Here is a 113075-nt window from a genome sequence, read left to right on the forward strand (position 1 = left end):
CGTGTAGCCGTAACCCATCCTGCCAGTGCCTGACACAGATCCAAATGTGGGAGCGGGCTTGCTCGCGAAAGCGGAGTATCAGTCGATGCCTGATTGACTGACCCACCGCTTTCGCAAGCAAGCCCGCTCCCACAGGAATGGGTGCTATTTCAAGGACCGGGACAAACCCAAGGCATTAAAAAACCCCGCCTGCTTTCGCAGGCGGGGTTTTTCGCTACAGGGGTAAGGCTGGCTTACATCATGCCGCCCATGCCACCCATGCCGCCCATGTCTGGCATGCCGCCGCCAGCTGGAGCGTCTTCCTTGATTTCAGCGATCATCGCCTCGGTGGTGATCATCAGGCTGGCAATCGACGAAGCCGCTTGCAGGGCCGAACGAGTCACTTTGGCTGGGTCCAGGATACCCATTTCGATCATGTCGCCGTATTCGCCGGTGGCAGCGTTGTAACCGTAGTTACCCGAACCCTGCTTGACCTTGTCGACCACAACGCTTGGCTCGTCGCCGGAGTTGGCAACGATCTGGCGCAGTGGAGCTTCTACAGCGCGACGCAGCAACTGGATGCCAACGTTCTGGTCATCGTTGTCGCCTTTGAGTTCGCTGATGGCTTGCAGGGCACGAACCAGTGCCACGCCGCCGCCAGGTACCACGCCTTCTTCAACGGCTGCGCGGGTAGCGTGCAGGGCGTCTTCAACGCGGGCTTTCTTCTCTTTCATTTCAACTTCGGAACCAGCGCCAACCTTGATCACCGCAACGCCGCCGGACAGCTTGGCCAGGCGCTCTTGCAGTTTTTCACGGTCGTAGTCGGACGTAGTCTCGGCCACTTGTGCGCGGATCTGGGTAACGCGAGCCTGGATGTCAGCCTCGACGCCGGCACCGTCGATCACGGTGGTGTTTTCCTTGGACAGGATCACGCGCTTGGCGTTACCCAGGTGCTCCAGGGTGGTGCTTTCCAGGCTCAGGCCGATCTCTTCGGAGATAACGGTACCGCCGGTCAGTACGGCGATGTCCTGCAGCATGGCCTTGCGACGGTCGCCGAAGCCCGGAGCCTTGACGGCTGCGACTTTAACGATGCCACGCATGTTGTTCACAACCAGAGTCGCCAAGGCTTCGCCTTCGACGTCTTCAGCCACGATCAGCAGTGGGCGACCGGCTTTGGCAACAGCTTCCAGCACTGGCAGCATTTCGCGGATGTTGGAGATCTTCTTGTCCACCAGCAGGATCAGCGGGCCGTCGAGCTCGGCGGTCATGGTATCCGGCTTGTTGACGAAGTACGGGGACAGGTAGCCACGGTCGAACTGCATGCCTTCTACAACCGACAGTTCGTTTTCCAGGCCCGAGCCTTCTTCAACGGTGATCACACCTTCTTTACCGACTTTTTCCATGGCTTCGGCAATGATGTCGCCGATGGAGCTGTCGGAGTTGGCGGAGATGGTGCCGACCTGGGCGATTGCCTTGGTGTCAGCGCATGGCTTGGACAGGCCTTTGAGTTCCTTGACGATGGCGATGGTCGCCTTGTCGATGCCGCGCTTGAGGTCCATCGGGTTCATGCCGGCAGCGACGGCTTTCAGGCCTTCGTTGACGATCGATTGAGCCAGGACGGTAGCGGTGGTGGTGCCATCACCGGCGTCGTCGTTGGCACGGGAGGCAACGTCCTTGACCAGTTGCGCGCCCATGTTTTCGAAGCGGTCCTTGAGCTCGATTTCCTTGGCTACGGAAACGCCGTCCTTGGTGATGGTCGGAGCGCCGAAGCTCTTCTCGATGATCACGTTACGGCCTTTCGGGCCCAGGGTCGCTTTTACTGCGTCAGCCAGGACGTTGACACCGGCGAGCATTTTCTTGCGGGCGGAATCGCCGAATTTAACTTCTTTAGCAGCCATGATCGATATTCCTTAAATACTTTGTAGTCGCGGAAAAATGAGCGGGGAATCAGCCTTCGATAACAGCGAGGATTTCGCTCTCGCCGATAACCAGCAGGTCTTCGCCATCAACTTTCACAGTGTTGCTACCGGAGTAAGGGCCGAAAACAACCTTGTCACCCACTTTCACGGACAGCACACGTACTTCACCGTTTTCCAGTGCTTTGCCTGGGCCTACAGCGAGGACTTCACCCTGGTTTGGCTTTTCAGCAGCCGAACCTGGCAGGACGATACCGCCAGCGGTTTTCTTTTCTTCTTCGCTGCGACGGACGACGACGCGGTCATGCAGAGGACGAAGCTTCATTGTCGATCTCTCCTAATTGTGGTTTTCATCGGCCGGTGTAGTCCCGGCGGGTTTAACAAAGCCGGCAAAGCCGGGTGCGGTTCGTCAGTCGAACCGCAGAAGTCTGTCCGGTGTCACCACCGGAAACCTTGCGGTGACCGTTACATAAGGGCGTACAAGTGGATTACAAGGGCGGGGGGAGAAATTTTTTTACTTCGCGCAGCCAAAACGAACACGGCGCCCGAAGGCGCCGTATCGATGGTTTTACTTGGAATCCCGGTGTTCGAACTCGCCTTCGATCACATTGGGCTCGCGCCCCACAGGCTGGCGCGGGGCCGGACCGCCACGGGGCTGGAGGTCATCGGCAAAGGCGCGCTGACGCATCGCCTGCTCTTCGGCGCGCTGACGCATTTTATTGGCCAGCATCCGACGGGTGAATGGCAACAGCATGACCAGGCCCACCACGTCGCTGATAAAGCCTGGCAGGATCAACAGGCCGCCACCCAAGGCCAGCATCAGGCCTTCAAGCATGGTCTGGGCTGGCAGCTCGCCACGGTTCAGGCTTTCACGAGCCCGCAACGCGGTGGCGAGACCGGCAATGCGCAGCACGAACACGCCGAGCATCGAGCCGAGAATGACCAGCAGCAGCGCCGGGAAAAACCCGATCGCACCGCTGACCTTGACGAATACGAACAGCTCCAACACCGGGAACAGCAGAAAGAGCAACAAAAAAGGGCGCATCAAATGGTTCCTCAACGCAAGAATGCCTTGCTATGAAAACCTAAATGACGTCGCCCTTTCGTGAATTCAAGCGTCGACTTGCGCATTTTTCGGCCATTGCTCGGCGTGAGCCAGATAAACCAAGGCTTCGCGCACTTGTGTCGGCGTGTTGCAAGGCGTCGCAAACGCCAGCCAATGCAGGCCCTGGCCGATACGCAGGTGCATGCCTTCGCTGTCGATGCCTACCAATTGCGCCGGTTCGCTTTTCGGCAGGCCGGCCAACTCCACGTAATGAGCAATGGCCTTGGCGTGATCGGCGTTCATGTGCTCGATCATGCTGGCTTCGGCTTTGCCAGCGAAGGGATTGGCCAGGGTGAGCTGGTCGATCCAGTGGATGGCACCAAAGCCGCCGATGTAGCGATGGCGCACCGGGTCGAGCACCCAGAAATCGAAATCATGGGCCTTGTGGTAGTTCTGCGAGTCAGGGAAATAGCGGTAGTAACGCTCGGCGGCAGCCTCGATGGCGGCGCTGTCTTCGAGTTTCCGGGCCTCGGCCAGATAGGTCAGGCGCCCCACGGCCTGCACATCCTCCGCGCCCCGCTCGCCTACCAGCATCGAACACTTGGGGTCTTTTTGCAGATTGTGCGTGTGCTGGGCGATGCGGCTGATCAGGATCAGGGGCCGGCCTTGTTCGTCCAGGCAATAGGGCACGACGGAGCCGAACGGAAAGCCGGGCATGGATTTGGAATGAGTGGCAAGCATTCCACGGTATTCCTTGAGCAGCAGTTCCCGGGCATTCTTGGCAGCTTCAACGCTCAATTTATGACTCCTCTTATGAAATCCGTCTAGAAAACGGTCAGGCGACTGGAGTAATGTTCCGATACGCCTAAGGGACAGTTCTCGTGTGCAGCCGGGCTACACCGTCGCAAATCGAGAGGCCTCCCAAAAGGTCCCCTTCACCGCTGCGCCATCTGGACATGAGAATGCAACTCACCGACAAAGTAATCATTATCACCGGCGGTTGCCAGGGTTTGGGCCGCTCCATGGCCGAGTATCTGGCGAGTAAAGGCGCGAAACTCGCCTTGGTGGACCTCAACCAGGAAAAACTCGACCAGGCCGTTGCCGCCTGCACAGCCAAAGGTGTCGAGGCGCGTGCCTACCTGTGCAACGTCGCCAATGAAGAACAAGTGACCGACATGGTCGCTCGGGTAGCCGAGGATTTCGGCGCGATCCACGGCCTGATCAACAACGCCGGGATCCTGCGCGACGGCCTGCTGATCAAGGTCAAGGACGGCGAAATGACCAAGATGAGCCTGGCCCAGTGGCAGGCCGTGATCGACGTCAACCTCACCGGTGTATTCCTGTGCACCCGTGAAGTGGCGGCGAAGATGGTCGAACTCAAGAACAGCGGCGCCATCATCAATATCTCGTCGATTTCCCGCGCCGGCAATGTCGGCCAGACCAACTATTCGGCCGCCAAGGCCGGTGTGGCCGCCGCCACCGTGACCTGGGCCAAGGAACTGGCACGCTACGGCATCCGTGTCGCCGGCATCGCCCCGGGCTTCATCGAAACCGAGATGACCCTGGGCATGAAGCCCGAGGCCCTGGAAAAAATGACCTCGGGGATTCCGCTCAAGCGCATGGGCAAACCCGAGGAGATTGCCCATTCGGCGGCGTACATCTTTGAGAACGACTACTACACCGGTCGGATCCTGGAAATGGATGGCGGGTTGCGGATCTAAGAACCTGCACACAATCAATGTGGGAGCGAGCCTGCTCGCGATCGCGTCAGGTCAGTCAGCCTTGATGTGGCTGATATATCGCTATCGCGAGCAGGCTCGCTCCCACAAGGGATTGCATTTCAAAGGAGCAGCCTGGTTAGCTGCTCAAATTGCTGTGCAGCATCAATCGTCGCTGACAGTGATGTTCGGCATCGCCGGCGATGCGGCCTCTTGCAACACGATCCGCGCGCCCACATGGCGGGCCAGTTCCTGATAGACCATGGCGATCTGGCTGTCCGGCTCGGCGATGACCGTGGGCTTGCCGCCGTCGGCCTGTTCGCGGATCAGCATCGACAGTGGCAGCGAAGCCAGCAGTTCGACGCCGTACTGGCTCGCCAGTTTTTCCCCGCCACCTTCGCCGAACAGATGCTCGGCATGCCCGCAGTTCGAGCAGATGTGCACGGCCATGTTTTCCACCACGCCCAGCACCGGGATGTTCACTTTGCGGAACATTTCCACGCCTTTGCGCGCGTCCAGCAGGGCCAGGTCTTGAGGGGTGGTGACGATCACCGCACCGGCCACCGGGACTTTCTGCGCCAGGGTCAGCTGGATATCGCCAGTGCCTGGCGGCATGTCGATCACCAGGTAATCCAGGTCGCCCCAGGCGGTTTGCGTCACCAGTTGCAGCAGGGCACCGGAAACCATCGGCCCGCGCCAGACCATCGGCGTGTTGTCGTCGGTCAGGAAAGCCATGGACATGACTTCCACGCCATGGGACTGGATCGGCACGAACCACTTCTGGTCCTTGACCTGGGGCCGGGTGCCCTCGGCCACGCCGAACATGATGCCCTGGCTCGGGCCGTAAATATCCGCGTCGAGAATCCCGACCTTGGCTCCTTCACGGGCCAAGGCCAGGGCCAGGTTGGCGGCGGTGGTGGACTTGCCCACGCCGCCCTTGCCCGAGGCCACGGCGATCACGTTCTTGACGTTCGCCAGCCCCGGTACCTGCGCCTGGGCCTTGTGGGCGGAGATCACGCTGGTGATGTCGACTTTGGCGCTGGCTACACCGTCCAGGGACTCGATCGCCATCTGCAGCATTTGCGCCCAACCGCTCTTGAACAGATCGGCGGCGTAGCCGATTTCCAGCTGGACGCTGACGCGATCACCCTGGATGTCGATGGTGCGCACGCATCCGGCGCTGACCGGGTCCTGGTTCAGGTAGGGGTCGGTGTACTGGCGAAGGACGGCTTCCACCGCTGCGCGATTGACGGCGCTCATGGGCAACTCCGATAGCAAGACTTGAAAACAGGCCGCTATCCTACGCCGCGCATGCTGTTGTGGCGATCCGATTACCGCGGTGCGAACACCTTTTGTGGCGAGGGGATTTATCCCCGCTGGGTTGCGAAGCGACCCCAAAACCTGGCGCTTCGGTGAATCAGACTGGTCAGGTTCGAATGTTTTGGGACTGCTGCGCAGTCCAGCGGGGATAAATCCCCTCGCCACAGGTTGTGTCTATACCGCTCCCATCAACGCATCCGGAAACAGGCCAGTGGGGTGAAATATATTTCCCAGCGCTTTATAGTGGCCGACCTCCGTTTCATCAAGTAGCCGAGCCCCATGTCCGAGCCACGCAAGATTCTCGTCACCAGCGCCCTGCCCTATGCCAATGGTTCGATTCACCTCGGCCATATGCTGGAATACATCCAGACCGATATGTGGACGCGCTTCCAGAAACATCGCGGCAACCAGTGCATCTATGTCTGCGCCGACGACGCCCACGGTTCGGCCATCATGCTGCGCGCGGAAAAGGAAGGCATCACCCCGGAACAACTGATCGCCAACGTCCAGGCTGAACACAGCGCCGACTTTGCCGAGTTCCTGGTGGACTTCGACAACTTCCACTCCACTCACGCCGAAGAAAACCGTGAGCTGTCGAGCCAGATCTACCTGAAGCTGCGTGACGCCGGGCACATCGCCACCCGTTCGATCACCCAGTATTTCGACCCGGAAAAGAAAATGTTCCTGGCCGACCGCTTCATCAAGGGCACTTGCCCGAAATGTGGCACCGAGGACCAGTACGGCGATAACTGCGAAAAATGCGGCGCCACTTACGCACCGACCGACCTGAAGGACCCGAAATCGGCGATTTCCGGGGCGACGCCGGTGCTCAAGGACTCCCAGCACTTCTTCTTCAAGCTGCCGGACTTCCAAGAGATGCTGCAAACCTGGACCCGCAGCGGCACGTTGCACGACGCGGTGGCCAATAAGCTCGCCGAATGGCTCGACTCCGGCCTGCAAGAGTGGGACATTTCCCGCGATGCGCCGTACTTCGGCTTCGAAATCCCCGGCGAGCCCGGCAAGTATTTCTACGTGTGGCTGGATGCGCCCATCGGCTACATGGCGAGTTTCAAGAACCTTTGCGACCGCACGCCGGGGCTGGACTTCGACGCGTTCTGGGGCAAGGACTCCACGGCCGAGGTGTATCACTTCATCGGCAAGGACATCGTCAATTTCCACGCGCTGTTCTGGCCCGCCATGCTCGAAGGCGCCGGTTTCCGCAAGCCGACCGGCATCAACGTCCACGGCTACCTGACCGTCAATGGCCAGAAGATGTCCAAGTCCCGCGGCACCTTCATCAAGGCGCGGACCTACCTGGACCATCTGTCCCCGGAATACCTGCGCTACTACTACGCAGCCAAGCTCGGCCGCGGCGTCGACGACCTGGACCTGAACCTCGAAGACTTCGTGCAGAAGGTCAACTCCGACCTGGTGGGCAAGGTCGTCAACATCGCCAGCCGTTGCGCCGGGTTCATCCACAAGGGCAACGCCGGAGTCCTGGTCGCCGGTAACGCCGCGCCGGAACTGACCGACGCCTTCCTGGCGGCGGCGCCAAGCATCGCCGAGGCCTACGAGAGCCGCGACTTTGCCCGGGCCATGCGCGAAATCATGGCCCTGGCCGACCGTGCCAATGCCTGGATCGCCGACAAGGCCCCATGGTCGCTGGCCAAGCAGGAAGGCAAGCAGGACGAAGTCCAGGCCATCTGCGCCCTGGGCATCAACCTGTTCCGCCAGCTGGTGATCTTCCTCAAGCCGGTGCTGCCGTTGCTGGCCGCCGATGCCGAAGCGTTCCTGAACGTTGCACCCCTGACCTGGAACGACCACCAGACCCTGTTGAGCAACCATCAACTGAACGAGTTCAAGCCGTTGATGACCCGCATCGACTCCGCCAAGGTGCAAGCCATGATCGACGCCTCCAAGGAAGACCTGGCCGCCAGCCAGACCGACACCGGCGCGCCGGTCGGGAACGGCGAACTGGCCAAGGATCCGCTGTCGCCGGAAATCGACTTCGACGCCTTCGCCGCCATTGACCTGCGCGTGGCCTTGATCGTCAAGGCTGAAGCCGTGGAAGGTGCCGACAAACTGCTGCGCCTGACCCTGGACATTGGCGACGAGCAACGCAACGTGTTCTCCGGCATCAAGAGCGCCTACCCGGACCCGGCCAAGCTCGAAGGCCGTTTGACGATGATGATCGCCAACCTCAAGCCACGCAAAATGCGCTTCGGCATCTCTGAAGGCATGGTGATGGCGGCGGGCCCCGGCGGCGAGGAAATCTACCTGCTGAGCCCCGACAGCGGCGCCAAGCCAGGCCAGCGGATCAAGTAACACGACCGCTTGTTGCACCGATCCCACAGTCGCCTCGCAGGTGGCTGTGGGATTTTCATATCTGGCCCGCTCTCCCGGCGTGCCGGATAATGCCTAATCTTGTAACAGGCCCTTTGTCGCCGGCACGCCCATGACCGAAATTGTCCTCACATTGTTCAGCGCCGCCCTGATCAACAACCTCGTGTTGCATTGGCCGCTGGGCGTCGATCCGCTGCTGGCGGCCAGGGGTAGAAGACAAGTTCACGCCCTGGGCCTGACGACGGCGTGCCTGATGCTGATGGTTGGCACCTTGGGCTATGTGCTGGACCACTGGCTGCTGGTCCCGGCAAACCTGACTTCGCTGCGCCTGTTTGTCTGGCTGCCCTTGAGCCTGCTGTTGATCGGTCCATTGCTGCACTGGCTGGCGCGCTGGCTGCCGGCATTGCCGTTCGAGGGGCTGTGGCCACTGTTGCTCGCAAATGCCGGCATTCTCGGCCTCACGCTACTCAACAGCGAGGACGATCGGGGCCTGGGCAATGCCATCGCCACGAGCCTGGGCGCCGGCCTGGGATTCTGGCTGGTGCTGAGCCTGTTCGATGATTTGCGCCAACGCGCCTTCAATAATGATATTCCCTTGCCCTTTCGAGGCCTGCCGATTCAGTTGATCAGCGCCGGACTGATGGCGGTGGCCTTTCTCGGATTGCGCGGGCTGGTCAAAACATGAGCCTGATTCAACGTATCGACGCCTTGCTGCCGCAGACTCAATGCGGCAAGTGCGGCCACCCCGGGTGCAAGCCCTACGCCGAAGGCATTGCCCAGGGCGAGCCGATCAATAAATGCCCGCCCGGCGGGCGCGAGACCATCGCCGCCCTGGCCGAGCTGATGAACGTGCCGGTATTGGAGCTGGACACCAGCCGCGGCAGCGCCCCGGCGCAGATTGCCTTTATCCGGGAAGCCGAGTGCATCGGTTGTACCAAGTGCATCCAGGCCTGTCCGGTGGACGCGATTGTCGGCGCGGCCAAGCTGATGCACACCGTCCTCATCGATGAATGCACAGGTTGCGATCTTTGCGTGGCGCCCTGTCCGGTCGATTGCATTGAAATGCGCCCTCTGCCGACGTCGACCGTCCTGCCGATCGTTGGCGGCCTGGCCTTCAGCGCCGCAGAGCAACAGGCGCGGACCGCCAAACGCAACCACGCCCGGCGCCGCTTCGAACAACGCAATGCGCGCCTGCGCCGCGAAGAAGAGCAGCGCCAGGCCGAACGCCTGGCTCGCACCCAACGCGCGGCTCAGGCCCAGACTCAATCCCAGGAACCGGGCCAGGCACCCGACCCCGTACAAGCCGCACTGGAACGCGTGCGCGCGCAAAAAGCCGCCAGCGCCGATGCCGCCTTGAAAAAAGCCAAGGTCGACCTGGCCATGAGCCGGGCGCAGTTGAACAAATCCTTGAAAGCGTTCGGCCATCCACCAACCTTCGAGCAACAGTCGCAACTGATCGTGCTGCAACGCCAGTTCGAAGCGGCCGAGCAGGCCCTGAGCCAACTGGAAAACGCCGCACCCGCGACCGCTCCAACTCCTGCTCCGGCGAACAACGCCGAGCTGAAGCGAGCCAAGATCCAACTGGCGATGTGCCGTGCCGAGCTCAGCAAAGCCCGGGCGGCGACGACATCGGATGAGCAACTGCAGGCATTGGAACAAGCGGTGAAGGATGCCGAACGCCAGGTGGACGCCCATGCCGCTTCCTGAGCCCGAGGACGAACGGCTGCGGCAAGCGATGACGCGCGTGTTGCTGGCGACACTGCCCGGCCTGCTGGCGTTGCTGTGGTTCCACGGCTGGGGCGTGCTGCTCAACCTGCTGTTGTCCGGCCTCACCGCGCTGGCAGTCGAAGCGTTGGTGCTGCGTTTACGGGCCAAGCCCTTCAAACCTGAACTGAACGATGGCAGCGCGCTGGTCAGCGCCACACTGCTGGCCCTGGCCTTGCCGGCCTATTGCCCCTGGTGGCTGACCGTCACCGCGGCCACCTGCGCCTTGCTGTTCGGCAAGCACCTGTGGGGCGGCGTCGGCAGCAACCCGTTCAACCCGGCGATGCTCGGGTACGCGTTGGTGCTGGTGGCGTTTCCTTCCCATATGAGTCAATGGCCAGCGCTCCACGGCATGGGCCTGCTTGAAGGCTTGCAGCAGGTATTCGGCACTCACTCGACGCCCGATGCCTGGGCCGGGGCAACCGCGCTGGACAACCTGCGGACCAACACGAGCCTGACCATCGATGAACTGTTCGCCAACGATCCGGCCTTCGGGCGTTTCGGTGGCCGTGGTGTCGAATGGGTCAACCTGGCCTTCCTGGCGGGAGGTCTGTTTCTACTGCAACAACGGGTGTTCAGTTGGCACGCCCCGGTGGGCATGCTGGCGAGCCTGTCCATCGTCAGCCTATTGTGCTGGAACGGTTCGGGCTCCGACTCCCATGGCTCGCCGCTGTTTCATCTGTTCACCGGCGCAACCATGCTCGGCGCGTTTTTTATCGCGACCGAACCGGTCTCGGGGGCCAAGGCCCCTCTCGCCCGCCTGCTGTTTGGCGCAGGTATGGGGTTGTTGGTCTATCTGATCCGCACCTGGGGAGGCTACCCGGACGGCGTGGCGTTCGCGGTATTGCTGATGAACCTCGGTGTGCCGGCACTGGACCGGTTTGCCGAAGCGCGACAACGGCGGCCACTGACATGAAGAGTCCCGGCGGCGTGGCGATCCTGATCCTGTTGATCGGCCTGGGTATCGGTGCCACTTACCTCACTCACCTCGGCACAGCCGGGCGCATCGAGGCGCAGCGGCAAGCGCTGGCGAACAGAACCTTGCTCGAGGTGCTGCCCACTGACCGTTATGACAATCAGCCGTTGGCGCAACCTGTCATGACAGCCCCGACTTCCCTGGCCCACAGCACGCTGCTGGGCGGCTACCTGGCGACCCGCAGCGGCCAGCCCAGCGCCGTGCTGCTGCGTAGCCAGGCGCAGGGCTATGAAGGCAGCATCGAATTGCTGATCGCCATCGATCCACAGGGCCGGTTGCTGGGCGTCAAGACCCTGCGCCAATCCGAGACACCCGGGTTGGGCGCGGCGATTGCCGGCTGGCCGAACGCCTGGTTGCAGATCTTCACCGGCAAATCACGCCAGGCGCCTGACGACAGCGGCTGGGCCTTGAAAAAGGACCAGGGACAGTTCGATCAACTGGCAGGCGCGACAGTGACATCCCGGGCAGTCCTGCAGGCTGTTCACGATGCACTGCGTTACTTCGATGAGCACAAGCCTCAGCTGACGGGGGTGGCGGCGAATGAATAAGCCATGGGGACTGACACACGGCCTACTGCTCGTCCCATTGATCGGCGCGAGTCATTCGCTGGTCGGCGCGCTGGGGTTGTGGCTGGCCTGGGCCTTGATTCTCTTCTGCCATGGTTTGGCGATGGGGCTTGTCCGGCAGCGCCTGACAACCCATCAACGGCTGCTCGCCTCCATCGTGCTGGCCGCGACCCTGACCACCTGCATGGGCTTTGTCGTCCAGGCCTGGGCGCTGGAACTGTACCGTCCATTGAGCCTTTACATTGGCTGGATCGCCCTGAGCTGTGTGGCGCTGGAGCATGAGGGGTTTTTCGTTGAATCTCGCTGGCCCGGACGCCTCAAGCTGGCTGGGCTGTTTGGTCTCTTGATGATCAGTCTGGGCATCACGCGCGGGCTGATCGGCAGCAGCCTTCCCCTGGCCCTGCTCGCCCCAGGCGGGTTCATTCTGCTTGGGCTGCTGTTGGCGGCCCGACAGGCTTGGACGGCTGCCACCCTCCCTTCAACTATCGAGGAAACGCCGCGCCCATGAACGCCGCAAAACGCCTGGAAATATTTCGTCGCTTGCACGAGGACAACCCGGAACCAAAGACCGAACTGGCCTATTCCTCGCCGTTCGAACTGCTGATTGCGGTCATCCTCTCGGCCCAGTCCACCGACGTCGGCGTTAACAAAGCCACGGCCAAACTTTTCCCGGTGGCCAATACGCCAGAGGCGATCTATGCCCTGGGCGTCGAGGGGCTGTCCGAGTACATCAAGACCATCGGGCTGTTCAACAGCAAGGCCAAAAACGTGATAGAGACTTGCCGCCTGCTGATCGAGCGCCACGGCAGTGAGGTCCCGCAGACCCGTGAAGCGCTGGAAGCCCTTCCGGGCGTGGGCCGCAAAACCGCCAACGTCGTACTCAACACCGCATTTCGGCAGTTGACCATGGCGGTCGACACCCACATTTTCCGCGTCAGCAACCGCACCGGGCTGGCCCCTGGCAAAAACGTGGTGGAAGTCGAGAAGAAACTGATGAAATTCGTTCCCAAGGAATTCCTGCTGGACTCCCATCACTGGCTCATCCTTCACGGACGCTACGTCTGCCTGGCGCGCAAGCCCCGCTGTGGCAGTTGCCGAATCGAAGATTTATGCGAATACAAGCACAAGACCTCCGACGATTGAGGCGCTATTGCTTTTATCGAGCAACCGATTGAAAAAATCTTTTTTACCCGCCCGTGGTTTATCGATATAAGGAGCGCCAATGGCAGTCTTAGCCTGGAGTCGAACCCATGAGTACTGGCAAAGAACAACTGGATGTAGAAGACGAATTCATCGCCGTTGAGGCCGACGACGTTGAACCTGTGGTCGTGGAAGTGGCGAAAACCAACCTGAGCAAGCGCCGCACCATTGATAACCTGCTGGAAGAGCGCCGTCTGCAGAAGCAATTGGCCGATTACGACTTTGACCTCTGACACGTAAAAGCCTCCCTGATGGAGGCTTTTTACTGAGTACGCGTGACCGAAAACTCACACCAACCCATTACGCTGCGCCAGTTCGATCAGGTCGACCAGGGAACGGGCATTGAGCTTCAACAACAAGCGCGTCTTGTAGGTACTGACGGTCTTGTTGCTCAAGAACATTCCATCGGCGATTTCCTTGTTGGTCTTACCGCGCGCCAGTTGTTGCAAGACCATCATTTCCCGCCCCGATAATCGGTCGACCATATCCGACTCACTGGCATTGCCCAGACTCGACCGAACCGTATGCAATGCCTGGTTGGGGAAGTAACTGTAACCGGACAGTACTGCCTTGATTGCACTCAGTAACTCAGTAAGATCCTGTTGCTTGCATACATACCCGGCCGCCCCCGTCTGCATGCAGCGCATCGAAAAATGTCCCGGTGCCTGGGAAGTCAGCACCAGCACCTTCATCGACGAAGGAATGGCCGTCAGACGGGCAATGACTTCCAACCCGTCCAGCTTCGGAATACCGATATCGAGAATGACGATATCGGGCATAAGTTCGCGAGCAAGTTGTAACGCATCGACGCCATTATCGGTTTCGGCAACGACTTCATAACCATGACGCTCCATCAGCAAACGTACAGCAAGACGAATGACGGGATGATCATCCACGATCAGCACTTTATTCATGGGCAAATCCAACTTCGCTGTTCGAATTTTTAGAGCACGCACAATAGCCTAGTCATTTCTACCTTGGCATGCCGCCCCCCCCTGAACGCTCGCACCGAGAGACAGAACCTACAAGCTATACAGAAAAATCCTACAAATTACCCAGGAAAAAATGTGTCATGAATTTTTCTACAGAGAAGAAAGGAGCTTTCTTAACAATCCGGCAACCCTGTGAACAATGCGCTCTTTTACCGTGACGCCCACCGTCGGACAGTCCATTAAAAAGCATTTCACTCATAAAGAGTAACTGAATTATCTACTGTTAAAACCGCCTCCCACTCACTTCGGGAAGAAAAATTCATATATAAAATAGCCTGGCACCCGACATTCATCATCGGCAGCCACTGCGATTACGCCTATATGTTAATAATCACTTTCCAATCTATTCACCGAGCATAAATATTCCATGAGCATTAACCATGAACAAACCTTCGAAGACCATAACCAACCCCATGACCCTCATCGCCATATTCGCAACTTTGTCCGAAACTTCCGCGGCGATTTCCCTGCCGTTCCTGGATGACCAGGATCGTGAGTATTACCTCTGGTTCCTGATCAGCTTTCCTTTTTATCTATTGCTGCTTTTTTTCATCACGCTCAACTTCAATTATCGCTCCCTGTATTCACCCTCGGATTTTCGCAAGAACAAACATTTCTTAAAGACCATGCTTGACTCGCCCTGCCGGCGTAAACGACTGCTACGTCGGGCGGATAAAATCAAAGAGCTGCTGAAACGCCTTCATCGACGCAGGCGCGAACCAGCCCCCCCTTGTATCCTGTGCGGCCAGTCAGAGCCCCTGGCGGAGACTTGTCGATCAAGACGTTTGAAGCACACCGGCATCGTCGTGTACGTCATCTACAGCAACACAGACCTGACAGCGCATGGGCAGGATGAATGAGCGATCGAGGGCGGCACAGGCCGTGTACGCAAACGCAAAAAAGGGGCAAAAAAAAACGGCCTGCTGATTGCAGGCCGCTTTCTTATCGCCAGGGTCAGAACAGCTTGCGACCCTTGTTCGCCGCGATGCGCATGCGCAGGGCGTTGAGCTTGATGAAGCCGGCCGCGTCGGCCTGGTTGTAGGCACCGCCGTCTTCTTCGAAGGTCGCGATGTTGGCATCGAACAGCGAGTCGTCGGACTTGCGCCCGGTCACGATCACGTTGCCCTTGTACAACTTCAGGCGCACGACACCGTTCACGTTGGTCTGGGAGGCGTCGATCATCTGTTGCAGCATCAGACGTTCAGGGCTCCACCAGTAGCCGGTATAGATCAGGCTGGCATACTTGGGCATCAACTCGTCTTTGAGGTGAGCCACTTCGCGGTCCAGGGTGATCGATTCGATCGCCCGGTGGGCGCGCAGCATGATGGTGCCGCCGGGGGTTTCGTAGCAGCCACGGGACTTCATGCCCACATAGCGGTTCTCGACGATGTCCAGGCGACCGATACCGTGTTCACCACCGATGCGGTTCAGGGTCGCCAGCACGGTGGCCGGGGTCATCTCGACGCCGTCCAGTGCGACGATATCGCCGTTGCGATAGGTCAATTCCAGGTACTGCGGGGTATCGGGAGCCTTCTCCGGGGAGACGGTCCAGCGCCACATGTCTTCTTCGTGCTCGGTCCAGGTGTCTTCCAGCACGCCGCCTTCATAGGAGATGTGCAGCAGGTTGGCGTCCATCGAGTACGGGGATTTCTTCTTGCCGTGGCGCTCGATCGGAATCGCGTGCTTCTCGGCGTAGTCCATCAGTTTTTCACGGGACAGCAAGTCCCACTCACGCCATGGCGCGATGACTTTCACGCCAGGCTTGAGGGCATAGGCACCCAGTTCGAAACGAACCTGGTCGTTGCCTTTGCCGGTGGCGCCGTGGGAAATGGCATCGGCACCGGTTTCGTTGGCGATTTCGATCAGGCGCTTGGCGATCAACGGACGGGCGATGGAAGTACCCAACAGGTACTCGCCTTCGTAAACAGTGTTGGCGCGGAACATCGGGAACACGAAGTCACGGACGAATTCTTCGCGCAAGTCATCGATATAGATCTCTTTGACGCCCATGGCCTGAGCCTTGGCGCGTGCAGGCTCGACTTCTTCGCCCTGTCCCAGGTCAGCGGTGAAGGTCACCACTTCGCAGTTATAAGTGTCCTGCAGCCACTTGAGGATCACCGAAGTGTCCAGGCCGCCGGAATACGCCAGAACGACCTTGTTTACGTCCGCCATGCCATCACTCCACGGGTTGTACGGAAAGCCGGGAAGTTTAACGTCCAATGCGGATAATTTACAGGGGCGCGACAGCTTATGACGACGAAGCGACAGATTATGTCGAACGCGCGACGGTCAAGATCGAATCAGGACGTGCGCGCAGTCGCCGGAGTCGGTGCCTTGGCCGGTGCGGCAGCGGGCGCCGGAACCTTGGCAGGCGTCGCAGGGGTCGTTGGCTGCGCCGCCGGTGCCTGGGGTGCCGGGGCTTCAGTCGGCGCTACGCGCTCCAGGCGCACGACCACACGACGGTTCTTGGCGCGGTTGGCGGCGTTGGTATTGGGTACCAGCGGATAACGCTCGCCATGGAAACGCACGGTGATCTGCGACTCCTGGAAACCATTGGCCTTGAAGAAGTCCTGGACCGCCAGGGCCCGGCGGCGCGACAGCTCACGATTGGTCAGGCGATTGCCGCTGTTGTCGGAGTGGCCATCAAGCTCGACATGATTGACGCTTGGATCGGCCTTGATGAAGTCGAGCATCACCTGCAACTGTGCCTTGGCATGGGCATCGAGCTCGACTTCTTCGCCGGGGAAGCCGATCTGCGTCTGTTTCACCTGCTCGAAATTCTTTGGCAACAGTTTCGCCACGCAACCTTGATAGTCATTGAAGGCCTTGCTGAAACGCACCGGCAGCAGGCGCACTTCCGAGACTCGCCCGTCCTCGGTGTTGCGGCGCACCACGGGGCTGCGACCCTCCATCAGGCCACTGATCAAACGGCCGGCCTGGACCTGGGAGCTGTTGAACAGCACATCGCCGCTGCCGATCCTGACCGAACCCAGGTTGATATCGCCCCGCCCCGGTTGCCACGGGGCGGCGGCCGCCAGCAAGGTTGCCGAACCGCCACCAAGCATCGGGTTATAGGCCTTGAGGCGGAAGGTGGCCTGCTCGCCCGCCCGACGCACGAACTCGCCGCTGCCGAAATCGGTGATCGGCTGGCTCAGCCGGCACTCGAACTTGTCGCCTTCGACCGTCCACTCAATGCTCTCCAGACGGGTCTGGAAAGTGAGCGCCATGGCGGGAAGGCTGGCAAACACACTGAGCAAGGCTAGATAACGCTGGCGCACGGGAGGCTCCACTGACTTTTATACAAAGATCGACGCATGCCTGGGGCATGACGCTTGTCCGGGGCACTGCACGGATTCGTGGCACACCTGTAGGAGCTATCGGTAAGTTGTGGCAGAACTTGATAGCGGGTGCCTGAATCGGTCTTTTCCGGTAGCATTCCCCAGAGTTTGACCCGCCTGGAAGCCCCCCAATGTCTGACCGCCTGACCCTGCTGCGTCCCGACGACTGGCATATTCATCTTCGCGATGGTGCTGTGTTGACCCATACCGTCGCCGATGTCGCGCGCACCTTCGGGCGCGCAATCATCATGCCTAACCTGGTTCCGCCCGTGCGCAACGCCGCCGAGGCCGACGGCTATCGCCAGCGCATCCTCGCCGCACGCCCGGCTGGCAGCCGCTTCGAACCGCTGATGGTGCTGTACCTCACCGACCGCACCCAGCCCGAAGAGATTCGCGACGCCAAGGCCAGCGGCTTCGTCCACGCCGCCAAGCTGTACCCTGCCGGCGCGACCACCAACTCCGATTCCGGTGTCACCAGCATCGACAAGATCTTCCCGGCGCTGGAGGCCATGGCCGAAGTCGGCATGCCGCTGTTGATCCACGGTGAAGTCACCCGGGGCGATGTCGACGTGTTCGACCGCGAGAAAATCTTCATCGACGAGCACATGCGCCGCGTCGTGGAGCGCTTCCCGACCCTCAAGGTGGTGTTCGAACACATCACCACCGGCGATGCCGTGCAGTTCGTCAACGAGGCCCCGGCCAACGTCGGCGCGACCATTACTGCCCATCACCTGCTGTACAACCGCAACCACATGCTGGTGGGCGGGATCCGGCCGCACTTCTATTGCCTGCCGATCCTCAAGCGCAATACCCACCAGGAAGCCTTGCTCGACGCCGCCACCAGCGGCAGCACCAAGTTTTTCCTCGGCACGGATTCGGCGCCCCACGCCCGTCATGCCAAGGAAGCGGCCTGCGGTTGCGCCGGTTGCTACACCGCCTATGCCGCCATCGAGATGTACGCCGAGGCGTTCGAACAGCGCGACGCGCTGGACAAGCTCGAAGGCTTCGCCAGCCTGCATGGCCCGCGTTTCTATGGCCTGCCGGTGAACACCGACAGTATTACCCTGGTCCGCGACGAATGGACCGCCCCCGCCAGCCTGCCTTTCGGCGAGCTGACTGTCATCCCGCTGCGCGCCGGTGAAAAACTGCGCTGGCGCCTGCTGGAGGAAAATGCGTGAGTGAAGATCATTTCGACGACGAACTGGACGGCAACGGTGGTTCGGGCGGCGCCCGTCATCCCATGGCAGCCCGTTTCCGGGGTTATCTGCCGGTCGTCGTCGACGTAGAAACCGGCGGCTTCAACTCCGCCACCGACGCCTTGCTGGAAATCGCCGCGACCACCATTGGCATGGACGAAAAAGGCTTCGTGTTCCCTGACCACACCTATTTCTTCCGCGTCGAACCGTTCGAAGGCGCCAACATCGAAGCGGCGGCCCTGGAGTTCACCGGGATCAAGCTCGATCACCCATTGCGCATGGCCGTGAGTGAAGAGACCGCCCTGACCGACATCTTCCGTGGCGTACGCAAGGCGCTGAAAGCCAACGGCTGCAAGCGAGCGATCCTGGTCGGCCACAACAGCAGCTTCGACCTGGGCTTCCTCAACGCCGCTGTCGCGCGCCTGGACATGAAGCGCAATCCGTTCCACCCGTTCTCCAGCTTCGACACCGCGACCCTGGCTGGCCTGGCATACGGCCAGACCGTCCTGGCCAAGGCGTGCCAGGCGGCCGACATTGATTTCGATGGCCGCGAAGCCCACTCGGCCCGCTATGACACCGAGAAGACGGCCGAGCTGTTCTGCGGCATCGTCAATCGCTGGAAGCAGATGGGTGGTTGGCAGGATTTCGACGACTGACATAGGGTCAGGTTTAGCTCTTTGTGGCGAGGGGATTTATCCCCGTTGGGGCGCGAAGCGGCCCCAAACCAGCCACCTCGCTGCATCAAGCTGATCTTTTGGGACTGCTGCGCAGTCCAGCGGGGATAAATCCCCTCGCCACAGTCTTGTGTCCTACAGGTTCACCGGCTTGAACCGCCCATAAAAAAACCGGCCCATCGAGGGCCGGTTTTTTTATGCCTGGGTACGCTTACAGCTTGTCGCTGTTCTCGCTCAGGTAAGCAGCTACGCCTTCTGTAGAAGCGGTCATGCCCTTGTCGCCTTTCTTCCAGTTGGCCGGGCACACTTCGCCGTGCTCTTCGTGGAATTGCAGCGCGTCGACCAGACGGATCAGCTCTTCCATGTTACGGCCCAGCGGCAGGTCGTTGATGATCTGCGAACGGACAACGCCTTTGTCGTCGATCAGGAACGCGCCACGGAAAGCCACGCCGCCTTCGGACTCAACGTCGTAGGCCTTGGCGATTTCGTGCTTCATGTCGGCAGCCATGGTGTATTTCACCTGGCCGATACCGCCATTGTTGATCGGGGTGTTGCGCCAGGCGTTGTGGGTGAAGTGCGAGTCGATCGAAACGGCGACCACTTCGACGTTGCGAGCCTTGAAGTCGTCCATGCGGTGATCCAGTGCGATCAGCTCGGACGGGCAGACGAAGGTGAAGTCCAGCGGATAGAAGAACACCAGGCCGTATTTGCCTTTGATGGCCGAGGACAGGGTGAAGCTGTCGACGATTTCGCCGTTGCCGAGCACGGCCGGAACGGTGAAGTCAGGGGCTTGTTTGCCTACGAGTACGCTCATTGGATATCTCCTGGTGTAATAACGTGAAAACAAGGTCCGGGCCAGCCTGCCACCCTCAGGCGACAGCCCTGTGACACGAACCCGCTTGCAAGGGCCGATCATCATACACCGCGAATTTGGACTGTCTTCAACGGTTTTTCGGCGGTATTGAAAAATCGCTGTAGCATTTCATGACACCCCACGGACCGAGGGCAAAACCGTTCGTCAGTCAGGCGCCGCTCTGGCACAAGGTTTTCAGAAACCACTTTGACAATCATTCTCGTTAACATTAAGATCCGTCTCAATTGAGTCACAACCAGCGACGGTTCTAACTTATGTATGTATGCCTCTGCACTGGCGTCACCGACGGGCAAATCCGCGAAGCGATCTACGAAGGTTGCTGCAGCTATCGCGAAGTCCGTCAAGCCACCGGCGTAGCCAGCCAATGCGGTAAATGTGCGTGCCTGGCCAAGGAAGTGGTTCGCGAAACCCTCGCCAAAGTACAAACGGTACAGGCCTCGATCCCCTACCCGGTAGAATTTACCGCCGCGTAAAAAAACAGTTTTCAAGGAACCGGACTCCATGTCCGGTTTTTTTATGCCTGTAAATCAATTGCTTAGCGTCCAGACGCGGAACACAAACATTCTTATTCCGATTAATTTTCATTTATTATTCAATAACTTAGGTTTGACACCCGTAAATGTGCAGCTCAAACTCTGCCCTATATACGGCTATTACAGGGCAGGTCTCATCATGAAAGGCGACATTACAGTCATCCAGCATCTCAACAAGATCCTCGGCAATGAGCTGGTCGCGATCAATCAGTACTTCCTGCATGCGCGCATGTACGAGGATTGGGGCCTGAACAAGCTGGGCAAGCACGAGTACCACGAGTCCATCGACGAGATGAAACACGCGGACAAGCTGATCAAGCGCATCCTGTTCCTCGAAGGCCTGCCTAACGTTCAGGAATTGGGCAAGCTGCACATCGGCGAACACACCAAGGAAATGCTCGAGTGCGACCTGAAAATCGAGCGCGAAGGCCACAAGGATCTGAAGATTGCCATCGCCCATTGCGAAAGCGTTGGCGACTTCGGCAGCCGTGAACTGCTCGAGGACATTCTCGAATCCGAGGAAGAGCACATCGACTGGCTGGAAACCCAGCTGGGCCTGATCGACAAAGTTGGTCTTGAGAACTACCTGCAATCGCAGATGGGTGAAGAGTAAGCTTCCCCGAACGCAAGCCATTGAAAAGCCCCGCCCTCTTTCGAGAGGCGGGGCTTTTTATTGCCTGGATTCCAGGCCTACCCAAAACCACTGTGGGAGCGAGCCTGCTCGCGATAGCGGTGGTTCAGGTAAAAAACTGCTGACTGACACACCGCTATCGCGAGCAGGCTCGCTCCCACAAGGTTTCGTGTTCATCACAACCGGTGTGGTGAACCGACTTCCATGGATCAGGCTTCGGCCTTGTTCGCCGCCGCTTTTTCGACCGCTTGCTTGATCGTGCTCTGCAGCGAGCCGTCGGCAGCCATCTCGATCATGATGTCGCTACCACCGATCAGCTCACCAGCCACCCACAATTGCGGGAACGTTGGCCAGTTGGCGTACTTGGGCAGGTTGGCGCGGATTTCCGGGTTCTGCAGGATGTCCACGTAGGCAAACTTCTCGCCACACGCCATCACGGCCTGAGCAGCCTTGGCCGAGAAACCGCACTGTGGCGCGTTCGGCGAGCCTTTCATGTAAAGCAGGACGGTGTTGTTGGCAATCTGGTCTTTAATCGTTTCGATGATATCCACGGAGCACCTCGGCTTAAACTTTGCGACTTCAGTTGTCGACACGGTGGCGCATTGTAACGGAAAGCAGAACGTGCTGCTCAGAGTCAATTTTACGCAGCCGCCACCTTTACCGGTACACCGTTGAGCGCCGCGTTGCCGGACAACTCATCGAGCTGGCAATCGTCGGTCAGGTCATTGGCGCTGGAGCCCGGCTGACCGCTGGCGATGGTCATCTGCACGCCCGGCCGGGCATGGCCCCAGCCGTGGGGCAAACTGACTACGCCTTTCATCATGTCCAGGCTGCCCTGCACCTCGACTTCGATCATACCCACCCGCGAACTGACCTTCACCCGCTGCCCGTCGACCAGACCGCGACTGGCGAGGTCATCCGGATGCATCAGCAATTGATGACGCGGCTTGCCCTTCACCAGCCGATGGAAATTGTGCATCCAGGAATTATTGCTGCGCACATGGCGGCGACCAATCATCAGCAACTCATCCGCCGCTGGAGCCTGCAGCGCGGCAAAACGCGCCAGGTCGGCGAGTATCACCGCCGGGGCGGCTTGCACTCGTTGGTTTTCGGTTTTCAAGCGTGGGGCCAGGTTGGGCTTCAGAGCGCCGAGGTCAATACCGTGGGGATGGTCGAACAAGGTCGCCAGGGACAGTTTGTGTGGCGAAGCATCGCCATACGCCCCGGCCCGCAGACCTAGATCGATCATTTGCGCCGGCGGCATGGTCGGCTTGAGTTCCTTGCCGGTTCGGGCGGCGAAGGCCTTGGCCAGGCCGACAAAAATCTCCCAGTCATGCAGTGCCCCTTCCGGCTTGGGCAGGATGGCCCGGTTGAAACGGGTCACGTTGCGCACCGCGAACAGGTTGAACGTGGTGTCGTAATGATCGTTTTCCAGGGCTGAGGTCGAGGGCAGGATCAGGTCGGCGTAGCGCGTGGTCTCGTTGATGTACAAATCGACGCTGACCATGAACTCCAGCCCGTCCAGGGCCTGCTCCAGTTGCCGCCCGTTAGGCGTAGACAGCACCGGGTTGCCAGCCACGGTGACCAGCGCACGAACCTGGCCTTCGCCCTCGGTGAGCATTTCCTCGGCCAGGGTCGACACCGGCAACTCCCCGGCATACTCGGGACGCCCGGACACCCGGCTCTGCCAACGGTTGAAATGCCCGCCCGAAGTGGTGGCCACCAGATCCACCGCCGGCTCAGTGCACAGCGCTCCGCCAACCCGATCGAGATTGCCGGTGACCAGGTTGATCACCTGGATCAGCCAATGGCACAGCGTGCCGAACGCCTGGGTCGAAACCCCCATACGCCCGTAACACACCGCTGAGGGTGCAGCGGCAAAGTCCCGGGCCAGTTGACGGATCTGCGCTGCAGGCACCGCACAGAGCGGGCTCATCGCTTCAGCCGTAAAAGTAGCGACAGCCTCACGGACCTCGTCCAGGCCATCCACAGGCAAATGGCTGTCACGGGTCAGGCTTTCGCTGAACAACGTATTGAGCAAGCCAAACAGCAACGCGGCATCGCCGCCAGGACGGACGAAGACGTGCTGGTTGGCAATGGCCGCCGTTTCGCTGCGGCGCGGATCGACCACCACCACTTTGCCGCCACGGGCCTGGATCGCCTTGAGGCGCTTTTCCACGTCCGGCACGGTCATGATGCTGCCGTTTGAGGCCAGCGGATTGCCCCCCAGGATCAGCATGAAGTCCGTGTGATCGATATCTGGAATAGGCAATAGCAGGCCGTGACCGTACATCAGGTGACTGGTCAGGTGATGGGGCAGTTGGTCCACCGAGGTCGCCGAGAAACGGCTGCGGGTTTTCAGCAGGCCCAGGAAATAGTTGCTGTGGGTCATCAACCCATAGTTATGCACACTGGGATTGCCCTGGTAGACCGCCACCGCGTTCTGGCCGTGGCGCGCCTGGATATCCGCCAGGCGTTCGGCCACCAACGCGAAGGCATCGTCCCAGGCGATGGGGTGCCATTCATTGCCGATGCGCTGCATGGGCTGGCGCAGGCGATCCGGATCGTTCTGGATATCTTGCAGGGCCACCGCCTTGGGGCAGATGTGGCCCCGGCTGAAGGTGTCCAGCGCATCGCCCTTGATCGAAGTGATCGCCAGGCCCTGGCCGTCGGTCTCGGTGGTTTCGAGGGTCAAGCCACAGATGGCTTCACACAGATGGCACGCACGGTGGTGGAGAGTCTTGGTCATGGCCAGTCTCTGTTTTATTCGTGGCGGGCGCTTTCGGCCGCGGGAACAAAACTATGGCGCGTGATTCCCGGCTGCGCCAGCGACGTTCGTCCTGTGAATTGCCGGGCATCAGGCCCACCGATGACCTGGCGTCAAGGCTGCTCGGAAGGCGGCGCCAGCAGTTGGATTTCCTCGACGGTTTCCACCTGCTCCTGGGCGATGGGCACACCTGTCAGCTCGCCGATCAGCCGCCAATGCTCGTCGAGCCCGTTACTGATAGTGGCCATGCGGTCGATCATCCGGCGACCCGCGGCCTTGGTCACCTCGTCCTCGCTGCGCAGCAATTCGAATGACATCGAAGTCACCGAAGCCGTCAGGTGCGTCAGCGAGCGTGCAGTCAGCCCCAGCAATTCCATCAATTGTTGCTCTTTCGAATCCATTTCGGGCTCCTGTGCCGCTGTGGCTCATTTATAACCCAGGCCTTTGCATTAGGAAATGTTTCACAACCAGCGGCAGACAGGCGAAAGATGGGATGCCACGGCGCAAACCGACCCTCATCCATGACGCGCCCGCCGCGCTTGATTGCCAAGCCGAGCAACGCCAGTGTACAAATGGGTCGCTGCTGTCAGGAAACCGGCCACAAATTCGCCATCGCAGTCTTGCGATGGCCTCGCTGAAATCCCCAAAAACCGTAGCCCTATTGGTAAGACGCGACATTTAATTATAAGATCGCGCCTTCCCCTATTTCGTCGCCCCGTGCGGCTTTTGCCGCAGGTCTCGCCCGTTTTTTGAATAAACAAGGCTTTGAGCATCTGCGGTCAGTTACAAAAAGGTAGTCAATCATGAGCGCAAGGCACTTTCTCTCCCTGATGGATTTCACGCCCGATGAGTTGCTCGGCGTGATCCGTCGAGGCGTGGAGCTCAAGGACCTGCGTAACCGCGGCGTACTGTTCGAGCCCTTGAAAAACCGTGTGTTGGGGATGATCTTCGAGAAGTCATCGACCCGCACGCGCATCTCTTTCGAAGCCGGCATGATCCAACTGGGCGGCCAGGCGATCTTCCTGTCGCCGCGCGACACCCAGTTGGGCCGTGGCGAACCCATCAGCGATTGCGCCATCGTCATGTCGAGCATGTTGGATGCGGTGATGATCCGTACCTTTGCCCACAGCACCCTGACCGAGTTCGCGGCCCACTCCCGCGTCCCCGTCATCAATGGCCTGTCCGATGACCTGCACCCCTGCCAGTTACTGGCCGACATGCAGACCTTCCTCGAACACCGTGGATCGATCCAGGGCAAGACCGTGGCCTGGATCGGCGACGGCAACAACATGTGCAACAGCTATATAGAAGCGGCGATTCAATTCGACTTCCAGCTGCGCATTGCCTGCCCTGAAGGTTATGACCCCAGTGCCGAGCTGCTCGCCAAGGCCGGGGACCGGGTGTCCATCGTCCGCGATCCGAAACAGGCCGTGGCCGGCGCGCACCTGGTGAGCACCGACGTCTGGACCTCCATGGGCCAGGAAGAAGAAACCGCCAAGCGCCTCAAGCTGTTCGCGCCGCTTCAGGTCAACCGGGCACTGCTCGACCTGGCGGATGCCGACGTGTTGTTCATGCACTGCCTGCCCGCCCACCGTGGCGAGGAAATCAGCTTCGACCTGCTGGATGATCCACGTTCGGTGGCATGGGACCAGGCAGAGAACCGCCTCCATGCGCAAAAGGCCCTGCTCGAGTTCCTGGTCGAGCCGGCGTATCACCACGCATGAGTCACCCCCTGCTGCTGAACTTGCACAACCTGGCCTGCGGTTATCAAGACCAACGGGTGGTCCAGAACCTCAACCTGCACCTCAATGCCGGTGATATCGGTTGCCTGCTCGGCTCGTCCGGGTGCGGCAAGACCACGACGTTGCGCGCCATCGCCGGCTTCGAACCGGTCCATGAGGGTGAAATCCAACTGGCCGGGGAAACCATTTCCCGCGCCGGTTTCACCCTCGCCCCGGAGAAACGCCGCATCGGCATGGTGTTCCAGGACTACGCCCTGTTTCCCCACCTGAGCGTGGCCGAGAACATCGCCTTTGGCATTCGCAAGCATCCGGACAAGGATCGTGTCGTCGAAGAGCTGCTGGAACTGGTCAACCTCAAGCACCTGGGCAAGCGTTTTCCCCATGAACTTTCCGGTGGCCAGCAACAGCGCGTGGCCCTGGCCCGCGCGCTGGCACCAGCACCACAGCTGCTGTTGCTCGATGAACCGTTTTCCAACCTCGATGGCGAGCTGCGACGCAAGCTCAGCCATGAAGTGCGGGACATTCTCAAGGCCCGCGGCACCAGCGCGATCCTGGTCACCCACGACCAGGAAGAAGCCTTCGCCGTGAGTGACCATGTCGGGGTATTCAAGGAAGGTCGACTGGAACAATGGGACACGCCCTACAACCTGTATCACGAACCACTGACACCGTTCGTCGCCAGTTTCATTGGCCAGGGCTACTTCATTCGCGGCCGACTCGAGAGCCCGGAATCGGTGCAGACCGAGTTGGGCACCCTGCGCGGTAATCGAGCCTACACCTGGCCCATCGGCGGTGCGGTGGATGTGTTGCTGCGCCCGGACGATATCGTCTACGCACCGGACAGCCCGCTCACCGCCAAAATCGTCGGCAAGACCTTCCTGGGTGCTTCAACCTTGTATCGCCTGCAACTGCCGACAGGCGCGCAGTTGGAATCGATCTTCCCCAGCCATGCCGACCATCAGGTCGAGGCCAGTGTGGGCATCCGCGTCGCGGCTGAACACCTGGTGTTGTTCCAGGCCTCGGGCAGCACGGCGGCGCATCTGCCACCGGTGGAAAGCGGCGTGCGGCGTCACAGCACCGCCAGCTAAGACCTGAAGAAATGCAAAAATCTGTGGGAGCGAGCCTGCTCGCGATGACGCAGGCACATTCAGCGTCGATGCAAGCTGAGCCGCCGCCATCGCGAGCAGGCTCGCTCCCACATTTGATCTCATTGGCTCGAGTGCAGAGTCAACCCAGCATCAACGTCCCACTGGCCACCAGCGTCGCATGCCCGCCAATCTTCACCCGCTCACCTTCCAGCCGGCAAAACAAAGCCCCACCCCTGGCCGAGCACTGATAAGCCGTCAGCCCGTGCTTACCCAAGCGCTTGGACCAGTATGGAATCAGGCTGCAGTGGGTCGAGCCCGTCACCGGGTCTTCGTTGATGCCAATCGCCGGGGCAAAGTAGCGCGAGACAAAATCATGCTTGCTCCCCGGCGCGGTCACGATTGCCCCGGGCCAAGGCAGTTTTGCCAAGGCCATCATGTCCGGCTTGCAATCGAGCACCGCTTGCTCCGACTCCAGCACCACGAACAGTTCGTTGGAACTGAGCACATCCACCGCTTCGACGCCCAAGGCACTCTGGACGGCCAGGGATGCGCCCAACTCGGCAGGCACGATGGCCGGAAAATCCAACCACAGCCGATCCCCTTCACGCGTAACGCTCAATGAGCCGGACTTGCAGATGAAATCCAATCGCTCAGCGGTTTCGTGGTAGACCTCGAACAGCACGTAAGCACTGGCCAACGTGGCATGCCCGCACAGCGGGACTTCGGTGGTGGGCGTGAACCAGCGAATATGCCAATGCTGGCCTTCGCGCACCAGAAACGCGGTTTCAGCCAGGTTGTGTTCGGCGGCGATCTTCTGCATCAGGTCATCGGCAAGCCAGCCGTCGAGCCGATAGACCATCGCTGGGTTACCGCCGAACGGCCGGTCACTGAACGCATCGACCTGATAAAACGCAAGCTGCATGGCACTTCTCCTTTTTTGTGCGCCAGCATGCGACGCAGCGGCATGGCTTATCTAGTGACAGATCCGCAGAATTTTCACCCTACAGCCTGGGACGCAAGATCTGACTCCAAGCTTAGCCTTTCATACCCTTGTGGCGAGGGCACGTGCTCCCGCCTGGCTGCGCAGTAACCAGCAGCTCAAGCACGCCCGATATCAGCAAACGTCGCCCCGGTGTGTTCCTTCAATACCGAAGGCGCCAACTCGACTTCCAACCCGCGCCTCCCCGCACTGACAAACATACTGGCGAGCGGCTGTGCGGAGCTGTCGATAAAAGTGCGCAGGCGCTTCTTCTGCCCCAGCGGGCTGATGCCGCCGAGCAGATAACCGGTCGAACGCTGCGCGGCGGCAGGGTCGGCCATTTCGACTTTCTTCACCCCGGCGGCATGGGCCAGGCCTTTCAAATCCAGGGTCCCGGCCACCGGCACCACCGCCACCAGCAATTCACCTTTTTCGCTGGCCGCCAACAACGTCTTGAACACCTGCGCCGGATCCAGGCCGAGCTTTTCCGCCGCTTCCAAGCCGTACGACGCGGCCTTGGGATCGTGTTCATAACTGTGGATGCGATGTTCGGCGCGCACTTTCTTAAGCAAATCCAACGCGGGTGTCATGACCGCTCCTGACAAGGAAATCAAAAAAGAGTGGCCGGATTCTAAGCCATCGCCCACGAAAAGGCTTGGCACACCGCGGCCGTCACGGTGACACGCCGCTGGCGGGTAAGTCATTCACGCCGCGAATAGTTGAAATGTGACCGATGGTTCACTTTCGACCTTTGACACCAGCGTTTCTTGTCTATATTTTTTCGAAACTGAAAGTAATATCGCAGGTCTCAAGCAGCAACCCGAGATCAGGATGGGGATCCTGCCTCGGCGCGGAATGCGCAATCGAGTTTTTCGAAGGCGCAGCAAAACAACAAAAAACCGAGGTTTGAATGACAATTGCTTTACAACAGCCGTCCCTGTCCAGCCAATGCCTGGCCGAATTCCTGGGCACTGCCCTGCTGATCTTTTTCGGCACCGGCTGCGTCGCAGCGCTCAAGGTCGCGGGTGCGAGTTTCGGCCTGTGGGAAATCAGCATCATCTGGGGCATCGGCGTCAGCATGGCGATCTATCTGAGCGCAGGCATTTCCGGCGCCCACCTCAATCCCGCGGTCAGCATTGCCCTGTGCATTTTCACTGACTTCGAAAAGCGCAAACTGCCTCTCTACATGGTTTCCCAGGTGGCCGGCGCTTTTTGCGGTGCCCTTCTGGTCTACACGCTGTACAGCAATCTATTCTTCGATTTCGAACAGTCCCGCCACATGATTCGCGGCACTGAAGCGAGCCTCGAACTGGCCTCGGTGTTTTCCACTTACCCGCACGCAGCGCTGTCCACCGGCCAAGCCTTTCTCGTCGAAGTGATCATCACGGCCATCCTGATGGGAGTCATCATGTCCCTGACCGATGACAACAATGGCTTGCCCCGTGGCCCATTGGCGCCGCTGCTGATCGGCCTGCTGATCGCGGTGATCGGCAGCTCCATGGGTCCACTCACAGGCTTTGCGATGAACCCGGCGCGGGACTTCGGTCCTAAACTGATGACTTTCTTCGCAGGCTGGGGTGAAATTTCCCTCACGGGTGGACGCGACATCCCGTATTTCCTGGTGCCGATTTTTGCACCGATCGTGGGTGCGTGCCTCGGTGCTGCGGCCTATCGCGGCTTGATTGCCCGCCACCTGCCCAGCGCCATAACTGCTACAAAGGATGCAACACCTTCCATTGACGGTAAGCCCAGAACGTCCTGAATACAGTGGGCGCATGCTCCTGCCCTTCAAGCGTGCGCCATGGTCTTTCCCCTTTTTTACGTCCCAAGGCAATCGACATGACCGACATACAGAACAAGAACTACATCATTGCCCTCGACCAGGGTACGACCAGCTCGCGCGCGATCATTTTCGACCGTGACGCCAACGTGGTCTGCACCGCCCAGCGCGAATTTGCCCAGCATTACCCGCAGGCCGGCTGGGTCGAACACGACCCGATGGAAATCTTCGCCACCCAGAGCGCGGTCATGGTCGAAGCCCTGGCCCAGGCTGGCCTGCACCATGACCAGGTGGCCGCCATCGGTATCACCAACCAGCGCGAGACCACGGTCGTCTGGGACAAGACCACCGGCCGGCCGATCTACAACGCCATCGTCTGGCAATGCCGCCGCAGTACCGAGATCTGCCAACAGCTCAAGCGCGACGGCCACGAGCAATACATCAGTGAAACCACCGGCCTGGTCACCGACCCATACTTCTCCGGTACCAAGCTCAAGTGGATCATGGACAACGTCGAAGGCAGCCGCGAGCGTGCGCGCAACGGAGAACTGCTGTTCGGCACCGTCGACAGCTGGCTGATCTGGAAATTCACCGGTGGCAAGGTCCACGTCACCGACTACACCAACGCCTCGCGCACCATGCTCTTCAACATTCACTCGCTGGAGTGGGACGCGAAGATGCTCGACATCCTCGACATCCCCCGCGAAATGCTCCCGGAAGTGAAATCGTCCTCGGAAATCTACGGCCGTACCAAAAGCGGCATCGCCATCGGCGGCATCGCTGGTGACCAGCAGGCCGCTCTTTTCGGCCAGATGTGCGTGGAGCCGGGCCAGGCGAAAAACACCTACGGCACCGGCTGCTTCCTGCTGATGAACACCGGCGAAAAAGCCGTCAAATCCAATCACGGCATGCTCACCACCATCGCCTGCGGCCCGCGTGGCGAAGTGGCCTATGCCCTGGAAGGCGCGGTATTCAATGGCGGCTCCACGGTCCAATGGCTGCGCGATGAACTGAAGATCATCAACGACGCGCTGGATACCGAATACTTTGCCAACAAGGTCAAGGACAGCAACGGCGTGTACCTGGTGCCTGCCTTCACCGGCCTGGGCGCACCGTATTGGGACCCTTATGCCCGTGGCGCGCTGTTTGGCCTGACCCGCGGCGTACGGGTCGACCACATCATTCGCGCGGCGCTGGAGTCGATTGCCTACCAGACCCGCGACGTACTCGACGCCATGCAGCAGGATTCGGGTGAACGCCTCAGGGCCCTGCGCGTTGACGGCGGCGCGGTGGCGAACAACTTCCTGATGCAATTCCAGGCCGACATCCTGGGAACCCAGGTCGAGCGGCCGAAAATGCGTGAAACCACGGCCTTGGGTGCCGCGTACCTGGCCGGCCTGGCATGCGGCTTCTGGGGCAGCCTGGAAGAACTGCGCGGCAAAGCGGTAATCGAGCGCGAATTCGAACCGCAACTGGACGAACAAGCGAAGGAAAAACTCTACGCCGGCTGGCAGAAAGCGGTCAGCCGCACCCGTGATTGGGAGCCCCATGAAGACGCTGAATAAAACCCGATAAGGTTCTGAAACTGGTCGGGAGTGGATTCCTGCGGCATCATGGGCAAATTTTGTACGGCAGCCCAAAGGAAGCCCCATGAATCTGCCTCCCCGCCAGCAGCAAATCCTCGAACTGGTCCGCGAACGCGGCTATGTCAGCATCGAGGAAATGGCCCAGCTATTCGTCGTTACCCCGCAAACCATCCGCCGCGATATCAACCAACTGGCGGAAGTGAACCTGCTGCGCCGCTACCACGGCGGCGCCGCCTACGACTCAAGCGTGGAAAACACCGCCTACGCCATGCGCGCCGATCAGATGCGCGATGAAAAGCAACGCATCGCCGAAGCCATCGCTGCCCAGATCCCCGATCATGCCTCGCTGTTCATCAACATCGGCACCACCACCGAATCCATCGCCCGGGCGCTGCTCAATCACAACCATCTGAAAGTCATCACCAATAACCTGCACGTGGCTTCGATCCTCAGTGCCAAGGACGACTTCGAAGTCCTGATCGCCGGCGGCAACGTACGGCGTGACGGCGGCGTGGTGGGCCAGGCCAGTGTCGACTTCATCAACCAGTTCAAGGTCGACTTCGCCCTGGTGGGCATCAGCGGGATCGATGAAGACGGCAGCCTGCTGGACTTCGACTATCAGGAAGTACGGGTTTCCCAAGCCATCATCGCCAACGCCCGGCAAGTTATATTGGCCGCGGACTCCAGCAAATTCGGGCGCAACGCCATGGTCCGCCTGGGGCCCATCAGCCTGATCGATTGCCTGGTGACCGACCAGCAACCGGTGCCGGCCTTGGCGCAATTGCTGAGCCAACACAAGATTCGGTTGGAAGTGGTCTGAGTTCACCCCCGTCCCCCTGTGGCGAGGAGATTTATCCCCGCTGGACTGCGAAGCGGCCCTAAACCCCGGCGACTCGGTGTATCAGGCAAATTGAGTGACTGTATTGGGGCTGCTACGCAGCCCAGCGGGGATAAATCCCCTCGCCACAAAAGCATCCCCGCTCATCCCCCTCGCCCGGCCTCATGTTCGAAAATTTTCCTTTCAGCTTCCTTCGATCAGTAATTTCAATCGAATTCGACTGGCTGTGACTGTGCTTATGGGCTAGTATTTTCGCAAATGAACATTAATGTTCGAATTCAAATATTGCGAAAAGAGCCCGAGGCCAGCCGATGCCCACTTCTACCTTGCCTACGCCCCCTCTCGCCGAGATCTACGACATCGCCGTCATTGGCGGAGGCATCAACGGCGTGGGGATTGCCGCGGACGCCGCCGGTCGCGGTCTTTCGGTGTTCCTTTGCGAAAAGGACGACCTGGCCAGCCACACGTCGTCGGCCAGCAGCAAGCTGATCCACGGCGGCCTGCGCTACCTCGAACATTATGAATTTCGCCTGGTGCGTGAAGCGCTGGCCGAGCGTGAAGTGTTGCTGGCCAAGGCCCCGCACATCGTCAAGCAAATGCGCTTCGTGCTGCCTCACCGCCCGCATCTGCGTCCGGCCTGGATGATTCGTGCGGGCCTGTTCCTCTACGATCACCTGGGCAAACGCGAGCAGCTCGCGGGCTCCAAGAGTTTGAAATTCGGTGCCGACAGTGCGCTGAAAAGCGAGATCACCAAAGGTTTCGAATATTCCGACTGCTGGGTCGACGATGCACGGCTGGTGGTGCTCAACGCCATGGCCGCCCGGGAAAAAGGTGCGCATGTCCACACCCGCACACGCTGCGTGAACGCTCGTCGCAGCAAAGGCCTGTGGCACTTGCATCTGGAACGTGCCGACGGCAGCCTGTTTTCGATCCGCGCCAAGGCACTGGTCAACGCCGCCGGTCCGTGGGTCGCCAAGTTCATTCGTGACGATTTGAAGATGGAATCGCCCTACGGCATCCGCCTGATCCAGGGCAGCCACCTGATCGTGCCGAAACTCTACGAAGGCGAGCATGCGCACATTCTTCAAAACGAAGACCAGCGCATCGTATTCACCATTCCGTACCTGAACCAGTTCACCCTGATCGGCACGACTGATCGCGAATACACCGGTGACCCGGCCAAAGTGGCGATCACTGAAGGCGAAACCGATTACCTGTTGAAGGTGGTCAACGCCCACTTCAAGAAACAGATCAGCCGCGACGATATCCTGCACAGCTATTCCGGTGTGCGTCCGCTGTGCAACGACGAATCCGACAACCCATCGGCCGTGACCCGGGACTACACCCTGGCGCTGTCGGGTGGCGGTGAAGAGGCCCCCTTGCTGTCGGTGTTCGGCGGCAAGCTGACCACCTACCGCAAACTGGCCGAATCGGCGATGGCGCAACTGGCCCCCTATTTCACACAAATGCGCCCGAGCTGGACCGCCATAGAAGCCCTCCCCGGTGGCGAAAACATGACCACCCCGCAAGCGCTGTGCTCGGCAATCCGCGACAAGTTCGACTGGTTGCCGACCGAGATAGCCCGCCGCTGGGCCACCACCTACGGTAGCCGTACCTGGCGCATGCTCGAAGGCGTGCACAACCTGGGCGACTTGGGCGAGCACATCGGCGCCGGCCTCTACACCCGTGAAGTCGATTATCTGTGCAGCGACGAGTGGGCCGTCGATGCCCAGGACATCCTGTGGCGCCGCAGCAAACTGGGTTTGTTCACCACCCCGGTCGAGCAGGAGAAGCTGCAGCAGTATCTGGACAAGGTCGAGCACAACCGTCGCAAGATCGAAGCGGCCTGAACCATAGCCCGCTAAACAAAAAGCCCCTGAATCCTGCGATTCAGGGGCTTTTTGCTCTCTGGCATACATCACTTATCCCTTGTGGGAGCGAGCCTGCTCGCGATAGCGGTATGTCAGCCCCTTAGATGTAGATGCTAATGCCTCATCGCGAGCAGGCTCGCTCCCACAGTGGTTTGATGTTGGGTGCCAGAGCCATTCGGTTTTCCGAACACGACCCGCCAGTCAGTTCGGCTAACCGGATGAAGCCGCCCGCATAAAACCTGAAACAAAACATTAATTACCAAATAAAACAACAAGTTAAACAGATCGCCCTGGCCTGGCACGAGTCATGCTCTACACTCCTGGAGACGAATGCCTGTTCGCCAACACAACAGGAGCTACCAGGCACTTCGAAGTACTCAGGGCCGACGAACCGGCCGAAATAAAAAAAACAATGTCGAGGAAACATCGATGCGTATCGTTCCCCATCTCCTGGGCGCAGCCATTGCTGCCGCTCTGATCAGCACTCCGGTTTTCGCAGCCGAACTGACCGGCACACTGAAAAAGATCAAAGAGTCGGGCGTTATCACGCTTGGCCATCGCGACGCTTCCATTCCGTTCTCCTACATCGCAGATGCTTCCGGCAAGCCAGTCGGCTACTCCCACGACATCCAGCTCAAAGTCGTCGAAGCGATCAAGAAAGACCTGGATCTGCCCAACCTGCAGGTCAAGTACAACCTGGTCACCTCGCAAACCCGTATCCCGCTGGTGCAAAACGGCACCGTGGACCTGGAATGCGGTTCCACCACCAACAACGTCGAGCGTCAGCAGCAGGTTGACTTCTCCGTTGGCATCTTCGAGATCGGCACCCGGCTGCTGTCCAAGAAAGATTCCAAGTACAAGGATTTCGACGACCTCAAGGGCAAGAACGTCGTGACCACCGCCGGTACCACGTCCGAGCGCCTGCTCAAGGCGATGAACGCCGACAAGCAGATGGGCATGAACGTCATCTCCGCCAAGGACCACGGCGAATCCTTCCAGATGCTGGAGTCGGGCCGTGCCGTCGCGTTCATGATGGACGACGCCCTGCTGGCCGGCGAAGCCGCCAAGGCCAAGAAAGCCGATGACTGGGCCGTGACCGGTACTCCACAGTCCTACGAAATCTACGGCTGCATGATGCGCAAGGGCGACGAGCCGTTCAAGAAGGCTGTCGATGACGCCATCAAGGCTACCTACGCTTCGGGCGAGATCAACAAGATCTACGAGAAGTGGTTCATGCAACCTATCCCGCCAAAAGGCCTGAACCTGAACTTCCCGATGAGCGACGAACTCAAGGCACTGATCGCCAAGCCAACCGATAAAGCGGCTGACGACAAGAAATCCTGATTTCTGACTAACCTTATCCCCTGAAAGGGCCCGGCCCTTTCAGGGGATGGTCACTCCCTGCTGGCAAATCTGGAAACACTCGAACCGGTGGCTGTCGAGCCGATCGCGTGTGCCTGGCCTCCAGGCCGGGTGGGAACGGAGTTTCCCCAGGCGGGCACTTGTACATCGAACGATCTGAGGGGAGACCCTAATGAATTACAACTGGGACTGGGGCGTGTTCTTCAAGTCCACCGGCGTGGGCAGCGAGACCTATCTCGACTGGTACGTGGCCGGCCTGGGCTGGACCATCGCCATCGCCGTCGTGGCCTGGATCATTGCCCTGTTGCTGGGCTCGATTCTGGGTGTGATGCGTACCGTGCCGAACCGGCTGGTGTCGGGTATCGCCACTTGCTACGTGGAGCTTTTCCGTAACGTGCCGCTGCTGGTTCAGCTGTTCATCTGGTACTTCCTGGTGCCGGACCTGCTGCCCGCCGATATGCAGGAGTGGTACAAGCAGGACCTGAACCCGACCACCTCGGCCTACCTGAGCGTCGTCGTGTGCCTGGGCCTGTTCACCGCCGCCCGCGTCTGCGAACAGGTGCGTACCGGCATCCAGGCGCTGCCACGCGGCCAGGAATCCGCCGCCCGCGCCATGGGCTTCAAGCTGCCGCAGATCTATTGGAACGTGCTGCTGCCCCAAGCCTACCGGATCATCATTCCGCCGCTTACCTCGGAATTCCTCAACGTCTTCAAGAACTCCTCCGTGGCCTCGCTGATCGGCCTGATGGAACTGCTTGCGCAGACCAAGCAGACCGCCGAGTTCTCCGCCAACCTGTTCGAAGCCTTTACCCTGGCGACGCTGATCTATTTCACCTTGAACATGAGCCTGATGCTGCTCATGCGCATGGTCGAGAAGAAAGTCGCGGTGCCCGGCCTGATCTCCGTGGGGGGTAAATGATGGAATTCGACTTCACTGGCATCATCCCGGCCATTCCCGGCTTGTGGAACGGCATGCTGATGACCCTCAAGCTGATGGCCATGGGTGTCGTCGGCGGGATCATCCTGGGGACGATCCTGGCGCTGATGCGCCTGTCCCACAACAAGCTGGTCTCCAATATCGCCGGCGCCTACGTCAATTATTTCCGCTCGATTCCGCTGCTGCTGGTCATCACCTGGTTCTACCTGGCGGTGCCGTTCGTGCTGCGCTGGATCACCGGCGAAGACACGCCCATCGGCGCGTTCGGCTCCTGCGTCGTGGCATTCATGATGTTCGAGGCGGCGTACTTCTGCGAAATCGTCCGGGCCGGCGTGCAGTCGATTCCCAAGGGCCAGATGGGCGCCGCCCAGGCACTGGGGATGAATTATGGCCAGACCATGCGCCTGATCATCCTGCCCCAGGCGTTTCGCAAGATGACCCCGCTGCTGCTGCAACAAAGCATCATCCTGTTTCAGGACACCTCGCTGGTCTACACGGTCGGCCTGGTGGACTTCCTCAATGCTTCGCGAGCCAATGGCGACATCATCGGCCGCTCCAATGAGTTCCTGATCATCGCAGGTCTCGTGTACTTCACAATCAGCTTTGCCGCCTCGCTGCTGGTCAAGCGTCTGCAAAAAAGGTTCGCCGTATGATCTCTATCAAGAACATCAACAAGTGGTATGGGGACTTCCAGGTACTGACCAATTGCAGCACCGAGGTCAGCAAGGGTGAGGTCGTGGTGGTGTGCGGGCCGTCCGGTTCGGGCAAATCCACCCTGATCAAGTGCGTGAATGCCCTGGAACCGTTCCAGAAAGGCGACATCGTGGTCGATGGCACGTCCATCGCCGACCCGAAGACCAACCTGCCGAAACTGCGTTCGCGGGTGGGCATGGTGTTCCAGCATTTCGAGCTGTTCCCGCACCTGACCATCACCGAAAACCTGACCATCGCGCAGATCAAGGTGTTGGGGCGCAGCAAGGAAGAAGCCACCAAGAAAGGCCTGCAATTGCTTGAGCGGGTCGGTCTCTCGGCCCATGCCCACAAGCACCCGGGCCAGCTCTCCGGTGGCCAGCAGCAGCGCGTGGCGATTGCCCGTGCGCTGGCGATGGACCCGGTGGTAATGCTGTTCGACGAACCGACCTCGGCCCTTGACCCGGAAATGGTCAACGAAGTGCTCGACGTGATGGTGCAACTGGCCCACGAAGGCATGACCATGATGTGCGTGACCCACGAAATGGGCTTCGCCCGCAAAGTGGCGAACCGGGTGATTTTCATGGACCAGGGCCAGATCATCGAAGACTGCAAGAAAGAAGAGTTCTTCGGCGACATCAGCGCCCGCTCCGAACGCGCGCAGCATTTCCTTGAGAAAATCCTGCAGCACTAAAAGCACGTTTGCGCAAAACCCTGTGGGAGCGAGCCTGCTCGCGATGACGCCGGCACAGTCAACATCGATGTTGAATGTAAGTCCGCTATCGCGAGCAGGCTCGCTCCCACAAGGGGATCGATGTCGGCATAAGGATTTGTGTTGTGGTTGACCCAAGGCATCTGTGATGAAATGCGACCCCACCCTCTATCGCGCCGCGCCGCCATCACTCGCCGTGAAACCCCGCCTGATTCGCCACCTGTTCCTGCCGCCACTGGTCATCGCCCTGATGATCGGCCTGGGTTACCTCGGCTTCTGGATCAGCGAACACTATGGCGTACGTGGCCTCGCCGAGAACGGCGAGCGCCAGTTGGAGCTGCACGCCCGTGCGGTCGAAAGCGAGATCAGCAAGTACACCTACCTGCCCAGCCTGCTGGAGCTTGAATCGAGCGTCTCGCAACTGCTCGACGACCCGACGCCCGAACATCGCAAGACCGTCAACGAATACCTCGAAGGCCTGAACCGGCGCAGCCGCAGCCGGGCCATCTACGTGATGGACACCACTGGTCGGGTGATGGCCACGAGCAACTGGCGCGACGTCGACAGTTACCTGGGCGAAGACCTGTCTTTTCGCGCCTATTTCCAGAACGCCGTACGCGGCCAGCCGGGGCGGTTCTATGGCATCGGCAGCACCAATGGCGAACCCGGCTATTACCTGGCCCATGGCCTGGAACAACAAGGCAAGATCATCGGCGTGGCCGTGGTCAAGGTGCGCCTCGAAGCCATGGAGGAGCGCTGGCAACGAGCACGGCTGGAGGCCTTCGTCAGTGATGAGAACGGCATCATCATCTTGTCCAGCGACCCAGCGCGACGACTCAAGTCGGTGCGGCCCCTGAGCGACGACACCAAGGAACGCCTGGCCCGCAGCCTGCAATATTATTGGTTTCCGCTCAATGAACTGGTGCCCCTGGCCCGGGAACGCCTGGCCGAAGGCATGGAGAAGCTGACCTTCCCGGCCAACAGCGAACTGGTATCCGACGAGCGCGCCATCAGCTATTTGTCGCAGACCCGGCCCTTGAGCGATACCCCGTGGAATTTCACCCTGCTGACGCCCCTCGAAGACCTGCGGCGCCAGGCTGTCAACCAAGGCATCCTGGTGGCCGTGGCGTTCGCCCTGGTGGCGTTCCTGCTGATCGCCTGGAACGAGCGGCGCAAGGTCATCGCTACCCGCCTCGCCGCCCGGGAAGCCTTGCAGGAGGCCAACAACCAACTTGAACGTCGGATTACCGAACGCACCACCGACCTGCGTGCCAGCAACGAACGACTCAAGGGCCAGATCCGCGAGCGGCGCCAGGCCGAAGAGACGTTGCGCCGGGCCCAGGACGAACTGGTCCAGGCCGGTAAACTGGCGGCCATCGGCCAGATGTCCACCAGCATCGCCCACGAACTCAACCAGCCGCTGGCGGCGCTGCGCACCTTGTCCGGCAATACCGTGCGCTTTCTGGAACGCGGCCAGCTGGACATCGCCAGCACCAACCTCAAGACCATCAACGACTTGATCGACCGCATGGGCCGCATCACCGCCAGCCTGCGCGCCTTCGCCCGGCGCGGCGATGACCAGGGCCGGGCGAGCCTGGGCAAGGCCGTCGAGGCGGCGCTGCAACTGCTGGGCGGGCGCCTGGAAAACCTGGACATCCAGATCCATAGCGATTTCGATGACGTCCAATTGCAGATCGACCAGACCCGCCTGGAACAGATCCTGGTGAACCTGATCGGCAATGCCCTGGACGCCATGCAGACGCAACCCAAGCCGACGTTGTGGCTCGAAGGCCAGGCCGCCGATGGCAAATATCGCCTGCGGGTGCGGGACAATGGCCACGGCATCGATCCAGAGGCCCGCAAGCATTTGTTCGAACCATTCTTCACCACCAAACCTGGCGAACAAGGCCTGGGCCTGGGCCTGACGCTTTCGGCGAGCCTGGCCGCCGCTGCTGGCGGGCATCTGGGCGTCGAGTACCCGCTTGAGCGTGGCACTACGTTTGTCCTCAGTTTACCGTTGGTAAGCCTTTCACCTGTCGAGCCGCTATGAACCACGACCTGAGCGTACTGATCGTCGAAGACGACCCCCACGTCCTGCTGGGCTGCCAGCAGGCCTTGAGCCTGGAAGACATTCCCTGCATCGGCGTGGGCAGCGCCGAAGAGGCCCTGGAGCGCGTCGACGACAACTTTGCCGGCATCGTCATCAGCGACATTCGCCTGCCGGGCATCGACGGCCTGGAACTGCTGACCCGCCTCAAGGCGCGGGACCGCAGCCTGCCGGTGGTGCTGATCACCGGCCATGGCGACATCTCCATGGCCGTGGGCGCCATGCAAAAAGGCGCCTATGACTTCATGGAGAAACCCTTCTCCCCGGAACGCCTGGTGGACGTCGCCCGCCGCGCCCTGGAGCAGCGCAGCCTGGCCCGAGAGGTGTCATCGCTGCGTCGGCAATTGGCCGAACGCGACTCCCTGGAAGGCCGGATCATTGGCCGCTCGCCGGCCATGCAGCACCTGCGGGCGCTGATCGCCAACGTCGCCGACACCTCGGCCAACGTGCTGATCGAAGGCGAAACCGGCACCGGCAAGGAACTGGTCGCCCGCTGCCTGCATGACTTCAGCCGCCGCCACGACAAACAGTTCGTCGCGCTGAACTGCGGCGGCCTGCCGGAGAACCTGTTCGAAAGCGAGATTTTCGGCCACGAAGCCAATGCCTTCACCGGCGCCGGCAAGCGCCGGATCGGCAAGATCGAACACGCCGATGGCGGCACGCTGTTTCTCGACGAAGTGGAAAGCATGCCCCTGCCCCTACAGATCAAGTTGCTGCGCGTGTTGCAGGAACGCACCCTCGAGCGCCTGGGTTCGAACCAGAGCGTGGCCGTGGATTGCCGGGTGATCGCCGCCACCAAGTCCGACCTGGACGAAATGGGTCGGAGCGGGCAGTTTCGCAGCGACCTGTATTACCGCCTCAACGTGGTGACCCTGGAACTGCCGCCCCTGCGCGAGCGGCGCGAAGACATCCTGCAACTGTTCGAACACTTCCTCCAGCAGTCGTCCCTGCGCTTCGACCGTACGGTGCCGGAGCTGGACAACCAGACCCTGTCGAACCTGATGAGCCACGACTGGCCGGGCAACGTGCGCGAGCTGCGCAACGTCGCCGAGCGCTATGCCCTGGGCCTGCCGGCGTTCAAGCGCTCCGGCGCCGGCGGCGCCAGCCAGGGCCTGGCCTTTGCCGAAGCGGTGGAGGCTTTCGAGCGCAACCTGCTGGTGGACGCCCTGCAACGCAGCGGTGGCAACCTGACCCAGGCCAGCCAGGAACTGGGCATGGCCAAGACCACACTGTTCGACAAAGTCAAAAAATATGGCCTGAGCCATTAACAACCGGATGGTGAACGTGTGGACCTGATTTTCAAGGCGGCGCTGGGTGCGGCCGTGGTGGTCATTCTGGCAATGCTCGCCAAGACCAAGAACTATTACATCGCCGGGCTGGTGCCGCTGTTCCCCACCTTCGCCCTGATCGCCCATTACATCGTCGGCAAGGGCCGCTCGGTGGACGACCTGAAGACCACCATCGTGTTTGGCATGTGGTCGATCATTCCGTACTTCGTCTATCTCGCAACGCTGTACGTGATGGTCGACCGCATGCGCCTCGAAGCCTCATTGGCCGTAGCCGCCGTCGCCTGGCTGATGGCGGCGACAGTGCTGGTCACCGTTTGGGTGCGGGTTCACGGTTGATGCCTGTGGCTCAATAGCCGACGGTAAACCGCGTCCGCGAAAACCGCGGCGTTTCCACTTCATCGATCATCGCAATGGCGTAGTCGGCAAAGCTGATCCAGCTGCGCCCGGTGTCATCGAACAGCAGGTGATCCTTGCCGACACGGAACTGCCCGGTGCGCTCGGTTTCGACGAACTCCGCCGAAGGCGAGAGGAAGGTCCAGTCCAGGTCCTGTTCCGTGCGCAGCACATCCAGGAACAATGCACCGGCGCTGGCTTCGGCCAGGTACTCCTCCGGAAAGCCGTCGCTGTCGATCACCCGGCTGTTGTCCGGCAGCAACAACGAACCGGCCCCGCCGACCACCAGCAAACGCTTGACCCCGGCGGCTTTCACCGGCGCGATGAGCTTGTCGGCCGGCACGCTGGCAAAGTGAGCGGCACTGATCACCACGTCATGCCCATCGATGGCCGCGATCAGCGCCTCGCTGTCCAATACGTCCAACTGCTTGCTGACCACCCCGGCCCTTTCGCCGATCTTGGCGGTGTTGCGGGCAATGGCCGTCACGCTGTGACCACGGCGCAGGGCCTCCTCCAACAGTTGGCTGCCGGCCCGACCGGTGGCGCCGATGATTGCGATTTTGCTCATGATGTTCTCCATTGATTAGCGATGTTTGAAATGCATGCTCTTGTGGCGAGAGGATTTATCCCCGCTGGACTGCGAAGCAGTCCCATGAATCATCAACCGCCGCGATGTGTCAGACAGGACGCAGGGGATTGCTGCGCAACCCAGCGGGGATAAATCCCCTCGCCACAACGGTGCTCCGATCACAGATCGTTTTTCACCACTTCATCTCGCCCTTGGCGACCTTGGCACTGAGCTCCAGCGAGCTGTCTTCACCCAGCTCCGGATAGCGTAGTTTCATGGCGCGGATCAGCGCGGCGGAATCCTTGGCCTTGGCGGTTTCCTCATCGAAGGCCTTGATGTAACCGGCGGTGAAGCGCACCGGGGCCAGGGAACGGGCGCTTTCACCCAGGTAGTGGCCCGGGATCACGGTGTCCGGTTGCAGCTTTTCAATGCCTGCCAGCGTCGTCAGCCAATCCTTATGGGACTGTGGCGTCTGGGTATCGGCCATCCAGACGTGGATGTTCTCGGCCACCACCACGCCGCCGACTACGGTCTTGATCGATGGAATCCACACGAAACTGCGGTCCGGCTGCGGACCATCGAGGCCGACGATCTGCAAGCGCTGGCCTTCCAGGGTCAGGCTGTCGCCCTTGAGTACCTGTGGCACGACAGCCTTGGCCGGCGCATCAGCCTTCAAGATCGGCCCCCAATACTTCAGCTTGCCATCGACGGTTTGCTTGATGTGCTCGACGGTCGGCGCGGACGCCAGCACCTTGGCCTCAGGGAACGCGGCGGTAAGCGTTTCCAGACCAAAATAGTAGTCTGGATCACCGTGGCTGATGTAGATCGTGGTCAATCGTTTGCCGCTGGCGCGGATTTTTTCCACGACCTGCTCGGCCTGGGACTTGCCGAACTGGGCATCCACCAGGATCGCTTCTTTCTCACCGCTGACCAGTACCGAGGTCACCGGGAAGATCGCCGCCGCGCCAGGGTTGTAGACATCGAGCGTCAAGCCGGCCGCCCAGGAGTGGGCAGCGAATGCCATCGATGCGGTCGCCAGCAGCAGGCGCTTGAATGGGGTGAATAGGGTCATGCTTGCTCCATTGTCCAAAAAGCCCGGAAGGGAATGAGACGGAGCTTAGTGATCCGGTTCATTTCAAAAAATGCGATGATCCAACATAGTTTGTTTCTGAAATCGGGCAAATCATGGATCGTCTACAAGCAATGCGGGTGTTCGTCACGGTAGTGGACCTGGGCAGCCAGTCGGCGGCCGCTGACCACTTGGAGCTGTCGAGGCCCGTGGTATCGCGGTACCTGGCGGAGCTGGAAGACTGGGTCGGCGCCCGGCTGATGCACCGCACCACCCGCAAGCTGAGCCTGACCGCCGCCGGCCTGGAAACCCTGCCACGTTGTCGACAGATGCTGGAGCTTTCCGGCGACATGCAAGCGGCGGTCAGCACCCCGGACGACGCGCCACGGGGCATGCTGCGCATCAGCGCCAGCACCTCGTTCGGCCAGGCTCAATTGGCGAGTGCCATGGCCGAGTTCGTCATGCGCTACCCAGGGGTAAGCGTCGACCTGCAGATGCTCGACCGCACCGTGAACCTGGTGGACGAGCGCATCGACCTGGCGATCCGCATGAGCAATGACCTGGACCCGAACCTGATCGCCCGCCGCCTCACGGTCTGTCGTTCGGTGATCTGTGCCTCGCCCGGTTACCTGCGCGACCACCCGGCACCGCAGCGGGTCGAGGAGTTGAGCCAGCACAACTGCCTGACTCATTCCTACGTTGGCAAGAGCCTGTGGCATTTCGAGCAGGACGGCGAGCAGGTCTCGGTCCCGGTGCAGGGCAACATCAGCGTCAACGAAGCCAGCACACTGCTGCGGGCCACCATGGCCGGCGCCGGCGTGGCGATGCTGCCCAGCTATCAGGCCGGCGCCCATATCAAGAACGGCGAACTGATCCGCCTGCTGGCCCACGCCGAACCCCGTCGGATGAACATGTACGCGGTGTATGCGTCACGCAAGCACATGCCGTCGGCGCTGCGTAGCCTGCTGGATTTTTTGGTGCTCAAGTTTCCCGAGACGCCGGAGTGGGATGTGGGGTTGTAACCGATATTTGCCACAATGCCCCCCTGTGGGAGCGAGCCTGCTCGCGATAGCGGTGTCTCAATCAATAAAAGGGTGACTGATCCTCCGCTATCGCGAGCAGGCTCGCTCCCACATTAGGGAATCTGTGTATGGCCTCAAGCTTTGCGCCAGGATTTCACCAATAGCCCGCCCCAAGGCATACTTGCCACCCTCCGCAGTCCAGAATCCAAAACCGCCCCATGCGTATCCACGTCAGTTTCATCGACCGCGTCGGCATCACCCAGGAAGTCCTGGCCCTGCTCGGTGGGCGCAATCTCAATCTGGATGCGGTGGAGATGGTGCCGCCCAACGTCTACATCGACGCCCCGACCCTCAGCCCGCAAGTGCTCGACGAGTTGCGCGAAGCACTGTTCAGCGTGCGCGGCGTGCAGGCGGTCACGGTGGTGGACATCCTGCCCGGCCAGCGTCGGCACCTGCAACTCGATGCCTTGCTCGCCGCCATGACCGACCCGGTGCTGGCCCTGGACAGCGCTGGCAACATTTTGCTGGCCAACCCGGCGCTGATTGCCCTGTACGGGCGCGAACCGGCCGGGGAAAGCGTCGCCGAGCTGTTCGGGGACGAGGCCCTGTTGGGTGCTCTACTGGAGAATGGTTTCCGCCTGCCACTGCGGGAAATCACCCTCAACGGCCAGACCTTTCTGCTCGATGCTACGCCCATTACCGACGCTGGCGCTTTGCTGACGCTTTATCAGCCCAACCGCATCGGCGAACGCCTGTCGGCGCTGCACCACGACCACGCCGAGGGCTTCGACGCGCTGTTGGGCGAATCTCCGGCGATCCGCACCCTCAAGACCCGGGCCCAGCGGGTCGCGGCCCTGGATGCACCGCTGCTGATCCAGGGCGAAACCGGTACTGGCAAGGAACTGGTGGCCCGGGCTTGCCACGCCATCAGCGCCCGTCACAGCGCGCCGTTCCTGGCCCTCAACTGCGCGGCGTTGCCGGAGAACCTGGCCGAAAGTGAACTGTTCGGCTACGCCCCCGGCGCCTTCACCGGCGCGCAACGGGGCGGCAAGCCAGGGCTGATGGAGCTGGCGAACCAGGGCACGGTGTTTCTCGATGAAATCGGCGAGATGTCGCCGTACCTGCAAGCCAAGCTGCTGCGCTTCCTGAACGATGGCAGCTTCCGTCGGGTGGGCGGCGACCGGGAGATCAAGGTCAACGTGCGCATCCTCAGCGCCACCCACCGCAACCTGGAGAAAATGGTCAGCGAAGGCTCGTTTCGCGAGGACTTGTTCTATCGCCTGAACGTGCTCAATGTCGAAGTCCCGCCGCTGCGTGAACGCGGCCAGGACATCCTGCTGCTGGCGCGTTACTTCATGCAACAGGCCTGCGCGCAGATCCAGCGCCCGGTCTGCCGCCTGGCCCCTGGCACTTATCCGGCGCTGTTGGGCAACCGCTGGCCGGGTAACGTGCGGCAATTGCAGAACGTGATCTTCCGCGCCGCCGCCATCTGCGAAAGCAGCCTGGTGGATATCGGCGACCTGGACATTGCCGGCACCTCCGTGGCGCGCCAGGGCGATGTGGAAGTCGAAAGCCTGGAACAGGCCGTGGAAAGCTTCGAGAAGCACCTGCTCGAAAGCCTCTACGTCAACTACCCCTCCACCCGCCAACTCGCCAGCCGCCTGCAAACCTCCCACACTGCGATTGCCCATCGGCTGCGCAAGTACGGCATTCCCAACAAGCCATAGCCTTACTCGGGCGAATGTGGGAGCGGGCTTGCTCGCGAAGGCGGTGGGTCAGTCGATATCCCATTAACTGACCCACCGCCTTCGCGAGCAAACCCGCTCCCACAGGAAATCTGTGGTGAACTTGAAACCGAGCCAAAACCGACCTCCATCTGTACTGAAAGCGCTACAGTGGAACGATATCGCTACAGTCGTCGCTAAACAGCGCAAACTAAGGCTTTGATCACACAACGATTTTTTCCAGGGGCCTGCCTGTAGCGATTTCGCTACAGACGAGTCAAGCCACGGCCCGAAAAAATAATTCAAGCTGTTGATATATAAGAACTTATTGATATTGGCCGCATTCTTGCTATGGGTATTGCCATTCGGCCGGGCCAAGCCCCGTGCCATTCTTCGCGTCCACCAGACGAATCTGGCCCCAGGAGTTTCCATGAGCGAGTTGCGTTTCACTGAAGATCACGAATGGCTGCGCACCGAAGCCGACGGCAGCGTTACAGTCGGAATTACCGCGTTTGCGCAGAACGCCTTGGGCGATGTGGTCTATGTTCAGTTACCGGAACTGCAAAGCTACGACAAGGGCGCCGAAGCCTCCACCGTGGAGTCGGTGAAAGCCGCCAGCGGCGTCTACATGCCATTGGACGGTGAAGTGCTCGAAGTGAACCCGGCCCTGGAAAGCAATCCGGAACTGGTCAACGAAGATCCGCTGGGCGAAGGCTGGTTTTTCCGCTTCAAGCCCACCGACGCCGCCCAAGTTGGCCAACTGCTGGACCAGGACGCCTACGACCGTCTGATCAAAGCCAACGCCGAAGCCTGAGGAGCGCAACATGACCGTTAATCTCGGCACCGCCAACGAATTCATCGCCCGCCACATCGGCCCGCGCGCCAGCGACGAGCAAGCCATGCTCGAGCGCCTGGGCTACGACTCCCTGGAAGCGTTGAGCGCCAGCGTCATCCCGGAAAGCATCAAGGGCACCAGCGTGCTGGACATGGGCGACGGCCAGAGCGAAGCCGACGCACTGGCCTCGATCAAAGCCATTGCCGCCAAGAACCAGCTGTTCAAGACCTACATCGGCCAGGGCTACTACAACTGCCACACCCCGGCGCCGATCCTGCGCAACCTGCTGGAAAACCCGGCCTGGTACACCGCCTACACCCCGTACCAGCCAGAAATCTCCCAGGGCCGTCTCGAAGCGCTGTTGAACTTCCAGACCCTGATCAGCGACCTCACCGGCCTGCCGATCGCCAACGCCTCCTTGCTCGACGAAGCCACCGCCGCTGCCGAAGCCATGACTTTCTGCAAGCGCCTGAGCAAGAACAAGGGCAGCAACGCCTTCTTCGCTTCCGTACACAGCCATCCACAAACCCTCGACGTGCTGCGCACCCGTGCCGAGCCCCTGGGCATCGACGTGGTGGTCGGCGATGAGCGCGAACTGAGCGATGTCAGCGGTTTCTTCGGCGCGCTGCTGCAATATCCAGCCAGTAACGGCGACCTGTTCGACTACCGCGAGCTGACCGAACGCTTCCATGCCGCCAACGCTCTGGTGGCCGTGGCCGCTGACCTGCTGGCCCTGACCCTGTTGACCCCACCGGGTGAGTTCGGCGCCGACGTGGCCATCGGCAGCGCCCAGCGCTTCGGCGTACCACTGGGCTTCGGTGGCCCGCACGCGGCGTATTTCTCCACCAAGGACGCCTTCAAGCGCGACATGCCGGGCCGTCTTGTCGGTGTTTCCGTGGACCGTTTCGGCAAGCCGGCCCTGCGCCTGGCGATGCAGACCCGCGAGCAACACATCCGCCGCGAGAAAGCCACGAGCAACATCTGCACCGCCCAGGTGCTGCTGGCCAACATCGCCAGCATGTACGCCGTGTACCACGGGCCCAAGGGCCTGGTGCAAATTGCCAACCGCATCCATCACCTGACCGCGATCCTCGCCAAGGGCCTGGGCGCGCTGGGGCTGAGCGTCGAGCAAGAAAGCTTCTTCGACACCCTGACCTTGCGCACTGGCGCGCAAACCGCCGCCCTGCACGACAAGGCGCGCGCCCAGCGCATCAACCTGCGCGTGGTGGACGCTGAACGCCTGGGCCTGTCCCTGGACGAAACCACCAGCCAAGCTGACATCGAAGCGCTGTGGAGCTTGTTGGCCGACGGCAAGGCCCTGCCAGACTTCGCCGCCCTGGCCGCCACCGTGCAAAGCCGTATCCCGGCCGAGCTGGTGCGCCAGTCGGCGATCCTCAGCCACCCGGTGTTCAACCGCTACCACTCCGAAACCGAGCTGATGCGCTACCTGCGCAAGCTCGCCGACAAGGACCTGGCCCTGGATCGCACCATGATCCCGCTGGGTTCCTGCACCATGAAACTCAACGCCGCCAGCGAAATGATCCCGGTGACCTGGGCCGAGTTCGGTGCCCTGCACCCGTTCGCTCCAGCCGAGCAAAGCACCGGCTACCAGCAACTGACCGACGAACTGGAAGCCATGCTCTGTGCCGCCACCGGCTATGACGCGGTGTCGCTGCAACCCAACGCTGGTTCCCAGGGTGAATACGCCGGTTTGCTGGCGATCCGCGCCTACCACCAGAGCCGTGGCGAAGAGCGCCGCGACATCTGCCTGATCCCGTCCTCGGCCCACGGCACCAACCCGGCCACCGCGAACATGGCCGGCATGCGCGTGGTCGTGACCGCCTGCGATGCCCGCGGCAACGTCGACATCGAAGACCTGCGGGCCAAGGCCATCGAGCACCGCGAACACCTCGCCGCGCTGATGATCACCTACCCGTCCACCCACGGTGTGTTCGAAGAAGGCATCCGCGAAATCTGCGGCATCATCCATGACAACGGCGGCCAGGTGTACATCGACGGTGCCAACATGAACGCCATGGTCGGCCTCTGCGCCCCGGGCAAGTTCGGCGGCGACGTGTCGCACCTGAACCTGCACAAGACCTTCTGCATCCCCCACGGCGGTGGCGGCCCGGGCGTTGGCCCGATTGGCGTCAAGTCGCACCTGGCACCGTTCCTGCCGGGCCATGCCAACATGGAACGCAAGAAAGGCGCGGTGTGCGCGGCGCCGTTTGGCAGCGCCAGCATCCTGCCAATCACCTGGATGTACATTCGCATGATGGGGGGCGCGGGTCTCAAGCGTGCCTCGCAACTGGCGATCCTCAACGCCAATTACATCGCCCGGCGCCTGGAAGAGCATTACCCGGTGCTCTACTCCGGCAGCAACGGCCTGGTGGCCCACGAGTGCATCCTCGATTTGCGTCCGCTCAAGGACAGCAGCGGCATCAGCGTCGATGACGTGGCCAAGCGCCTGATCGACTTCGGTTTCCACGCTCCGACCATGTCGTTCCCGGTGGCCGGCACGCTGATGATCGAACCGACCGAAAGCGAATCCAAGGAAGAACTGGACCGCTTCTGCGAGGCCATGATCTGTATCCGCGAAGAAATCCGCGCGGTGGAAAACGGCAGCCTGGACAAAGACGACAACCCGCTGAAAAACGCCCCGCACACCGCGGCGGAAATCGTCGGCGAGTGGACCCACCCTTACACCCGCGAACAGGCGGTGTACCCGGTGGCGTCGTTGATCGATGGCAAATACTGGCCGCCGGTGGGCCGGGTCGACAACGTGTTCGGCGACCGCAACCTGGTCTGCGCCTGCCCGTCGATCGAAAGCTACGCTTGATCTGTGAGGGGGCGGGCTTGCCCGCCCTCTCAACAACACCGCATATCCCCTTGTGGGAGCGGGCTTGCTCGCGAAGGCGGTGTGTCAGCCAAGTAAATATCGACTGGCACACCGCCTTCGCGAGCAAGCCCGCTCCCACATTGGATCTACGCCAAACTCATATTCGTCGATCCTCATAAAAAGAAACCGGAGAAACACCATGTCGTTAAGCGTGTTCGACCTGTTCAAGATCGGCATCGGCCCTTCCAGCTCCCATACGGTCGGCCCGATGCGTGCCGCCGCCCGTTTCGCCGAAGGGTTGCGTCGTGATGACCTGCTCAATGTCACCGCCAGCGTCAAAGTCGAGCTCTACGGCTCGCTCGGCGCCACCGGCAAGGGGCACGGCAGTGACAAGGCCGTGCTGCTGGGCCTGGAAGGTGAACACCCCGATACCGTGGACACCGAGACCGTCGACAGTCGCCTGCAAGCGATCCGCGGCAGCGGTCGGCTGAACCTGCTCGGCGAGCACTCCATCGAATTCAATGAAAAACTGCACCTGGCGATGATCCGCAAGCCGCTGGCCTTTCACCCCAATGGCATGATCTTCCGCGCCTTCGATGCCGCGGGCCTGCAAGTGCGCAGCCGCGAGTACTATTCGGTGGGGGGCGGTTTTGTCGTCGACGAAGGCGCGGCCGGCGCCGACCGTATCGTCGAAGACGCCACGCCGCTGACCTTCCCGTTCAAGAGCGCCAAGGACCTGCTGGGCCATTGCACCACCTATGGCCTGTCCATCAGCCAGGTGATGCTGACCAACGAAAGCGCCTGGCGCCCCGAAGCCGAGACCCGTGCTGGCCTGCTGAAGATCTGGCAGGTCATGCAAGATTGCGTGGCGGCGGGCTGTCGCAACGAAGGGATTTTGCCGGGCGGGCTGAAGGTCAAGCGCCGGGCCGCAGCGCTGCATCGCCAATTGTGCAAGAACCCCGAAGCCGCCCTGCGCGATCCTTTGTCAGTGCTGGACTGGGTCAACCTGTATGCCTTGGCGGTCAACGAAGAAAACGCCTATGGCGGGCGCGTCGTCACCGCCCCTACCAACGGGGCGGCGGGGATCATCCCGGCCGTGCTGCATTACTACATGCGCTTTATCCCTGGAGCCAACGAAGACGGCGTGGTTCGCTTCCTGCTGACCGCCGCCGCCATCGGCATCCTGTACAAGGAAAACGCCTCCATCTCCGGCGCCGAAGTCGGCTGCCAGGGTGAAGTCGGCGTGGCCTGCTCCATGGCCGCCGGCGCTCTGTGCGAAGTGCTCGGCGGCAGTGTGCAGCAAGTGGAAAACGCCGCCGAGATCGGCATGGAACACAACCTTGGCCTGACCTGCGACCCCATCGGCGGCCTGGTGCAGGTGCCGTGCATCGAACGCAACGCCATGGGCTCGGTGAAAGCCATCAACGCGGTGCGCATGGCCATGCGCGGCGATGGGCATCACTTCGTCTCCCTCGACAAGGTCATCCGCACCATGCGCCAGACCGGCGCCGACATGAAAAGCAAATACAAGGAGACCGCCCGCGGCGGTCTGGCGGTCAACATCATCGAATGCTGACGCGCACTCGCCTGCCCTCAACATTTTTCCAGGAGCTGATATGTCCACCGAACAACTGCTGAAGACCCCGCTGCACGCGCTGCACCTCGAACTCGGCGCCCGCATGGTGCCGTTCGCCGGCTACGACATGCCGGTGCAGTACCCACTGGGCGTGATGAAGGAACACCAGCACACTCGCGATCAGGCCGGGCTGTTCGACGTGTCCCACATGGGCCAGATCCGCCTCATGGGCGCAGGTGCCGCCAAGGCCCTGGAAACCCTGGTGCCGGTGGACATCATCGACCTGCCGGTGGGCATGCAGCGCTACGCCATGTTCACCAACGACAACGGCGGCATCCTCGACGACTTGATGGTCGCCAACCTGGGCAACGACGAACTGTTCCTGGTGGTCAACGCCGCCTGCAAGGACCAGGACCTGGCCCACCTGCGGGCCCACATTGGTGCGCAGTGCAACATCGAGCCGCTGTTCGAAGCCCGGGCCCTGCTCGCCCTGCAAGGCCCGGCAGCCGTCACCGTGCTCGCCCGCCTGGCACCTGAGGTGGCGAAAATGACCTTCATGCAGTTCCAGCGCATCACAGTGTTGGGCGTGGATTGCTTCGTCAGTCGTTCGGGCTACACCGGTGAAGACGGTTTCGAAATCTCGGTACCCGCCACCGACGCGGAAAAACTCGCCCGCGCCCTGCTGGCCGAACCGGAAGTCGCGGCCATCGGCCTCGGCGCCCGCGACTCCCTGCGCCTGGAAGCCGGCCTGTGCCTTTACGGCCATGACATGAACACCGAGACGACGCCGGTCGAAGCCAGCCTGCTGTGGGCTATCTCCAAAGTTCGCCGCGCCGATGGCGCCCGGGCCGGTGGTTTCCCCGGGGCTGAAACCGTGTTCGCCCAACAACAGGGCGGCGTGAAGCGCAAACGCGTTGGCCTGCTGCCCCAGGAACGCACACCCGTGCGCGAAGGTGCAGAGATCGTCAACGAGGCGGGCGAGATTATCGGTACGGTGTGCAGCGGCGGTTTCGGCCCTACCCTCGGCGGGCCGTTGGCGATGGGTTACCTGGACAGCGCCTATGTCGCACTGGATACGCCAGTCTGGGCTATCGTACGTGGGAAAAAAGTGCCTTTGCTTGTAAGCAAAATGCCATTTGTTCCACAACGCTACTACCGCGGTTGATTGACTGTTTCTATAAGTAACGCGATTGCTTTATACGTGCACTAATGTGTAACGCAACCGCCATAAAAAGGTGCATATTTTAGACACTCAATGGCGCTTATAACGGTCGCAAACATTTGAACTAGCCTATCGAATAAGCTCCCCCCGACGGGTACGTAAATGCCTGCAAGCTGAGCAAATACGGGCTTCCCCGGGGGGTTGTTTTTTCATTCGTAGTTGGCGTAGAGTTTGGTCACTGTGTTTGCATGGGTCGCTTGGAATCGTGACCTGGGCAGTAGCTTATGAAGTTCGCTACATCCCGTTCGACGTCTCTTACTTTCCTGCAACCCAGCCCCAGTACTCTTTCATGTGAAAGAGGCTGTCATCAATTTTAGCGTCAAAGGAAATAAGAAAATGTCTCAACGTCAGAGCGGTACCGTCAAGTGGTTCAACGACGAGAAGGGTTTTGGTTTTATCACGCCTGAAAGCGGTCCGGATCTGTTCGTGCATTTCCGCGCCATCCAGGGCAACGGCTTCAAAAGCCTGAAAGAAGGCCAGAAGGTCACTTTCGTTGCCGTCCAAGGCCAGAAAGGCATGCAGGCTGACGAAGTTATCGCCGAAGCCTGAAGCTTTCCCACATAAAAAAGCCCCTGATTGATATCAGGGGCTTTTTTATGGGCGTAAATCCGTAAAATGGCTTCTTTTTTCGTCCGAGGCCGTCATGCCGAAACACCTGCTCACCCCCCAGGGCGACTTTCCTCCCGCCGGCCTGGGTCGTCGCCTGGCGGCGATGTTTTATGACTTTTTGCTGTGCACGGCGCTGCTGATCGTCACCAGCGGCGCCTACAAGATGATTCAGATGGCGATTATCGGCGAAGAAAAAATGCGCGCTCTGACCGAAGCCGGGGCGCTGGACGGTGACCCGCTGCTGTCCACTGTACTGCTGTTCGTGCTGTTCGGTTTTTTCGCCAAGTTCTGGACCCACAACGGCCAGACCCTGGGCATGCAGGTGTGGTGCATCCGTGTACAGAACGCCGATGGTACAGCCATCAGCCTGTGGCAGGCGCTGTTGCGGTTCGTGGTGTCGATTGCGTCATTGCTGCTGGTGGGGCTGGGCTTCATCTGGGCGCTGTTCGACAAGCGCAAGCGCAGCTGGCATGACATCTACTCGGAAACGCAGTTGGTGCGGATTCCCAAGAAGACCAAGTAAAAACACCGCATCAGCGGGTTGAAATACATTGTGGCGAGGGGATTTATCCCCGTTGGGTCGCGAAGCGGCCCCATTGTTCATCTTGACACTCCGTGGTGTCAGGTTTTAGGGCTGCTTCGCAGCCCAGCGGGGATAAATCCCCTCGCCACAAAAAGGCCTCGCAAGGCTCAAAGTTTTCTTCAGCCTCAAGCATTCCCCGCCAGCTTCATCCGCGCCGCCTGGGTGAAGTCCAGCATGCGCTTGAGCGGGCGAATCGCCTGGGGAATCAACGCCGGGTCGACGAATATCTCATTGGCGCCTTCCTGCAGGCTCTTGAGCGTGCGCTCCAGGGTGTTCATCGCCATCCATGGGCAGTGCGCGCAACTGCGGCACGCCGCGCCGTTGCCAGCGGTAGGAGCCTCGATGAAGACCTTGTCCGGGCACAGCTGCTGCATCTTGTAGAAGATGCCCCGGTCGGTGGCGACGATCAGCGTCTTGTTCGGCAGGGTCTGGGCCGCGGCGATCAACTGGCTGGTGGAGCCCACGGCATCGGCCAGTTCAATCACTGACGTCGGCGACTCCGGGTGCACCAGGATCGCGGCGTCCGGATACAGCGCCTTCATGTCTTCCAACTGCTTGGACTTGAACTCTTCGTGGACGATACAGGCACCGTCCCAGAGCAGCATGTCAGCGCCGGTCTTGCGCTGGATGTAAGTACCCAGGTGCTTGTCCGGGCCCCAGATGATGGTCTCGCCGTTGTCCATCAGGCTCTCGACGATTTCCAGCGCACAACTGGAGGTCACCACCCAGTCGGCCCGGGCCTTGACCGCCGCCGAGGTGTTGGCATACACCACCACGGTGCGCTCCGGATGCTGGTCGCAGAACGCCGAGAACTCGTCCACCGGGCAGCCCAGGTCCAGGGAGCAGGTGGCTTCCAGGGTCGGCATCAGCACACGTTTTTCGGGGTTGAGGATCTTGGCGGTCTCGCCCATGAACTTGACCCCGGCCACCACCACGGTCTTGGCCGGGTGGGTATTGCCGAAGCGGGCCATTTCCAGGGAGTCGGACACACAACCACCGGTCTCTTCGGCCAGGGCCTGGATGACCGGGTCGCAATAGAAGTGCGCGACCAGCACTGCGTCCTGAGCCTTGAGCTCGGCAGCGATGGCGGCGCGGTACCAGGCCTCTTGCTCGGCGCTCAGCGGCTTGGGCTGCTTGGCGTCGAGATGGGCCTGGACCAGAAGGCGTTCGGAAATTTGCGTCATGTTCGCAAGACCTGCAAGCGCGTTTAGCGCGAAAGTCGAGTATACACCCGGCTCCGGACCACTCGGGTACCGCCGGGAAAGTGGGTATCAATCAGGCACGGGACAGCGTGAAGCCGGCAAGGCTACAGAATATCCCGCCGTTGCAAAAGATCATTCTGACCTGCGTCCTGGCAGACGCATCAAGGCTATAAGGTCGAACACAAAATCTGTGGCGAGGGGATTTATCCTCGCTGGGTCGCGAAGCGGTCCTAAACCCTGGCACCGCGGTGTATCAGGCGGATCGCATTCACCTTCTTGGGGCTACTGCGCAGCCCAGCGGGGATAAATCCCCTCGCCACAAGATTAGTGTTCGCAGGCATTAGTTGCGCTGACCGCTCTTGCGGCAAGCTGACTGAAATGTAATCACCTGCCGCGCTGGCTTATGTCATCTTCTTTTCAAACCTGCACAGGGAACTGTTCCTGTGCTCGCTGCGAATCGACTGACGGACTTCCATCGATGCAAACAAAAACTTCCCGGCGAACCTTCGTCAAAGGCCTGACCGCCGGCGGCATCCTGGGTGGCCTGGGGTTATGGCGCGCGCCCGTCTGGGCAGTCACCAGCCCCGGCCAGCCCAACGTGCTGACAGGCACCGAATTCGACCTGTTCATCGGCGAAAGCCCGGTCAATTTCACCGGTAGCCCACGCATCGCCCAGACCATCAACGGCGGCATCCCCGGCCCCCTGCTGCGCTGGCGTGAAGGCGATACCGTGACCCTGCGGGTGCGCAACCGCTTGAAGGACACCACCTCTATCCACTGGCACGGTATTTTGCTGCCGGCCAACATGGATGGCGTTCCGGGCCTGAGCTTCAAAGGCATCGAACCCGACGGCATGTACGTGTATCAGTTCAAGGTCCGACAGAACGGCACCTACTGGTACCACAGCCATTCCGGTTTCCAGGAACAGTCCGGGGTCTATGGCCCGCTGGTGATTGACGCCAGGGAACCCGAGCCTTTCCAGTACGAACGCGATTACGTCGTGATGCTCACCGACTGGACCGATGAAGAGCCCGGCGACATCCTTCGCAAGCTCAAGAAACAGTCGGACTACTACAACTACAACAAGCGCACCGTCGGCGACTTCATAGACGATGTGGGCAAGAACGGCTGGGCCAAAACCGTGGCCGATCGCAAGATGTGGGCCGAGATGAAGATGAATCCCACTGACCTGGCCGACGTCAGCGGCGCCACCTACACCTACCTCATGAACGGCCAGGCGCCGGACATGAACTGGACCGGCCTGTTCAAGCCTGGCGAACGTCTTCGCCTGCGCTTTATCAACGGCTCGTCCATGAGCTATTTCGATGTGCGCATTCCCGGCTTGAAGATGACGGTAGTGGCGTCTGACGGCCAATACGTCAAACCGGTGAGCGTCGATGAGTTCCGGATCGCCGTGGCCGAGACCTATGACGTCATCATCGAACCGACCCAAGAGGCCTACACCCTGTTCGCCCAGTCCATGGACCGCACCGGGTACGCCCGCGGCACCCTCGCGGCCAGGGCCGGGCTATCAGCGCCAGTGCCGCCACTGGACCCGCGGCCATTGGTGACCATGGACGACATGGGCATGGGTGGCATGGACCACGGCAGCATGGGGCAAATGAGTGGCATGGACCACGGCTCGATGCAGGGCATGACGGGGATGGATGACAGCCCGATGCAAGGCATGGATCACACCCAGATGCAGGGTATGGATCATAGCCAGATGCAGAGTATGGGTGACATGGACGGTATGGATCACGGTGCCATGCAGGGCATGGGCGGCATGGGCGGTATGGGCGGCATGCTCTCGCACCCCGACACCGAGAAAGACAACCCCCTGGTGGACATGCAGGCCATGAGCGTCAAGCCCAAGCTCGACGACCCGGGCATGGGGCTGCGCAACAACGGCCGCAAAGTGCTGACCTACTCAGACCTGCGCAGCACCTTCCCTGACCCCGACGGCCGCGAGCCTGGCCGCACGATCGAACTGCACCTGACCGGGCACATGGAGAAATTCGTCTGGTCGTTCAACGGCGTGAAGTTTGCCGACGCCGCACCGCTGCTGCTCAAGTACGGCGAACGTCTGCGCATCGTGTTGATCAACGACACCATGATGACCCACCCCATCCACCTGCACGGCATGTGGAGCGACCTGGAGGATGAGAACGGCCAGTTCATGGTGCGCAAGCACACCATCGACGTGCCGCCGGGCTCCAGGCGCAGCTACCGGGTCACCGCCGATGCCCTCGGGCGCTGGGCGTATCACTGCCATCTGCTGTTTCACATGGAGATGGGGATGTTCCGTGAAGTTCGGGTGCAGGAATGAGGAAGCGACCATGACCATGATTGTGAAGTACCCCGTCCTGCCCATGGCCGTCCTTGCCCTCGGCACCAGCATCTCGGCCTGGGCCGCGAGCAATGACATGCCTGGCATGGATCACAGCCAGATGCCGGGGATGGACCATAGCCAGATGCAAGGCATGGACTCGATGCAGGGCATGGAGCCCATGCAATCGGCCCCTGCCACCAGTCGCACGCCAATCCCGGAACTGACCGCCGCCGACCGCGCCGCCGTCTACGAGGATCACGGCGGACACGCAGTACATGACAGCGCCATCAACTCGTTCTTCCTGATCGACCAACTGGAGTGGCAGGACGCCGACGATGGCAGCGCCCTGAGCTGGGATGCCTCGGGCTGGATCGGCGGTGACATCGACCGTCTGTGGCTGCGTTCCGAAGGCGAACGCCTCAACGGCAAGACTGAAGAAGCCGAGCTCCAGGCCTTGTGGGGCCACGCCATCAGTCCCTGGTGGGACGTGGTGGCCGGCGTGCGCCAGGACTTCAAGCCAGGCGATCCGCAAACCTGGGCCGCCCTGGGCGTGCAAGGCATGGCGCTGTACAACTTCGAAGCCGAGGCCACCGCGTTCATCGGTGAAGGCGGCCAGAGCGCGGCTCGCCTGAAAGGCGACTACGACATCTTGCTGACCAATCGGTTGATCCTTCAGCCCACCGCCGAGGTCAACTTCTATGGCAAGAACGATCCTGCCCGAGGCATCGGCTCAGGGTTGTCAGACAGCGAACTCGGCGTGCGGCTGCGTTATGAAATACGCCGCGAATTCGCGCCCTACATTGGCGTCACCTGGAACCGCGCCTACGGCAACACCGCCGATTACGCCCGGGAAGAAGGCGAAGACCGCAGCGAGGCACGCCTGGTACTGGGCCTGCGCATGTGGTTCTGACCCGCTGACCTGTTTCACTAAAACTAAAAACCGAGCTGTAGGAGTCCTTGCATGTCACTCATCAAAAACGCTGTCGTTGCCGTCGCCTTGTCCACTGGCCTGTTGCTCAGTGGCCTGGCCCAGGCCCATCCGAAACTGCTGTCCTCCACCCCCGCCGAAGGCGCCGATGGGGCGGCGCCGGCCAAAATAGAACTGCACTTCTCCGAGAACCTGATGACCAAACTCTCCGGTGCCAAGCTGATGATGACCGAGATGCCCGGCATGGCGGCCCATTCGCCGATGCCCATGCCAGCCAAGGTCTCCGGCAGCGATGACCCGAAAACCATGGTCATTACCCCGAATACGCCTCTCACCGCTGGCACCTATCAGGTCCAGTGGCGCGCGGTATCGTCCGACACTCACCCGATCACCGGCAACGTCACGTTCAAGGTGAAGTGAGTTGATGAGCGATTCGATCAACATTGTGCTGCGCTTTGCCCTGTACCTGGATTTGATGTTGCTGTTCGGCCTGGCCGCGTTCGGCCTTTATAGCCTGCGAGGCCAGGAGCGGGTGTCCGGCGCGCAGTTGCCTTTCGCGCCGCTGCTGGCGACCACGGCGGTGCTGGGTGGGTTGCTCTCCCTCGCCGCCATGGTGTGCATGACGTGGGGCATGAGCGGCGTTTCGGACTGGATCGAGCTGTGGCCGCACATTGAAATGATGGTATGGGAGACCGACGTCGGCTTGAGTTGGACCCTGCGTATGGTGGCGCTGCTGTTGGCCGGTTTCGCCGTGACGCTCAACAAACGCTGGCCGACCGCCAGCCTGGGCCTGGTCCTGCTGGGCGGAGCCGTGGCTTTGGCGACGCTGGCCTGGGCAGGGCACGGAGCCATGGATGAAGGCGCACGCCGCAGCTGGCACTTCATCACCGACTTCCTGCACCTATGGGCGGCGGGTGGCTGGGTCGGCGCCTTGGCCGCGTTCGCCCTGCTGCTTCGCCAGTCCGAGCCTCGCTTGGCGGTACTGGCCCGGACATTGACCGGGTTTGAAACCGCCGGGGCGGTGATCGTGGTGGTCATCAGCGTGACAGGGGTGATCAATTACCTGTTCATCGTCGGCCCAAATATCACGGGGTTACTCGACAGCACCTATGGTCAGTTGCTGGCGCTCAAACTCACCTTGTTCGCGGTCATGCTGGTGTTCGCCGCGCTGAACCGTTTTCACCTGAGCCCACTCCTGGAGAACGCCCGACAGACCGGTGAGCACCGAGTCGCGGTGAATGCCCTGCGGCGCAGCATGGTCCTGGAGTTCTCTGTGGCAGTGGTCATTCTCGGTTTGGTGGCGTGGCTGGGGACGCTGAGCCCGGAGATGGAATAACCGGGGCGGTATTTAATTTTTCAATACCACCAGCCAGTTTTCAGTTTGCCCGCCGCAAGACGCCCAGGCCTAAATGGGGCTTTGTCCAACCAAGGCCCTGTCATGGAAAACGTTCGAACTTCAAGCACCCACGCCGCCTGGCTGCTGGTCAGCATCGTGTTGGTGGCGCTGAACCTGCGGCCCTCGATGGCGGCAGTCGGACCGTTGCTGTCTGCCATTCGCGGCGAGGTCCCACTGAGTTTCAGCACCGCCTCGCTGCTGACCATGTTGCCCGTCATGGCGATGGGCCTGGCAATGTTCCTGGGCATGCGCATCGCCCTGCGCATCGGTGAACACCGCACCATCGTGCTGTCGCTATTGATCATTGGGCTCGCCACGGCGTCGCGCTTGTATCTGGACAGCGCCGCCGGACTGATTGCCAGTGCGATCGTGGCTGGGCTCGGGATCGCCTTGATCCAGGCCGTGATGCCGGCACTGATCAAGTCGCGCTTCGCCGACAATGTCTCGCTGCTCATGGGCTTGTACGTCACGTCCATCATGGGCGGCGCGGCGATTGCCGCTTCGTTTTCACCTTTTGTCCTGGCACAGACCGGTAGCTGGCGCCTCGGCCTGGCGATCTGGGCGTTGCTGGCACTGGTCGCCCTGGGCTGCTGGTACGTCCAGCGCTCGAGCATCACCTCCTTGCCCGAAGCAGCGTCCCGGCATCACGAAACGTTTTCCAGCAACGCGCGGGCCTGGCTGCTGGCGATTTTCTTTGGCCTGGGCACCGCCTCCTACACCTGCGTGCTGGCCTGGCTGGCACCGTACTACGTGGAGAAAGGCTGGAACGAACAGCACGCCGGCCTGCTGCTGGGATTGCTTACGGCCATGGAAGTGGTGTCCGGCCTGGTCGTTCCGGCAATAGCCAACCGCAGCCGGGATAAACGCCTGGTCCTGGGCGTCCTGCTGGCCCTGATCATCGCCGGCTTCTGCGGCCTGATCCTCAGCCCGGAACGCTTCAGCCTGCTCTGGCCCTGCCTGCTGGGGCTGGGTATCGGCGGCCTGTTCCCCATGAGCCTGATCGTGTCCCTCGACCACTTGGACAACCCACGCCGGGCCGGCGGTCTTACCGCGTTCGTGCAGGGTGTGGGCTATCTCATCGCCGGGCTCTCGCCTTTGATTGCCGGGATGATCCGCGATCAATTGGGCGGTTTCGAGTGGGCCTGGTGGTCGCTCACGGCGGTCATGGTGTTGATGATGGTGATGGTATTGCGGTTTGATCCAAAGGGTTATGGGCGACATATCCGCTAACGCTGCTACTTTGTCCCGGTAAAAAAACGACCGCTGAGCTCTCTCAAGGCCCGGGCTTTCTGCTCGGTATCGTTCGACAAGCGCAGTTGCAAGGGATCTTCGTCAACAACGGAAATCGCCGCCGTGTAGGACAGCAGGTAACTGGAAAGGCCACTCTTCCAGGCGAGGATGCCGATCGCCTTGGTCAGCTCGTTCAGGTTCAGCGGCAGCGCATCTTCAATGGTGAACAAACCGATACCGTAATTGGGGTCGAACAACACCAGCCTGTCCCCGCCTCGGATGATGTAGCCAATATGATTGGTCAGCCACTTGGAATTTTTCAGGTAGGACGCATAACCCAGCACTGGAAACCATCCCGATAAGCTCAGAAGAACTTTGCAGCCTCGTGCTTCATACTCGGGTTTATGCAGGTCACCGCAGACGTCGCGGGTTGTCTGGTATCGGCCCAGGACGGCTTGCAGCGTTTCAGCCGTGTTGAGGCTGGAATTGATCTTCAGCAACGCCGCCTTGGCTCTTACAAAAGCGACATGTTCGACCCAGTGCCCAAAATCGGGTTGGCCTTCCACGTCATAGGCACCCACGGCAGCGCCAACCATGGCGGTTACCCCGGCGCACCATCCGCCCTTGATATCAGCCTTGATATCCTTGACCTGATCGAAGGGAGCAAACTGGGTAATTCGCAGCTTCATGTCGAATCCTCCTTGATCGAACCTCTCGCGTTTTATAACGAGATGCGCGCTGCGCTTGAACAGGGAGCGGGCTTCAACAGTCTAGGAGCTGAGGCCATTTTTTCCAGGTTAATAGCGTGGCCGAAGGACTGCCATGACACCGGCCAGATTCGGGATTCGTCCGGCCACTTTCTCGCAGGCAAAAAAAAATCCGGAAATCCTCACTTTCGTGGGCCTTCCAGACTTTTAAAACTGCAAAAAATGGTGGGTCGTGTGGGATTCGAACCTACGACCAATTGGTTAAAAGCCAACTGCTCTACCAACTGAGCTAACGACCCGCTGTGTGGTGGCGCGTATAATACTGATTTCTAAGGACTATTCAACACTTAATTTGAAATAAATCAAAAATAACGAGTTGGATCGCTCACACCCGCGGCCGCGAAGCCTTCCGCACGCAGGCGACAGCTGTCGCACTTGCCGCAAGCACGACCCTGATCGTCGGCCTGATAGCAGGAAACAGTGAGCCCGTAGTCCACGCCAAGCTTCACACCGGCCTTGACGATGTCGGCCTTGCTGAGATTCTGCAGCGGCGCCTGGATGCGAAAGCCCTGCCCTTCTACGCCGGCCTTGGTCGCCAGGTTGGCCATGCGCTCGAAGGCTTCGACGAACTCCGGACGGCAATCCGGGTAACCGGAGTAATCCACGGCATTGACACCAATGAAAATGTCACGGGCACCCAGCACTTCGGCCCAGCCCAAAGCCAAGGACAGGAACACGGTGTTGCGTGCCGGCACATACGTCACCGGGATGCCTTCGCCAGGCGCCTCGGGCACGTCGATGGAACTGTCGGTCAAGGCCGAACCACCGATGCCGTTGAGGTTCAGGCCGATCACTTTGTGTTCCACCACACCCTGGTCCCGGGCAACTCGTTCAGCAGCGTGCAGTTCAGCGCGGTGGCGCTGGCCATAGTCGAAACTCATGGTGTAGCAGCGGTAACCCTCGGCACGGGCCATGGCCACGACAGTGGCCGAATCCAGGCCACCGGACAGCAGGATGACTGCACGTTTTTCGGCAGTGTTCGATTGTTCAGTCATATCAGCGCCCCGGCTCGTCGTTCCAAAGATATTTATGCAACTGCAATTGCAGGCGCACCGGCAGGTTATCCGCCACCACCCAGTCCGCCAGCTCCCGGGCGCTCAAATCGTGATGGCTCGGCGACAACAACACTTCGCCGGCCCGCTGGTCGAGTCCGTATTGGATAAGCTTGGACACGGCCCAGTCGTAATCTTCCCGCGAACAGATCACGAACTTGACCTGATCGTTAGGTGTCAGCAGTTCGATGTTCTCGTAGCGGTTACGGTGTGCTTCCTTGGAGCCTGGAGTCTTCAGGTCCACCACGCGACTGACGCGCGGGTCGACGGCCGAGATATCCAGGGCGCCGCTGGTTTCCAGCGAAACCTCGTAGCCGGCATCACACAACTGCTTGAGCAAAGGGATAGCGTTGGGTTGCGCCAATGGCTCGCCGCCCGTGACGCAGACATAACGCGGACGATAACTGGCCACTTGCTCCAGGATATCGTCGAGGGTTCGCAAGGTGCCGCCGCTGAAAGCGTAGGCACTGTCGCAGTATTGGCAACGCAACGGGCAACCGGTGAGGCGCACAAATACCGTGGGCAGCCCAGCCGTGCGCGTTTCACCCTGCAACGAGTAAAAAACTTCGGTGATTCTCAATGTGTCTTGCATAGTCGCCACGGGCGTAACAGCTAAACAGGCTGTCCGCCTCCGTCAGGCACTTCAAGGAACCCCGCCAACGCGCAGATCCCAAAAAGCGTGTTTCATAAAAAGGGCGTGAATTCTAACGAAAAAACCCGCGACAGGCGCGGGTTTCTTCAAAACAGGTCAAGCCAGCCTACATGCGTTGCAGATCGCGCTGGGCCAACTGGGCAGCCGATGTACCCGGATATTGGGCCACCACCTGCTGCAGAATGCCTTTTACCTTGTCGGTATGGCCCAGGCGGCGCTCTACGTCAGCCAGCTTGTATAGCGAATCCGGCACCTTGGCGTGCTTGGGATACAGCTGCGAAACCTTGGCGAATGCCTGGCCAGCGCCTTGCAGGTCGCCCTTGGCCAGGTTCACTTCGCCCAGCCAGTATTGGGCATTGCCCGCGTACTGGCTGTTTGGGTATTTGCGCAGGAAAGCGGCAAAGGCCTGGCTGGCCTTGTCGAAATCCTTGGCCTTGATCAGGTCGAAGGCAGCGTCGTAATAGAGCTTTTCCTTCGCCGGATCAGCCGGCTCGCCACCGGCGGCAGGTGCTGCCGGAGCAGCAGCCCCCGCACCAGCGCCAGCGGCTGCACCGGGGGCGTTCAAGTCGCCACCGGCAGAAGAATTCTCGGGGGTCGCGGCAGGTGCAGGTGCAACGCCGGTTCCTATGCGCCGATCAAGATCCTGGTATCGCTCCAGGTTTTCCTGCTTCATGCGCGAAATGTCATTTTGCAGTTCTTCGATCACACCCTGTTGGCGCGAGATCTGATCCTGCATTTGCTGCAGTTGGTTGAACAGCTGGCCCTGTGCCGAGACAGGGGTCGAAACCCCTCCCCCGGCATAGGCGCCGTTCGTACCGTAACCTGCAGGCGGATAACTGCTCCCGCTATTGTTATAGCCGGCATCGTTATCGACCACAGGAACCGCAGCCCACGCCGCAAGCGGCGCGAGGCTGAGAGCCAGAACAGTTACAGCACGACGGCACGTTCGCATGACGAATTACTTACGCAGTTCGACGCGACGGTTTTGAGCCCAGGACTGCTCGTCGTTGCCGGTAGCAACTGGACGCTCTTCGCCGTAGGAAACCAGTTCCAACTGAGCTGGGGAAACACCTTGCAGTACCAGGTAGCGTTGAACGGCTTTCGCACGACGCTCGCCCAGTGCCATGTTGTACTCACGAGTACCACGTTCGTCGGTGTTGCCTTCCAGAACAACGCGATTGCCGTTGGCTTTCAGGTCCTTGGCGTGAACGTCCAGAGCGCGCATGGCTTCTGGCTTCAGGTCCGAGCTGTCGTATTCGAAGTAGAAGGTGGTGATTGCGCGCAGAGCAGCTTCTTCGCTCAGGGAGCCGTCAACTGCACCAGTGTTAGCGCCGTAACCAGCGTTTGGATCAACAGCGCCTTCACCGGCATTGTCGCCGCCTTTGGACGAGCAACCTACAGCTACAGCCATGGCCAGAGCCAGCGCAGCAAATTTACCAAACTTCAGCATTTCCATCGTGAAACTCCTAATGAACCCCAGTGTGTTAAGTAAAACGTATAGCGCCGCGTCAGTTCAGGTAAGGGGACCAGGACGGTTCTCTGACTTCGCCTTGAGCGGTAGGAAGCGGGAGCCTCACGCGTCCATTGATGGACACGAGCATCAAGACTCCCCGGCCCTGCTGGCGGGTGGCGTAGATTACCATGGTGCCGTTGGGCGCAACAGTAGGTGACTCGTCCAGAGTGCTATCAGTGAGGATTTTTACGCTACCGCGCTGCAAATCCTGGGCCGCCACCTTGAAATTGGTGAAACCATCCTGGCGATGGATCATCACCAGGGTCTTTTCGTCCGCCGACAGTTTAGGGTTGGCGTTGTAGTTACCGACGAACGTCACGCGTTCGGCACCGCCGCCACCAGCACTGGTCTTGTAGATCTGTGGCTTGCCGCCACGGTCGGAGGTGAAGTAGATGGTCGAGCCATCCTTGCCCCAGAACGGTTCGGTGTTGATGCCCGGGCCGTTGGTGACGCGGGAGATCGAGCGCGAAGCCAGGTTCATCACATAGATGTCCGGGTTACCGTCCTTGGACAGCACGAACGCCAGGCGAGTACCGTCCGGCGACCAGGCTGGCGCACCGTTGAGACCTTCGAAGTTGGTGATCTGCTCACGACGACCGGTATCGATGTGCTGCATGAAGATGCGTGGACGCTTCTGCTCGAACGAGACATAGACGATACGCTTGCCATCGGGGGCGAAGCGCGGCGACAGGATCGGCTCGCGCGATTGCAGCAGGGTCACCGCACGGGCGCCGTCATAGTCGGAGCGCTGCAGGGTGTAGCGGGTGTTGTTCTCGGAGAAGCGCTCGGCCGTCACGTAGAGCATGCGGGTAGAGAATGCGCCCTTGATGCCGGTGAGCTTCTCGAACGATTGGTCGGAGATGTAGTGCGCCATGTCGCGCAACTGATCGACGCTGCCCGACACGCTGCCGGTCAGCACTTGCTGCTCGGTGGCGACGTTGAACAGGGCGTACTGCACCTGCAGGCGACCGCCGGCCGGAACGATGCTGCCGACCATGATGTACTGGGCGCCCAGGGCCTTCCAGTCACGGTAGATGACTTCGCTGGCCTGGGTCGGCAGGCTGATCATGTTCTGCTTCGGAATCGGCGCGTAGTAACCCGAGTTACGCAGGTCGTTGCCGATGATTTCCGCCATGTCGTCCGGCAGGACGCTACCGCCTTGCCAGCCGAACGGTACGACGGCGATCGGGGTCGCCCGGTCGCTGCCGCTGGTGACCAGGATGTTCTTTTCCTCTGCTACCGCTATCCCTGCCAGGCAGCAGATAACGACAAGCATTCCTCGAAGAAGGTTTCTCACAAGGCTAGATCCTCAGGTGTGAATGTCATCTTGAATGAACGATAGGGAGCGAAGTCGCTCGGTTTCATTCCTTGCATTTCCGTCAATCGCCCAATGTTCTTGACCGCTGCGACCGCCGAAGCGTCGAACGGACCGTCACCACTGGACTTGGCGACGCTGACCGAGGTAACCGTACCGTCGGGCAACATGCCGATTTGCAATACTACCGTCATGCCTTTGCGCGCCGAAGGTGGACGAGCCCAGCCTTCTGCCGCTCGTGCGCGAATCAAATCATCGAAACTGCCGGCGACTTCATCGCCCTGCTCATCGGCCAATGCCTGCTGGCGCTCCGGCGTGTCGGAAAGCAAATCTGCCAAGGCCTGGGCCTTTTTGTCTTCGGCGGATTTACGCGCTGCGTCCTGGGCCTTTTTCTTGGCGGCGTCGGCGGCGGCTTTCTTCTTCGCCTCTTCGGCGACTTTCTTTTTCGCCTCTTCGGCTTCAGCTTTCTTCTTGGCGTCTTCGGCCGCTTTTTTCTTCGCGTCCTCGACGATCTTTTTCTTCGCTTCTTCAGCGGCCGCTTTCTTGGCCTCTTCTTCAGCGGCTTTCTTGGCTTCTTCTTCGGCTTTCTTCTTGGCTATATCAGCCAATTGTTTCTCTTCTGCCTTTTTCGCCTCGGCGGCTTTCTTGGCGTCATCGGCTTTCTTGGCTTCGTCAGCCTTTTTCGCCTCTTCCGCTTTCTTCGCCTCATCGGCCTTCTTGGCTTCCTCGGCCTTTTGAGCCGCTTCCTCTTTCTTTTGTTCCGCTGCCTTTATCGCTTCCTGCTCGACCTTCTTCTGTTCCATCTGCTCGACTTCAGTCTGGCGCGCGGCGGACTTCTTCGCCTCGCCAGCAAGCTTCTGGTTCGTCTGGGTCGTAGCCTGGCTTTTCGATTTGAGCTGGTACAACGTCGCCTGCACGATGGGCTTGGCCGGCGGCAGCTCCGGGGTCATGGCAAAGCTGACGAACAGCATGCCAAACACCAGCACATGCAGGCCGATTGCCAGGACACTGGGCCAGAAGTAGCTTTCCGAGGCGGACGGCTCTCGCTGTTGCTGCATCAGGGCGCCTCAGTGATCAAGCCAACGTTACCGACCCCGGCTTTCTGCAAACCGCCCATGGCGCCCATCACCGCACCGTAGTCGACGGTCTTGTCGCCGCGAATGAAGACCTGGGTGCGCTTGCCGGCATCGTTGCCGACACGAATGATCTTGGTCACCGCGTCGGTCATCTGCGGCAAGGTCATGGCGCGGTCCTGCTGCTTCTCGGTATCGACTTCGCTGCCAAGGTTCCAGTAGTAGGTCTTGTCAGCCTTGATCGAAATGGTCAGTACCTGGGTGTTGTTGTCCTGCGGCAAGGCTTCGCTGGAAACCTTGGGCAGATCGACCTTCACGCCCTGATTGAGCATCGGCGCGGTCACCATGAAGATGACCAGCAGCACCAACATCACGTCGATGTAGGGCACCACGTTCATCTCGGCAACCGGCTTGCGCTTTTTTCGGGCTCGAGCGATTAAAGCCATTGGGAAATACCTGCTTATTCTTCGCTGGTGTGCACTTTGCGGTGCAGGATCGCCTGGAATTCATCGGCGAAGGTGTAGTAACGGCCGGTCAGCATTTCGCTGCGGGCAGCGAAGCGGTTGTAGGCGATAACGGCCGGAATGGCCGCGAACAGGCCGATGGCGGTGGCGATCAGTGCCTCGGCGATGCCCGGGGCCACGGTGGCCAGGGTCGCTTGCTGGGCAGAAGCCAGGCCACGGAAGGAGTTCATGATCCCCCACACGGTACCGAACAGACCGATGTACGGGCTGACCGAACCGACGGTGGCCAGGAACGACAGGCCCTGTTCGAGTTTTTCTTCCTCGCGGGAAATGGCTACGCGCATGGCACGGGCCACGCCTTCCATCACCGCTTCCGGGTCGACACCTGGCTGCTGGCGCAGGCGGGAGAACTCCTTGAAGCCGGCACGGAAGATCTGCTCGACGCCCGAATCCGGGTCGGGGTTGCTGCCGGCCTGGCGATAGAGCTTGGACAGGTCGATGCCGGACCAGAAGCGCTCCTCGAAGCTCTCCAGGGCACGGCGACCGGCGCGCAGCATGTTGCTGCGCTGAAAGATCATGATCCATGAGGTCACCGATGCGGCTACCAGGGTCAGCATTACCAGTTGCACCACGACGCTGGCATTGCTGACCAGGCTCCACATGGAGGAATGGTCGACGACGTTAGCTTCCACGCTTTATCTCCTGCTCTGAGTGTGTACCCGCGCCGCTCACGCCGGCAAAGGCCGCACGTAGAGCTTCGGGAATGGCCCGGGGTTTCAAACTATGGGTGCGCACACAGGCCACCAAAAACTGCCCTTCACAGAGCAGCACGTTATCCGTAGCCCGCCTGACCTGCTGCTTGAAGCGCAGGCTGACACGGTTCAATTCGATGACATCGGCACTTACCACCAGTTCGTCGTCCAGTCGCGCCGGCGCGTGGTAGCGCGCTTCGCTGGAATGCACGACGAATAACAGGTCCTCCCCTGCCAGCGCGGATTGGGCGAAACCCAGTTCCCGCAGCCGTTCGGTTCGAGCCCGTTCCATAAACTTGAGGTAATTGACGTAGTAGACGATGCCGCCAGCATCGGTGTCCTCGTAATAAACGCGACAGCGATGTGCGAACGACTCCAGCCCGTTTTGCGCGCGCATACTCTAGTGCTTACTCCTCAGGTTGCCAATCGGCCAGGCAACTGTTTTTTCATTCTCGAACGCATTGACGCTCCAGGCGTCGTCTGGGACAGCACGAACCGGAAAAAAGTCGGCGTACAGAGCTCGTTCAATCGTCCACGGCATCGAGGAATTCGTCTACCACCGGCATCTCGCCCATTCGTGTCGGGATGTTTAAGCCAAAATGCAGATAAGCATGACGGGTCACCACGCGCCCGCGAGGGGTACGCATGATGTAGCCCTGCTGGATCAGGTACGGTTCCAGCACATCCTCAATGGTGTGGCGCTCTTCGCTGATCGCCGCGGCCAGGCTGTCCACGCCCACCGGGCCACCGTCGAACTTCTCGATCATGGTCAGCAGCAGGCGTCGGTCCTGGTGATCGAAACCACGCTCGTCGATGTCCAGCAGGTTCAGTGCCAGGTCGGCAATCGGCTTGGTGATATGGCCCTTGGCCCGGACCTCGGCAAAATCCCGGACCCGACGCAGCAACCGGTTGGCGATCCGCGGCGTCCCCCGGGCGCGCCGGGCGATTTCATAAGCACCATCCGGGTCCAACGGCAGCCCGAGGATGCCCGCCGAGCGGCTGACAATCGTCGCCAGGTCGGCGTTGCTGTAGAACTCCAGGCGCTGGACGATACCGAAACGGTCGCGCAGCGGATTGGTCAGCATGCCGGCGCGGGTGGTGGCGCCCACCAGGGTGAAGGGTGGCAGGTCGAGCTTGATGGAGCGCGCGGCCGGCCCCTCGCCGATCATGATGTCGAGCTGGAAGTCTTCCATGGCCGGATACAGCACTTCCTCGACGATGGGCGACAGCCGGTGGATTTCGTCGATGAACAGCACGTCATGGGGTTCAAGATTGGTCAGCAGTGCCGCCAGGTCGCCCGGCCGTTCGAGGACCGGCCCGGACGTGCTCTTGATCGACACGCCCATTTCCTGGGCAATGATGTTGGCCAGGGTAGTCTTGCCCAGGCCCGGCGGGCCGAAGATCAAGGTGTGGTCCAGGGACTCGCTACGCCCCCGGGCCGCCTGGATGAACAGCTCCATCTGCTCGCGCACGGTCGGTTGACCGATGTAGTCGGCCAGGCTGACAGGACGAATCGCGCGGTCCTGGATTTCCTCGCGGTCACGGGGCGCGCCCGTGGCGGCGATCAGACGGTCAGCTTCAATCACTTAAATCATTCCCTTCAGGGCACGACGAATCATGTCTTCGGTGCTCAGGCCTTTTTCCTTGATGGCGGAAATCGCCTTGCTGGCTTCCTGCGGCTTGTAGCCCAGAGAGATCAGTGCGGTGACCGCATCGTTTTCGGCGCTGACCGCAGGCACAGGCGCGTCCGGCTGGTTCGGCACCAGGGCGAACATCGCCGGCACGGCCTCCCAGGCCTTGAAACGGTCCTTGAGTTCGACCAGCAGGCGCTCGGCGGTTTTCTTGCCCACACCCGGCACCTTGGTCAGGGCCGAGGTGTCCTGGGACTGCACGCACCGCACCAGCTCGTCGACTTCCAGGCTCGACATCAAGGCCAGGGCCAGTTTCGGGCCGACGCCGTTGAGACGGATCAGTTCGCGGAAGAAATCCCGCTCGCGCTTGCCGACGAAGCCATAGAGTAACTGCGCATCCTCGCGCACGACCAAATGGGTGTGCAGGGTCAGTGGCTCGCCGACCGACGGTAAGCGATACAGCGTGGTCATGGGCACTTCAAGCTCATAGCCCAGGCCGTTTACATCCAGAATCAGGTGCGGCGGCTGTTTCTCAGCCAGGGTGCCGCGCAAGCGTCCAATCACGTTTCAGATCCTTGGGTGTTGGCCAGCCCGCAGGCTGGCGAATATCAACACGAGCATAAAGGCCGACGACACAGGCGCAACTTACTCGGGTTCATGAATGAAGCGCTGATGCTATCAGAGACGCAGGCGCCCGCCACGACTGCGTGCGGCTCCCAGGCCGTGAGGCAACAGACTGGAACGGGTATGGGCATGGCAAATGGCGATGGCCAGGGCATCGGAGGCATCGATTTGCGGCTTGCTGACCAGCTTCAACAGGTGCATCACCATCATCTGCACCTGCTCCTTGTTCGCCGCCCCTGTGCCAACAACCGCCTGCTTGACCTGGGTCGCGGTGTATTCGGCGATCTCCAGGGCCTCCTCGGCACCGGCCACGATTGCCGCGCCACGGGCCTGTCCCAGCTTCAAAGCCGAATCGGCGTTGCGCGCCATGAAGACCTTTTCGATGCCCATGGTGACTGGGCCGTAGGTCTGGATAACCTCACGCACGCCGCGATAAACAATCTGCAAGCGCTCGTGCAGCTCACCCGCACCGGTGCGGATGCAGCCAGACGCCACGTACACGCAACCGCGCCCGGTGTCGCGAACCACGCCGTAGCCGGTGATGCGCGAACCGGGGTCGATGCCAAGGATTAAAGTCATAGCGCCTGCGGTTTGAAGAGGAATTGTTTGAACCTGTGGGAGCGAGCCTGCTCGCGATAGCGGTATCACTGCAACATTTTTGCAAGCTGGACCAACGCTATCGCGAGCAGGCTCGCTCCCACATAAAGCACCTACGCGTAACTGAACAAGATCGTTGTACCAACGACGCTATCAGCCAAGCTGTTCAGCCACCGACTCCGGAATATCGGCATTGGAGTAAACGTTCTGCACATCGTCCAGGTCTTCAAGCATGTCGATCAGCTTGAGCACCTTCTCGGCACCTTCCAGGTCCAACTCGGCGCTGGTGGTCGGTTGCATGACGATTTCCGCGTCGGCCGGCTTGAACCCGGCCGCTTCCAGGGCATTACGCACGGCGTAGAAGCTGGCGAACGAAGTGAATACGTCGAACGAGCCATCTTCATGGCTCACCACATCATCGGCGTCGGCCTCCAGGGCCGCCTCCGTCAGAGCGTCTTCATCGATGCCTGGCGCGAAGCTGATTTGCCCCTTGCGCTCGAACAGATAGGCCACCGAGCCATCGGTACCCAGGTTGCCGCCGCATTTGCTGAACGCGTGACGCACGGCGGCAGCGGTACGGTTGCGGTTGTCGGTCATGCATTCGACCATCACCGCCACGCCGCCCGGACCATAACCTTCGTAGGTCAGCTCTTCAACGTTGTCGGCCTCGGTCGCACCGGCGCCACGGGCGATGGCCCGGTCGATGATGTCGCGGCTCATGTTCGCACCCAGCGCCTTGTCCAGGGCCAGGCGCAAGCGCGGGTTGGAGCCCGGATCGCCGCCGCCCTGGCGGGCCGCGACCGTCAGCTCACGGATCCACTTGGTGAAAATCTTGCCTCTCTTGGCATCCTGACGTTCTTTGCGGTGCTTGATGTTCGCCCACTTGGAATGACCTGCCATAACTCGCTCCGGTTTCTCTTTGGAACATTGCCCGCCCTGCGCGTGCGCAGTGGCCGACAATCAGAAATATCGACCCCAATGAAAAGGCGCATCCGAAGATGCGCCCTCTCAGGTGCCAGCCTTACTCAGCCTTTGGCTGTTCACGCAGACGAATGTGCAACTCGCGCAGCGCCTTGGCGTCCACCACGCCCGGCGCCTGGGTCATGACATCGGCCGCGCTCTGGGTTTTCGGGAACGCGATCACTTCGCGGATCGACTGGGCGCCAGTCATCAGCATCACCAGGCGATCCAGGCCGAAGGCCAGGCCACCGTGGGGCGGTGCACCGTACTTCAGCGCATCGAGCAGGAAGCCGAATTTCTCTTCCTGTTCCGCTTCGTTGATGCCCAGCAGGCGGAACACCGCCTGTTGCATTTCCTTGCGATGGATACGGATCGAACCGCCACCCAGCTCGGTGCCGTTCAGGACCATGTCGTAGGCACGCGACAGAGCGGTGGCCGGGTTGGCCTCCAACTCTTGCGGCGAGCACTTCGGCGCGGTGAACGGGTGGTGCAGCGCGGAGAAGCTGCCGTCGTCGTTTTCTTCGAACATCGGGAAGTCGACGACCCACATTGGCGCCCACTCGCAGGTCAGCAGCTTCAGGTCGTGACCCAGCTTGATACGCAGCGCGCCCAGGGCTTCGCTGACGATCTTGGCCTTGTCGGCACCGAAGAACACGATGTCGCCGTCAACCGCGCCCACGCGATCGAGGATCACATTGAGGTTGGCCTCAGGGATGTTCTTCACGATTGGCGATTGCAAGCCATCCACACCGGCGGCGCGCTCGTTGACCTTGATATACGCCAGGCCCTTGGCACCGTAGATGCCGACGAACTTGGTGTAGTCGTCGATCTGCTTGCGCGGCATGCTGGCACCGCCTGGAACGCGCAGGGCCGCGATACGGCATTTCGGGTCGTTGGCCGGGCCGCTGAACACCTTGAACTCGACGTCCTTGAGCTGATCGGCCACGTCCACCAGTTCCAGCGGGTTACGCAGGTCCGGCTTGTCGGAACCGTAGCGGCGCATGGCCTCTTCGAAGGTCATGTGCGGGAACTCGCCGAATTCCAGGCCCAGCACTTCCTTGAACAGGTTGCGGATCATGCCTTCGGTCAGGCCCATGATGTCTTTTTCGTCGAGGAAGCTGGTCTCGATGTCGATCTGAGTGAACTCAGGCTGACGGTCGGCACGCAGGTCCTCGTCGCGGAAGCACTTGGCGATCTGGTAGTAGCGATCGAACCCGGCCACCATCAACAGTTGCTTGAACAGCTGTGGCGATTGCGGCAAGGCAAAGAAGCTGCCGGGGTGGGTACGGCTCGGCACCAGGTAGTCGCGGGCGCCTTCCGGCGTGGCGCGGGTCAGGATCGGCGTCTCGACGTCGAGGAAGCCGTTCTCGTCCAGGTAACGGCGGATGCTGGTGGTCATGCGCGAACGCAGACGCAGCTTCTCGGCCATTTCCGGGCGACGCAGGTCGATGAAGCGGTAGCGCAGGCGGGTTTCTTCGCCCACGTCGGAGTATTCGTTGAGTGGGAACGGCGGGGTTTCCGCTTCGTTGAGCACTTCCAGCTCGTAGCCCAGCACTTCGATCATGCCAGACGCCATGTTGGCGTTGCTGGCGCCGGCCGGGCGCAGGCGCACCTTGCCGGTGATCTTGACCACATATTCGCTGCGCACGCGGTCGGCGACGGCGAAGGTCTCAGCGCGATCCGGATCGAACACCACCTGGGCCAGGCCTTCACGATCACGGATATCGAGGAAAATCACCCCGCCATGGTCACGACGACGATGGACCCATCCGCAAAGAGTAACTTCCTGACCTTCCAGGCTTTCGTTCAGTTGGCCGCAATAATGGCTGCGCATCATGGTAGTGGTTTCACTTCTCGTAATTCGAAATTCGGTTGGAGGCCCTGCCCGTGCAAGAACTCGCGCGTGTTCAACTCAATCAGCTTTGTCGCCACCGGCCAGGTTTTTCTTGGCGCCGGTCTTGAAGTCGGTTTCATACCAGCCCGTGCCACCGAGGCGGAAACCGGGCATGGACAGCATCTTTTTCAGTTCCGGCGCCTGGCAGGCAGGGCAGTCGACCAGCGGTGCCGCGCTGATCTTTTGAATGGCTTCCATCTGATGACCACAGGAAGCACATTGATAGTCGTACATCGGCATGGGGGTTGTCTCGGCGATCAGGTTACTCGCGCAAAGGCTGGGCTTTGCGGCAAAGAGCGGGATTATATCCATTAAATGCGGCCTGTGCAGCCGTAAGCGCACAGGCCGTTTGCGGTCCGACCCAGCCATCAACCGGGCAGGTATCCCGTCAATGCTTGCCCGCGACCTCCAACGCGGTGTCCTTCAAACTGTGCACCACGCAAACCACACGCACCAGCGCACTGAAATTGCGCACGCCGCCATGGCGCAGGTGCACCTCCCTGTCCACGTGGGACAGCAACGTGCTGATGGAACAGCTGTTGAGCTGGGCCATGTCGCCGAGGATATCCCAATAGACCTGCTCCAGCCGCAGACAGGTGGCGAACCCGTTCAGACGAATGGATCGGGCCAGGGGACGGGCCAACTGCATATCGAATCCCCTGACGAACGGATCGACGCTGATGGACTGCAATCGTCCATGCCCACCCTCTCCCGGTTCTTTTCCTTGAATCATACCGTTGACACTCCTTTGCCATACGAGCCTTTCAGTTGGGACAACCCATCTGTGGCTCTATGGAAGCTCAACGGCATTGCCAGTTCCAGATGACTTTATGACCATGGCCGTAGGACAAGCCAACAGCAGGCAGGCGACGAATTACGCCGTCCTACACGCCATGGGCAGGGAATACTGCCCACGCCGCGTCATCACCTGCCTGGGGTTTATTAGCCCTCCAGCAGCGCGCGCAACATCCACGCGGTCTTTTCGTGAACCTGCATGCGCTGGGTCAGCAGGTCGGCGGTGGGCTCATCACTGACCTTGTCTGTTAAATGAAAGATGTTACGGGCCGTACGCGTCACCGCTTCCTGGCCTTCGACCAGTTGCCGAATCATCTCTTCGGCACCAGGCACGCCCTCCTCTTCCTTGATGGAAGACAAGCGCGCATACACCGAGTAGGCACCCGGGGCCGGGAAGCCCAGGGCGCGGATTCGCTCGGCGATCAGGTCCACCGCCAGGGCGAGCTCGTTGTATTGCTCCTCGAACATCAGGTGCAGCGTCCGAAACATCGGCCCCGTGACGTTCCAGTGGAAATTGTGGGTCTTGAGATACAGCACATAGGTGTCCGACAGCAGGCGCGAAAGCCCGTCGACGATGGATTTGCGGTCTTCTTCACTGATACCGATATCAATTGCCATGTTGGTTGATCTCCTGACGGTGATGAATTCGACAACGCCCCAAACTCTAGTGGTTTTGGCCGCCTATGGCCTGCGACAGATCGCCAGCCCTCCTGAACCGACAAGCCGGGACAGCGGGCGGTTCCGATCCCCCGGGGAATTCAACGCCGTTTGCCTGGCACCTTCAAGCACCTGCGGTGTTTCCTGGCCGACGAACAGCGCGGTGCGCGCCCGTAACGAGTTTGAGAAGGCCGGGGCTTTGCTGTTAAATAGGCAGTGTGTCGCTACGCTTATTTTCCCGGGCGTGGCGCATAGGCTGATTCGGGTACGTGTCCAACGCCTCTCATTGTTTCGAAGCGAACCGCCCCCGCCCAGCTCTTCCTTGTGATCTGTCTTAACCGTGAGCCAATCAAAATGTTGAAAATCGTCCACTTGCTAATGGGCGCAGCTGCCCTGCTGCTGTCCTTCATCCCTAGCCTGGGTTCCGAAGCCACACCTTACCTGCAACACCCCGACGCACTGTACCTGGCCTTCTTCGGCCTGCTCAACCTGACCCTCGCACCGGTTATCCCTTACTGGAACAAAGGTCCACGCCATCAACTGCAAAACCTGGTCAGCGCCCTGCTGGTGCTGGCCGTTGCCCTGCAAACCCTGGCCCTGCTGGCACCTATGCCGGAAATCGGCGGTCAACCGGCCATTCTGTTCAGCCTGGGAGCAGCATTGCTCGCCGTGGCGCTGCACCTGGCCGTCAGCTTCTACAAGAAGTCCTCGCCGGCCGCCGCTACGCAGAACTACGACATGTCCAACCGCGATACCGGTACGGTGAAGTGGTTCAACACCTCCAAAGGGTTCGGCTTCATCTCCCGCGACTCCGGCGATGACATTTTCGTGCATTTCCGGGCCATTCGTGGCGAAGGCCATCGCGTCCTGGTGGAAGGCCAGCGCGTGGAGTTCTCCGTGATGAACCGTGACAAAGGCCTGCAGGCCGAAGATGTGATCGCCGCGCTGCCGCGCCGCTGATCCAGGCGTAAAAAAACCGCGATGCAGCCTGGCTGCTCGCGGTTTTTTATTGCCTGCCAATCGGCCAGGTCAGTAATGAGGGGGTGGCGCCTCTTCTTCGAAAGACTCGAACTGCCCGGCCATTTCTTCCTGACGCTTGAGCAACGCCGCCATTTGCAGCTGCAAACGCTCGACGATTCGCTGTTGCTCCACCAGCACGTCATTCAACGCCTGGATGGTGTCATCCTGAAAGGCCAGACGGCTTTCCAGATCGGTTACTCGTTCTTCAAGGTTCATGGTTCAGCCCTCCAGAAACTTGAAATCATCGGCCAGGGCCACGCGCAAGCGCTCACGAATGGCCATCACCTGCTCTTCATTATAAGGCTGGGCCGGGTGCTTGCCCCAGACCGGCGCAGGCCAGGCAACATCATCACGCTTGCGCACGATGACATGCATATGCAATTGACTGACGACGTTACCCAAGGTTGCAACGTTCATCTTGTCGGCATCGAACGAATCCTTGAGGGTTTCGGCCAATGCCGTGGTTTCTTTCCACAACTGCAATTGATCAGCGTCATCCAATTGAAACAATTCACTGATATTTTCTCGCCGCGGCACGAGGATGAACCACGGGTAGTTGGAGTCATTGGACAAGAGCAACCGGCACAACGGGAAATCGCCGATGGGCAATGTGTCTTGTTGCAGTCGTGGATCTAAGGCAAACACCGCGCGTACTCCTCGTTATTGATTCTGCCCGGCGCAACGACCCGCAGGACTGCATCGGACACAGACTCGCAGCATAACCCTGAACGCCTGATCGTTCACTGCGTAGCGTGTGCCGATGGCGTCCTTCAAATGATTTTTTTCAACACACTGGCATCAACCTGTGCAAGCGGGCGCACCAACACAGCGCAAGCGGTGAGACCCGGTCCTGACAGGACCGTGCCAAGGCTGAGACAAAGCAGCGACTCTGTATGATTTTCGTACAGCTTGAAAATTTTTTGCACCAAAACAGCACAGTGCGTCTACGCTCAGTGCACAAAGTATCCGTGATTTACTCACTGGGTAGGGTGAACCGGTAACGTTTTGGGTTGTCTCGCGGCGTTTGTCGATGCCAAACACGAGAGCCGCACAGCAGTCAACCCTATTTAAAACAAGGCCTTTGGAGCCCGGTTTCATGAGGTTTCACCACGGCAAGCGCTAAATTGTGAAAAAAATGTAAACGAAATTCGGGTTTGAGCATGCTTGTTGCATTCATCCCCGTATCGCCTGAAAGGCCTCGCCGGAAGCGGGACCTTGCAGACAAACAAATTAAAGTGGCAAGGCTGCCCTCAGGAGCTTCAAGCGCGGTAATGACGGACTCTTTACACCGATGCCGGAAAAGAAAAACAACATTAAAGTTGTGAATACGGTTGCGTCGGATCAGCTGAAATGCGACATGGATCGAGCCATTGGCGACACGGTCGTAAAGAAGCTGAAAGGTTACATGGGCAAGTATCGCCAATAGGGTCGGCGTGATATAAGTTTGCGCCGACACAAAAAGAAAGAGCCGCCCAGATAATAAAACAGGTGGGACGGCAGTACTCTTCTAAAACCAAAGGAGCAAATCACGATGCGCGTGATGAAGTGGAGCATGATCGCACTGGCCGTTGCAGCAGCAGCCAGTACTCAAATGGCCTCGGCCGCACCTTTCGTAAGTGACCAGGCTGAAGCCAAAGGTTTTGTTGAAGACGCCAAGTTCGACTTGCTGCTTCGCAACTACTATTTCAACCGTGATCGCAAAGACGGCTCAACCGACCAGAAAGACTGGACCCAAGGTATCTGGGGCAACTTCAGCTCCGGCTACACCCAAGGTACCGTAGGCGTCGGCGTTGATGCGTTTGGCTACCTGGCAGTCAAGCTGGACGGTGGCGACGGCACTGGCGGCACTGGCAACATGAGCCGCGATGCCGATGGCGACGTCAACGACAGCCAGGGTAAAGCGGGTGCAGCAGTCAAATTCCGCGTTTCCAAGACCGAGCTGAAAGTCGGTGACATGCAGCCAAGCACTGCTCCAGTGTTCGCTGTAGGTGGTTCCCGCGTCCTGCCTCAAACTGCCAGCGGTTTCCAACTGCAGAGCAGCGAAGTCAAAGACCTGGACCTCGAAGCCGGTCACTTCTACTCGGCAACCAGCCAGGACAAAAATGCTCGTAACGGCGGCCTGTATGCAACCTATGCCGGCGTAGAAGCCAACACCATCGACTACGCTGGTGGTAAATACGCCATCACCGAAAACCTGAGCGCATCGCTCTACGGTGCCCAGCTGGAAGACATCTGGAACCAGTACTACGGTAACCTGAACTACACCATCCCAATGGGTGGCGATCAGTCGCTGAACCTGGACGGTAACATCTACCGTACCACCGACACCGGCAGTTCCAAAGCCGGTGACATCAGCAACACCGCGTTCTCCCTGGCCGCTGCTTTCTCGTTCCTGAAAGCGCACACCATCACCGTCGCCTTCCAGAAAATCAACGGTGACACGCCGTTCGACTACATCGGCGTAGGTGGTCACAGCGGTTCCACCAACCGCGGTGGCGACTCGATCTTCCTCGCCAACTCCATCCAGTACTCCGACTTCAACGCACCTAACGAGAAATCTGCCCAGATCCGTTACGACCTGAAGATGGCTGAGTACGGCGTTCCTGGTCTGAGCTTCATGACCCGCTACGTAAAAGGTTGGGACATCGACGGTACCAACCTGTCTGCCAACAGCGCGTATCGTGATAGCCAGGGCAACCCTCTGTACGGCTCCGATGGCAAGCACCACGAAACCAACTTCGAAGCCAAGTACGTTGTTCAGTCTGGCCCGGCCAAAGATCTTTCCTTCCGTGTTCGTCAAGCCTGGCACTACGCTAACGCTGATGAAGGCGAAGGCGATATCAAAGAGTTCCGCCTGATCGTCGACTACCCGATTTCGGTTCTGTAATTGCCGAAAGTCAGTTTGCGGTAATCAAAAAAAGGCCCATCTTCGGATGGGCCTTTTTTATTGGATCAACTTTTTACGCAAGGCCTGACCTAAAGGTCAAACAACAACTGATCGAGCATTACGCCGAGGTCGATTCCTGAACTACCCGAATCACTCGTTGTGGAAACGGAATATCAATCCCCGCATCCTTCAAACGATCCCGCGCCTGTTCATTGAGCATGAACATTACGTTCCAGTAGTCTGCGGTCTTGACCCAAATGCGCAGCGACACCGTGATGGAACTGTCGCCCAAGGTGGAAATCACCGCTTCAGGTGCCGGATCAGTCAGCACGCGCTCATCCTTGGCCAATTCCAGCAACACTTCCCGGGCTTTTTGCAGGTCGGCCTGGTAATCCACGCCTACATCGAACACAACCTTGCGGGTCGGCTGGCGATTGGTGTTGGTGATGATGCCGTTCGACAGGTTGCCGTTCGGCACGATGACGGTCTTGTTGTCACCGGTACGCAACACCGTGTGGAAGATCTGGATGCTGTCGACCGTACCGGCCACACCCTGGGCTTCGATCCAGTCACCGATACGGAACGGGCGGAACAGCAGAATCAGCACGCCACCGGCGAAGTTCGCCAGGCTGCCTTGCAAGGCCAGGCCAATCGCCAGGCCAGCCGCACCGATGGCCGCGACGAACGAAGTGGTTTCCACACCGATCATCGAGGCGACACTGACGATCAGCAATATCTTCAGGATGATGTTGGCCAGGGTACTGATAAACCCCTGCAGTGCCAGGTCGGCGTTACGCAGGGCCAGCAATGCGCCCAGCTTCTGCGTCACCTTGTTGATCAACCACCAGCCGATGGCCAGGGTGATGACCGCCAGCAGCACCCGGCTGCCATATTCCATGATCATCGGGATCCAGGTCTGGGAAGCCTTGACCAGGTTGTCCACTTCAGCGTTCAAGTCCATCTACCTCTCCTTATTCCTGTTACCGCGAAAAAGACCAATCGAAGCACATTGTGGCGAGGGGATTTATCCCCGCCGGCTGCGAAGCAGCCCTGAAACCAGACCACTCGTTGGATCAGACAAATTGAAGTGACTGTTCTGGAGCTGCTTCGCAGCCCAGCGGGGATAAATCCCCTCGCCACGGCTACCAACAAATGTGGGTCAGTCGCGGAAGTTATTGAACTGCAGTGGCATGCCGAATTCCTTGCCCCGCAGCGCCGCAATGGCTTCCTGCAAGTCGTCACGCTTCTTGCCGGTAACACGCACCTGCTCGCCCTGGATGGCGGCTTGCACCTTGAGCTTGGCATCCTTGATGTGGGCGACGATTTTCTTCGCCAGCTCCTTGTCGATGCCTTCCTTGAGTACGGCTTCCTGCTTCATCAGCTTGCCCGAGGCGTAGGCGTCCTTGACCTCAAGGCACTGTACGTCGATCTTGCGCTTGACCAGCGCCAGCTTGAGGATTTCGATCATCGCCTCCAGCTGGAACTCGGCCTCGGCGGTCAGGTTCACGGTCAGGTCCTTTTCCTTGAACTCGAAGCTGCCCTTACCCTTGAGGTCATAACGACGGTCGAGTTCCTTGACGGCGTTTTCAACCGCGTTGGTGACTTCGTGTTTGTCCAGTTCGGATACCACGTCGAATGACGGCATGTAGTGTTCTCCAAATAAAAAGGCGCGCCAGTGATAACGGCGCGCGCTTGGCTTGTGGTTAAAATCGGGCTCATTATAACGGCTCTTTTCCTGCCGACACTGCGAGCCCTCCGATGCCTGCGCCAATCCGAGTAAAAAACTGATGTCCACCACCTGGCATGTCCTCGGCGCCGGCAGTCTCGGTACATTGTGGGCCACGCGCCTGGCCCGGGCCGGGTTGCCGGTACGGCTGGTGCTGCGCAACGACGTCCGCTTGCAGGCATACCGAAGCGCCGGTGGCCTGACACTGGTGGAACAGGGACAGGCGCAGTGTTACCCGATACCGGGTGAAACAGCGGACAGCCCGGAGCCGATCAAGCGGCTGCTGTTGGCCTGCAAGGCCTACGATGCGGAAGCGGCCGTGAACTCGGTGGCCCATCGCCTGGGCGACGAATCGGAACTGATCCTGTTGCAGAATGGCCTCGGCAGCCAGGACACAGTGGCCAATTGTGTGCCCCAGGCCCGTTGCATCAGCGCCTCCAGCACCGAAGGCGCGTTCCGCGACGGTGACTGGCGCGTGGTATTCGCCGGCCACGGCTACACCTGGCTCGGCGACCCAGCTCATCCAGTGGCACCGTTCTGGCTGGACGACCTGGCCGCCGCCGGCATTCCCCACGCATGGAATGCCGACATCCTCACCCGACTCTGGCGCAAACTGGCGCTCAACTGTGCAATCAATCCGCTGACGGTGCTGCACCACTGCAAGAACGGCGGCTTGCAGGAACACCGCTGTGAAGTGGCGACCCTGTGCGCGGAACTCACGGACCTGCTCGAACGTTGCGGCCAGCCCGCGGCGGCCGAAGACTTGCAGTCGGAAGTCGAACGGGTGATCCAGGCCACCGCCGCCAACTACTCATCGATGTACCAGGACGTCAGCAATCGGCGTCGCACCGAAATCAGCTACCTGCTCGGTTACGCCTGCAAGGTCGCCCAACGCCACGAGCTGACCGTGCCGCACCTGGAACAACTGCGCCAGCGACTGATTGTCCACTTGCACAACCTCGGATTGCCCAGCGACTGAGCAGCGGCTACGCTGGCCCTCGTGTTCCTTCTAAGCGACGAGTCTGATGCCATTGCGCCAGCGCCTTGAAAATCTCCCGGTCGGCCAGAAACTGCTGGCCGCCCTGTTGGTGTTGTTGACCACTGTCCTGTTGGTCGCCAACCTGACCTTTATCAGCGCCGCCTACTACATATCCCAGGAAAGCATGGCGCCCCAGGCCCTGCAGACCATTGGCCGGCTGGTCGCCAACCCGAGCCTGATCTCCGACGCCCTGCAATCGCCGCAAAGTGCCCAGCGCCTGCTCGATGAGCTCAACAGCTACGCACCGCTCCGGGCGGCGGCGCTGTACGACGGCCAGGGTGAACGGCTGGCCCAACTGCAGCAGGGCGAAAAGCTCAAGCTGCCGGAGCATTACCGCAATATACAAACCTGGCAGGCGAACGAGTTTCGCAGCAACCAGGTCATCACCCTGCCCCGTCCCGGCACGCTGCCGGGTCATCTGTTACTGGTGGCCAGCAGCGAACTGCCAACCGCGTTCTACACCGGCACCCTGACCGCCAGCCTCGGCATCCTGATTTTCAGCGTATTGCTGTGGCTGATCATTGCCCAGCAGATCAAACGCCTGATCACCCAGCCGATTCATCAACTCGAAGAACTCTCGCGCCAGGTCACTCGCGAGGAGAACTACTCCCTGCGCGCCGCACGCGGCAATCACGATGAGATCGGCAGCCTGGCCGAGGCGTTCAACACCATGTTGTCGCGCATCGAAGCCCGCGAGCAGCAACTCAAGCGTGCCCGAGACGACTCCCAGGCCGCCTATGACCAGGCCCAGGGCCTGGCGGAAGAAACCCGCCATACCAATCGCAAGCTGGAACTGGAAGTCCAGGTGCGCAGCAAGATCGAGAAGAAACTCACCGGTTTCCAGAACTACCTCAACAGCATCATCGACTCCATGCCGTCAGCGCTGATCGCCCTCGACGAACAGCTCTACGTCACCCAATGGAACCAGGAGGCCAGCGCCCTCTCCGGCACGCGCCTGGACGAGGCCTTGAACCAGCCGATTTTCCTCGCTTTCGAACCGCTCAAGCCGTATTTGCCCCAGCTCAAGCAGACCGTCGAGCAACATACGGTCGCCAAGATCGAGCGCGTCACCTGGACCAAGGACGACGAAGCCCGGCATTACGCCCTCACGTTCTACCCGTTGATGGGCGGTGCCGGACGTGGCGTGGTGATCCGGATCGATGACATCACCCAACGCCTGTCGCTGGAAGAAATGATGGTGCAATCGGAGAAAATGCTCTCGGTCGGCGGTCTCGCGGCGGGCATGGCCCACGAGATCAACAACCCCTTGGGCGCCATCCTGCACAACGTGCAAAACATCCGTCGACGCCTGTCGCCGGAATTGCCCAAGAACCTCGAACAGGCCGAGCAATTGGGTATCGAGTTGCAGGAAGTCAATCGCTATCTCCAGGGCCGGGAAATTCCGCAGTTGCTCGACGGCATCCAGCAGGCCGGCGCCCGCGCCGCGAAAATCGTCACCCACATGCTCAGCTTCAGCCGGCGCAGCACACGGCAGATGGCGCCCTGTGACCTACCGGCGCTGATCGACCAGGCGGTGGAAATCGCCGGTAACGACTTCGATTTGGCGATCGGTTTCGACTTCAAGGGCCAAGCGATCATCCGCCAGTTCGACCCGAACCTGGGGCCGGTGCCCGGTACCGCCAACGAACTGGAACAAGTGTTGCTCAACCTGCTGAAAAACGCCGCCCAGGCGATCCATCAACGCCAGGATGACAGCGAACCGGGGCGCATTATCCTGCGCACGCGGTTGAATCCGCCGTGGGCGGAGATCCAGGTCGAGGACAACGGCATCGGCATGAGCGAGAACGTGCGCAAGCGCACCTTCGAGCCATTCTTCACCACCAAGGAGATCGGCCAGGGCACGGGCCTCGGGTTGTCGGTCTCGTACTTCATCATCACCAATAACCACAAGGGCCAGATGGAAGTGCAGTCGGCGCCGGGCCAAGGCACCTGCTTCACCTTGCGCCTGCCCCTGGCGGGCACCTCGATGGTGGCGCAGGAAAACAAACAACTGGAGCGCTGAGCATGGGCTTTCGCCTGTCAAAGATTTACACCCGCACCGGCGACAAAGGTGAAACCGGGTTGGGCGATGGTCGCCGCGTGGCAAAGGACCACCCACGGGTCGAGGCCATCGGCGAAGTGGATACGCTGAACAGTCAGCTGGGGCTGTTGCTGGCCGGGCTCGCCGCTGAAACGGCCCGATACCCGGCGCTCAAGGAGGTCAGCGACGTGCTGGGGCCTTGCCAGCATCGACTGTTCGACTTGGGTGGCGAACTGGCGATGCCGGCCTACCAGGCCTTGAACGCGACGGAAATCGAGCGGCTGGAAGCGGCGATCGATGTGTGGAACGAGGAATTGGGCCCCCTGGAAAACTTCATCCTGCCCGGTGGCTCGACGTTGATAGCCCAGGCCCACGTCTGCCGCAGCCTGGCCCGCAGCGCCGAGCGCCGTTGCCAGCAGTTGAATGCCGTGGAGCCATTGGCCGGGCCGGGGTTGGCCTATATCAATCGGTTGTCGGACTTGCTGTTCGTCGCGGCGCGGATCATTGCCCGGCGACAAGGGGTGGCGGAAGTGCTTTGGGAGGCGGCGGCCAAGCCTGGGAGCTGAATGAGTCGCCTGTCAGGGCCCCATCGCGAGCAGGCTCGCTCCCACACTGGCTCTGCGGAGTTCCCCCTGTGGGAGCGAGCCTGCTCGCGATGAGGCCTGCCCATTCACCACAGAATCAAGCCCCAGGCCAAAACGCCCGAATCCCCGCCACACCTTGCGCGCCAGCCTCCCAGGCCTTCTGCCGTTCGCCAGGCCCTACCCCACCCAACAGATAGACCGGTTTGTTGAAACCGTCGATCAACCGAGCGGCCTCTGCCCATCCCAAGGGCTGGGCATCAGGGTGAGTCTGGGTCGGTTGCACCGGCGAGAGCGTCACGAAATCCACGTCCATCTGCTGCGCCAGGGCCAATTCCTCGGCGTTATGACAGGAGGCCGCCAGCCAGCGATCCTTGCCGAACGGTCGACCGGCCGCAGCATGCTTGCGCAATTGCGCGGCCGTGATGTGCCAACCCGCGGAGGGAAAATCCCCCAGCCATTCGAACGGCCCCTTGAGCATCAGTTGGGCCTTGCCGGCGCACAACCCCGCCGCATCCACCGCCAGGTCACGGTACTGCGGGTCGTAGCCGCTGGGGGCACGTAGCTGGACCAGCTTGATCCCGTTGGCAATAGCCTTCTGCATGCCGCGCAGCAAGGCCGGCGTCTCCAGGCCATCAGGGGTAATCAGGTATTCACCCGGTAAACGAGCCGCCGCGACAATCGGCTGATTGGCCGCCGGAAACTCATGGTTCGGCAGGTCGCGGGCCGTCACCCAGGCCAACGGCTGCCCTTCGGCACCGTGGGGCTGGCCGGTGAACGCCGAGACTTCCCAGACATCCAGCAATACCTGTTTGTCCGGGTAATCGTGACGCACCTTGATCAACGGCCGGGCAGCATCGACGACAATGCCCAGTTCCTCATGAAGTTCACGGGCCAGGGCGGTTTCGACGGACTCATCGGCCTCGACCTTGCCACCAGGGAATTCCCACAGGCCGCCCTGATGCTGGGTGTCGGCCCGTCGGGCGATCAGGATTTTGCCGGCGGCATCGCGAATGACCGCCGCCGCCACATGGACTCGTTTCACCGCGTAGTTTCCTCCAGGCCGGCCTGTTGCCACGCCTTGAATGCCGGCCATTGATAAAGGGTTTCGACGTAGGCCGCATCGACCTCCGACAGGGCCACCTGATAAGTGCGCAAGCGCACGGCAATAGGGGCAAAAAACGCATCGGCCAGGCTCACGCGACCAAACAGGTAGGGGCCGGCTTCGGTCGCCACGGCACGGCATTCGCCCCACAGCGCCAGCATCCGCTCGATTTCCGCCTGGACGTCAGCCGGCACGGGCGACAATGGCGCATCGCGCAACAGGTCAAACGGCATGTTGCTGCGGATAGCGAAAAAACCGCTGTGCATTTGCGCACAGGCCGAGCGTGCCTGAGCCCGGGCGGCCACATCCTTGGGCCAGAGACCGGCATCGGGAAACTGTTCGGCCAGGTATTCGGCAATCGCCAGGGAATCGGCGATCACGCCAAATTCGGTCTTGAGCAACGGGACCTTGGCCGTGGCCGAATGCTTGAGCAGTTTCTCACGGGTGTCGGGCTGGTCGAGCCTGACCAGCTCTTCGGTGTACTTCGCGCCGGTCAATGCCAGGGCCAGCGCACCGCGCATGGACCAGGAAGATAGATCTTTGTCACCGATGATCAGGTGCAGGCTCATGAGGATTCCTTTCTTGTGGTTTTCTGGAGTCTGTACTGGCGCCATCGCGAGCAGGCTCGCTCCCACAGTGGTTCTGTGTAGTGACCACTATCGATGCCACTCAACAAATCCCTGTGGGAGCGAGCCTGCTCGCGATAGGAGCGACTCGGTCCCGAGCGTATTAAGTCCGGTACTCAGCGTTGATCTTCACGTACTCGTGGGACAGGTCGGTGGTCCAGATGGTTTCGCTGCAATCACCCCGGCCCAACTCGATACGGATGGTGATTTCTTCCTGCTGCATCACCGCCGCGCCCTGGGCTTCAGTGTAAGTGGCAGCACGGGCGCCTTGGCTGGCGATGCACACATCACCGAGGAACACATCGATCTTGCTCACGTCCAGCTCCGGCACGCCAGCACGGCCAACGGCGGCGAGGATCCGGCCCCAGTTGGGGTCAGAGGCGAACAGCGCGGTCTTGATCAGTGGCGAGTGGGCCACGGTGTAGCCGACATCCAGGCATTCCTGGTGATTGCCACCACCGTTGACCTGCACGGTCACGAACTTGGTCGCGCCTTCGCCGTCACGCACGATGGCCTGGGCCACTTCCATGCACACTTCGAACACTGCCTGCTTCAGGGCGGCGAACAGCGGACCACTGGCCTCGGTAATTTCCGGCAAGTTGGCCTTGCCAGTGGCGATCAGCATGCAGCAGTCGTTGGTGGATGTGTCGCCGTCGATGGTGATGCGGTTGAACGACTTGTTGGCACCATCGAGCATCAGGTCTTGCAGCACTTGCCGGGAAACCTTGGCGTCGGTGGCGATGTAGCCGAGCATGGTCGCCATGTTCGGGCGGATCATGCCGGCGCCTTTGCTGATGCCGGTGACGGTGACGGTCACGCCGTCATGCTGGAACTGGCGGCTGGCGCCCTTGGGCAAGGTATCGGTGGTCATGATGCCGGTGGCGGCCGCGGCCCAGTTGTTTTCCGACAGGTCATCGAGCGCCGCCTGCAGCGCGCCTTCGATCTTCTCGACCGGCAGTGGCTCGCCGATCACGCCGGTGGAGTACGGCAGCACCTGGCTGGCATCGACACCGGTCAGTTCGGCCAGTTTGGCGCAGGTGCGCTCGGCGGCGGCCAGGCCTGGCGCGCCGGTGCCGGCGTTGGCGTTACCGGTGTTGGTCAGCAAGTAACGCACCGGCCCCTGCACGCGTTGCTTGGCCAGGATGACCGGCGCGGCACAAAAAGCGTTGAGGGTGAACACGCCAGCGACCGTCGAGCCCTCGGCGCAACGCATGACCACGACGTCCTTGCGCCCGGGGCGCTTGATGCCCGCCGAAGCGATACCGAGTTCAAAACCGGCAACCGGGTGCAACGTTGGCAACGGACCAAGACCAACAGCCATGAATGCGCTCCTCAAATAGATGTATATCGGCACCGTCGTTATCGAAACGGCGGATCAAAATGGCAAAACGCCGCGACGGCAAGATAGCCGGTCGCGGCGCGGGGGGTTCAGCGTTGAAACGGGTTTATTGGATCTGCCCGTGGCAATGCTTGTATTTCTTGCCCGAACCGCAATAGCACAGTTCGTTACGGCCCAGCTTCTGTTCGTTGCGCACCGGCGCGGTGGCCAGGGCGACATCGACGTCGACGCCCTCCTCGGCGACCACTTCCAGGCCCGGGGCTTCGGCGTGTTCGAACTGCATCCGTGCGGCCAGGGCTTCGGCTTCCTGACGCAGGCGAGCTTCTTCCTCGACCGGGTCTTCGCGACGCACCTGAACGTGGGACAGGACACGGATCGAGTCGCGCTTGATCGAGTCGAGCAATTCGGAGAACAGCGTGTAGGACTCGCGCTTGTATTCCTGCTTCGGGTTCTTCTGGGCGTAACCGCGCAAATGGATACCGTGACGCAGGTGGTCCATGGTCGACAGGTGGTCTTTCCACAGGTCGTCCAGCACGCGCAGCACAATCTGCTTCTCGAAGGAGCGCAGCGCTTCGGCGCCAGCCTGGTCTTCCTTCTCGTTATAGGCGGCAATCAGCTCGGCCAGCAATTTCTCGCGCAGGGTTTCTTCGTACAGGTGATCGTCTTCGTCGAGCCACTGCTGGATCGGCAATGCCACGCCGAAGTCGCTCTGCAAGGCAGCTTCCAGGCCGGCGACGTCCCACTGTTCCGGCAGCGACTGCGGCGGGATATGGGCGCTGACGGTGGCATTGAGCACGTCCTGGCGGAAGTCAGCGATGGTTTCGCCAATGTTGTCGGCGGCCAACAAACTGTTACGCATGTGATAGATCACTTTACGCTGTTCGTTGTTGACGTCGTCGAACTCGAGCAATTGCTTGCGGATATCGAAGTTGCGGCCTTCGACCTTGCGCTGGGCCTTCTCGATGGCGTTGGTCACCATGCGGTGCTCGATCGCCTCGCCTGGCTGCATGCCCAGGGCCTTCATGAAGTTCTTCACCCGGTCAGAGGCGAAGATACGCATCAGGCTGTCTTCCAGGGACAGGTAGAAGCGGCTGGAACCGGCGTCACCCTGGCGACCGGCACGGCCACGCAGCTGGTTGTCGATACGCCGCGATTCGTGACGCTCGGAAGCGATCACCTGCAAACCGCCGGACTCCAGTACCTGCTGGTGACGTTTCTGCCAGTCGGCCTTGATCTGTGCGATCTGCTCGGGGGTCGGGTTTTCCAGGCTGGCGACTTCCACTTCCCAGTTGCCGCCCAACAGGATGTCGGTACCACGACCGGCCATGTTGGTGGCGATGGTCAGCGCACCCGGGCGACCGGCCTGGGCGATGATCTCGGCTTCCTTCTCGTGGAACTTGGCGTTGAGGACCTTGTGCTCGATGCCTTCCTTGTTGAGCAAGGCGGACATGTGCTCGGAGGTCTCGATGGTGGCGGTCCCCACCAGGATCGGCCGGCCCTGGGCCATGCCTTCCTTGATGTCGTTGATGATCGCCGCGTACTTCTCTTCGGCGGTCAGGAACACCAGGTCGTTGTAGTCTTTACGGGCCAGCGGCTTGTTCGGTGGAATCACCACCACTTGCAGGCCGTAGATCTGGTGGAATTCGAACGCTTCGGTGTCAGCGGTACCGGTCATGCCGGACAGCTTGTTGTACAGGCGGAAGTAGTTCTGAAAGGTGGTGGAAGCCAGGGTCTGGCTCTCGGCCTGGATGTTCAGGTTTTCCTTGGCTTCGATGGCCTGGTGCAGGCCTTCGGACAAGCGACGACCCGGCATGGTACGGCCGGTGTGTTCGTCCACCAGCACGACCTGGCCGTCCTGGACGATGTATTCGACGTTGCGATGGAACAGCTTGTGGGCGCGCAGGCCAGCATAGACGTGGGTCAGCAGGCCCAGGTTATGGGCCGAGTAGAGGCTCTCGCCTTCGGCCAGCAAGCCGACGCGGGTGAGCATTTCCTCGATGAACTGGTGACCGGCCTCGTTGAGCTCGACCTGGCGGGTCTTCTCGTCGATGGTGTAGTGCCCTGGCTGGGTCACTTCGCCTTCGACTTCCTCGACGTGCAACTTGAGCTGCGGGATCAACTTGTTGATCTCGATGTACAGCTTGGAGCTGTCCTCGGCCTGACCGGAAATGATCAGCGGGGTACGGGCTTCGTCGATGAGGATGGAGTCGACTTCGTCGATCACGGCAAAGTTGAGTTCACGCTGGAATTTTTCTTCCATGCTGAACGCCATGTTGTCGCGCAGGTAGTCGAAACCGAATTCGTTGTTGGTGCCGTAGGTAATGTCGGCAGCGTAGGCGGCGCGCTTCTCTTCCGGCGGCTGGAACGGCGTGACGACGCCGACGGTCAGGCCGAGGAATTCGTAGAGCGGGCGCATCCAGTTGGCGTCGCGGCGGGCCAGGTAGTCGTTGACCGTCACCACGTGCACGCCCTTGCCGGACAGTGCGTTGAGGTAGACACCCAGGGTCGCCACGAGGGTCTTGCCCTCACCGGTACGCATTTCGGCGATCTTGCCTTCGTGCAAGGTCATGCCACCGATCAACTGAACGTCGAAGTGGCGCATGCCCATGATCCGCTTGCCGGCTTCACGGGCAACCGCAAAGGCTTCGGGCAGGATCTGGTCAAGGGTTTCCCCCTTGGCGATGCGGTCCTTGAATTCGGCAGTCTTGGCGCGTAACTGATCGTCCGAAAGGGCCACCATTTGCTCTTCGAAGGCATTGACAGTCTGTACCGTCTTGAGCATGCGCTTGATTTCACGCTCGTTCTTGCTTCCAAAAAGTTTCTTTAACAAAGGCGCAAACATATCGGCAGGATCTTCCACACTAAAGGGATGGAGGGCGGCCCCATGAGTCGCCCGTGCAGCCCTCATGGCCGCATGCGAACGAGCATTCTACCCGGAAACGATGGAGAGGAAAGTGGCGTTATTCCACGATGCTGGCACAGCGCTGTGACGGGGCCTCCCTAAAATAAGGGCTTTTACACGAACTTCAACCCACAAAGCGCAGAAGTTACGCTTTGATTGTGCAGCCAAAAGCCGCAGGGCGAGAGGGTCGAGGCGCATCCGGCGCTTTCTGCTACCATGGCGCCTCTGTCACTTGCGGTAATTAGTTCATGGCCTTCCGCCCTCTTCCAGCCAAGGCGCCCGCCGTTCTGCTGCGCGAAGCCAAGCCGCTGAAAGCCATCTTTGGCCACGCCAGACGCCTGGGTCACTTGCAGCGCTTGCTCGACAGCCAGCTACAGCCGGCCGCCCGCGAGCATTGCCACGTGGCATCCTGGCGCGAAGGCAGCTTGCTGCTGATCGTCACCGACGGCCACTGGGCCACGCGTTTGCGCTACCAGCAAAAACGCCTGCTGCGCCAATTGCAGGCATTCGAAGAGTTCGCCAACCTGACGCGGATTCTGTTCAAGGTCCAGCCGCCCACCGTCCAGGTCGGCGCCAAGGGGCATACGCTGGATTTGTCCAGCGATGCCGCCGCGACCATTCAGGCCACGGCAGACGGCATCACCGATCCCAACCTGCGGGCGGCGCTGGAGCGATTGGCGGCGCATGCGCGGCCCAAGGATTGAGATTTTCGTCGCCTGTTCAATCGCTATCGCGAGCAGGCTCGCTCCCACAATGGACCTTCGGTGTGAATACCATTTCCTTCACTCTACAGATTCCCCTGTGGGAGCGAGCCTGCTCGCGATAGCCCCAGGCCAGTCGGCCTATTCTTCGCCTGCTAGACCGCCTTCGCGAGCAAGCCCGCTCCCACAGTAGGTCTGCGGCGGATACGCATTCCGTGTCTGGCACAAATCCTCTGTGGGAGCGAATTTGCTCGCGATGGCGGCAGGTCAGTCGGTAGATTTTTCGCCTGCTAAACCGTCTTCGCGAGCAAGCCCGCTCCCACAGTAGGTCTGCGGCAGACACACATTCCGTGTCTGGCAGAAATCTACTGTGGGAGCGGGCTTGCTCGCGAAGGGGGCGACTCGGTCTTGACTACCGGCGCTTGCTGCCCCCCAGCAACGACCCCATCAATCCACGCACCAGTTGCCGACCCAGTTGATTGGCCGCTTGGCGCATCGCCGATTTAAGCGCCTGGCCGGCCGCCGTGCCGAGAAACTCCCCGGCCTTTTCGGTGAAGCTCGGTTCTTCGGCCGCCGGTTTGCCTGGAGCCACTTCGGCCTGCGGCTCCAGCCCCTTGCGCCCCATCAGCACTTCATAGGCCGATTCGCGATCGATCGGTTTGTCGTAGCGCCCTTGCAACGGCGAACTGGCGATCAGCCCGGCGCGCTCGGCCTCGCTCAGCGGCCCGATGCGCGATTGCGGGGGAGCCACCAACACACGCTGGACCATTTCCGGCGTACCTTTTTCCTGCAAGGTGCCCACCAGGGCTTCACCGATGCCCAACTCAGTGAGCACCGCCAAGGCATCGAATTGCGGATTCGGCCGGAAACCGTCCGCCACCGCCCGCAACGACTTCTGCTCCTTGGCGGTAAAGGCTCGCAGGCCATGCTGGATGCGCAACCCCAACTGCGCCAACACGTCGTCTGGCAGATCCCCCGGCGACTGGGTCACGAAATATACCCCAACGCCTTTGGAACGGATCAGCCGCACCACTTGCTCCAAACGTTCCTGCAAGGCCTTGGGGGTGCCGGCAAACAGCAAATGTGCTTCATCGAAGAACAGCGCCAGCAGCGGCTTGTCCGCATCACCACGCTCGGGCAACTGCTCGAACAACTCCGCCAGCAGCCATAGCAGGAACGTCGCGTAGACCTTCGGCGCTTCATGGACCAGGCGGCTGGCGTCCAGCAAGTGGATGCGACCGCGACCATCGCCGGCCGGTTGCAGGATGTCTTCCAGTTGCAGGGCCGGCTCGCCGAACAACGCGTCCGCGCCCTGTTGTTCCAGGGTGGACAAGCGTCGCAACAAGGCCTGGCTGGAACCGGTGGTCATCAGTGCCGCGTCGTCCCCCAGCAACTCGGGGTTGTCCTTGAGGTAATTGAGCAGCGCCTTGAGGTCCTTGAGGTCCAGCAACAACAGGCCTTCGCGGTCGGCCACCTTGAACGCCGCGTAGAGCGCCGACTGCTGGCTGTCCGTCAATTCCAGCAGGCTGCCGATCAACAACGGGCCCATTTCACTCAGGGTGGTGCGCAGCGGATGACCGGTCTGGCCGTGGATATCCCACAAGGTCACCGGATAAGCCCGGGGCTGGTGATTGAGCCAAGGCATGCCGGCGATGCGCTCGGCGATCTTGCCCTGGGGGTTGCCGGCGGCGCCGAGGCCACACAGGTCACCCTTGATATCCGCGGCGAACACCGCCACGCCGGCATCGCTGAACATCTCGGCCAGACGCTGCAAGGTGACGGTCTTGCCGGTACCGGTGGCGCCCGCCACCAGGCCATGACGGTTCGCCAGGCGCATGGCCTGGGCGATGGGCTGGCCGCTGAGGTCGGCGCCGATAATGAGTTGCGATGAGTCAGGCATATGGTCACCCGTGGTGTTTGCGATATGACGCCATTTTGCACGCTTATATAAAAGCACGCCTGGCGCATTAAGGCTTGAATGCACAGCCAACACTGTATCTGGCCGGACCTATGTGGCGAGGGGATTTATCCTCGCTGGGCTGCGCAGCAGCCCTAAAGCAGCGCACTTCATCCTGGCGCACCGAGTTGCATGGTTTTGGGGCGGCTTCGCAGCCCAGCGGGGATAAATCCCCTCGCCACAGGAATCTGCAACGCAGCGACGTCACCACAACCCCAACCGAACATCTATTCTTACTAAAGGTCAACACAGGAGAACACAGACCGGAGGGACGTTCATCGTGCACATAGCGGACATCACCATGTTCTACGCCCCCGCCAGCGGAGGCGTGCGCACTTATCTGGATGCCAAGCACCGACGCCTGGGCGATCGACCCGGGATTCGCCACAGCCTATTGATCCCCGGCGCGCATTTGAGCGAGCACGATGGGATCTACAAGGTTCCGGCCCCCGCCCTGCCTTTCGGCAAGGGCTATCGTTTCCCACTTCGCCTGGCCCCCTGGCGCAATGTACTGCGTGATCTGCAGCCGGATCTGATTGAAGTCGGCGACCCCTACCTCACCGCATGGGCGGCCCTGGACGCGCGGCGCCAGCTCGACGTGCCCGTTATCGGCTTTTATCACTCCGACCTGCCACTGTTGGTGAGCAACCGCATGGGCAACTGGTTCACCCCCAACATCGAAGCCTACGTCAGCAAGTTGTACGGCAATTTCGACCGGGTCCTGGCACCCAGCCAGGTCATGGCCGACAAACTGACCGGGCTGGGGGTCAAGAATGTCTACGTGCAACCGCTGGGCGTCGACCTGCAGACCTTCAACCCGGCCGCCCGCGACCCGGAGCTGCGGGCCGAACTGGGTATCGCCGAAGACACGCGCCTGCTGATTTTCGCCGGTCGTGGCTCCAAGGAAAAGAACCTGCCGGTGCTGCTCAAGTGCATGAAACGCCTGGGCGAGCGCTACCACCTGTTGTTGGTGGGCTCCTCGATGCCCGCCCTGGTGCCGGACAACGTCACGGTGATCGATGAGTTCTGCCCGGCGCCACAAGTCGCCCGGCTCATGGCCAGCGCCGACGCCCTGTTGCACGCTGGCGACCAGGAGACCTTCGGCCTGGTGATCCTCGAAGCCATGGCCAGCGGTATTCCCGTGGTGGCGGTGGCGGCCGGGGCCTTCACTGAAATCGTCCATGAAGACTGCGGCCTGCTGTGCACGCCCAACAACCCGCAGGCCATGGCCAACGCCGTGCGGCAGCTTTTCTCCGAAGGCTGCCAACGCCGTGGGGTTCTGGCGCGTCAGCATGTGGAGCGCCGTTACGCCTGGGACTCCGTGGTCAACAGCTTGCTGGGGCATTACTACGCCGTGCTCGGCGAACAGATGCCGCTGCTGGCCAATGGTTGAGGCGAGGTCCGTGTCGATGAATCAACCGCCCAGCGTGCTATTGGTGCTGCACGACGTAGCGCCGCAAACCTGGCCCGACTACCAGCCCTTCGTCGAGGCCGTTGACGCCCTCGGCCAGGTGCCGATGACCTGGCTGGTGGTGCCGGACTTTCACCGCACCAATGACCTGGAGGCTCACCCCGGCTTTCGGCGCCTGCTCGACAGCCGGGTCGAGCGCGGCGACGAACTGGTGTTGCATGGCTATTACCATTGCGACGACGGCCCTGTCGCCCTTCATCCCAAGGACTGGTTCATGCGCCGGGTCTATACCCATGAGGGGGAGTTCTACCATTTGTCCGAGGCGCAGGCCCTCGCGCGCCTGCGCGCCGGTATCGAAACCTTTGAGCGCTACCACTGGCCGCTGGAAGGTTTCGTCGCCCCGGCCTGGCTGATGAGCGAAGGCACGCGCCAGGCCTTGCGTCAGTTGCCGCTGAGCTACACCAGCGACACCCAACACCTTTATCGCTTGCCCGACTTCACCGCCATCGACGCGCCAGGGCTGGTCTGGAGTGCCCGCAGCGCCTGGCGCCGTGGCCTGTCGAAAGTCATCAGCGACCAGCGTGAACAACGCTGGCGCCAGGCACCGGTAATTCGCCTGGGCCTGCACCCGGTGGACATGCGCCACACGTTTTCCCGGGACTATTGGCTGCGCACCCTCGAACGCCTGCTCAACGACGGTCGCGTGCCGATGACCAAGGTCGACTGGCTCGCGACCCAGGGGCTGCGGGCCCGCAGCGCTGCATGAAGCGGTTGATCTGGCTGGGCGCCGCGCTGCTCACGGCGTTACTGGTTCCGCTGCTGGTGGGCGGCGGGGAAATGTGGTCGCGGGTGCAGCGTTTTCCCTTGTCGCTGCTGCTGGCCATGCTCGGCATGATCGTACTGTGTTGGGGCTTGAACTCCGTGCGCCTGCGTCTGTTGCTGGGGGAACATCGTGGTCGCATCGGCGGACTGAAAAGCGTCGGCGTGGTGATGTCCACTGAGTTCGCCATGTGCGCGACGCCCGGAGGCAGTGGCGGCCCATTGACGCTGATGGCCCTGCTGGCGCGCAACGGCGTGCGCCCAGCCCATGGCAGCGCGGTGTTTGCCATGGATCAGTTGAGCGACTTGCTGTTCTTCCTCTGCGCCCTGGTGGGCATTCTGTTTTACGCGCTGTTCCAGAACCTCAGCCAGCGCATGGAATGGATGCTGGTGTTGAGCGCGATTTCATTGTTCGGCGGGCTGTTCGGCTGCGTACTGGTGGCCCGTTATCACCGCAAGCTGATTCTGCTGGGCGCTCGATTGCTGCGTCACTTGCGTGTGAAGCCCCTCACCCGCCGACGCTGGGCACGCAAGATCCTGAGCTTTCTGGCGGCGTTCACCGACACCTTGAAGTTGCCACGACAGACACTGTTCCAGGTCTTCGGCCTGACGTGCCTGCATTGGGCGCTGCGCTACAGCGTGTTGTACCTGGCATTGAGGGGGCTGGGGGCGGATTTGCAGTGGGCCTGGTGTTTCCTGATCCAGATGCTGTCCTTGAGCGCGGGGCAGTTCAGCCTGTTGCCGGGCGGTGCCGGGGCCGCAGAGTTGACCTCGGCGGCGCTGCTGGCGCCCATGGTGGGCAAATCCACCGCGGCGGCGGCGATTCTGATCTGGCGGGCGGTGACCTATTACTTTTATCTGGTGGCCGGTGGGCCGGTGTTCTTCCTGATGGTCGGGCGACCGTTGATCAAGAAACTGATCAGGCTCCGACAAGCCTGACCGGTCACGGTTTCTGTTCGGCCTCGTCCTGTGGATGCAACTGCTCCCACAATTGCGCGGCATCGGGAAACTCGGTGCCGTCCTCCGGGCCCAAGGCGTCGGGGTCATAGCGGCTGAGGCAGCCCTCGCCCAGGGTCGCCGGCGCTTTGGAAGTGGCTTTGTCCAATGGATCGGTCATGGCGCAAGCGTCTCCCTTGAACCGTATGAGTCCCTGTGGCGAGGGGATTTAGCGAAACGTCGCACCGCCCCGTTGGGCTGCGAAGCGGCCCCAATCCAGGCAACGGTATGCCAGGAAGATTGAGCTCGCTGCTTTAGGGTTGCTGCGCAACCCAACGGGGCGGTGCGACGTTTCGCTAAATCCCCTCGCCACAGGGACATCGTTGTTCTTTAGTAAAAAGGCCTGGCGATCGCTCGTCCAGGCCCTTTGCAGTGTAGTCAGAAGACCACGGTCTTGTTGCCGTGCACCAGCACCCGGTCTTCCAGGTGATAACGCAGGCCACGGGCCAACACCATTTTCTCTACGTCACGGCCGAAACGCACCATGTCTTCGATGCTGTCGCTATGGCTGACGCGCACCACGTCCTGTTCGATGATCGGGCCGGCGTCCAGCTCTTCGGTCACGTAGTGGCAGGTGGCGCCAATCAGCTTCACACCGCGCATCGACGCCTGGTGGTACGGCTTGGCACCGACGAACGACGGCAGGAAGCTGTGATGGATGTTGATGACCTTATGGGCGTATTCGCTGCACAAGGCTGGCGGCAGGATTTGCATGTAGCGCGCCAGCACCACCACCTCGGCATCGTGCTGCTTGACCAGCCGCGAGACCTCGGCGAACGCCGGCTGCTTGTCCTGCGGGTTGACCGGTACGTGGTAGTACGGGATGCCGTGCCATTCCACCATGCTGCGCAAGTCGTCATGGTTGGAAATCACACAGGCGATGTCGCAATCGAGCTCATCGCTGTGCCAGCGGTGCAGCAGGTCGGCCAGGCAGTGAGATTCACGGCTGGCCATCAGCACCACGCGTTTTTTCTGCGCGGTGTCGGTGATACGCCAGTCCATCGAGAACTCTTCGGCAATGGGGGCGAATGCTTCACGAAAGGCTTCGATACCGAAGGGCAGCGAGTCGGCACGAATCTCGTGACGCATGAAAAACCAACCACTTTGATTGTCCGAGTGATGGCTCGCTTCGGTGATCCAGCCGTTATGGGACGCCAGAAAGTTACTGACTTTAGCAACGATACCGACGCGGTCCGGGCAAGCAATCACCAGACGAAAAGTGCGCATTAGGGAAACTCCAGAACTTCGCAAAGGCGGCCATTCTAGCCATTGCGCGGCAAAACTGCAGTATCGATGACACGCCACCTTCTCAGCGACGGCCCCAGGCCACGACCTGCGCGGCCTGGGCAAGCAGGCTATATGTGTGAACAGATGTGAAGGCATCTGGCGCGGTATTTAACTGCAACAGGCATTTTTGTGGCGCGGCACTAATTAATTAAATAAAACACCGGTTAAATGTTTACTTGATGAAACTGTCTGATTACTATTGTCGCACTGTCTCCTTGTCACCCGCGTCCTACATAAGGTAGTCCACATGTCCTTGATCAATGAATACCGTGCCACAGAAGAAGCCATCAAAGAACTGCAAGCTCGCCTGAAAAACCTGTCCCAAGACGACAAACTGCAAACCGAGCTTGAATTCGAAGGCAAACTGCGCACTCTGATGGGCGAATACTCCAAGTCGCTGCGCGACATCATTGCCCTGCTGGATCCAGAAGCCAAATCGAGCAAAGCACCGCGTGGCGCCGTCAAAACTACCGGCACCAAACGCGCTCGCAAAGTTAAGCAATACAAGAACCCGCACAACGGTGAAGTCATCGAAACCAAAGGTGGCAACCACAAGACTCTGAAAGAGTGGAAAGCCAAGTGGGGCGGTGACGTGGTTGAAGGCTGGGCAACCCTGCTGGGCTAAGCCTTACCGCTTCGCACCATTCTTTGCGAACAAAAAAACGCCAGCGATTGCTGGCGTTTTTTTATGCCTGCCATTTTTTACTTCATCGCGGCTCAAGGCTTAAACGTTTGCGCAATTGCTGGCTATAGCCCTGCCATTGCACGAGTACTTCTTGCTGCATTGGCGTAGACAGCGTCATCCACTCTGCCATCGCCTCATCAAAACTTTCCAAGGTATTAGGCGCCCCCCATTCCGGAGATGACAGACGTTGTTGGCAGAAAAGTCTCCAACGCCCCTGCTCTTCGGGATTCAACGTGTCCGGAAAGTTGCGTGCGCGATATCGGAACAATAGTTCCGGCAAACGCTCATCATCGAACGGCCAGCGTTCTTGAGCCAATTGCGCCGGATCAGCCATGCGCACTTGTTCACATAAACGCCGATCACGATCGCCCAAAAAGCCCGCGTATAACTGTTGCTCGGGATCCTCGCTGGCGGTGAAATCCTCGCGAGCATAAATAGCCTGAAGTTTATCCTGCCAAACTTCCTGTGCGTCAGTTAGCTGCAACGCCCGCTGCTGATAGCCCTCCATGTCCAGCTCCAGTCGCTGCTGATCCTCGGCACGCAGCACCGACAACGGCGCGACCACCGGACATTTGTTGATATGGATAAGCTTGAGCGGCACCGGCAACTCACCTTCGAGCAATGCTTCCCGGCGGGTATACAAACGCTGGCGCAGGCTGTCGGCATCGAGTTCCAGCAGGCCCTGGGAGTCCAGGTGCAGGTCGCAGACAATCAGGGCGTTGCGGTTTTTCGGATGCCAGGCCAGCGGCAAGACCACACCGATGTAGTTGCGCGCCGCCGAGAAGCGACCGGAAATATGCACCATGGGCTGCAACAGGCGGATCTGGTCCATCACCTTCTGTTTACTGCGCAACTGGAACAACCAATCGTAGAGCCTGGGCTGCTTCTGCCGGATCAGGCGCGCCAGGGCGATGGTCGCGCGCACGTCCGACAATGCGTCGTGGGCCTGGCCATGATCGATGCCATTGGCGGCGGTCAGGCGCTCGAGCTTGAGGGTCACGCGACCGTCCTCTTGCGGCCAGACAATGCCATCGGGGCGCAGCGCGTAAGCGGCGCGCACCACATCGATCAGGTCCCAGCGACTGTTGCCGCCCTGCCATTCCCGCGCGTACGGGTCGAAGAAATTCCGATAGAGGCTGTAGCGGGTCATTTCATCGTCGAAGCGCAGGGTGTTGTAGCCGGCGCCACAGGTGCCGGGGGCTGCCAGTTGCCCGTGGACACGGGTCATGAAATCGGCTTCGCTCAAGCCTTTCTCGGCCAGGCATGCCGGGGTGATACCGGTAATCGCACAGGCTGCCGGATGGGGCAGGATGTCGTCGCTGGGCCGGCAATACAGGTTCACCGGCTCGTCGATTTCATTGAGCTCGAAATCGGTACGGATACCCGCCACCTGCAAGGGCCGGTCGCAACGCGGGTTGATGCCGGTGGTTTCGTAGTCGTACCAGAAAATGGAAGTCACGGGCTGTTCCTGAACTGAAGACTGGCGAAGTCTAGGCGCTCGAACCCGCCGGCGACCAGCAGTCGTGTAACTTTTGAATGCCAATGCGCGGGGCCACCACCCCCTTGTGGGAGCGAGCCTGCTCGCGATGGCGGTGGGTCAGCTTGTATTGATGTTGAATGTAACGCCCTCATCGCGAGCAGGCTCGCTCCCACAGTTAATCTATGGCGCCCTCGAATGCACTGCCCACCACCCCCTATGGGAGCGAGCCTGCTCGCGATGGCGGTAGGTCAGGAACAGACAGTGCTCGCCCTCTCAATTCCGTTGCTAACCATGAAATGACATACACAGTTGTATCGTTTGCCCGCACGAAGACTGCTAGCATCTGGGCCGAGATTGAACATTCGGTCTGGCCCATCACAGGTTGCCCATGCTCGAGACACCAGCACTGCAAAGGAACGCGACGCTGCCCGCGCCCCTGGACACGCGCTATCAGGTTGAAACGCCCGAAGGCATCGACCTGCCGCTGCGCCCGGCGGGATTGATGCCGCGTGCAATCGCCTTCGCCATCGACCTGGGCATACGCGGGTTGGTCCTGGGGCTTTTCTTCCTGGTGCTGGCGTTTTTCGGCGAGCTGGGGATCGGCCTGGGATCGATCCTGCTGTTTGTCGTCAGTTGGTGGTACATGGTGCTGTTCGAGGTGCTCAACCAGGGGCGCTCTCCCGGCAAACAGATCATGGGCCTGCGCGTGGTACAGGACGACGGTCGGCCCATCGGTTGGTCGGCGTCGTTGATCCGCAACCTCCTGCGTTTCGTCGACATGCTGCCCTTCGGCTACACCTTCGGCGCCATCAGTTGCCTGCAACACCCGGCATTCAAGCGCCTGGGCGACCTCGCGGCCGGCACGCTGGTGGTGTATCGCGAGCAGCCGGTCAAACGCCCCGCATTGCCAATGGCGGCCCCGATACGAACGCCTTTCACCCTGAGCCTGCAGGAACAACGCGCGGTGCTGGGCTTCGCCGAACGCCAGGCAGAACTGTCCCAGGCGCGGGTCAACGAGCTGGCGGCCATCCTGGCCGCGCCACTGAACGTCCAGGTGCCGCACGCCGTCGCCGAACTCAATGGCGTCGCCCGCGGCTTGTTGGGGCCAACATGAAACAAAGCCTGTTCGAAAGCCGTTACCAAGGGGAATGGGCGCAGCTGTCCCGGCAACTTGACCAACTGGAGCGCAGCCGCAGCGTGCCCCAGAGCAGCGACTTCCCTGCCACCTACCGACGGCTTTGCCATCACTTGGCACTGGCCCAGGCCCGGGGCTACAGCAGCTTGCTGGTCGACACGTTGCAACAACTGGCGCTGCGCGGTCACCAGCAACTCTACCGGGACCGCAGCCGGCCATCGGCCAGCCTCTCGGCCTTTATCCTGGTTGGTTTCCCCCGCCTGGTGCGTGAACAATGGCGATTCGTGCTGGCTGCCAGCCTGATGTTCCTGGGCAGCCTGGTCGGCATCGGGCTACTGGTCTATCTGTTCCCGGAACTGGTCTACAGCGTGCTCGGCGCCGACGAAATCAGCCAGATCCGCAGCATGTATGACCCGGCCTCCGGGCACCTGGGTCGCTCGGTCGAACGGGCCGCCAGCGAGGACTGGGTCATGTTCGGCTACTACATCATGCACAACATCGGCATTGCCTTTCAGACCTTTGCCAGTGGCTTGATGTTTGGGCTGGGCAGCGCGTTCTTCCTGTTTTTCAATGGGCTGACCATCGGCGCGGTGGCCGGGCACCTGACCCAGATCGGCTCCGGGGGAACGTTCTGGTCGTTCGTGATCGGCCACGGCGCCTTCGAACTCACCGCCATCGCCCTGGCCGGGGCCGCGGGCCTGCAATTGGGCTGGGCCTTGATCGCGCCGGGGCGCCTGACCCGGGGCGAGGCCTTGCGGCTCGCCGCGGGCAAAAGCGTGCTGATGATCGGCGGCGTGATGCTGTTCCTGCTGATTGCCGCGTTCATCGAGGCCTACTGGTCTTCCAGCGCCGTGACACCCGCCACCAAATACACGGTGGGCGCCTTGTTGTGGCTGTTGGTAATCAGTTATCTGTCGTTTGCCGGACGAGTGCACCATGCGCCTGAGTGACGCCACCGTCGTCATCCGCCCCCGCACCACCTGGGAAGCCATGGACCTGGGCGTGCTGATGAGCCAGCAGCATCGACGCCTGCTGATGACCAGCTGGGCGATCATCACGCTGCCGGTGTACGTGTTGCTGACCCTGCTGCTGTGGGATTCACCTTCGCTGGTGGTGATGCTGTTCTGGTGGTTGAAGCCGGCCTTTGAGCGTCTGCCGCTGTACATCCTGTCCAAGGCGCTGTTCGGCGAAACCCCCACCTTGAGGCAGGCCTTGCGCCAGTGGCCGGCGCTGCTCAAGCCCCAGTTGCTGGCCAGCCTGACCTGGCGCAGGCTGAGCCTGAGCCGCAGTTTCCTGATGCCGGTGGTGCAACTCGAGGGGCTTTCCGGCGAAGCACGGGCGCAGCGCTTGCGGGTATTGCTGCAACGCAACCGCGGCGCGGCGCAATGGTTGACCATCATCGGCGTGCACCTGGAAACCGCCCTGTGGTTCGGCCTCATGGCTTTGTTCTATCTGTTCGTGCCGCAACAAGTCGAACTGCAATGGGACTGGGAGATGCTGGTGTCAGCGGCCGAGCAGGATTGGTTGTGGTTCGAACACCTGGTCAACTTCCTCTACCCGCTGCTGCTGATCCTGTGGGAGCCGGTGTATGTCGCCTGCGGCTTCAGCCTCTACCTGAACCGACGCACGATCCTCGAAGCATGGGACATCGAGCTGGTGTTCCGGCGCCTGCGCCAGCGCCTGAACGGCGTGGCCCCGGTGTTGATGCTGATGGCACTCATGCTGCTGCCGCTGGCGCCCCCGGCGTTTGCCGCCGAGGACAGCAGCGGCCCCGACAGCCCACGACTGCTCAACCAGCCCCTCACCAGCGAAGCCTCCCGGGACGGCATCAAGGCGATCCTCGACGCCCCGCCATTCAAGAACCCGGAGACCGTCACCCGTTACCGTTTCGGCGAAGAAACCGCCGAATCCACCGAGACCGAGACCGAAACCGAGGCCCAACAGAGCTGGCTCAAGGCCCTGTTCAAATGGCTCGGCAGCCAACGCTTCGACATCGCCGCGGCACTGATCCAAGTGGTGCTGTGGGCCTGCCTGGTGGGGGCGATCGTCTGGCTGGCCTGGCGTTACCGTGAAAGATTCAAGACCCTGGGCAATCGCCGCCCCACGCAGCCACTGCCGGTAGAGCGAGCCGCACCTGCTCGCATGTTCGGCCTGGATATTCGCGAAGAGAGCCTGCCCGCCGACGTGGCCGCCAGCGTCGAACAACTGTGGGCCACAGAGCCCCGTGAAGCCCTGGGCCTGTTGTACCGGGCGCTGCTCAGCCGATTGCATCACGACTTCAAGATCCCCCTGAAACCGGCCGACACCGAAGGCCAGGTGCTGCAACGCGTCGAACAGCTCAAGCAGGAAAACCTGCTGGGCTTCAGCAAAAACCTGACCTTGCATTGGCAGAACATTGCCTACGGGCATCGCCCTCCGCCGGCACACCTGCAACAGGAACTGTGTGACGGCTGGCGCGGACTGTTCGGTCCGGGAGCGGCCCGATGAGTCGGCACGCAGGCTGGCTGATCGGCGCCGTGCTGGCCGCGCTGGTGGGCGCATTGGCCTTCTATCTCTACGCCAAGGCCGTCCCCTACGAGGAAACCATCGAGCACGGCCCCTCCCCGCAAGCCCAGGCCAATCCTTACCTGGCCGCCGAGCTTTTCCTGCGCCAGCAGGGTATCAACGTCGAGCACGCCAACAACCTGAACGTACTGCCCACCCTGGAGCCTCGCCAGCACAGCCTGCTATTGCTGGGCGAGCGAACCCACATGACGCCACGGGAGGTCGAACAGTTGATGAACTGGACCCGGGCCGGCGGGCGCTTGCTCTTCGTTGCCGAAGCCTTGTGGGACGAGACCACCGGTAGCAGCGGCGACTTGCTGCTCGACCGCGTGCGCCTGCATCAACTGTTGAGCAAGGACCTCAAGGAGCCGGCGCCCGAACTGATCAAGGACCGTTATCCCGAGCTGACCAAGCTCTACCTGGAGGACGAAGAGGCGCCGGCGTATGTCGGCTTCGACACCGACTTTCACCTCGAAGACCCGCATAACCTGGCCCAGGCCTGGGCCAACAGCGCGTTGTCGACCCACATGATGCAACTGAACCTCGGCCTGGGCTCGATCACCGTGATTACCGACGCCGAGCTGTGGAAGAACGAGAACATCGAGCAGTACGACAACGCCTGGTTGCTCTGGTATTTGAGTGCCGACACCGACGTCACGCTGCTGTACAACACCGACCACGACAACCTGCTGACCCTGCTGCTGCGCTACTTCCCCCAGGCGCTGGTGGCGCTACTCGCCTTGATTGCCCTGTGGTTCTGGCGTTCGGCGGTGCGTCATGGCCCGCTGCAACAACCGGCCCCCAAGGCGCGGCGTCAGTTGGAAGAACACGTGCAGGCCAGCGCCGGTTTCCACCTTCGCCACAACGGCCAGCAACACTTGTTGCACGCCTTGCAACAAGACCTGCTGCGCCGGGCGCGCTACCTTCATCCAGGCTTCGAACAACTGGCCGTCGCCGAACAATGGCAGGTCCTCGCCCGCCTGACCCGGCAACCCACCCGAGCCATCAGCCAGGCGTTGAGCCCACGACCGAAACAGCGTATGTCCAGCGCAGAGTTCTGCCGCCAGGTCGCCCATTTGCAAACTCTCAGGAATGCCTTATGACTGAACAGAACGAACCTGTCGACGCCCAGGCCCATGCCGCCCAACAGCGCCAGCGCGCCAGTCAGTTGGCCCAGGCCATTCGCACCGAGTTGCACAAGGCAGTGGTCGGCCAAGGCGCAGTGATCGACGATGTGCTCACAGCACTGATCGCCGGCGGGCACGTGCTGCTCGAAGGTGTTCCCGGGTTGGGCAAGACCTTGCTGGTGCGGGCCCTGGCTCGCTGTTTCAACGGCGAGTTCGCACGCATCCAGTTCACCCCCGACCTGATGCCCAGCGACGTCACCGGGCACGCGGTGTACGACTTGCAGACCGAGCAGTTCAAGCTGCGCAAAGGCCCGGTGTTCACCAACCTGCTGCTGGCCGACGAGATCAACCGCGCACCGGCCAAGACCCAGGCCGCGCTGCTCGAAGCCATGCAGGAACGCCAGGTCACCCTCGAAGGCCGGGCCCTGCCCATCAGCCAGCCGTTCATGGTCCTCGCCACCCAGAACCCCATCGAACAGGAAGGCACCTACCCGCTGCCGGAAGCCGAGCTCGACCGCTTCATGCTCAAGGTGCGCATGGACTACCCCGACGCCGACCAGGAGCTGGACATGGTGCGCCAGGTCAGTCGCTCGACCCGCGCCGACATGCTCGACGTGCAGCCGTTGCGCACGGTGTTGCAAGCCAAGGACGTGCAAGCGCTGCAACGCATCGCCAGCGATCTGCCGATGGACGACCAGGTGCTCGACTACGCCGTGCGCCTGGCCCGCACCACCCGCAGTTGGCCGGGCTTGACCCTCGGCGCCGGCCCGCGTGCCTCGATTGCCCTGGTGCGTTGCGCCCGGGCACGGGCGTTGTTGCGCGGCGGCGAGTTCGTCGTGCCGGATGACATCAAGGGCTGCGCCCTGGCCGTGCTGCGCCATCGGGTGCGACTGGCGCCGGAGCTGGACATCGAAGGGCTGACGGTGGACCAGGTGCTGGGGCAACTGCTCGATCAAGTGCCGGCGCCGCGGTTGTGAATAACACCAGCATGATAAGGGGATTTATGTGGGAGCAAGGCTTGCCCGCGATGGAAGCGACGCGGTCTCGCAGAAATCGAGGTGCCTGTTTCGCGAGCAAGCTTTGCTCCCACATGAGTCCCCTCTGCACAAAAGCTCGCTCTGCATTTCCTCCAAAGGGAATGTTGCGATGAAACCCTCACGCCTGCTACTGACCTGGCTCGCCCTGTTGCTGGCCGTGAGTATCGCGCTCGGCGCACTGCGGGCATTGGGCATCGCGGTGCCATCGACGTTACTGTCGATCAACTGGGGCTTGCTGCTGGCCCTGTTGGTCCTGGCCATACTCGACGCGGCGCGCCTCAGGCGCTTGCCCTCGCCCCGGGTGCAACGACAGATGCCGGGAAGCCTGGCCCTGGGGCGCTGGAGCGAAGTGCACCTGCAAATCCAGCATGAATTCGCCCAGCCCTTGAGCATCGAAATGTTCGACCACATCCCCCAGGGCCTGGACTTCGAAAACCTGCCGCTGTCGGTCGAGCTTCAACCCGGCCAGCACAGCCAGGTCGGCTACCGCGTGCGCCCGCTCAAGCGCGGCCACTTCACCTTCGCCCAGTGCGAAACCAACCTGCCGAGCCCATTGGGCCTGTGGACCGGCAAGCGCCGGCTGGACGTGGTCGATGAGACTCGGGTCTACCCGGATTTTGCCAGGCTCTACGAAGGCCAGCTATTGGCGGTGGACAACTGGCTCAGCCAGCTCGGCATTCGCCAGCGGCAACGGCGCGGCCAGGGGCAGGAATTTCATCAACTGCGCGAATTTCGCGAGGGCGACAGCCTGCGCCAGATCGACTGGAAGGCCACCGCCCGTCATCGCACGCCGATTGCCCGGGAGTACGAAGACGAACGCGACCAGCAGATCATCTTCATGCTCGATTGCGGCCGGCGCATGCGCAGCCAGGACGGCGAGTTGTCGCACTTCGACCACGCCCTCAACGCCTGCCTGCTGCTCAGCTACACCGCACTGCGCCAGGGCGATGCCGTGGGCCTGAGCACTTTCGCCAGCGAGCAAACCCGCTACCTCGCCCCGGTCAAAGGCACGGGCCAACTCAACGTCCTGCTCAACACCGTGTACGACCTCGACAGCAGCCAACGCCCCGCCGATTACCAGGCGGCCGTGACTCAACTGCTGGCCCGGCAAAAACGCCGGGCGCTGGTGGTGCTGGTGACCAACCTGCGGGATGAGGACGACGCGGACCTGCTCGCCGCGGTGAAACGTCTGGGCCAACAGCATCGGGTGTTGGTGGCCAGCCTGCGGGAAGAGGCCCTCGACCGCTTGCGCCAGGAACCCGTGCAAACCGTGCCCGAGGCCCTGGCCTACTGCGGGACGGTGGACTATTTGAACGCCCGGGCCGAGCTGCACAAGCAGCTGGCCGCCCACGGCGTCCCGGCCCTGGACTCGCGCCCCAGTGAGTTAGGCGCGGACCTGGTGACCCAATACCTGGCCTGGAAAAAGGCCGGGACCGCCTAGGTCCTACAGCGAGCCAGCAAAGGTCCGGCTAACTACAGCGCCTTGCGCAACGGACTACAGATCCGCCAGAATCCGCCGGCTTGTGCGCCTTGGTTCTGCCCCGTAACTTGATTCGCATCGCTGATATCCAGTGATCGGGTTTAGTCGCCCGGCGGTTCGACACGATGTGCACAAGCGTCATCCAGTGGGGTTTCCCTATCCCTTACTTGATGGTGGCTGTACGCAGGGCGCCCTCGGGCGCGCCGGATTTCGTGTCTCCGCCGGTCGACTAACCTGCGTCCAGCCGCCACCCTACATTCGTTTAGTCGCGAACCGGTTGGTGGCCCATTAAGGAGACCTAATCATGTTCAAAGCTACACCTAACCCGCCCCACACCGACCCGCTATCCCCCCACGAAACCCTCGACTCCGAAAAGCTCGACGAAGCCGCCCAAAGAGCCCTGGACTACTACCTCAAGCCCAACCACGGCCAACCCGACAAGAAAACCGACAAACAACTGGACTACTTCATCGTCGCCCCCGACGCCGACCCCGAAGGCATGCTTGCCCACAGCTACGAAACCTTCTGCTCGGTGAGCACGCTGATCCTGGATTTATCGGAAGACCTCGAAGGCGCCCCGCGCAACCTGGCCCTGGCGATTCACCAGATGGGCGAGATGGGGGTGTTGTTGCTGGAACGGCTGCTGGATAACGAAGCGAAGATTCAGCGCTGAGAACCGCACCGGCACTGGCAACTGAATAATATTTAGAAACTGTGAAACACCTGTGGGAGCGAGCCTGCTCGCGATGGCGATTTCAAGTGCGCCATCGCGAGCAGGCTCGCTCCCACAGGGTGGTATCCCCACTAAAAGGCGTCGGGGCTCAGGCCGATGCCGGCAACGAATGAAAACTGAAATACTGCCGCAACGCACTGACCAGTTGCGCGTACTCCGGCGGTGCAGACTGCAGGCTGAAACCGGCGTCGAAATGCTGCGGCGTCACATCTTCACGGCACCACAGGCAATTGGCTCGGAGCACAATGTTCTGCTGCGGTCCCTCATCGGCGGGGATTTTCAGGTGCAAGTCAAAGTCCGCGCCGACCATCAACGGCAAATGGCTGATCAGCATCAGACCATCTGCAGAAACATTGCCCAGAAAACCGATGGGCTTGCCGTTGACTTCATTAAACACTCTCAAAAAATACGGCAGCTGCTGCCGCTCGATTCGCCGTTTTTTGTACATGTCTTGTATCGCTTTTTGGACGACCCCAAACAGGGGCAACCGAATACTTCGGAACGAGCAAACGCCAGCTCGCTCTCCCCGATCCCGGTGCCAGACGCTTACAAGCGTCTTGGCCCTACTGCTGCCGGTCACAGGTGCCGCTTGAAGTTAGAGACCCAGCTCTAATGACGATTTGTACAAATATAGCTCAAGGCTGTGTGGCGGCCAGTACATCCGCAAACCTTTCATAAACAAAATATACGTTGCTCTGGTGGCCAGGGATCGCCCCCGGCCATGGCTTGGGAGGGCTGTCAGGACGCCGTCGGGCGGATCGCCGATGCGCTGCGGGTCGGATAATGGCCCAGGCTCTGCAGGGTCTCGAGCCGGGCCCGGGCACGGAAGGCGTATTCGCTGTTAGGGTATTGCGTGATGATGAACTGGTAGGTCTGCGCCGCATCGACGAACAGCTTCTGCCGCTCCAGGCACTGGCCACGCAGCATCGAGACTTCCGGCTGCATATAGCGGCGGGCACGGCTGGCGCGGTCGACCTGGGACAGCTCGAGCATGACCTGCTCGCAATTGCCGCGCTCATAGGCCTTGTAGGCCAGGTTCATGTGATGGTTCATCGACCAACGGGTGCAGCCCGTGACGCTCAGGGCCAGGGCAACAAAAAGCACGAATCGCATGGGAGGTTCTCCTGTCTTGAGCTCTGTATCGACTTGGGCAAGAAATTCTTCAGTATGAAACTGAGTCGGGCGCTGTCCTTCTGGTTACAAGGGATGCTCATCTGCGAAGGAATAGGATGTGAATGAATTCTTGTGGGAGCAAGGCTTGCCCGCGATGACGCACTCAAGATCGCCATCGCGAGCAAGCTATGCTCCCACAGATCATCCACCACACCAGCAAGCTGTACTTTAACGCTCATCCAAGGCGCAAAAATTTTCAGGAATGTTCATTTCGAAAAACAAACGAAAAAGTAGTGCATATGAACAATGACTACACCCAAAGAGCATAGTAGCCTTCGCTGGCGCTTGAACTTGAGGAGTCTTGCATGTCCGTCCGTCGCACCAAAATCGTCGCTACCCTTGGCCCGGCCAGTAATTCGCCGGAAGTTCTCGAACAGCTGATTCTGGCTGGCCTGGACGTTGCCCGTCTGAATTTCTCGCACGGCACCCCCGACGAGCACAAGGCCCGTGCCAAGCTGGTGCGCGACCTCGCCGCCAAGCACGGCCGCTTCGTTGCCCTGCTGGGTGACCTGCAAGGCCCGAAGATCCGTATCGCCAAATTCGCCAACAAGCGCATCGAGCTGAAGATCGGTGACAAGTTCACCTTCTCCACCAGCCATCCGCTGACCGAGGGCAACCAGCAAGTGGTGGGTATCGATTACCCGGACCTGGTCAAGGACTGCGGCGTGGGCGACGAGTTGCTGCTCGATGACGGTCGCGTGGTGATGCGCGTCGAAACCGCCACCGCCACCGAACTGAACTGCATCGTGACCATCGGCGGCCCGCTGTCGGACCACAAAGGCATCAACCGTCGCGGTGGTGGCCTGACGGCACCGGCCTTGACCGACAAAGACAAGGCCGACATCAAGCTGGCCGCGGAAATGGAAGTCGACTACCTGGCCGTGTCCTTCCCGCGTGACGCCGCTGATATGGAATACGCCCGTCAACTGCGCGACGAAGCCGGCGGCACTGCCTGGCTGGTGGCCAAGATCGAACGCGCCGAAGCGGTGGCCGACGATGAAACCCTCGATGGCCTGATCAAGGCGTCCGACGCTGTGATGGTGGCCCGTGGCGACCTGGGCGTGGAAATCGGCGACGCCGAGCTGGTGGGCATCCAGAAGAAAATCATTCTGCATGCACGCCGCCACAACAAAGCGGTGATCGTCGCGACCCAGATGATGGAGTCGATGATCCAGAACCCGATGCCGACCCGCGCCGAAGTGTCCGACGTAGCCAACGCCGTGCTGGACTACACCGACGCCGTGATGCTCTCGGCCGAAAGCGCCGCCGGCCTGTACCCGCTCGAAGCGGTGCAAGCCATGGCACGTATCTGCATCGGCGCTGAAAAGCACCCGACCAGCAAGACTTCCAGCCACCGCATCGGCAAGACCTTCGAGCGTTGCGACGAGAGCATCGCCCTGGCGACGATGTACACCGCCAACCACTTCCCGGGCGTGAAGGCGATCATCGCCCTGACCGAAAGTGGCTACACGCCGCTGATCATGTCGCGTATCCGTTCCTCGGTGCCGATCTACGCGTTCTCCCCGCACCGCGAAACCCAGGCCCGCGCCGCCATGTTCCGTGGCGTCTACACCGTGCCGTTCGACCCAGCCGCCCTGCAACCGGGCGAAGTCAGCCAGGCGGCGGTGGATGAGCTGGTCAAGCGTGGCGTGGTACAGACCGGTGACTGGGTGATCCTGACCAAAGGCGACAGCTACCACACCATCGGCGGCACCAACGGGATGAAAATCCTCCATGTTGGCGACCCGATGGTCTGAGTGACCAAGCGCTGAAAAACAAAGCCCTGCCATGTGAATGGCGGGGCTTTTTGGTTTTTGCCTTCTGATAAATGTGTTGCCTGGACTGGCCTCATCGCGAGCAGGCTCGCTCCCACAGTGGGTGTTGGACGCAAGTTCATTCACATCGCAGATCCCCTGTGGGAACGGGCTTGCTCGCGAAGGCGTTGGTACATTCAACATTGATGCAAGCTGACCCACCGCTTTCGCGAGCAAGCCCGCTCCCACAGGGATTGGTGGCGGATATGGATTTGTAAGCACCCGGAAAACCTTGTGGGAGCGAGCCTGCTCGCGATAGGGCCGGCCAGGCACTACAAAGCTCAATGCCTGTTGATAAACCCCGACAACGCCGCCACCGCCTCGGGCGAGCGCAGGCGTTGGGTGAATAGCCGGCCCTCTTCTTCAATCACCTTACGCAATTGCTCCCTATCCGGCGCTTTCATCAGTTGCTTACTGATGCGCACCGCTTCAGGCGGCAGCGATTCGAAACGCAACGCCACCTCCCGGGCCTTGGCCAATGCCGCCTCGCCACTGTCCAACGCCTCGCTGGCGATGCCCCACGCGACCGCCTGCTCACCACTGAAACCCTCGCCCAACAGCAACAGTTGCGCGGCCCTGGCCTGGCCCAGCAGCCGCGGCAGGATCAGGCTGGAGCCAAACTCAGGGCACAGTCCCAGGTTGACGAACGGCATGCGCAATCGGGCATCCCGGCTGACGTAGACCAGGTCGCAATGCAGCAGCAATGTGGTGCCGATGCCTACCGCCGGTCCGGCCACGGCGGCGATTACCGGTTTGCGGCAATCGAGCAGGCTGAGCATGAACTGGAACACCGGGTTATCGAGGTCGTTCGGCGGCTGTTCGAGGAAGTCGATAATGTCGTTGCCGGCGGTGAAGCAGTCGCTGGAGCCGGTGAGCAACACAGCGCGAATATGCGGGTCGGTATCGGCCACCGCCAGGGCTTGGGCCAATTGGCTGTACATGGCCCGGGTCAGGGCGTTTTTCTTGTCCGGACGGTTCAGCCGCACGGTCAGCAAACCGTGTTCACGGTCCAGCAGCAGGGTTTCGGTCATGGTCGGTCTCGCGTCTGGAAATCAGCGCTCAACCACGGGGCAGGAAGACGTCGGCCAGCAGTTGATTGCGCGGCAGGCCAGCCAGGTACAAGCGTTTGGCGAAGGCCTCGACCCGGTCGGGATGGCCGCAGAGTAAGGCTTGGGTTTGCCGGGAAACAAGCCGCAGTTGCGCCAAGGCAGGCGGCGCCTCGGCCGCGGTCAGCAGCTCCACCGAGAGGTTCTGATGCTTGGCCGCCAGCGCCGCCAAGGGTTTGGCCAGGTAATGCCCGGCGGCATCATGGGCCACGTGAATAAGGCGAATCGCGCCTTGGTGATGCTGGCGCAAGGCTTCGCGCAGAAGACCGAACAGCGGTGCCAGGCCGGTGCCGGCAGCGAGCAGCCACAGCGGCCTGTCGTGCCAGTCGGGGTCGTAATGCAGGGCACCGCCACGCAGCTCGCCAAGGCGGATCGGGTCGCCGGCCTTCATCTGCCTGGCCGCATCGATGAATTGCCCCGGCTCACGGCAATCGAGATGGAATTCCAGGAAGCGGTCCTCCTCGGGCAGGCTCGCCAGGGAATACGGCCGGGCTACGTCGCCGGCCCACAGCACCAAATGCTGCCCGGCCCGATACCGCAACGGCCGCTCGGGGATGACGCGCAAGCGCAGCACCTCGCCGCCCAGCCAATCCACCGCCGCCACGCGGGCGGCCTGGCCGTCGCGTTGCGGGTCGAAGGTGTGGATCTGCACATCCTCGACCACCTGGCATTGGCAGGCCAGCCGCCACCCCTGGTCGCGCTGCTCCGGGCTCAGGGCGTCGGGCCGGCTGTCGCGTACATCGCCGCCCACGCACTGCACCAGGCACGCATGGCAGCTACCAGCGCGACAACTGTAGGGCACCGGCACACCGGCTCCGTTCAACGCATCCAGCAGGTTACTGCCCGCTTCCACCGTCCATTGCCGACCGGCGACTGTCAGTTCAGGCATCGACGTTCTCCCAGGCGGCGGCACAACGATTGCGGCCATCTCGCTTGGCACGGTACAGGGCCTGGTCGGCACGCTGCAACGCGCTGTCCAGGTCATCGCCCATTTCCAGCATCGTCATGCCCGCCGACAGGCTGAGGGCACCGACCTGCAGACCGATCAGCTCGACTTCAGTGAACGCCAGCCGCAGCCGCTCGCAACAGGCCGTCAGGCGCGACGGATCGCAGGCAGGCAGCAGCATGACGAATTCCTCCCCGCCATAGCGGGCCAGCACATCGCCTTCGCGCAGGCACGCCGTGGCGACCGCGGCAAACGCCTGGAGCACCTGGTCGCCAGCGGCGTGGCCGTGCA

At 60.9% G+C, this 113075-nt stretch carries 110 protein-coding genes, 1 tRNA gene and 1 pseudogene (2 of these 112 only partly in view); 59 read left to right on the forward strand and 53 right to left on the reverse strand.

What is annotated here, in order from left to right:
- Positions 1–33: the 3' portion of a phosphatase PAP2 family protein gene (locus AC30D9_RS25025; RefSeq protein WP_307575487.1), read on the forward strand. The gene continues 711 nt to the left of window position 1, outside the view; 33 of the gene's 744 nt are visible here — the last part of the coding sequence; the start codon falls outside the window, past its left edge; it ends in the stop codon at positions 31–33.
- A gap of 200 nt (positions 34–233) precedes the next feature.
- Here the strand turns inward: AC30D9_RS25025 and groL are convergent, their stop codons facing one another.
- The 4 genes from groL to AC30D9_RS25045 all read right to left on the reverse strand — a co-directional run bounded on the left by groL (position 234) and on the right by AC30D9_RS25045 (position 3738).
- Positions 234–1877, reverse strand: a complete 1644-nt coding sequence (groL, locus tag AC30D9_RS25030) for a chaperonin GroEL (protein WP_134925519.1) — start codon at positions 1875–1877, stop codon at positions 234–236.
- A gap of 49 nt (positions 1878–1926) precedes the next feature.
- A complete protein-coding gene (locus AC30D9_RS25035; RefSeq protein ID WP_490145078.1) occupies positions 1927–2220 on the reverse strand; it encodes a co-chaperone GroES in 294 nt (97 codons plus the stop codon).
- A 243-nt stretch (positions 2221–2463) separates the two neighbouring features.
- Positions 2464–2940 (reverse strand): FxsA family protein, encoded by a 477-nt coding sequence (locus AC30D9_RS25040; protein ID WP_109753860.1) that lies wholly within the window; start codon positions 2938–2940, stop codon positions 2464–2466.
- Between the two features lie 66 nt (positions 2941–3006).
- On the reverse strand, positions 3007–3738 hold the full coding sequence (locus AC30D9_RS25045; RefSeq protein ID WP_134925520.1) for a HugZ family pyridoxamine 5'-phosphate oxidase: 732 nt from the start codon (positions 3736–3738) through the stop codon (positions 3007–3009).
- A gap of 164 nt (positions 3739–3902) precedes the next feature.
- On the opposite strand from AC30D9_RS25045, the gene AC30D9_RS25050 reads away from it, so the two are divergent.
- A complete protein-coding gene (locus AC30D9_RS25050) occupies positions 3903–4661 on the forward strand; it encodes an SDR family oxidoreductase (RefSeq protein ID WP_134925521.1) in 759 nt (252 codons plus the stop codon).
- Positions 4662–4823: 162 nt separating this feature from the next.
- Here the strand turns inward: AC30D9_RS25050 and apbC are convergent, their stop codons facing one another.
- On the reverse strand, positions 4824–5918 hold the full coding sequence (apbC, locus tag AC30D9_RS25055; RefSeq protein WP_490145079.1) for an iron-sulfur cluster carrier protein ApbC: 1095 nt from the start codon (positions 5916–5918) through the stop codon (positions 4824–4826).
- Positions 5919–6257: 339 nt separating this feature from the next.
- Between apbC and metG the strand changes: the two genes are divergently transcribed.
- The 8 genes from metG (at position 6258) to AC30D9_RS25095 (ending at position 13060) form a co-directional block, all read left to right on the forward strand.
- Positions 6258–8303, forward strand: coding sequence for a methionine--tRNA ligase (metG, locus tag AC30D9_RS25060; RefSeq protein WP_307575492.1), 2046 nt, complete (start codon positions 6258–6260; stop codon positions 8301–8303).
- Between the two features lie 130 nt (positions 8304–8433).
- Positions 8434–9006, forward strand: a complete 573-nt coding sequence (locus AC30D9_RS25065; RefSeq protein WP_490145080.1) for an Rnf-Nqr domain containing protein — start codon at positions 8434–8436, stop codon at positions 9004–9006.
- Positions 9003–10028 (forward strand): electron transport complex subunit RsxB, encoded by a 1026-nt coding sequence (gene rsxB, locus AC30D9_RS25070; protein ID WP_490145081.1) that lies wholly within the window; start codon positions 9003–9005, stop codon positions 10026–10028. The genes AC30D9_RS25065 and rsxB overlap by 4 nt, the downstream gene beginning before the upstream one ends.
- Positions 10015–11001 (forward strand): RnfABCDGE type electron transport complex subunit D, encoded by a 987-nt coding sequence (locus AC30D9_RS25075; protein ID WP_307575499.1) that lies wholly within the window; start codon positions 10015–10017, stop codon positions 10999–11001. The genes rsxB and AC30D9_RS25075 overlap by 14 nt, the downstream gene beginning before the upstream one ends.
- On the forward strand, positions 10998–11609 hold the full coding sequence (locus tag AC30D9_RS25080) for an RnfABCDGE type electron transport complex subunit G (RefSeq protein ID WP_490145082.1): 612 nt from the start codon (positions 10998–11000) through the stop codon (positions 11607–11609). The genes AC30D9_RS25075 and AC30D9_RS25080 overlap by 4 nt, the downstream gene beginning before the upstream one ends.
- Positions 11602–12135 carry an Rnf-Nqr domain containing protein gene (locus tag AC30D9_RS25085; protein ID WP_490145083.1) on the forward strand — a complete coding sequence of 178 codons (534 nt, stop codon included), beginning with the start codon at positions 11602–11604 and terminating at the stop codon, positions 12133–12135. The genes AC30D9_RS25080 and AC30D9_RS25085 overlap by 8 nt, the downstream gene beginning before the upstream one ends.
- Positions 12132–12770 carry an endonuclease III gene (gene nth, locus AC30D9_RS25090; protein ID WP_003204935.1) on the forward strand — a complete coding sequence of 213 codons (639 nt, stop codon included), beginning with the start codon at positions 12132–12134 and terminating at the stop codon, positions 12768–12770. Before AC30D9_RS25085 ends, nth begins: the two co-directional genes overlap by 4 nt.
- Positions 12771–12877: 107 nt before the next feature.
- Entirely contained in the window at positions 12878–13060 is a 183-nt protein-coding gene (locus AC30D9_RS25095; protein ID WP_109753849.1) for a PA3496 family putative envelope integrity protein, read from the forward strand.
- Positions 13061–13114: 54 nt separating this feature from the next.
- Here the strand turns inward: AC30D9_RS25095 and AC30D9_RS25100 are convergent, their stop codons facing one another.
- Positions 13115–13741: a response regulator transcription factor gene (locus AC30D9_RS25100; RefSeq protein ID WP_053124532.1), complete on the reverse strand. Its 627-nt coding sequence runs from the start codon at positions 13739–13741 to the stop codon at positions 13115–13117.
- A 458-nt stretch (positions 13742–14199) separates the two neighbouring features.
- Here AC30D9_RS25100 and AC30D9_RS25105 point away from each other — a divergent pair.
- Positions 14200–14448, forward strand: a pseudogene (locus AC30D9_RS25105) (hypothetical protein); the annotation flags it as partial.
- Positions 14449–14773: 325 nt separating this feature from the next.
- Here AC30D9_RS25105 and AC30D9_RS25110 read toward each other — a convergent pair.
- Both AC30D9_RS25110 and AC30D9_RS25115 read right to left on the reverse strand, forming a co-directional pair.
- Entirely contained in the window at positions 14774–15991 is a 1218-nt protein-coding gene (locus tag AC30D9_RS25110) for an argininosuccinate synthase (protein ID WP_134925528.1), read from the reverse strand.
- A 128-nt stretch (positions 15992–16119) separates the two neighbouring features.
- A complete protein-coding gene (locus AC30D9_RS25115) occupies positions 16120–17097 on the reverse strand; it encodes a flagellar protein MotY (RefSeq protein WP_307575507.1) in 978 nt (325 codons plus the stop codon).
- A gap of 191 nt (positions 17098–17288) precedes the next feature.
- On the opposite strand from AC30D9_RS25115, the gene pyrC reads away from it, so the two are divergent.
- Positions 17289–18335: a dihydroorotase gene (pyrC, locus tag AC30D9_RS25120; protein ID WP_307575508.1), complete on the forward strand. Its 1047-nt coding sequence runs from the start codon at positions 17289–17291 to the stop codon at positions 18333–18335.
- On the forward strand, positions 18332–19009 hold the full coding sequence (gene rnt, locus AC30D9_RS25125) for a ribonuclease T (RefSeq protein WP_109753844.1): 678 nt from the start codon (positions 18332–18334) through the stop codon (positions 19007–19009). The genes pyrC and rnt overlap by 4 nt, the downstream gene beginning before the upstream one ends.
- 229 nt (positions 19010–19238) lie before the next feature.
- Here the strand turns inward: rnt and AC30D9_RS25130 are convergent, their stop codons facing one another.
- Positions 19239–19841: a peroxiredoxin gene (locus tag AC30D9_RS25130; RefSeq protein ID WP_134925531.1), complete on the reverse strand. Its 603-nt coding sequence runs from the start codon at positions 19839–19841 to the stop codon at positions 19239–19241.
- 314 nt (positions 19842–20155) lie between these two features.
- Here AC30D9_RS25130 and AC30D9_RS25135 point away from each other — a divergent pair, with 314 nt between their 5' ends.
- Positions 20156–20374: a bacterioferritin-associated ferredoxin gene (locus AC30D9_RS25135; RefSeq protein WP_490145084.1), complete on the forward strand. Its 219-nt coding sequence runs from the start codon at positions 20156–20158 to the stop codon at positions 20372–20374.
- Positions 20375–20573: 199 nt separating this feature from the next.
- Positions 20574–21047, forward strand: coding sequence for a bacterioferritin (gene bfr, locus AC30D9_RS25140; protein ID WP_490145085.1), 474 nt, complete (start codon positions 20574–20576; stop codon positions 21045–21047).
- Positions 21048–21274: 227 nt separating this feature from the next.
- On the opposite strand, the gene grxD is transcribed toward bfr, so the two are convergent.
- The 3 genes from grxD to AC30D9_RS25155 form a co-directional block, all read right to left on the reverse strand.
- A complete protein-coding gene (gene grxD / locus AC30D9_RS25145; protein ID WP_134925534.1) occupies positions 21275–21616 on the reverse strand; it encodes a Grx4 family monothiol glutaredoxin in 342 nt (113 codons plus the stop codon).
- 89 nt (positions 21617–21705) lie between these two features.
- A complete protein-coding gene (locus tag AC30D9_RS25150; RefSeq protein ID WP_490145086.1) occupies positions 21706–23814 on the reverse strand; it encodes a molybdopterin oxidoreductase family protein in 2109 nt (702 codons plus the stop codon).
- Positions 23815–23945: 131 nt separating this feature from the next.
- Entirely contained in the window at positions 23946–24233 is a 288-nt protein-coding gene (locus tag AC30D9_RS25155; RefSeq protein ID WP_134925536.1) for a hypothetical protein, read from the reverse strand.
- Positions 24234–24635: 402 nt separating this feature from the next.
- On the opposite strand from AC30D9_RS25155, the gene argF reads away from it, so the two are divergent.
- Both argF and AC30D9_RS25165 read left to right on the forward strand, forming a co-directional pair.
- The gene (argF, locus tag AC30D9_RS25160; RefSeq protein ID WP_134925537.1) at positions 24636–25556 is read left to right on the forward strand and encodes an ornithine carbamoyltransferase; all 921 of its coding nucleotides are present in this window, start codon (positions 24636–24638) and stop codon (positions 25554–25556) included.
- Positions 25553–26662 carry an ABC transporter ATP-binding protein gene (locus AC30D9_RS25165; RefSeq protein ID WP_307575516.1) on the forward strand — a complete coding sequence of 370 codons (1110 nt, stop codon included), beginning with the start codon at positions 25553–25555 and terminating at the stop codon, positions 26660–26662. The genes argF and AC30D9_RS25165 overlap by 4 nt, the downstream gene beginning before the upstream one ends.
- 139 nt (positions 26663–26801) lie before the next feature.
- On the opposite strand, the gene AC30D9_RS25170 is transcribed toward AC30D9_RS25165, so the two are convergent.
- Both AC30D9_RS25170 and ybaK read right to left on the reverse strand, forming a co-directional pair.
- Entirely contained in the window at positions 26802–27584 is a 783-nt protein-coding gene (locus tag AC30D9_RS25170; RefSeq protein WP_307575518.1) for a PhzF family phenazine biosynthesis protein, read from the reverse strand.
- A 176-nt stretch (positions 27585–27760) separates the two neighbouring features.
- The gene (gene ybaK / locus AC30D9_RS25175) at positions 27761–28231 is read right to left on the reverse strand and encodes a Cys-tRNA(Pro) deacylase (RefSeq protein WP_134925540.1); all 471 of its coding nucleotides are present in this window, start codon (positions 28229–28231) and stop codon (positions 27761–27763) included.
- A gap of 320 nt (positions 28232–28551) precedes the next feature.
- On the opposite strand from ybaK, the gene AC30D9_RS25180 reads away from it, so the two are divergent.
- The 11 genes from AC30D9_RS25180 to AC30D9_RS25230 all read left to right on the forward strand — a co-directional run bounded on the left by AC30D9_RS25180 (position 28552) and on the right by AC30D9_RS25230 (position 41149).
- Complete coding sequence (locus AC30D9_RS25180; protein ID WP_307575521.1) at positions 28552–29403, forward strand: MIP/aquaporin family protein; 852 nt, start codon at positions 28552–28554, stop codon at positions 29401–29403.
- A gap of 77 nt (positions 29404–29480) precedes the next feature.
- Positions 29481–30986 (forward strand): glycerol kinase GlpK, encoded by a 1506-nt coding sequence (glpK, locus tag AC30D9_RS25185; RefSeq protein ID WP_490145087.1) that lies wholly within the window; start codon positions 29481–29483, stop codon positions 30984–30986.
- An 85-nt stretch (positions 30987–31071) separates the two neighbouring features.
- On the forward strand, positions 31072–31827 hold the full coding sequence (locus tag AC30D9_RS25190) for a DeoR/GlpR family transcriptional regulator (RefSeq protein ID WP_109753835.1): 756 nt from the start codon (positions 31072–31074) through the stop codon (positions 31825–31827).
- Between the two features lie 329 nt (positions 31828–32156).
- Complete coding sequence (gene glpD, locus AC30D9_RS25195) at positions 32157–33695, forward strand: glycerol-3-phosphate dehydrogenase (RefSeq protein ID WP_307575524.1); 1539 nt, start codon at positions 32157–32159, stop codon at positions 33693–33695.
- A 450-nt stretch (positions 33696–34145) separates the two neighbouring features.
- Positions 34146–35060: a glutamate/aspartate ABC transporter substrate-binding protein gene (locus tag AC30D9_RS25200; RefSeq protein WP_134925544.1), complete on the forward strand. Its 915-nt coding sequence runs from the start codon at positions 34146–34148 to the stop codon at positions 35058–35060.
- Positions 35061–35250: 190 nt separating this feature from the next.
- Positions 35251–35997: an amino acid ABC transporter permease gene (locus AC30D9_RS25205; protein WP_018614191.1), complete on the forward strand. Its 747-nt coding sequence runs from the start codon at positions 35251–35253 to the stop codon at positions 35995–35997.
- Positions 35997–36668, forward strand: a complete 672-nt coding sequence (locus AC30D9_RS25210; protein WP_134926683.1) for an amino acid ABC transporter permease — start codon at positions 35997–35999, stop codon at positions 36666–36668. The genes AC30D9_RS25205 and AC30D9_RS25210 overlap by 1 nt, the downstream gene beginning before the upstream one ends.
- Entirely contained in the window at positions 36665–37399 is a 735-nt protein-coding gene (locus tag AC30D9_RS25215; RefSeq protein WP_003204983.1) for an amino acid ABC transporter ATP-binding protein, read from the forward strand. Before AC30D9_RS25210 ends, AC30D9_RS25215 begins: the two co-directional genes overlap by 4 nt.
- Before the next feature lie 166 nt (positions 37400–37565).
- Entirely contained in the window at positions 37566–39467 is a 1902-nt protein-coding gene (gene aauS / locus AC30D9_RS25220; protein WP_490145088.1) for a two-component sensor histidine kinase AauS, read from the forward strand.
- Positions 39464–40792, forward strand: a complete 1329-nt coding sequence (gene aauR / locus AC30D9_RS25225; RefSeq protein WP_134925546.1) for a two-component response regulator AauR — start codon at positions 39464–39466, stop codon at positions 40790–40792. The genes aauS and aauR overlap by 4 nt, the downstream gene beginning before the upstream one ends.
- 27 nt (positions 40793–40819) lie before the next feature.
- Positions 40820–41149: a GlpM family protein gene (locus tag AC30D9_RS25230; protein ID WP_167659396.1), complete on the forward strand. Its 330-nt coding sequence runs from the start codon at positions 40820–40822 to the stop codon at positions 41147–41149.
- Between the two features lie 10 nt (positions 41150–41159).
- On the opposite strand, the gene AC30D9_RS25235 is transcribed toward AC30D9_RS25230, so the two are convergent.
- Positions 41160–41774 carry an NAD(P)-dependent oxidoreductase gene (locus tag AC30D9_RS25235; protein WP_490145089.1) on the reverse strand — a complete coding sequence of 205 codons (615 nt, stop codon included), beginning with the start codon at positions 41772–41774 and terminating at the stop codon, positions 41160–41162.
- A 193-nt stretch (positions 41775–41967) separates the two neighbouring features.
- Positions 41968–42846: an MBL fold metallo-hydrolase gene (locus AC30D9_RS25240; RefSeq protein ID WP_490145090.1), complete on the reverse strand. Its 879-nt coding sequence runs from the start codon at positions 42844–42846 to the stop codon at positions 41968–41970.
- 113 nt (positions 42847–42959) lie between these two features.
- Between AC30D9_RS25240 and AC30D9_RS25245 the strand changes: the two genes are divergently transcribed.
- From AC30D9_RS25245 to AC30D9_RS25280, 8 genes are all read left to right on the forward strand, one after another.
- A complete protein-coding gene (locus AC30D9_RS25245) occupies positions 42960–43865 on the forward strand; it encodes a LysR family transcriptional regulator (protein WP_490145091.1) in 906 nt (301 codons plus the stop codon).
- A gap of 218 nt (positions 43866–44083) precedes the next feature.
- On the forward strand, positions 44084–45592 hold the full coding sequence (locus AC30D9_RS25250; protein ID WP_134925551.1) for a sigma-54-dependent transcriptional regulator: 1509 nt from the start codon (positions 44084–44086) through the stop codon (positions 45590–45592).
- 427 nt (positions 45593–46019) lie between these two features.
- Complete coding sequence (gene gcvH / locus AC30D9_RS25255; RefSeq protein WP_134925552.1) at positions 46020–46403, forward strand: glycine cleavage system protein GcvH; 384 nt, start codon at positions 46020–46022, stop codon at positions 46401–46403.
- A 10-nt stretch (positions 46404–46413) separates the two neighbouring features.
- A complete protein-coding gene (gene gcvP, locus AC30D9_RS25260; RefSeq protein ID WP_490145092.1) occupies positions 46414–49263 on the forward strand; it encodes an aminomethyl-transferring glycine dehydrogenase in 2850 nt (949 codons plus the stop codon).
- Positions 49264–49462: 199 nt separating this feature from the next.
- A complete protein-coding gene (locus AC30D9_RS25265; protein WP_134925554.1) occupies positions 49463–50839 on the forward strand; it encodes an L-serine ammonia-lyase in 1377 nt (458 codons plus the stop codon).
- A 40-nt stretch (positions 50840–50879) separates the two neighbouring features.
- Positions 50880–52004 (forward strand): glycine cleavage system aminomethyltransferase GcvT, encoded by a 1125-nt coding sequence (gene gcvT, locus AC30D9_RS25270; protein ID WP_490145093.1) that lies wholly within the window; start codon positions 50880–50882, stop codon positions 52002–52004.
- A gap of 393 nt (positions 52005–52397) precedes the next feature.
- Positions 52398–52610 (forward strand): cold-shock protein, encoded by a 213-nt coding sequence (locus AC30D9_RS25275; protein WP_011335634.1) that lies wholly within the window; start codon positions 52398–52400, stop codon positions 52608–52610.
- Between the two features lie 94 nt (positions 52611–52704).
- Positions 52705–53193, forward strand: a complete 489-nt coding sequence (locus AC30D9_RS25280; protein WP_109753820.1) for an RDD family protein — start codon at positions 52705–52707, stop codon at positions 53191–53193.
- 185 nt (positions 53194–53378) lie between these two features.
- On the opposite strand, the gene nadA is transcribed toward AC30D9_RS25280, so the two are convergent.
- A complete protein-coding gene (gene nadA, locus AC30D9_RS25285; protein WP_490145094.1) occupies positions 53379–54437 on the reverse strand; it encodes a quinolinate synthase NadA in 1059 nt (352 codons plus the stop codon).
- Positions 54438–54933: 496 nt separating this feature from the next.
- Between nadA and AC30D9_RS25290 the strand changes: the two genes are divergently transcribed.
- From AC30D9_RS25290 to AC30D9_RS25310, 5 genes are all read left to right on the forward strand, one after another.
- Positions 54934–56784, forward strand: coding sequence for a copper resistance system multicopper oxidase (locus tag AC30D9_RS25290; protein WP_490145095.1), 1851 nt, complete (start codon positions 54934–54936; stop codon positions 56782–56784).
- Positions 56785–56827: 43 nt separating this feature from the next.
- Positions 56828–57697: a copper resistance protein B gene (locus tag AC30D9_RS25295; RefSeq protein WP_490145110.1), complete on the forward strand. Its 870-nt coding sequence runs from the start codon at positions 56828–56830 to the stop codon at positions 57695–57697.
- A 51-nt stretch (positions 57698–57748) separates the two neighbouring features.
- On the forward strand, positions 57749–58135 hold the full coding sequence (gene copC / locus AC30D9_RS25300) for a copper homeostasis periplasmic binding protein CopC (RefSeq protein WP_134925559.1): 387 nt from the start codon (positions 57749–57751) through the stop codon (positions 58133–58135).
- A 4-nt stretch (positions 58136–58139) separates the two neighbouring features.
- A complete protein-coding gene (copD, locus tag AC30D9_RS25305; RefSeq protein ID WP_490145096.1) occupies positions 58140–59051 on the forward strand; it encodes a copper homeostasis membrane protein CopD in 912 nt (303 codons plus the stop codon).
- 102 nt (positions 59052–59153) lie between these two features.
- Positions 59154–60341 (forward strand): cyanate transporter, encoded by a 1188-nt coding sequence (locus tag AC30D9_RS25310; RefSeq protein ID WP_490145097.1) that lies wholly within the window; start codon positions 59154–59156, stop codon positions 60339–60341.
- Positions 60342–60346: 5 nt separating this feature from the next.
- Here AC30D9_RS25310 and AC30D9_RS25315 read toward each other — a convergent pair whose 3' ends face one another.
- The 19 genes from AC30D9_RS25315 to AC30D9_RS25405 form a co-directional block, all read right to left on the reverse strand.
- A complete protein-coding gene (locus AC30D9_RS25315; RefSeq protein WP_490145098.1) occupies positions 60347–61030 on the reverse strand; it encodes a hypothetical protein in 684 nt (227 codons plus the stop codon).
- A gap of 241 nt (positions 61031–61271) precedes the next feature.
- Positions 61272–61347, reverse strand: a tRNA-Lys gene (locus AC30D9_RS25320).
- 63 nt (positions 61348–61410) lie between these two features.
- Entirely contained in the window at positions 61411–62103 is a 693-nt protein-coding gene (gene queC, locus AC30D9_RS25325) for a 7-cyano-7-deazaguanine synthase QueC (RefSeq protein WP_134925563.1), read from the reverse strand.
- Position 62104: 1 nt separating this feature from the next.
- Positions 62105–62752, reverse strand: a complete 648-nt coding sequence (queE, locus tag AC30D9_RS25330) for a 7-carboxy-7-deazaguanine synthase QueE (RefSeq protein ID WP_109753811.1) — start codon at positions 62750–62752, stop codon at positions 62105–62107.
- Between the two features lie 166 nt (positions 62753–62918).
- On the reverse strand, positions 62919–63764 hold the full coding sequence (gene ybgF / locus AC30D9_RS25335; RefSeq protein ID WP_134925564.1) for a tol-pal system protein YbgF: 846 nt from the start codon (positions 63762–63764) through the stop codon (positions 62919–62921).
- Between the two features lie 6 nt (positions 63765–63770).
- Positions 63771–64268 (reverse strand): peptidoglycan-associated lipoprotein Pal, encoded by a 498-nt coding sequence (gene pal, locus AC30D9_RS25340; protein WP_023381906.1) that lies wholly within the window; start codon positions 64266–64268, stop codon positions 63771–63773.
- Between the two features lie 52 nt (positions 64269–64320).
- On the reverse strand, positions 64321–65622 hold the full coding sequence (gene tolB, locus AC30D9_RS25345; protein ID WP_134925565.1) for a Tol-Pal system beta propeller repeat protein TolB: 1302 nt from the start codon (positions 65620–65622) through the stop codon (positions 64321–64323).
- Positions 65619–66698 carry a cell envelope integrity protein TolA gene (gene tolA / locus AC30D9_RS25350; RefSeq protein WP_134925566.1) on the reverse strand — a complete coding sequence of 360 codons (1080 nt, stop codon included), beginning with the start codon at positions 66696–66698 and terminating at the stop codon, positions 65619–65621. The genes tolB and tolA overlap by 4 nt, the downstream gene beginning before the upstream one ends.
- Positions 66698–67150 (reverse strand): protein TolR, encoded by a 453-nt coding sequence (gene tolR, locus AC30D9_RS25355; protein WP_161798348.1) that lies wholly within the window; start codon positions 67148–67150, stop codon positions 66698–66700. Before tolR ends, tolA begins: the two co-directional genes overlap by 1 nt.
- Before the next feature lie 23 nt (positions 67151–67173).
- Complete coding sequence (gene tolQ, locus AC30D9_RS25360) at positions 67174–67869, reverse strand: protein TolQ (protein WP_014339916.1); 696 nt, start codon at positions 67867–67869, stop codon at positions 67174–67176.
- Positions 67859–68326, reverse strand: a complete 468-nt coding sequence (gene ybgC, locus AC30D9_RS25365; RefSeq protein ID WP_003205037.1) for a tol-pal system-associated acyl-CoA thioesterase — start codon at positions 68324–68326, stop codon at positions 67859–67861. The genes tolQ and ybgC overlap by 11 nt, the downstream gene beginning before the upstream one ends.
- A 127-nt stretch (positions 68327–68453) precedes the next feature.
- Positions 68454–69515, reverse strand: coding sequence for a Holliday junction branch migration DNA helicase RuvB (ruvB, locus tag AC30D9_RS25370; protein ID WP_109753807.1), 1062 nt, complete (start codon positions 69513–69515; stop codon positions 68454–68456).
- Entirely contained in the window at positions 69516–70124 is a 609-nt protein-coding gene (ruvA, locus tag AC30D9_RS25375) for a Holliday junction branch migration protein RuvA (RefSeq protein WP_053124616.1), read from the reverse strand.
- A gap of 114 nt (positions 70125–70238) precedes the next feature.
- A complete protein-coding gene (gene ruvC / locus AC30D9_RS25380; RefSeq protein WP_109753806.1) occupies positions 70239–70763 on the reverse strand; it encodes a crossover junction endodeoxyribonuclease RuvC in 525 nt (174 codons plus the stop codon).
- A 171-nt stretch (positions 70764–70934) separates the two neighbouring features.
- A complete protein-coding gene (locus AC30D9_RS25385) occupies positions 70935–71681 on the reverse strand; it encodes a YebC/PmpR family DNA-binding transcriptional regulator (RefSeq protein WP_134925567.1) in 747 nt (248 codons plus the stop codon).
- Positions 71682–71802: 121 nt separating this feature from the next.
- Positions 71803–73578 (reverse strand): aspartate--tRNA ligase, encoded by a 1776-nt coding sequence (aspS, locus tag AC30D9_RS25390; RefSeq protein WP_134925568.1) that lies wholly within the window; start codon positions 73576–73578, stop codon positions 71803–71805.
- Between the two features lie 75 nt (positions 73579–73653).
- Positions 73654–73875 carry an FmdB family zinc ribbon protein gene (locus AC30D9_RS25395; protein ID WP_003178589.1) on the reverse strand — a complete coding sequence of 74 codons (222 nt, stop codon included), beginning with the start codon at positions 73873–73875 and terminating at the stop codon, positions 73654–73656.
- A 148-nt stretch (positions 73876–74023) separates the two neighbouring features.
- On the reverse strand, positions 74024–74368 hold the full coding sequence (locus AC30D9_RS25400; protein WP_134925569.1) for a ribbon-helix-helix domain-containing protein: 345 nt from the start codon (positions 74366–74368) through the stop codon (positions 74024–74026).
- 209 nt (positions 74369–74577) lie between these two features.
- Positions 74578–75048 (reverse strand): Dps family protein, encoded by a 471-nt coding sequence (locus AC30D9_RS25405; protein ID WP_134925570.1) that lies wholly within the window; start codon positions 75046–75048, stop codon positions 74578–74580.
- A gap of 393 nt (positions 75049–75441) precedes the next feature.
- Between AC30D9_RS25405 and AC30D9_RS25410 the strand changes: the two genes are divergently transcribed.
- Positions 75442–76047: a cold-shock protein gene (locus AC30D9_RS25410; protein WP_307575561.1), complete on the forward strand. Its 606-nt coding sequence runs from the start codon at positions 75442–75444 to the stop codon at positions 76045–76047.
- A 69-nt stretch (positions 76048–76116) separates the two neighbouring features.
- On the opposite strand, the gene AC30D9_RS25415 is transcribed toward AC30D9_RS25410, so the two are convergent.
- Both AC30D9_RS25415 and AC30D9_RS25420 read right to left on the reverse strand, forming a co-directional pair.
- Positions 76117–76323, reverse strand: coding sequence for a SlyX family protein (locus AC30D9_RS25415; RefSeq protein WP_030140808.1), 207 nt, complete (start codon positions 76321–76323; stop codon positions 76117–76119).
- A gap of 3 nt (positions 76324–76326) precedes the next feature.
- Positions 76327–76752: an HIT domain-containing protein gene (locus AC30D9_RS25420; RefSeq protein ID WP_134925571.1), complete on the reverse strand. Its 426-nt coding sequence runs from the start codon at positions 76750–76752 to the stop codon at positions 76327–76329.
- Positions 76753–77638: 886 nt separating this feature from the next.
- On the opposite strand from AC30D9_RS25420, the gene AC30D9_RS25425 reads away from it, so the two are divergent.
- Entirely contained in the window at positions 77639–78994 is a 1356-nt protein-coding gene (locus AC30D9_RS25425; protein ID WP_490145099.1) for an OprD family porin, read from the forward strand.
- A gap of 118 nt (positions 78995–79112) precedes the next feature.
- On the opposite strand, the gene AC30D9_RS25430 is transcribed toward AC30D9_RS25425, so the two are convergent.
- On the reverse strand, positions 79113–79955 hold the full coding sequence (locus AC30D9_RS25430) for a mechanosensitive ion channel family protein (protein WP_109753801.1): 843 nt from the start codon (positions 79953–79955) through the stop codon (positions 79113–79115).
- A 198-nt stretch (positions 79956–80153) separates the two neighbouring features.
- A complete protein-coding gene (locus AC30D9_RS25435; RefSeq protein ID WP_060740892.1) occupies positions 80154–80639 on the reverse strand; it encodes a YajQ family cyclic di-GMP-binding protein in 486 nt (161 codons plus the stop codon).
- 142 nt (positions 80640–80781) lie between these two features.
- Here AC30D9_RS25435 and AC30D9_RS25440 point away from each other — a divergent pair, with 142 nt between their 5' ends.
- Genes AC30D9_RS25440 through AC30D9_RS25450 form a run of 3 tightly spaced genes read left to right on the forward strand, consistent with a single transcriptional unit; the run spans position 80782 to position 84366 of the window.
- A complete protein-coding gene (locus AC30D9_RS25440; protein ID WP_490145100.1) occupies positions 80782–81699 on the forward strand; it encodes a putative 2-dehydropantoate 2-reductase in 918 nt (305 codons plus the stop codon).
- Between the two features lie 46 nt (positions 81700–81745).
- The gene (locus AC30D9_RS25445; RefSeq protein ID WP_134925574.1) at positions 81746–83782 is read left to right on the forward strand and encodes a sensor histidine kinase; all 2037 of its coding nucleotides are present in this window, start codon (positions 81746–81748) and stop codon (positions 83780–83782) included.
- 2 nt (positions 83783–83784) lie between these two features.
- Positions 83785–84366 carry a cob(I)yrinic acid a,c-diamide adenosyltransferase gene (locus AC30D9_RS25450; RefSeq protein WP_307575566.1) on the forward strand — a complete coding sequence of 194 codons (582 nt, stop codon included), beginning with the start codon at positions 83785–83787 and terminating at the stop codon, positions 84364–84366.
- Positions 84367–84481: 115 nt separating this feature from the next.
- On the opposite strand, the gene AC30D9_RS25455 is transcribed toward AC30D9_RS25450, so the two are convergent.
- The 4 genes from AC30D9_RS25455 to secA all read right to left on the reverse strand — a co-directional run bounded on the left by AC30D9_RS25455 (position 84482) and on the right by secA (position 90293).
- Complete coding sequence (locus AC30D9_RS25455; protein WP_307575568.1) at positions 84482–85426, reverse strand: Nudix family hydrolase; 945 nt, start codon at positions 85424–85426, stop codon at positions 84482–84484.
- Positions 85423–86055 (reverse strand): glutathione S-transferase family protein, encoded by a 633-nt coding sequence (locus AC30D9_RS25460; protein ID WP_134925577.1) that lies wholly within the window; start codon positions 86053–86055, stop codon positions 85423–85425. Before AC30D9_RS25460 ends, AC30D9_RS25455 begins: the two co-directional genes overlap by 4 nt.
- Positions 86056–86215: 160 nt before the next feature.
- The gene (gene argJ, locus AC30D9_RS25465; RefSeq protein ID WP_134925578.1) at positions 86216–87433 is read right to left on the reverse strand and encodes a bifunctional glutamate N-acetyltransferase/amino-acid acetyltransferase ArgJ; all 1218 of its coding nucleotides are present in this window, start codon (positions 87431–87433) and stop codon (positions 86216–86218) included.
- Positions 87434–87557: 124 nt separating this feature from the next.
- On the reverse strand, positions 87558–90293 hold the full coding sequence (gene secA, locus AC30D9_RS25470; protein WP_490145101.1) for a preprotein translocase subunit SecA: 2736 nt from the start codon (positions 90291–90293) through the stop codon (positions 87558–87560).
- Positions 90294–90601: 308 nt separating this feature from the next.
- Between secA and AC30D9_RS25475 the strand changes: the two genes are divergently transcribed.
- Entirely contained in the window at positions 90602–91057 is a 456-nt protein-coding gene (locus AC30D9_RS25475) for a DUF721 domain-containing protein (protein WP_134925580.1), read from the forward strand.
- Positions 91058–91466: 409 nt separating this feature from the next.
- Here the strand turns inward: AC30D9_RS25475 and AC30D9_RS25480 are convergent, their stop codons facing one another.
- Entirely contained in the window at positions 91467–92954 is a 1488-nt protein-coding gene (locus AC30D9_RS25480; protein WP_490145102.1) for a helicase HerA-like domain-containing protein, read from the reverse strand.
- A gap of 337 nt (positions 92955–93291) precedes the next feature.
- Here AC30D9_RS25480 and gpgS point away from each other — a divergent pair, with 337 nt between their 5' ends.
- From gpgS to gpgF, 3 genes are read left to right on the forward strand one after another with little or no spacing between them, the layout of a single operon-like run.
- Positions 93292–94404 carry an N-acetylglucosaminyl phosphatidylglycerol synthase gene (gene gpgS, locus AC30D9_RS25485; protein ID WP_167659349.1) on the forward strand — a complete coding sequence of 371 codons (1113 nt, stop codon included), beginning with the start codon at positions 93292–93294 and terminating at the stop codon, positions 94402–94404.
- A 16-nt stretch (positions 94405–94420) separates the two neighbouring features.
- Positions 94421–95188, forward strand: a complete 768-nt coding sequence (gene gpgD, locus AC30D9_RS25490) for an N-acetylglucosaminyl phosphatidylglycerol deacetylase (protein WP_307575575.1) — start codon at positions 94421–94423, stop codon at positions 95186–95188.
- Positions 95185–96180: a glucosaminyl phosphatidylglycerol flippase gene (gpgF, locus tag AC30D9_RS25495; protein WP_307575577.1), complete on the forward strand. Its 996-nt coding sequence runs from the start codon at positions 95185–95187 to the stop codon at positions 96178–96180. The genes gpgD and gpgF overlap by 4 nt, the downstream gene beginning before the upstream one ends.
- A 4-nt stretch (positions 96181–96184) precedes the next feature.
- Here the strand turns inward: gpgF and AC30D9_RS25500 are convergent, their stop codons facing one another.
- Complete coding sequence (locus AC30D9_RS25500; RefSeq protein WP_167659350.1) at positions 96185–96358, reverse strand: hypothetical protein; 174 nt, start codon at positions 96356–96358, stop codon at positions 96185–96187.
- 257 nt (positions 96359–96615) lie between these two features.
- The gene (purU, locus tag AC30D9_RS25505; RefSeq protein ID WP_003178545.1) at positions 96616–97464 is read right to left on the reverse strand and encodes a formyltetrahydrofolate deformylase; all 849 of its coding nucleotides are present in this window, start codon (positions 97462–97464) and stop codon (positions 96616–96618) included.
- 307 nt (positions 97465–97771) lie between these two features.
- On the opposite strand from purU, the gene mvaT reads away from it, so the two are divergent.
- Positions 97772–98149: a histone-like nucleoid-structuring protein MvaT gene (mvaT, locus tag AC30D9_RS25510; protein WP_003205091.1), complete on the forward strand. Its 378-nt coding sequence runs from the start codon at positions 97772–97774 to the stop codon at positions 98147–98149.
- An 82-nt stretch (positions 98150–98231) separates the two neighbouring features.
- Here mvaT and sbcB read toward each other — a convergent pair whose 3' ends face one another.
- Positions 98232–99668 (reverse strand): exodeoxyribonuclease I, encoded by a 1437-nt coding sequence (sbcB, locus tag AC30D9_RS25515; RefSeq protein ID WP_307575582.1) that lies wholly within the window; start codon positions 99666–99668, stop codon positions 98232–98234.
- 409 nt (positions 99669–100077) lie between these two features.
- Between sbcB and AC30D9_RS25520 the strand changes: the two genes are divergently transcribed.
- The 7 genes from AC30D9_RS25520 (at position 100078) to AC30D9_RS25550 (ending at position 107685) form a co-directional block, all read left to right on the forward strand.
- Complete coding sequence (locus AC30D9_RS25520) at positions 100078–100803, forward strand: RDD family protein (RefSeq protein WP_109753787.1); 726 nt, start codon at positions 100078–100080, stop codon at positions 100801–100803.
- Positions 100800–101774: a stage II sporulation protein M gene (locus AC30D9_RS25525; RefSeq protein ID WP_490145103.1), complete on the forward strand. Its 975-nt coding sequence runs from the start codon at positions 100800–100802 to the stop codon at positions 101772–101774. Before AC30D9_RS25520 ends, AC30D9_RS25525 begins: the two co-directional genes overlap by 4 nt.
- Positions 101761–103311, forward strand: a complete 1551-nt coding sequence (locus tag AC30D9_RS25530) for a DUF4129 domain-containing protein (protein ID WP_490145104.1) — start codon at positions 101761–101763, stop codon at positions 103309–103311. Before AC30D9_RS25525 ends, AC30D9_RS25530 begins: the two co-directional genes overlap by 14 nt.
- Positions 103308–104471, forward strand: a complete 1164-nt coding sequence (locus tag AC30D9_RS25535) for a DUF4350 domain-containing protein (RefSeq protein WP_109753784.1) — start codon at positions 103308–103310, stop codon at positions 104469–104471. Before AC30D9_RS25530 ends, AC30D9_RS25535 begins: the two co-directional genes overlap by 4 nt.
- Positions 104468–105472, forward strand: a complete 1005-nt coding sequence (locus tag AC30D9_RS25540) for an AAA family ATPase (protein WP_490145105.1) — start codon at positions 104468–104470, stop codon at positions 105470–105472. Before AC30D9_RS25535 ends, AC30D9_RS25540 begins: the two co-directional genes overlap by 4 nt.
- 169 nt (positions 105473–105641) lie before the next feature.
- Complete coding sequence (locus AC30D9_RS25545) at positions 105642–106973, forward strand: DUF58 domain-containing protein (RefSeq protein WP_109753782.1); 1332 nt, start codon at positions 105642–105644, stop codon at positions 106971–106973.
- Positions 106974–107316: 343 nt separating this feature from the next.
- Positions 107317–107685: a DUF6124 family protein gene (locus tag AC30D9_RS25550; RefSeq protein WP_305485402.1), complete on the forward strand. Its 369-nt coding sequence runs from the start codon at positions 107317–107319 to the stop codon at positions 107683–107685.
- Between the two features lie 148 nt (positions 107686–107833).
- Here AC30D9_RS25550 and AC30D9_RS25555 read toward each other — a convergent pair whose 3' ends face one another.
- Positions 107834–108193 (reverse strand): PilZ domain-containing protein, encoded by a 360-nt coding sequence (locus AC30D9_RS25555; protein WP_109753780.1) that lies wholly within the window; start codon positions 108191–108193, stop codon positions 107834–107836.
- 290 nt (positions 108194–108483) lie between these two features.
- Positions 108484–108858 (reverse strand): tetratricopeptide repeat protein, encoded by a 375-nt coding sequence (locus tag AC30D9_RS25560; RefSeq protein WP_109753779.1) that lies wholly within the window; start codon positions 108856–108858, stop codon positions 108484–108486.
- A gap of 365 nt (positions 108859–109223) precedes the next feature.
- On the opposite strand from AC30D9_RS25560, the gene pyk reads away from it, so the two are divergent.
- Positions 109224–110675, forward strand: a complete 1452-nt coding sequence (pyk, locus tag AC30D9_RS25565) for a pyruvate kinase (protein WP_109753778.1) — start codon at positions 109224–109226, stop codon at positions 110673–110675.
- 338 nt (positions 110676–111013) lie between these two features.
- Here the strand turns inward: pyk and AC30D9_RS25570 are convergent, their stop codons facing one another.
- The 3 genes in view from AC30D9_RS25570 to AC30D9_RS25580 are tightly spaced (at most 28 nt apart) and all read right to left on the reverse strand, a layout consistent with a single transcriptional unit that may run on beyond the window.
- Positions 111014–111763, reverse strand: coding sequence for an enoyl-CoA hydratase (locus AC30D9_RS25570; protein WP_134925596.1), 750 nt, complete (start codon positions 111761–111763; stop codon positions 111014–111016).
- A gap of 28 nt (positions 111764–111791) precedes the next feature.
- Positions 111792–112727 carry an iron-sulfur-binding ferredoxin reductase gene (locus AC30D9_RS25575; RefSeq protein WP_134925597.1) on the reverse strand — a complete coding sequence of 312 codons (936 nt, stop codon included), beginning with the start codon at positions 112725–112727 and terminating at the stop codon, positions 111792–111794.
- A protein-coding gene (locus AC30D9_RS25580) for a GGDEF domain-containing protein (RefSeq protein ID WP_490145106.1) crosses the window boundary here: on the reverse strand, positions 112720–113075 show its 3' end. It continues 751 nt past the right edge of the window; the window shows 356 of its 1107 coding nt (coding positions 752–1107); the start codon falls outside the window, past its right edge; it ends in the stop codon at positions 112720–112722. Before AC30D9_RS25580 ends, AC30D9_RS25575 begins: the two co-directional genes overlap by 8 nt.

The sequence above is a fragment of the Pseudomonas sp. DF11 genome (genome assembly GCF_058148565.1).

Excerpts from the sequence above, each read along its gene's own strand:
- groL (WP_134925519.1), bottom strand. The coding sequence starts at position 1,877 with ATGGCTGCTAAAGAAGTTAAATTCGGCGATTCCGCCCGCAAGAAAATG.
- AC30D9_RS25035 (WP_490145078.1), bottom strand. The coding sequence starts at position 2,220 with ATGAAGCTTCGTCCTCTGCATGACCGCGTCGTCGTCCGTCGCAGCGAA.
- AC30D9_RS25040 (WP_109753860.1), bottom strand. The coding sequence starts at position 2,940 with ATGCGCCCTTTTTTGTTGCTCTTTCTGCTGTTCCCGGTGTTGGAGCTG.
- AC30D9_RS25050 (WP_134925521.1), top strand. The coding sequence starts at position 3,903 with ATGCAACTCACCGACAAAGTAATCATTATCACCGGCGGTTGCCAGGGT.
- apbC (WP_490145079.1), bottom strand. The coding sequence starts at position 5,918 with ATGAGCGCCGTCAATCGCGCAGCGGTGGAAGCCGTCCTTCGCCAGTAC.
- metG (WP_307575492.1), top strand. The coding sequence starts at position 6,258 with ATGTCCGAGCCACGCAAGATTCTCGTCACCAGCGCCCTGCCCTATGCC.
- AC30D9_RS25065 (WP_490145080.1), top strand. The coding sequence starts at position 8,434 with ATGACCGAAATTGTCCTCACATTGTTCAGCGCCGCCCTGATCAACAAC.
- rsxB (WP_490145081.1), top strand. The coding sequence starts at position 9,003 with ATGAGCCTGATTCAACGTATCGACGCCTTGCTGCCGCAGACTCAATGC.
- AC30D9_RS25075 (WP_307575499.1), top strand. The coding sequence starts at position 10,015 with ATGCCGCTTCCTGAGCCCGAGGACGAACGGCTGCGGCAAGCGATGACG.
- AC30D9_RS25080 (WP_490145082.1), top strand. The coding sequence starts at position 10,998 with ATGAAGAGTCCCGGCGGCGTGGCGATCCTGATCCTGTTGATCGGCCTG.
- AC30D9_RS25085 (WP_490145083.1), top strand. The coding sequence starts at position 11,602 with ATGAATAAGCCATGGGGACTGACACACGGCCTACTGCTCGTCCCATTG.
- nth (WP_003204935.1), top strand. The coding sequence starts at position 12,132 with ATGAACGCCGCAAAACGCCTGGAAATATTTCGTCGCTTGCACGAGGAC.
- AC30D9_RS25095 (WP_109753849.1), top strand. The coding sequence starts at position 12,878 with ATGAGTACTGGCAAAGAACAACTGGATGTAGAAGACGAATTCATCGCC.
- AC30D9_RS25100 (WP_053124532.1), bottom strand. The coding sequence starts at position 13,741 with ATGAATAAAGTGCTGATCGTGGATGATCATCCCGTCATTCGTCTTGCT.
- AC30D9_RS25110 (WP_134925528.1), bottom strand. The coding sequence starts at position 15,991 with ATGGCGGACGTAAACAAGGTCGTTCTGGCGTATTCCGGCGGCCTGGAC.
- pyrC (WP_307575508.1), top strand. The coding sequence starts at position 17,289 with ATGTCTGACCGCCTGACCCTGCTGCGTCCCGACGACTGGCATATTCAT.
- AC30D9_RS25130 (WP_134925531.1), bottom strand. The coding sequence starts at position 19,841 with ATGAGCGTACTCGTAGGCAAACAAGCCCCTGACTTCACCGTTCCGGCC.
- AC30D9_RS25135 (WP_490145084.1), top strand. The coding sequence starts at position 20,156 with ATGTATGTATGCCTCTGCACTGGCGTCACCGACGGGCAAATCCGCGAA.
- bfr (WP_490145085.1), top strand. The coding sequence starts at position 20,574 with ATGAAAGGCGACATTACAGTCATCCAGCATCTCAACAAGATCCTCGGC.
- AC30D9_RS25150 (WP_490145086.1), bottom strand. The coding sequence starts at position 23,814 with ATGACCAAGACTCTCCACCACCGTGCGTGCCATCTGTGTGAAGCCATC.
- AC30D9_RS25155 (WP_134925536.1), bottom strand. The coding sequence starts at position 24,233 with ATGGATTCGAAAGAGCAACAATTGATGGAATTGCTGGGGCTGACTGCA.
- argF (WP_134925537.1), top strand. The coding sequence starts at position 24,636 with ATGAGCGCAAGGCACTTTCTCTCCCTGATGGATTTCACGCCCGATGAG.
- AC30D9_RS25165 (WP_307575516.1), top strand. The coding sequence starts at position 25,553 with ATGAGTCACCCCCTGCTGCTGAACTTGCACAACCTGGCCTGCGGTTAT.
- AC30D9_RS25170 (WP_307575518.1), bottom strand. The coding sequence starts at position 27,584 with ATGCAGCTTGCGTTTTATCAGGTCGATGCGTTCAGTGACCGGCCGTTC.
- ybaK (WP_134925540.1), bottom strand. The coding sequence starts at position 28,231 with ATGACACCCGCGTTGGATTTGCTTAAGAAAGTGCGCGCCGAACATCGC.
- AC30D9_RS25180 (WP_307575521.1), top strand. The coding sequence starts at position 28,552 with ATGACAATTGCTTTACAACAGCCGTCCCTGTCCAGCCAATGCCTGGCC.
- glpK (WP_490145087.1), top strand. The coding sequence starts at position 29,481 with ATGACCGACATACAGAACAAGAACTACATCATTGCCCTCGACCAGGGT.
- AC30D9_RS25190 (WP_109753835.1), top strand. The coding sequence starts at position 31,072 with ATGAATCTGCCTCCCCGCCAGCAGCAAATCCTCGAACTGGTCCGCGAA.
- glpD (WP_307575524.1), top strand. The coding sequence starts at position 32,157 with ATGCCCACTTCTACCTTGCCTACGCCCCCTCTCGCCGAGATCTACGAC.
- AC30D9_RS25200 (WP_134925544.1), top strand. The coding sequence starts at position 34,146 with ATGCGTATCGTTCCCCATCTCCTGGGCGCAGCCATTGCTGCCGCTCTG.
- AC30D9_RS25205 (WP_018614191.1), top strand. The coding sequence starts at position 35,251 with ATGAATTACAACTGGGACTGGGGCGTGTTCTTCAAGTCCACCGGCGTG.
- AC30D9_RS25210 (WP_134926683.1), top strand. The coding sequence starts at position 35,997 with ATGGAATTCGACTTCACTGGCATCATCCCGGCCATTCCCGGCTTGTGG.
- AC30D9_RS25215 (WP_003204983.1), top strand. The coding sequence starts at position 36,665 with ATGATCTCTATCAAGAACATCAACAAGTGGTATGGGGACTTCCAGGTA.
- aauS (WP_490145088.1), top strand. The coding sequence starts at position 37,566 with ATGAAATGCGACCCCACCCTCTATCGCGCCGCGCCGCCATCACTCGCC.
- aauR (WP_134925546.1), top strand. The coding sequence starts at position 39,464 with ATGAACCACGACCTGAGCGTACTGATCGTCGAAGACGACCCCCACGTC.
- AC30D9_RS25235 (WP_490145089.1), bottom strand. The coding sequence starts at position 41,774 with ATGAGCAAAATCGCAATCATCGGCGCCACCGGTCGGGCCGGCAGCCAA.
- AC30D9_RS25240 (WP_490145090.1), bottom strand. The coding sequence starts at position 42,846 with ATGACCCTATTCACCCCATTCAAGCGCCTGCTGCTGGCGACCGCATCG.
- AC30D9_RS25245 (WP_490145091.1), top strand. The coding sequence starts at position 42,960 with ATGGATCGTCTACAAGCAATGCGGGTGTTCGTCACGGTAGTGGACCTG.
- AC30D9_RS25250 (WP_134925551.1), top strand. The coding sequence starts at position 44,084 with ATGCGTATCCACGTCAGTTTCATCGACCGCGTCGGCATCACCCAGGAA.
- gcvH (WP_134925552.1), top strand. The coding sequence starts at position 46,020 with ATGAGCGAGTTGCGTTTCACTGAAGATCACGAATGGCTGCGCACCGAA.
- gcvP (WP_490145092.1), top strand. The coding sequence starts at position 46,414 with ATGACCGTTAATCTCGGCACCGCCAACGAATTCATCGCCCGCCACATC.
- AC30D9_RS25265 (WP_134925554.1), top strand. The coding sequence starts at position 49,463 with ATGTCGTTAAGCGTGTTCGACCTGTTCAAGATCGGCATCGGCCCTTCC.
- gcvT (WP_490145093.1), top strand. The coding sequence starts at position 50,880 with ATGTCCACCGAACAACTGCTGAAGACCCCGCTGCACGCGCTGCACCTC.
- AC30D9_RS25275 (WP_011335634.1), top strand. The coding sequence starts at position 52,398 with ATGTCTCAACGTCAGAGCGGTACCGTCAAGTGGTTCAACGACGAGAAG.
- AC30D9_RS25280 (WP_109753820.1), top strand. The coding sequence starts at position 52,705 with ATGCCGAAACACCTGCTCACCCCCCAGGGCGACTTTCCTCCCGCCGGC.
- nadA (WP_490145094.1), bottom strand. The coding sequence starts at position 54,437 with ATGACGCAAATTTCCGAACGCCTTCTGGTCCAGGCCCATCTCGACGCC.
- AC30D9_RS25290 (WP_490145095.1), top strand. The coding sequence starts at position 54,934 with ATGCAAACAAAAACTTCCCGGCGAACCTTCGTCAAAGGCCTGACCGCC.
- AC30D9_RS25295 (WP_490145110.1), top strand. The coding sequence starts at position 56,828 with ATGGCCGTCCTTGCCCTCGGCACCAGCATCTCGGCCTGGGCCGCGAGC.
- copC (WP_134925559.1), top strand. The coding sequence starts at position 57,749 with ATGTCACTCATCAAAAACGCTGTCGTTGCCGTCGCCTTGTCCACTGGC.
- copD (WP_490145096.1), top strand. The coding sequence starts at position 58,140 with ATGAGCGATTCGATCAACATTGTGCTGCGCTTTGCCCTGTACCTGGAT.
- AC30D9_RS25310 (WP_490145097.1), top strand. The coding sequence starts at position 59,154 with ATGGAAAACGTTCGAACTTCAAGCACCCACGCCGCCTGGCTGCTGGTC.
- AC30D9_RS25315 (WP_490145098.1), bottom strand. The coding sequence starts at position 61,030 with ATGAAGCTGCGAATTACCCAGTTTGCTCCCTTCGATCAGGTCAAGGAT.
- queC (WP_134925563.1), bottom strand. The coding sequence starts at position 62,103 with ATGACTGAACAATCGAACACTGCCGAAAAACGTGCAGTCATCCTGCTG.
- queE (WP_109753811.1), bottom strand. The coding sequence starts at position 62,752 with ATGCAAGACACATTGAGAATCACCGAAGTTTTTTACTCGTTGCAGGGT.
- ybgF (WP_134925564.1), bottom strand. The coding sequence starts at position 63,764 with ATGCGAACGTGCCGTCGTGCTGTAACTGTTCTGGCTCTCAGCCTCGCG.
- pal (WP_023381906.1), bottom strand. The coding sequence starts at position 64,268 with ATGGAAATGCTGAAGTTTGGTAAATTTGCTGCGCTGGCTCTGGCCATG.
- tolA (WP_134925566.1), bottom strand. The coding sequence starts at position 66,698 with ATGCAGCAACAGCGAGAGCCGTCCGCCTCGGAAAGCTACTTCTGGCCC.
- ybgC (WP_003205037.1), bottom strand. The coding sequence starts at position 68,326 with ATGCGCGCGCAAAACGGGCTGGAGTCGTTCGCACATCGCTGTCGCGTT.
- ruvC (WP_109753806.1), bottom strand. The coding sequence starts at position 70,763 with ATGACTTTAATCCTTGGCATCGACCCCGGTTCGCGCATCACCGGCTAC.
- AC30D9_RS25385 (WP_134925567.1), bottom strand. The coding sequence starts at position 71,681 with ATGGCAGGTCATTCCAAGTGGGCGAACATCAAGCACCGCAAAGAACGT.
- aspS (WP_134925568.1), bottom strand. The coding sequence starts at position 73,578 with ATGATGCGCAGCCATTATTGCGGCCAACTGAACGAAAGCCTGGAAGGT.
- AC30D9_RS25395 (WP_003178589.1), bottom strand. The coding sequence starts at position 73,875 with ATGCCGATGTACGACTATCAATGTGCTTCCTGTGGTCATCAGATGGAA.
- AC30D9_RS25400 (WP_134925569.1), bottom strand. The coding sequence starts at position 74,368 with ATGATTCAAGGAAAAGAACCGGGAGAGGGTGGGCATGGACGATTGCAG.
- AC30D9_RS25405 (WP_134925570.1), bottom strand. The coding sequence starts at position 75,048 with ATGGCAATTGATATCGGTATCAGTGAAGAAGACCGCAAATCCATCGTC.
- AC30D9_RS25410 (WP_307575561.1), top strand. The coding sequence starts at position 75,442 with ATGTTGAAAATCGTCCACTTGCTAATGGGCGCAGCTGCCCTGCTGCTG.
- AC30D9_RS25415 (WP_030140808.1), bottom strand. The coding sequence starts at position 76,323 with ATGAACCTTGAAGAACGAGTAACCGATCTGGAAAGCCGTCTGGCCTTT.
- AC30D9_RS25425 (WP_490145099.1), top strand. The coding sequence starts at position 77,639 with ATGCGCGTGATGAAGTGGAGCATGATCGCACTGGCCGTTGCAGCAGCA.
- AC30D9_RS25430 (WP_109753801.1), bottom strand. The coding sequence starts at position 79,955 with ATGGACTTGAACGCTGAAGTGGACAACCTGGTCAAGGCTTCCCAGACC.
- AC30D9_RS25435 (WP_060740892.1), bottom strand. The coding sequence starts at position 80,639 with ATGCCGTCATTCGACGTGGTATCCGAACTGGACAAACACGAAGTCACC.
- AC30D9_RS25440 (WP_490145100.1), top strand. The coding sequence starts at position 80,782 with ATGTCCACCACCTGGCATGTCCTCGGCGCCGGCAGTCTCGGTACATTG.
- AC30D9_RS25445 (WP_134925574.1), top strand. The coding sequence starts at position 81,746 with ATGCCATTGCGCCAGCGCCTTGAAAATCTCCCGGTCGGCCAGAAACTG.
- AC30D9_RS25450 (WP_307575566.1), top strand. The coding sequence starts at position 83,785 with ATGGGCTTTCGCCTGTCAAAGATTTACACCCGCACCGGCGACAAAGGT.
- AC30D9_RS25460 (WP_134925577.1), bottom strand. The coding sequence starts at position 86,055 with ATGAGCCTGCACCTGATCATCGGTGACAAAGATCTATCTTCCTGGTCC.
- argJ (WP_134925578.1), bottom strand. The coding sequence starts at position 87,433 with ATGGCTGTTGGTCTTGGTCCGTTGCCAACGTTGCACCCGGTTGCCGGT.
- secA (WP_490145101.1), bottom strand. The coding sequence starts at position 90,293 with ATGTTTGCGCCTTTGTTAAAGAAACTTTTTGGAAGCAAGAACGAGCGT.
- AC30D9_RS25475 (WP_134925580.1), top strand. The coding sequence starts at position 90,602 with ATGGCCTTCCGCCCTCTTCCAGCCAAGGCGCCCGCCGTTCTGCTGCGC.
- AC30D9_RS25480 (WP_490145102.1), bottom strand. The coding sequence starts at position 92,954 with ATGCCTGACTCATCGCAACTCATTATCGGCGCCGACCTCAGCGGCCAG.
- gpgD (WP_307575575.1), top strand. The coding sequence starts at position 94,421 with ATGAATCAACCGCCCAGCGTGCTATTGGTGCTGCACGACGTAGCGCCG.
- gpgF (WP_307575577.1), top strand. The coding sequence starts at position 95,185 with ATGAAGCGGTTGATCTGGCTGGGCGCCGCGCTGCTCACGGCGTTACTG.
- AC30D9_RS25500 (WP_167659350.1), bottom strand. The coding sequence starts at position 96,358 with ATGACCGATCCATTGGACAAAGCCACTTCCAAAGCGCCGGCGACCCTG.
- purU (WP_003178545.1), bottom strand. The coding sequence starts at position 97,464 with ATGCGCACTTTTCGTCTGGTGATTGCTTGCCCGGACCGCGTCGGTATC.
- mvaT (WP_003205091.1), top strand. The coding sequence starts at position 97,772 with ATGTCCTTGATCAATGAATACCGTGCCACAGAAGAAGCCATCAAAGAA.
- AC30D9_RS25520 (WP_109753787.1), top strand. The coding sequence starts at position 100,078 with ATGCTCGAGACACCAGCACTGCAAAGGAACGCGACGCTGCCCGCGCCC.
- AC30D9_RS25525 (WP_490145103.1), top strand. The coding sequence starts at position 100,800 with ATGAAACAAAGCCTGTTCGAAAGCCGTTACCAAGGGGAATGGGCGCAG.
- AC30D9_RS25530 (WP_490145104.1), top strand. The coding sequence starts at position 101,761 with ATGCGCCTGAGTGACGCCACCGTCGTCATCCGCCCCCGCACCACCTGG.
- AC30D9_RS25535 (WP_109753784.1), top strand. The coding sequence starts at position 103,308 with ATGAGTCGGCACGCAGGCTGGCTGATCGGCGCCGTGCTGGCCGCGCTG.
- AC30D9_RS25540 (WP_490145105.1), top strand. The coding sequence starts at position 104,468 with ATGACTGAACAGAACGAACCTGTCGACGCCCAGGCCCATGCCGCCCAA.
- AC30D9_RS25545 (WP_109753782.1), top strand. The coding sequence starts at position 105,642 with ATGAAACCCTCACGCCTGCTACTGACCTGGCTCGCCCTGTTGCTGGCC.
- AC30D9_RS25550 (WP_305485402.1), top strand. The coding sequence starts at position 107,317 with ATGTTCAAAGCTACACCTAACCCGCCCCACACCGACCCGCTATCCCCC.
- AC30D9_RS25555 (WP_109753780.1), bottom strand. The coding sequence starts at position 108,193 with ATGTACAAAAAACGGCGAATCGAGCGGCAGCAGCTGCCGTATTTTTTG.
- AC30D9_RS25560 (WP_109753779.1), bottom strand. The coding sequence starts at position 108,858 with ATGCGATTCGTGCTTTTTGTTGCCCTGGCCCTGAGCGTCACGGGCTGC.
- pyk (WP_109753778.1), top strand. The coding sequence starts at position 109,224 with ATGTCCGTCCGTCGCACCAAAATCGTCGCTACCCTTGGCCCGGCCAGT.
- AC30D9_RS25570 (WP_134925596.1), bottom strand. The coding sequence starts at position 111,763 with ATGACCGAAACCCTGCTGCTGGACCGTGAACACGGTTTGCTGACCGTG.
- AC30D9_RS25575 (WP_134925597.1), bottom strand. The coding sequence starts at position 112,727 with ATGCCTGAACTGACAGTCGCCGGTCGGCAATGGACGGTGGAAGCGGGC.